The organism is Vibrio sp. FE10, assembly GCF_030297155.1.
Lineage (GTDB): Bacteria > Pseudomonadota > Gammaproteobacteria > Enterobacterales > Vibrionaceae > Vibrio > Vibrio apostichopi.
The window spans coordinates 461373-576715 of record NZ_AP028067.1; the positions used below are offsets into that span (position 1 = coordinate 461373).

Annotated in this window: 91 protein-coding genes, 1 other RNA gene, 2 pseudogenes and 1 other annotated feature (2 of these 95 cut by a window edge); of the genes and pseudogenes, 65 read left to right on the plus strand and 29 right to left on the minus strand. The window is 45.1% G+C overall.

Translation table 11 applies throughout. The features are described 5' to 3' along the window. Together glnE and hldE are read left to right on the plus strand one after the other, a co-directional pair. A protein-coding gene (gene glnE, locus QUF19_RS02130) for a bifunctional [glutamate--ammonia ligase]-adenylyl-L-tyrosine phosphorylase/[glutamate--ammonia-ligase] adenylyltransferase (RefSeq protein ID WP_286295554.1) crosses the window boundary here: on the plus strand, positions 1-1679 show its 3' portion. The gene continues 1171 nt to the left of window position 1, outside the view; 1679 of the gene's 2850 nt are visible here — the last part of the coding sequence; the start codon falls outside the window, past its left edge; its stop codon occupies positions 1677-1679. 122 nt (positions 1680-1801) lie between these two features. Then, positions 1802-3232 (plus strand): bifunctional D-glycero-beta-D-manno-heptose-7-phosphate kinase/D-glycero-beta-D-manno-heptose 1-phosphate adenylyltransferase HldE, encoded by a 1431-nt coding sequence (gene hldE, locus QUF19_RS02135; RefSeq protein WP_286295555.1) that lies wholly within the window; start codon positions 1802-1804, stop codon positions 3230-3232. A 167-nt stretch (positions 3233-3399) separates the two neighbouring features. On the opposite strand, the gene tolC is transcribed toward hldE, so the two are convergent. Next, positions 3400-4743 carry an outer membrane channel protein TolC gene (tolC, locus tag QUF19_RS02140; protein ID WP_102434652.1) on the minus strand — a complete coding sequence of 448 codons (1344 nt, stop codon included), beginning with the start codon at positions 4741-4743 and terminating at the stop codon, positions 3400-3402. Between the two features lie 227 nt (positions 4744-4970). Between tolC and nudF the strand changes: the two genes are divergently transcribed. The 6 genes from nudF to parC all read left to right on the plus strand — a co-directional run bounded on the left by nudF (position 4971) and on the right by parC (position 11917). Next, on the plus strand, positions 4971-5600 hold the full coding sequence (gene nudF / locus QUF19_RS02145; RefSeq protein ID WP_286295556.1) for an ADP-ribose diphosphatase: 630 nt from the start codon (positions 4971-4973) through the stop codon (positions 5598-5600). Positions 5601-5604: 4 nt separating this feature from the next. Further along, positions 5605-6045: a DUF1249 family protein gene (locus tag QUF19_RS02150; RefSeq protein WP_076670661.1), complete on the plus strand. Its 441-nt coding sequence runs from the start codon at positions 5605-5607 to the stop codon at positions 6043-6045. A 60-nt stretch (positions 6046-6105) separates the two neighbouring features. Beyond that, positions 6106-6930 (plus strand): 3',5'-cyclic-AMP phosphodiesterase, encoded by an 825-nt coding sequence (gene cpdA, locus QUF19_RS02155; protein WP_017106836.1) that lies wholly within the window; start codon positions 6106-6108, stop codon positions 6928-6930. Further along, the gene (gene yqiA / locus QUF19_RS02160; protein WP_286295557.1) at positions 6930-7535 is read left to right on the plus strand and encodes an esterase YqiA; all 606 of its coding nucleotides are present in this window, start codon (positions 6930-6932) and stop codon (positions 7533-7535) included. The genes cpdA and yqiA overlap by 1 nt, the downstream gene beginning before the upstream one ends. Before the next feature lie 239 nt (positions 7536-7774). Beyond that, entirely contained in the window at positions 7775-9655 is a 1881-nt protein-coding gene (parE, locus tag QUF19_RS02165) for a DNA topoisomerase IV subunit B (protein ID WP_286295558.1), read from the plus strand. A 3-nt stretch (positions 9656-9658) separates the two neighbouring features. Beyond that, entirely contained in the window at positions 9659-11917 is a 2259-nt protein-coding gene (parC, locus tag QUF19_RS02170) for a DNA topoisomerase IV subunit A (protein ID WP_065105598.1), read from the plus strand. Between the two features lie 115 nt (positions 11918-12032). Here the strand turns inward: parC and degS are convergent, their stop codons facing one another. The 3 genes from degS to zapG form a co-directional block, all read right to left on the minus strand. Further along, positions 12033-13097: an outer membrane-stress sensor serine endopeptidase DegS gene (gene degS, locus QUF19_RS02175; RefSeq protein WP_065113165.1), complete on the minus strand. Its 1065-nt coding sequence runs from the start codon at positions 13095-13097 to the stop codon at positions 12033-12035. A gap of 158 nt (positions 13098-13255) precedes the next feature. Further along, positions 13256-14611: a Do family serine endopeptidase gene (locus tag QUF19_RS02180; protein ID WP_286298806.1), complete on the minus strand. Its 1356-nt coding sequence runs from the start codon at positions 14609-14611 to the stop codon at positions 13256-13258. A 125-nt stretch (positions 14612-14736) separates the two neighbouring features. Next, positions 14737-15192: a Z-ring associated protein ZapG gene (gene zapG / locus QUF19_RS02185; RefSeq protein ID WP_017106830.1), complete on the minus strand. Its 456-nt coding sequence runs from the start codon at positions 15190-15192 to the stop codon at positions 14737-14739. A gap of 219 nt (positions 15193-15411) precedes the next feature. On the opposite strand from zapG, the gene zapE reads away from it, so the two are divergent. The 8 genes from zapE (at position 15412) to sspB (ending at position 21754) form a co-directional block, all read left to right on the plus strand. Beyond that, entirely contained in the window at positions 15412-16515 is a 1104-nt protein-coding gene (gene zapE, locus QUF19_RS02190; protein ID WP_102327057.1) for a cell division protein ZapE, read from the plus strand. 247 nt (positions 16516-16762) lie between these two features. Beyond that, the gene (gene rplM / locus QUF19_RS02195; RefSeq protein ID WP_010434689.1) at positions 16763-17191 is read left to right on the plus strand and encodes a 50S ribosomal protein L13; all 429 of its coding nucleotides are present in this window, start codon (positions 16763-16765) and stop codon (positions 17189-17191) included. A 15-nt stretch (positions 17192-17206) separates the two neighbouring features. Beyond that, positions 17207-17599, plus strand: coding sequence for a 30S ribosomal protein S9 (gene rpsI, locus QUF19_RS02200; protein ID WP_004740758.1), 393 nt, complete (start codon positions 17207-17209; stop codon positions 17597-17599). Positions 17600-17930: 331 nt separating this feature from the next. After that, positions 17931-18521: a ubiquinol-cytochrome c reductase iron-sulfur subunit gene (gene petA, locus QUF19_RS02205; RefSeq protein WP_010434692.1), complete on the plus strand. Its 591-nt coding sequence runs from the start codon at positions 17931-17933 to the stop codon at positions 18519-18521. After that, positions 18521-19786, plus strand: coding sequence for a cytochrome b (locus tag QUF19_RS02210; RefSeq protein WP_009848941.1), 1266 nt, complete (start codon positions 18521-18523; stop codon positions 19784-19786). Before petA ends, QUF19_RS02210 begins: the two co-directional genes overlap by 1 nt. Further along, positions 19783-20520, plus strand: coding sequence for a cytochrome c1 (locus tag QUF19_RS02215; RefSeq protein WP_192889941.1), 738 nt, complete (start codon positions 19783-19785; stop codon positions 20518-20520). The genes QUF19_RS02210 and QUF19_RS02215 overlap by 4 nt, the downstream gene beginning before the upstream one ends. A 97-nt stretch (positions 20521-20617) precedes the next feature. Beyond that, on the plus strand, positions 20618-21253 hold the full coding sequence (gene sspA / locus QUF19_RS02220; protein ID WP_009848943.1) for a stringent starvation protein SspA: 636 nt from the start codon (positions 20618-20620) through the stop codon (positions 21251-21253). A gap of 21 nt (positions 21254-21274) precedes the next feature. Continuing rightward, positions 21275-21754 (plus strand): ClpXP protease specificity-enhancing factor, encoded by a 480-nt coding sequence (sspB, locus tag QUF19_RS02225; RefSeq protein WP_102434658.1) that lies wholly within the window; start codon positions 21275-21277, stop codon positions 21752-21754. A 160-nt stretch (positions 21755-21914) separates the two neighbouring features. On the opposite strand, the gene QUF19_RS02230 is transcribed toward sspB, so the two are convergent. From QUF19_RS02230 to QUF19_RS02245, 4 genes are read right to left on the minus strand one after another with little or no spacing between them, the layout of a single operon-like run. Next, positions 21915-22520, minus strand: a complete 606-nt coding sequence (locus QUF19_RS02230) for a BON domain-containing protein (RefSeq protein WP_286295559.1) — start codon at positions 22518-22520, stop codon at positions 21915-21917. Between the two features lie 16 nt (positions 22521-22536). Then, positions 22537-23127 carry a phosphoheptose isomerase gene (locus tag QUF19_RS02235; RefSeq protein ID WP_004729817.1) on the minus strand — a complete coding sequence of 197 codons (591 nt, stop codon included), beginning with the start codon at positions 23125-23127 and terminating at the stop codon, positions 22537-22539. 2 nt (positions 23128-23129) lie between these two features. Then, the gene (locus QUF19_RS02240; protein WP_286295560.1) at positions 23130-23528 is read right to left on the minus strand and encodes a YraN family protein; all 399 of its coding nucleotides are present in this window, start codon (positions 23526-23528) and stop codon (positions 23130-23132) included. Then, on the minus strand, positions 23515-25332 hold the full coding sequence (locus QUF19_RS02245; protein ID WP_286295561.1) for a penicillin-binding protein activator: 1818 nt from the start codon (positions 25330-25332) through the stop codon (positions 23515-23517). The genes QUF19_RS02240 and QUF19_RS02245 overlap by 14 nt, the downstream gene beginning before the upstream one ends. 61 nt (positions 25333-25393) lie before the next feature. Here QUF19_RS02245 and rsmI point away from each other — a divergent pair, with 61 nt between their 5' ends. The 22 genes from rsmI (at position 25394) to QUF19_RS02355 (ending at position 54572) form a co-directional block, all read left to right on the plus strand. Next, positions 25394-26260, plus strand: coding sequence for a 16S rRNA (cytidine(1402)-2'-O)-methyltransferase (rsmI, locus tag QUF19_RS02250; RefSeq protein WP_017106823.1), 867 nt, complete (start codon positions 25394-25396; stop codon positions 26258-26260). Positions 26261-26664: 404 nt separating this feature from the next. Then, positions 26665-27104: RNase P RNA component class A (rnpB, locus tag QUF19_RS02255), an RNA gene on the plus strand. Positions 27105-27332: 228 nt separating this feature from the next. Then, on the plus strand, positions 27333-28283 hold the full coding sequence (gene rsmH / locus QUF19_RS02260) for a 16S rRNA (cytosine(1402)-N(4))-methyltransferase RsmH (protein ID WP_017084764.1): 951 nt from the start codon (positions 27333-27335) through the stop codon (positions 28281-28283). A 3-nt stretch (positions 28284-28286) separates the two neighbouring features. Beyond that, complete coding sequence (ftsL, locus tag QUF19_RS02265) at positions 28287-28604, plus strand: cell division protein FtsL (protein ID WP_017056040.1); 318 nt, start codon at positions 28287-28289, stop codon at positions 28602-28604. Next, positions 28601-30358: a penicillin-binding transpeptidase domain-containing protein gene (locus QUF19_RS02270; RefSeq protein ID WP_102434662.1), complete on the plus strand. Its 1758-nt coding sequence runs from the start codon at positions 28601-28603 to the stop codon at positions 30356-30358. Before ftsL ends, QUF19_RS02270 begins: the two co-directional genes overlap by 4 nt. Positions 30359-30376: 18 nt before the next feature. Further along, entirely contained in the window at positions 30377-31861 is a 1485-nt protein-coding gene (murE, locus tag QUF19_RS02275) for a UDP-N-acetylmuramoyl-L-alanyl-D-glutamate--2,6-diaminopimelate ligase (RefSeq protein ID WP_286295562.1), read from the plus strand. After that, positions 31861-33240, plus strand: a complete 1380-nt coding sequence (locus QUF19_RS02280) for a UDP-N-acetylmuramoyl-tripeptide--D-alanyl-D-alanine ligase (RefSeq protein WP_286295563.1) — start codon at positions 31861-31863, stop codon at positions 33238-33240. Before murE ends, QUF19_RS02280 begins: the two co-directional genes overlap by 1 nt. Next, positions 33237-34319 (plus strand): phospho-N-acetylmuramoyl-pentapeptide-transferase, encoded by a 1083-nt coding sequence (gene mraY / locus QUF19_RS02285; protein ID WP_286295564.1) that lies wholly within the window; start codon positions 33237-33239, stop codon positions 34317-34319. Before QUF19_RS02280 ends, mraY begins: the two co-directional genes overlap by 4 nt. A 58-nt stretch (positions 34320-34377) precedes the next feature. Beyond that, the gene (gene murD, locus QUF19_RS02290; protein WP_286295565.1) at positions 34378-35694 is read left to right on the plus strand and encodes a UDP-N-acetylmuramoyl-L-alanine--D-glutamate ligase; all 1317 of its coding nucleotides are present in this window, start codon (positions 34378-34380) and stop codon (positions 35692-35694) included. A gap of 22 nt (positions 35695-35716) precedes the next feature. Next, positions 35717-36913 carry a cell division protein FtsW gene (gene ftsW / locus QUF19_RS02295; protein ID WP_286295566.1) on the plus strand — a complete coding sequence of 399 codons (1197 nt, stop codon included), beginning with the start codon at positions 35717-35719 and terminating at the stop codon, positions 36911-36913. A 12-nt stretch (positions 36914-36925) separates the two neighbouring features. Next, entirely contained in the window at positions 36926-37987 is a 1062-nt protein-coding gene (gene murG / locus QUF19_RS02300) for an undecaprenyldiphospho-muramoylpentapeptide beta-N-acetylglucosaminyltransferase (protein ID WP_286295567.1), read from the plus strand. A 13-nt stretch (positions 37988-38000) separates the two neighbouring features. After that, positions 38001-39461 carry a UDP-N-acetylmuramate--L-alanine ligase gene (gene murC, locus QUF19_RS02305; protein WP_017109277.1) on the plus strand — a complete coding sequence of 487 codons (1461 nt, stop codon included), beginning with the start codon at positions 38001-38003 and terminating at the stop codon, positions 39459-39461. Positions 39462-39643: 182 nt separating this feature from the next. Beyond that, positions 39644-40432, plus strand: a complete 789-nt coding sequence (locus QUF19_RS02310) for a cell division protein FtsQ/DivIB (RefSeq protein ID WP_020477273.1) — start codon at positions 39644-39646, stop codon at positions 40430-40432. Beyond that, positions 40425-41693, plus strand: a complete 1269-nt coding sequence (gene ftsA / locus QUF19_RS02315; protein ID WP_004729844.1) for a cell division protein FtsA — start codon at positions 40425-40427, stop codon at positions 41691-41693. The genes QUF19_RS02310 and ftsA overlap by 8 nt, the downstream gene beginning before the upstream one ends. Before the next feature lie 31 nt (positions 41694-41724). Beyond that, a complete protein-coding gene (ftsZ, locus tag QUF19_RS02320; protein WP_286295568.1) occupies positions 41725-42954 on the plus strand; it encodes a cell division protein FtsZ in 1230 nt (409 codons plus the stop codon). Positions 42955-43050: 96 nt separating this feature from the next. After that, positions 43051-43968 carry a UDP-3-O-acyl-N-acetylglucosamine deacetylase gene (lpxC, locus tag QUF19_RS02325; RefSeq protein WP_017087510.1) on the plus strand — a complete coding sequence of 306 codons (918 nt, stop codon included), beginning with the start codon at positions 43051-43053 and terminating at the stop codon, positions 43966-43968. Between the two features lie 388 nt (positions 43969-44356). After that, positions 44357-47083 (plus strand): preprotein translocase subunit SecA, encoded by a 2727-nt coding sequence (secA, locus tag QUF19_RS02330; protein WP_286295569.1) that lies wholly within the window; start codon positions 44357-44359, stop codon positions 47081-47083. 308 nt (positions 47084-47391) lie between these two features. Continuing rightward, positions 47392-47790 carry an 8-oxo-dGTP diphosphatase MutT gene (gene mutT, locus QUF19_RS02335; protein WP_004734971.1) on the plus strand — a complete coding sequence of 133 codons (399 nt, stop codon included), beginning with the start codon at positions 47392-47394 and terminating at the stop codon, positions 47788-47790. Between the two features lie 92 nt (positions 47791-47882). Continuing rightward, positions 47883-48707: a 4-hydroxy-tetrahydrodipicolinate reductase gene (gene dapB, locus QUF19_RS02340; RefSeq protein WP_017072828.1), complete on the plus strand. Its 825-nt coding sequence runs from the start codon at positions 47883-47885 to the stop codon at positions 48705-48707. Between the two features lie 503 nt (positions 48708-49210). Further along, positions 49211-50350, plus strand: a complete 1140-nt coding sequence (gene carA / locus QUF19_RS02345) for a glutamine-hydrolyzing carbamoyl-phosphate synthase small subunit (RefSeq protein WP_016783965.1) — start codon at positions 49211-49213, stop codon at positions 50348-50350. Between the two features lie 16 nt (positions 50351-50366). Continuing rightward, positions 50367-53597 (plus strand): carbamoyl-phosphate synthase large subunit, encoded by a 3231-nt coding sequence (carB, locus tag QUF19_RS02350; RefSeq protein ID WP_004734974.1) that lies wholly within the window; start codon positions 50367-50369, stop codon positions 53595-53597. A gap of 195 nt (positions 53598-53792) precedes the next feature. Then, entirely contained in the window at positions 53793-54572 is a 780-nt protein-coding gene (locus tag QUF19_RS02355) for a TSUP family transporter (RefSeq protein ID WP_286295570.1), read from the plus strand. On the opposite strand, the gene QUF19_RS02360 is transcribed toward QUF19_RS02355, so the two are convergent. The 12 genes from QUF19_RS02360 to gltB (QUF19_RS02415) form a co-directional block, all read right to left on the minus strand. Next, the gene (locus QUF19_RS02360; protein WP_286295571.1) at positions 54523-55368 is read right to left on the minus strand and encodes a LysR family transcriptional regulator; all 846 of its coding nucleotides are present in this window, start codon (positions 55366-55368) and stop codon (positions 54523-54525) included. The genes QUF19_RS02355 and QUF19_RS02360 overlap by 50 nt on opposite strands. Before the next feature lie 92 nt (positions 55369-55460). Next, positions 55461-56042, minus strand: coding sequence for a flavodoxin family protein (locus QUF19_RS02365; protein WP_286295572.1), 582 nt, complete (start codon positions 56040-56042; stop codon positions 55461-55463). Positions 56043-56320: 278 nt separating this feature from the next. Further along, complete coding sequence (locus QUF19_RS02370; RefSeq protein WP_017106808.1) at positions 56321-56938, minus strand: TRIC cation channel family protein; 618 nt, start codon at positions 56936-56938, stop codon at positions 56321-56323. A 74-nt stretch (positions 56939-57012) separates the two neighbouring features. After that, positions 57013-57885, minus strand: a complete 873-nt coding sequence (gene btuF, locus QUF19_RS02375) for a vitamin B12 ABC transporter substrate-binding protein BtuF (RefSeq protein WP_286295573.1) — start codon at positions 57883-57885, stop codon at positions 57013-57015. A gap of 1 nt (position 57886) precedes the next feature. Next, positions 57887-58840, minus strand: a complete 954-nt coding sequence (locus tag QUF19_RS02380; protein ID WP_286295574.1) for a cobalamin biosynthesis family protein — start codon at positions 58838-58840, stop codon at positions 57887-57889. A 10-nt stretch (positions 58841-58850) separates the two neighbouring features. Continuing rightward, positions 58851-59546: a 5'-methylthioadenosine/S-adenosylhomocysteine nucleosidase gene (gene mtnN, locus QUF19_RS02385; protein WP_286295575.1), complete on the minus strand. Its 696-nt coding sequence runs from the start codon at positions 59544-59546 to the stop codon at positions 58851-58853. Positions 59547-59708: 162 nt separating this feature from the next. Then, positions 59709-60913 (minus strand): IS3 family transposase gene (locus QUF19_RS02390; RefSeq protein ID WP_286295576.1). Its coding sequence is split into 2 segments (ribosomal slippage): positions 59709-60526 and positions 60526-60913, totalling 1206 coding nucleotides; the frame shifts between segments, so codons are not numbered across the junction. 55 nt (positions 60914-60968) lie between these two features. Beyond that, a complete protein-coding gene (locus QUF19_RS02395; RefSeq protein WP_286295577.1) occupies positions 60969-61397 on the minus strand; it encodes a DUF1499 domain-containing protein in 429 nt (142 codons plus the stop codon). A 441-nt stretch (positions 61398-61838) separates the two neighbouring features. After that, positions 61839-63251 (minus strand): FAD-dependent oxidoreductase, encoded by a 1413-nt coding sequence (locus QUF19_RS02400; protein WP_102434678.1) that lies wholly within the window; start codon positions 63249-63251, stop codon positions 61839-61841. Between the two features lie 16 nt (positions 63252-63267). Further along, complete coding sequence (gltB, locus tag QUF19_RS02405; protein ID WP_286295578.1) at positions 63268-67731, minus strand: glutamate synthase large subunit; 4464 nt, start codon at positions 67729-67731, stop codon at positions 63268-63270. 447 nt (positions 67732-68178) lie between these two features. Then, a complete protein-coding gene (locus QUF19_RS02410; protein ID WP_286295579.1) occupies positions 68179-69648 on the minus strand; it encodes a glutamate synthase subunit beta in 1470 nt (489 codons plus the stop codon). Then, positions 69648-74195 carry a glutamate synthase large subunit gene (gltB, locus tag QUF19_RS02415; RefSeq protein WP_286295580.1) on the minus strand — a complete coding sequence of 1516 codons (4548 nt, stop codon included), beginning with the start codon at positions 74193-74195 and terminating at the stop codon, positions 69648-69650. The genes QUF19_RS02410 and gltB (QUF19_RS02415) overlap by 1 nt, the downstream gene beginning before the upstream one ends. Positions 74196-74725: 530 nt before the next feature. Here gltB (QUF19_RS02415) and mnmL point away from each other — a divergent pair. The 4 genes and pseudogenes from mnmL (at position 74726) to QUF19_RS02435 (ending at position 80460) form a co-directional block, all read left to right on the plus strand. Then, positions 74726-75679: a tRNA modification radical SAM protein MnmL/YtqA gene (gene mnmL, locus QUF19_RS02420; RefSeq protein WP_099167415.1), complete on the plus strand. Its 954-nt coding sequence runs from the start codon at positions 74726-74728 to the stop codon at positions 75677-75679. Positions 75680-75771: 92 nt separating this feature from the next. After that, positions 75772-77523, plus strand: coding sequence for a diguanylate cyclase domain-containing protein (locus QUF19_RS02425; RefSeq protein ID WP_286295581.1), 1752 nt, complete (start codon positions 75772-75774; stop codon positions 77521-77523). 152 nt (positions 77524-77675) lie between these two features. After that, positions 77676-80009: an aerobic respiration two-component sensor histidine kinase ArcB gene (arcB, locus tag QUF19_RS02430; protein WP_102434681.1), complete on the plus strand. Its 2334-nt coding sequence runs from the start codon at positions 77676-77678 to the stop codon at positions 80007-80009. Positions 80010-80016: 7 nt separating this feature from the next. Beyond that, positions 80017-80460, plus strand: a pseudogene (locus QUF19_RS02435) (hypothetical protein). Positions 80461-80587: 127 nt separating this feature from the next. On the opposite strand, the gene arcA reads toward QUF19_RS02435, so the two are convergent. Next, positions 80588-81304 (minus strand): two-component system response regulator ArcA, encoded by a 717-nt coding sequence (arcA, locus tag QUF19_RS02440; RefSeq protein WP_004741534.1) that lies wholly within the window; start codon positions 81302-81304, stop codon positions 80588-80590. Positions 81305-81676: 372 nt separating this feature from the next. Continuing rightward, positions 81677-81835, minus strand: a pseudogene (locus QUF19_RS26415) (ribonuclease activity regulator protein RraA). A gap of 47 nt (positions 81836-81882) precedes the next feature. Between QUF19_RS26415 and QUF19_RS02445 the strand changes: the two are divergent. Next, positions 81883-82368 (plus strand): putative 4-hydroxy-4-methyl-2-oxoglutarate aldolase, encoded by a 486-nt coding sequence (locus QUF19_RS02445; RefSeq protein ID WP_192889970.1) that lies wholly within the window; start codon positions 81883-81885, stop codon positions 82366-82368. Between the two features lie 8 nt (positions 82369-82376). Here QUF19_RS02445 and QUF19_RS02450 read toward each other — a convergent pair whose 3' ends face one another. Then, on the minus strand, positions 82377-82853 hold the full coding sequence (locus QUF19_RS02450; protein WP_286295582.1) for a ribonuclease regulator: 477 nt from the start codon (positions 82851-82853) through the stop codon (positions 82377-82379). A gap of 317 nt (positions 82854-83170) precedes the next feature. Continuing rightward, positions 83171-83290, plus strand: a sequence feature (Thr leader region). A gap of 29 nt (positions 83291-83319) precedes the next feature. Between QUF19_RS02450 and thrA the strand changes: the two genes are divergently transcribed. From thrA to QUF19_RS02470, 4 genes are all read left to right on the plus strand, one after another. Next, complete coding sequence (gene thrA, locus QUF19_RS02455) at positions 83320-85779, plus strand: bifunctional aspartate kinase/homoserine dehydrogenase I (RefSeq protein WP_286295583.1); 2460 nt, start codon at positions 83320-83322, stop codon at positions 85777-85779. A 17-nt stretch (positions 85780-85796) separates the two neighbouring features. Further along, on the plus strand, positions 85797-86753 hold the full coding sequence (gene thrB / locus QUF19_RS02460) for a homoserine kinase (protein ID WP_009848413.1): 957 nt from the start codon (positions 85797-85799) through the stop codon (positions 86751-86753). Then, a complete protein-coding gene (gene thrC / locus QUF19_RS02465; protein WP_065105625.1) occupies positions 86750-88036 on the plus strand; it encodes a threonine synthase in 1287 nt (428 codons plus the stop codon). The genes thrB and thrC overlap by 4 nt, the downstream gene beginning before the upstream one ends. A 182-nt stretch (positions 88037-88218) precedes the next feature. Then, positions 88219-88878 carry an NADPH-dependent FMN reductase gene (locus QUF19_RS02470; RefSeq protein WP_102434723.1) on the plus strand — a complete coding sequence of 220 codons (660 nt, stop codon included), beginning with the start codon at positions 88219-88221 and terminating at the stop codon, positions 88876-88878. 192 nt (positions 88879-89070) lie between these two features. On the opposite strand, the gene grcA is transcribed toward QUF19_RS02470, so the two are convergent. After that, positions 89071-89448: an autonomous glycyl radical cofactor GrcA gene (gene grcA / locus QUF19_RS02475; RefSeq protein ID WP_009848415.1), complete on the minus strand. Its 378-nt coding sequence runs from the start codon at positions 89446-89448 to the stop codon at positions 89071-89073. Between the two features lie 326 nt (positions 89449-89774). Between grcA and nfo the strand changes: the two genes are divergently transcribed. The 3 genes from nfo to QUF19_RS02490 all read left to right on the plus strand — a co-directional run bounded on the left by nfo (position 89775) and on the right by QUF19_RS02490 (position 92421). After that, a complete protein-coding gene (gene nfo, locus QUF19_RS02480) occupies positions 89775-90683 on the plus strand; it encodes a deoxyribonuclease IV (protein WP_048669583.1) in 909 nt (302 codons plus the stop codon). Positions 90684-91102: 419 nt separating this feature from the next. Further along, positions 91103-91783, plus strand: coding sequence for a uracil-DNA glycosylase (gene ung, locus QUF19_RS02485; RefSeq protein ID WP_286295584.1), 681 nt, complete (start codon positions 91103-91105; stop codon positions 91781-91783). A gap of 86 nt (positions 91784-91869) precedes the next feature. After that, complete coding sequence (locus QUF19_RS02490; RefSeq protein ID WP_286295585.1) at positions 91870-92421, plus strand: hemerythrin domain-containing protein; 552 nt, start codon at positions 91870-91872, stop codon at positions 92419-92421. A gap of 75 nt (positions 92422-92496) precedes the next feature. On the opposite strand, the gene QUF19_RS02495 is transcribed toward QUF19_RS02490, so the two are convergent. Further along, positions 92497-92685 (minus strand): DUF3545 family protein, encoded by a 189-nt coding sequence (locus tag QUF19_RS02495; protein ID WP_102434690.1) that lies wholly within the window; start codon positions 92683-92685, stop codon positions 92497-92499. Positions 92686-93395: 710 nt separating this feature from the next. Between QUF19_RS02495 and QUF19_RS02500 the strand changes: the two genes are divergently transcribed. Both QUF19_RS02500 and yaaA read left to right on the plus strand, forming a co-directional pair. After that, entirely contained in the window at positions 93396-94826 is a 1431-nt protein-coding gene (locus tag QUF19_RS02500; RefSeq protein ID WP_192889976.1) for an alanine/glycine:cation symporter family protein, read from the plus strand. 260 nt (positions 94827-95086) lie between these two features. Continuing rightward, positions 95087-95863: a peroxide stress protein YaaA gene (gene yaaA, locus QUF19_RS02505; protein ID WP_286295586.1), complete on the plus strand. Its 777-nt coding sequence runs from the start codon at positions 95087-95089 to the stop codon at positions 95861-95863. Positions 95864-96043: 180 nt separating this feature from the next. Here the strand turns inward: yaaA and srmB are convergent, their stop codons facing one another. Both srmB and QUF19_RS02515 read right to left on the minus strand, forming a co-directional pair. Next, entirely contained in the window at positions 96044-97309 is a 1266-nt protein-coding gene (gene srmB / locus QUF19_RS02510; protein ID WP_054542689.1) for an ATP-dependent RNA helicase SrmB, read from the minus strand. 107 nt (positions 97310-97416) lie between these two features. After that, positions 97417-98145, minus strand: coding sequence for a tRNA1(Val) (adenine(37)-N6)-methyltransferase (locus QUF19_RS02515; protein WP_286295587.1), 729 nt, complete (start codon positions 98143-98145; stop codon positions 97417-97419). Between the two features lie 314 nt (positions 98146-98459). On the opposite strand from QUF19_RS02515, the gene brnQ reads away from it, so the two are divergent. Further along, complete coding sequence (brnQ, locus tag QUF19_RS02520) at positions 98460-99773, plus strand: branched-chain amino acid transport system II carrier protein (RefSeq protein WP_102434692.1); 1314 nt, start codon at positions 98460-98462, stop codon at positions 99771-99773. 159 nt (positions 99774-99932) lie between these two features. Here the strand turns inward: brnQ and fldB are convergent, their stop codons facing one another. Next, a complete protein-coding gene (gene fldB / locus QUF19_RS02525; protein ID WP_286295588.1) occupies positions 99933-100454 on the minus strand; it encodes a flavodoxin FldB in 522 nt (173 codons plus the stop codon). Positions 100455-100604: 150 nt separating this feature from the next. On the opposite strand from fldB, the gene xerD reads away from it, so the two are divergent. From xerD to QUF19_RS02565, 8 genes are all read left to right on the plus strand, one after another. Further along, positions 100605-101519 carry a site-specific tyrosine recombinase XerD gene (gene xerD / locus QUF19_RS02530; protein ID WP_065105633.1) on the plus strand — a complete coding sequence of 305 codons (915 nt, stop codon included), beginning with the start codon at positions 100605-100607 and terminating at the stop codon, positions 101517-101519. Positions 101520-101545: 26 nt separating this feature from the next. After that, the gene (locus QUF19_RS02535) at positions 101546-102325 is read left to right on the plus strand and encodes a thioredoxin fold domain-containing protein (RefSeq protein WP_286295589.1); all 780 of its coding nucleotides are present in this window, start codon (positions 101546-101548) and stop codon (positions 102323-102325) included. A 156-nt stretch (positions 102326-102481) separates the two neighbouring features. Continuing rightward, on the plus strand, positions 102482-104218 hold the full coding sequence (gene recJ / locus QUF19_RS02540) for a single-stranded-DNA-specific exonuclease RecJ (RefSeq protein ID WP_286295590.1): 1737 nt from the start codon (positions 102482-102484) through the stop codon (positions 104216-104218). Positions 104219-104469: 251 nt separating this feature from the next. Then, positions 104470-105568, plus strand: a protein-coding gene (prfB, locus tag QUF19_RS02545) for a peptide chain release factor 2 (RefSeq protein ID WP_102550771.1) whose coding sequence is annotated in 2 segments (ribosomal slippage) — positions 104470-104544 and positions 104546-105568 — 1098 coding nt in all. Because the reading frame shifts where the segments join, the coding sequence is not laid out codon by codon here. A gap of 98 nt (positions 105569-105666) precedes the next feature. Further along, positions 105667-107199, plus strand: a complete 1533-nt coding sequence (gene lysS, locus QUF19_RS02550) for a lysine--tRNA ligase (protein ID WP_017110548.1) — start codon at positions 105667-105669, stop codon at positions 107197-107199. Between the two features lie 273 nt (positions 107200-107472). Further along, a complete protein-coding gene (vpsR, locus tag QUF19_RS02555) occupies positions 107473-108807 on the plus strand; it encodes a cyclic-di-GMP-binding transcriptional regulator VpsR (protein WP_286295591.1) in 1335 nt (444 codons plus the stop codon). A gap of 604 nt (positions 108808-109411) precedes the next feature. Continuing rightward, positions 109412-109663: a hypothetical protein gene (locus QUF19_RS02560; RefSeq protein WP_004735015.1), complete on the plus strand. Its 252-nt coding sequence runs from the start codon at positions 109412-109414 to the stop codon at positions 109661-109663. Positions 109664-109877: 214 nt separating this feature from the next. After that, on the plus strand, positions 109878-110189 hold the full coding sequence (locus tag QUF19_RS02565) for a DUF6482 family protein (protein ID WP_004735016.1): 312 nt from the start codon (positions 109878-109880) through the stop codon (positions 110187-110189). Between the two features lie 94 nt (positions 110190-110283). On the opposite strand, the gene mutH is transcribed toward QUF19_RS02565, so the two are convergent. After that, on the minus strand, positions 110284-110949 hold the full coding sequence (mutH, locus tag QUF19_RS02570; protein WP_050546301.1) for a DNA mismatch repair endonuclease MutH: 666 nt from the start codon (positions 110947-110949) through the stop codon (positions 110284-110286). 616 nt (positions 110950-111565) lie between these two features. Here mutH and rppH point away from each other — a divergent pair. The 4 genes from rppH to lgt form a co-directional block, all read left to right on the plus strand. After that, entirely contained in the window at positions 111566-112084 is a 519-nt protein-coding gene (rppH, locus tag QUF19_RS02575; RefSeq protein WP_009848435.1) for an RNA pyrophosphohydrolase, read from the plus strand. Positions 112085-112086: 2 nt separating this feature from the next. After that, positions 112087-114336 (plus strand): phosphoenolpyruvate--protein phosphotransferase, encoded by a 2250-nt coding sequence (ptsP, locus tag QUF19_RS02580; protein ID WP_286295592.1) that lies wholly within the window; start codon positions 112087-112089, stop codon positions 114334-114336. 8 nt (positions 114337-114344) lie between these two features. Then, positions 114345-115136, plus strand: coding sequence for a sulfite exporter TauE/SafE family protein (locus QUF19_RS02585; RefSeq protein WP_065105635.1), 792 nt, complete (start codon positions 114345-114347; stop codon positions 115134-115136). Between the two features lie 88 nt (positions 115137-115224). Continuing rightward, a protein-coding gene (gene lgt / locus QUF19_RS02590; protein WP_161686305.1) for a prolipoprotein diacylglyceryl transferase crosses the window boundary here: on the plus strand, positions 115225-115343 show its 5' portion. It continues 703 nt past the right edge of the window; only the first 119 of its 822 coding nucleotides appear in the window; its start codon is at positions 115225-115227; its stop codon lies off the right edge, out of view.

Consider the following 115343-nt stretch of genomic DNA (forward strand, 5'->3'; position numbering starts at 1 on the left):
CGATGGGCGATAAGCAGACCCAGACCCTGCCTGACAACGAGCAAGAGCAATTACAGCTAGCGATAGCGATGCAATTTGCTGATTGGGATGGTTTGATTGACGCAACCTGTGCGCATATGGCGAATGTACACACCGTATTTGAAGACTTGATTGGGGTCGAAGAAGAAGACGCCAATCCAATTGCGAGTCACTTTAGTGAGTTGTGGGATATGGCTCATAAGCCGGATGTGATTGAGCATGTATTAGAACATGACATAGCGGTAGCTAGCCCACCTCAAGCGGCTAAAACGATCATTCAGTTCAAAGCTGACCTCGCAAAGAAAACACTTGGCCCTCGTGGACGCGAAGTTCTCAACCGTTTGATGCCTAAAGTATTCCAAGCCTTGTATACCGCCAAAGATGCCGAGTTTGGTTTATCTCGAGTGTTGCATCTGCTGCAAAAGATCGTCACTCGAACCACGTATCTAGAGTTGCTCGATGAACATCCTGCAGCTTTGACTCAGCTCGTTCGTTTATGTACTGCGAGCCCGATGATCTCGGAGCAGCTTGGTCGTTATCCTATTCTTTTAGATGAACTTATCGACCCTCAGCAACTCTATAACCCTGTGCCATTAGAGTCGTACAAAACAGAATTGCGTGATTATCTTGCTCGTATTCCTGAAGACGATATGGAGCAGCAGATGGAAGGTCTGCGTCAGTTTAAGCAGACTTGTATTCTGAGAATTGCTGCTGCGGATATTGCGGGCGCTTTACCTGTCATGAAGGTCAGTGATCACCTTACCTATTTAGCGGAAGCGATTGTTGAGGCAGGTGTTAACCAAGCGTGGCTACAAGTGTCAGCTAAGTTCGGTGAGCCCACTCATGTGAAAGACCGAGAAGGGCGCGGTTTTGCGGTTGTCGGCTATGGCAAGGTCGGTGGTTGGGAGCTCGGTTATAACTCAGACCTTGATATTGTCTTCATGCACGACTGTCCGGTACACATCTATACTGATGGTAAGAAAGAGATTGATGGACGCCAGTTTTACCTAAGATTGGCACAGCGCATCATCCATATTTTCTCAACAAGAACCGCTTCCGGAATTTTGTATGAGGTTGATACACGTTTACGCCCTTCGGGTGCATCGGGCCTTTTGGTAAGTCCTACAGATGCGTTTGATGAGTATCAGCACCAAGACGCTTGGACATGGGAGCATCAAGCTCTGACTCGCGCTCGTATGATTTATGGCGATGAGCTACTGGCGTCTGCGTTTAACAAAACGCGCCATGAGGTATTGTGCTTACCGCGTGATGAGACGACGCTTAAAAAGTCTGTTGTGGATATGCGTGAGAAGATGCGTGGGCATTTAGGTGGAAAAAAAGCTGACCGATTTATGCTTAAACAGGATGCGGGTGGTATTACTGATATCGAGTTCTTAGCTCAATACTTAGTGTTGAGATACAGCAACGAAAAACCTAAGCTCACCCGTTGGTGTGACAATGTGCGAATCTTTGAAAGCTTGTTGTCGCAAGGGATTATGGATGAGCAACAAGGCGTTGTATTAACCAATGCGTATACGACGCTGCGTGATGAAATTCATCACCGAAACTTACTCAATCTAGATGCAGACGTGGCGATTGATAAGTTTGAAATAGAAAGACAACATGTTGTTCAAGCATGGAAGCAATGGATGGAAGTTTAACCCTAGTTATTGCTTGCATGACACCGTGTCTATTTCGGTAAGCGTTTGCTAATTTTTCTATGGTTTAGCCTCTGTAATCAGTGTGCTAGACTCTAGCCAGATTCGATTTTTGGAGATCCACAATGAAACCAATTCTACCTGACTACAGCCAATCAGGCGTTCTTGTTGTCGGTGACGTAATGCTTGACCGTTACTGGTATGGCCCAACAGGCCGTATTTCACCAGAAGCACCTGTACCCGTTGTAAAAGTAGAAAATAACGAAGAGCGTCCTGGTGGTGCAGCCAACGTAGCGATGAACATTGCTTCTCTTGGTGGCCATGCTCATATCGTTGGTTTGACTGGAAAAGATGAGCCTGCAGAGGTGTTAAAAAACACCTTAGGTGCACTAAAAGTTAAGTGTGATTTTGTTGAACTAGAAGATTACCCAACCATCACCAAACTACGAGTGATGAGCCGAGGTCAACAGTTGATCCGTCTTGATTTTGAAGACCGATTTGAGAACACAGATCCAGAACTTGTTTTGTCTCGCATGGAGCAAGCGCTTCCTAATGTAAGTTCGGTCATCCTATCTGATTATGCGAAAGGTGCACTTGAGCACGTCCAGAGCTTTATCCAAAAAGCGCGTGCGGCCAATGTTCCGGTCTTTATCGATCCAAAAGGTGCTGATTTTGAACGATACCGTGGTGCGACATTACTAACGCCTAATATGGCGGAATTTGAGTTGGTCGCTGGCAAGGTTAAGACTGAAGAAGAAATGATCGAAAAAGGACTCGCGTTAATTGAAGAGTTCGATTTTGAAGCGTTACTTGTTACTCGTAGCGAACATGGTATGACGCTGCTGCGTAAAGGTTTGGAACCATTCCACCTGCCGACTCAAGCCAAAGAAGTCTATGACGTTACTGGTGCTGGCGATACGGTTATCTCAGTACTGGCTGCGTCTGTTGCAGCTGGTAAGCCATTGGATGAGGCGTGTGCACTAGCGAATGCTGCGGCTGGTGTCGTTGTTGGTAAGCTAGGTACGTCAACGTTATCTACGATTGAGCTAGCGGAAGCTATTCATGGTAGCCAAGATACTGACTACGGTGTGATCTCTGAAGCTGCACTAGTTGAAGCGGTTAAGCGAGCTCGTGCAAAAGGCGAGAAAGTGGTTATGACCAATGGCTGCTTTGATATTCTTCATGCTGGTCATGTTTCTTACATGAACCACGCGGCTGAGTTAGGCGATCGTTTGATCGTTGCCGTTAATACGGATGACTCAGTGAAACGTTTGAAAGGCCCTGGTCGACCTGTGAACCCAACCGATCGTCGTATGGCGGTATTGGCTGGCTTAGGTGCGGTTGATTGGGTTGTTCCGTTTTCTGAAGATACGCCTCAACGTTTGATTTCTGAAGTATTGCCAAGCATTTTGGTCAAAGGTGGTGATTACAAACCTGAAGATATTGCTGGCGGTGCGGAAGTGATTGCGGCTGGTGGCGAAGTTAAAGTGCTTAACTTTGAAGATGGTTGCTCTACGACTGAAATCATCAAAGCGATTAAAGGTGGTCGAGGTTAATCCTTAACCTTCTAGCCTCAAACCTTTAGCTTCAAGCTTATAGTCAGACTATAAATCTAGCTTTTGATAGATAATAAAAATGCCGCTCAATGAGCGGCATTTTTGTAACTGTAATCTAATCACTTTATTAAAGACTCTGGTTAGAGTCTTTAATTAGGATTTCATAATTACTTGCTTGCTACTTTTAGACCTGCGTTTACATCAACGATGTCTTGTTCGCTTAGTGTACCAACCGCTTGACGAAGCTGAAGCACACTTAGGATGTAGTTGTAACGAGCATCTGAAAGGTTTTTGTTCGCATCGTATAGACGACGAGTCGAATCTAGTACGTCAACGATAGTACGAGTACCCACATCAAAACCAGCTTCTGTTGCTTCTAGAGCAGACTGAGCTGAAACCACAGATTGTTCGTAAGCGCGTAGAGCACCAATCGAAGCTGTGATGTTGTTGTTGAATGCACGTACGTCTTTTACAACGCTACGGTAAGTTGCTTCTAGATCTTCACTTGCTGCAACGTAGTTGTATTCAGCCTGTTTAGTCAAAGAAGTTGTGCTACCACCGGTGTATAGAGGAACAACTAAGTTCAAACCAATGTTTAGGTTATCTTGGTCGTAGTCGCCATTTCCTGTTGGAGTATTAGCGGTATCAGTTTGACCTGCAAATGCGTAGCTACCATCTAATGTTAGACTAGGTAGATGACCAGAGCTTGCTAGAGATATGTTGTCTTTAGCGATGTCTTGAGAAATACGCGATGCCAATAGACTCAGGTTTTTCTCTTGTGCTTGTTCAACGAGTGCTGCAGCTGATTCTGAAGATTTGCTTGCTGAGAAACGATCAGTATCTAGGATGCTTAGGTTAGAGTGTTCCTGACCTGTAATCTCACGTAGACCTTCGTAGTTATTAATCAGAGTGTTCTCTGCTAAAACTTCGTCAGCCAAAACACCATCGTACTGAGCTTGTGCATCATGTACATCGGTGATCGCTGAAAGACCTACTTCAAAGCGCTGCTTTGTTTGCTCTAGTTGACGAGCAACTGCGGCTTTTTCTGCACGAACAAACTCTAGGTTATCCTGAGCTCGTAATACTTCGAAGTATGCTGTCGCAACACGAAGGATCAAAGCTTGTTGCTCTGCCGCGTACGCTGAATCAGATTGACGAGCAGTTTTCTCAGCTGTATCTAGCGTGATCCAAGAAGAACGTTGGTAAAGCTCTTGTGTGAAGCCAACACCAACACCCCAATTATTGTTGTCAATATTTGAGTTGCCCGTTGAATCGTAATCACGTTCACCACGATTAATATCGTAGTTCGCGTTTAGATTGATTTGCGGTAACAAAGAGCTACGGCTTGACGTTACTGCTTCAAAAGCGGCATCGCGCTGCGCTGCTGAACGAAGAAGTTGTGGATCGTTCTGTTTTGCTTGGTCGTAAACTTCAGCTAGCGTATCAGCAAAAGCTGACGAACTCAGGCTGCCAATTGCTGCACTGATAAATAGTGGAAGCAGTTTTTTCATTTTCCTATTCCTGCCTTTAATGGAATTTTCTTTAAAAGAGTTTAACCCAATTTGGTGGTAATTTACTCGAAACTTTGCACTTTTTTACATTTAACTGTCCACTTGTGCAATATTTATTTTTTAAAACTTAACTTTAATTATAAAATTTATATAAAAAGTTGAACCTAATCCTTGGTAGTTAACTCGGACAATGAGTAAACTGTAAAGATCACTTAGTGAGGTACCAAATGCAACAGTATGACAATCAACGACATGAGTTTACTCCGCAAGATGTGGAAATAGTCTCAAAAGAGACGCTGTTTCGTGGTTTTTTCAAAATGGTTAAATACACATTCAAGCATAGGTTGTTTGAGGGAGGCTGGAGCCAACCAATAGAACGCGAGATGTTTGAGCGTGGTCATGCCGCCGCTTTGTTACCTTACGATCCTATCCGTGATGAAGTTGTGATCGTGGAGCAGATCCGTGTTGGCGCTTTAGAGCATCAGAACCCATGGCAGTACGAAATTGTTGCTGGGATCATTGATACCGATGAATCCCCACAAGATGTCGCTCGTCGCGAGGCAATGGAAGAAGCCGGAGTCGAAGTCGGATCTGTATTACCGATTACTTCGTATTACCCTTCATCTGGAGGCTGTTCAGAAAGGCTTGATGTCTTTGTTGGTTGCGTTGATGCCACGACAGCAAAAGGTGTACACGGATTGGATTACGAAGGTGAAGATATTCGCGTGCAAGTGATGAGTCGCGAGGCGGCTTATCAGTTAGTAAAAGAGGGTGTGTTTGAAAATGGGGCCACGATCATTGCGCTGCAGTGGCTACAATTGAACTACCAAGAATTACAGTCAGAGTGGATAGATTAACGTTATGCCAAATATAGCGGTCAAAAAACCGTATCATGTTGATCTTGCTGAATTGATGCGAGTTTACGAAACCAATTATGCCAAACTTAACGCTTTGTTACCGGTTGGGCATGAGGTTGGTGACGTTCGCTGTTACCAAGCCGTTAATATGGTGTATCAATTGACAGTGAATGAGGTCACAAAATACACCACATTAATAGATATATGTCAGAGTGACGCGATGCCAGTGTTTCCTTTGCCAAAAATGTCTGTCAGGCTATATCACGACGCTCGAGTTGCAGAAGTGTGCGCTAGCGGGGATTTTTCACGTGTCAAAGCGAAATATGACTATCCCAACACTAAGCTTCTGCAAAAGGATGAGAAATTTCAATTGAATAAATTTCTTGGGGAATGGTTAACGTTTTGTTTAAAAACTGGTATCAGCCGCTCGCCAATTCCTTTTTAATTGAGCCGATTTAAAGAACACTTTTAAAGTCTAAACAGTAACGTATCTGGATTTGTTATTTTGGAATTATCACACACTTCAAAATTTGATGAGAGCAGTATTAAGCTTGTGCAGCTAACGGACACGCATTTATTTGCACCGAGCAATGGCAGCTTATTAAGCATCAACACACAAGATAGCTTTCGTGCTGTAGTCGATGGAATTGTTAGCCACAACTTTGACTATCAAGCGATCTTAGCTACCGGCGATATTTCGCAGGACCACAGTGCTGAATCGTACCAAAAGTTTGAGTCGGGCATTCAACCTTTGGCAAAACCATGTTACTGGTTGCCAGGGAATCACGACTTCAAACCTAATATGGGCAGTGTATTGCCATCGCCACAAATTCAATGTGTTGATCATGTTCTGCTAGGCGATAACTGGCAGATGGTCATGCTGGATTCTCAAGTGGTTGGTGTGCCGCATGGACGTTTAAGCGATCAACAACTTGATCTGCTGGAACAGAAGCTCTCTGAGTTCCCCGAGCGAAATACCTTGGTTCTTCTGCATCATCACCCTTTACTGGTAGGTAGTGCATGGCTTGACCAACACAACCTGAAAGATGCTGAGCAGTTTTGGGATGTGGTTCAACAGCACACCAATGTGAAAGCGGTACTTTGTGGCCATGTTCATCAAGACATGAATCGCAATCATCATGGTGTACAAGTCATGGCAACCCCATCGACTTGTGTTCAATTCAAACCAAACTCGAACGACTTTGCTGTTGATACATTATCTCCAGGCTGGCGAGAGATTGAATTGCACCAAGATGGCACGGTTACTACAGAAGTTCGCCGTTTACCTCATGGGCAATTCCTGCCTGATTTTGCTGCAGGAGGATACTAATGACGGATTCTAATGAGCAAGCCGGTAAGCCATCACTGCTGCTCTATATTCACGGTTTTAACAGTTCTTCACGTTCTCACAAAGCGAATGTGATGGCGGATTACTGTGCTCAGCACCGTACAGATATTAAAGTCGTTACCCCGCAACTGCCGAGCTTCCCTCAACAAGCTGCACTTCATTTGCAGCAGCTGGTGGAGCAATATAAAGATCAATATCAAATCGCGTTAGTCGGTAGCTCGTTGGGTGGCTATCTTTCAACATGGCTGAATAGTCACTATGGTTTCAAAGCGGTGGTGGTAAACCCAGCAGTGAAGCCGTATGAGCTTCTTGCTGATTATTTAGGTGAGCAAGTAAACCCATACACAGATGAACGATATGTGTTAGAAACAAAACACATTGATGAACTGAAGGCATTAGAAGTTTCGACTCTCGCTAAGCCGAGCGACTTCTGGTTACTTCAGCAAACGGAAGACGAAGTTCTGGATTACCGACAAGCGGTAGAGAAGTACCAAGGTGCAACACAAACAGTAGAAGAGGGTGGTGATCATAGCTTTGTTGATTTTGAACGCTACCCACAACAAATTGTCACCTTTCTAAACCTTTAACCTGTTTCACCAACAGAGTGATTTTCTCTTGTTTGCCTGTTATTTCATCTATCAATGGTGAAATATCATAGTTTGATGTCTTAGTTTTTGAACTAGCTTGACATCATTACTCAGCTTCCAGACTATATTCCCCAATACTTCGCTCGTTCGCTCTACTATGAAGGTTCATAGTAATAATTTTGCTTTAGTGAAACTAGAGCCCGCGAACTGACGCAAACTTTTTGAGTAAACTCCGTATTATGACTGAACAATATAATGCAAAAGACCTCGAGGTACTTGAAGGTCTCGATCCTGTGCGACACCGCCCAGGTATGTATACAGAGACAGAAAGGCCGAACCACCTTGCCCAAGAAGTCATTGATAACTCGGTCGATGAAGCATTAGCGGGACACGCTAAGAAAATTAAAGTCGTGCTTCATGCTGACCAATCATTAGAAGTTACCGATGACGGCCGTGGTATGCCGGTTGATATTCACCCTGAAAAAGGGATCTCGGGTGTTGAGCTGATTTTAACTAAGCTCCACTCAGGCGGTAAATTCTCAAACAACAACTACAAGTTTTCAGGTGGTTTGCACGGGGTTGGTATCTCGGTAGTAAACGCACTGTCTAAACGTGTAGAAGTGACGGTTCGCCGTGACGGTCAGGTACATGAAATAGCCTTAGAAGGTGGTCATGCAGTGACTGAGCTGACTGTGACTGGCACTTGCGGCCATCGCAATAGCGGTACATCTGTTCACTTCTGGCCTGACCCTAAATACTTCGATAGCTCTAAATTTTCGGTTTTACGTCTTATCAATAACCTGCGCGCGAAAGCCGTACTTTGCCCAGGTTTAGAAATCACCTTTGTCGACAAGGTTGGCGGTGAAGAACATAAGTGGTACTACGAAGACGGCCTAAAAGACTACCTTGCTGAAGGCGTGAAAGGTTACACCTTACTGCCTGAAGAGCCTTACGTTGGCGAGTTCGTTGCTGAAACGGAAATGGCGAATTGGGCGATTATCTGGCAGCCAGAAGGCGGTGATATGATCACCGAGAGTTACGTGAACTTAGTACCAACTAAACAGGGGGGTACGCACGTAAACGGTCTTCGCCAAGGTCTGCTTGATGCGATGCGTGAGTTCTGTGAATTCCGTAACTTGCTGCCTCGTGGCGTTAAGCTAACGGGTGATGACATCTTTGACCGTTGTTCTTACGTTCTATCGGTGAAGATGCAAGATCCACAATTTGCTGGTCAAACGAAAGAACGTCTATCTTCTCGTCAAACCGCTGCGTTTGTTTCTGGTGTGGTTAAAGATGCGTTTAGCTTGTGGTTGAATGAAAAGCCTCAGCTAGCAGAATTACTTGCAGAAGCGTGTATTGCTAACGCCCATCGTCGTATGCGAGCAAGCAAAAAGGTTGTACGTAAGAAAATCGCTTCAGGTCCAGCACTGCCGGGTAAGCTAACCGACTGTTCAGTTCAAGACTTAAGCCGCACCGAAATCTTCTTCGTGGAAGGGGACTCGGCGGGCGGTTCTGCTAAACAAGCGCGTGATCGTGAATTCCAAGCGGTAATGCCGCTGCGCGGTAAAATTCTCAACACATGGGAAGTGTCGGCAGACCAAGTTCTAGCTTCACAAGAAGTCCATGATATTTCGGTTGCTCTGGGTATCGACCCTGATAACGATGATTTGTCGGGTTTACGTTACGGTAAGATCTGTATCCTTGCCGATGCGGACTCGGATGGTCTTCATATCGCGACGCTGTTGTGTGCACTGTTTACTCGCCACTTCCATGCATTGGTAGAAGCGGGTCATATCTATGTGGCAATGCCTCCTCTGTATCGTATCGATTGTGGTAAGGAAGTGTTCTACGCACTCGATGACGCAGAGAAAGATGGTGTACTTGAGCGACTATCGCAGAAAAAAGCCAAGATCAACGTACAACGATTCAAAGGTCTGGGTGAAATGAACCCACTTCAGTTACGTGAAACCACGATGGATCCAAACACTCGTCGCCTTGTTCAGTTGACTATTGATGACAACGACGCGACCAACGAGATGATGGACATGCTGCTTGGTAAGAAACGTGCAGATGATCGCCGTTCATGGCTACAGACTAACGGTGATATGGCCGAGGTATAATGGATGTCTAACGAAATTACATACGATGGCGTTGAACAATTGCCGATGCGCAAGTTCACCGAAGATGCCTATTTAAATTACTCAATGTACGTGATCATGGATCGTGCATTGCCTTATATCGGTGATGGCTTGAAGCCAGTACAGCGTCGTATTATCTATGCGATGTCTGAATTAGGCTTATCGGCGGCATCAAAATATAAAAAATCAGCGCGTACGGTTGGTGACGTTCTAGGTAAGTATCACCCACACGGTGATTCTGCTTGTTACGAAGCTATGGTACTGATGGCGCAACCATTCTCTTACCGCTACCCATTGGTGGATGGTCAAGGTAACTGGGGTGCTCCGGATGATCCGAAATCGTTCGCGGCGATGCGTTATACTGAAGCAAAGCTGTCTAAGTTTGCTGAAGTTCTGCTTGGTGAATTAGGTCAGGGAACCGTTGATTGGCAACCTAACTTTGATGGCACAATGAAAGAGCCTCAGATGTTACCAGCACGCCTTCCTCATATCTTGCTTAATGGCATTACCGGCATTGCGGTTGGTATGGCGACCGACATCCCGCCTCACAATGTTCGTGAAGTGGCGAACGCAGCGATTCATTTGATTGATACGCCGAAAGCTGAACTTCCAGATGTGATGGGTTTCATTCAAGGCCCAGATTACCCGACAGAGGCTGAGATTATTTCGCCGAAGTCGGACATCGAAAAGATCTATCGTACAGGTCGTGGTAGCATCAAGATGCGCGCGGTATGGCACAAAGAAGGCTCTGATATTGTTATCACCGCTCTTCCTCATCAAGTGTCTGGTGCGAAGTTACTTGAGCAAATCGCGAACCAAATGCGTGCTAAAAAGCTGCCAATGGTTGACGATTTGCGTGATGAATCTGATCACGAGAACCCAACGCGTATCGTCGTGGTTCCTCGCTCGAACCGTATCGATTGTGATCAACTGATGAGTCACCTATTCGCTTCGACAGATCTTGAGAAAAACTTCCGCGTTAACTTGAACATGATTGGCTTAGACAATCGTCCTCAAGTGAAAGGCTTAGTTCAGATTCTGAAAGAGTGGATTGAGTTCCGTCGTACGACCGTTCGTCGTCGTTTACAGTACCGTTTAGATAAAGTACTGGCTCGTTTGCACATCTTAGAAGGCTTACTTGCTGCTTACCTAAACATCGATGAAGTGATTGAGATCATTCGAACAGAAGACGAACCATGTCCTGTCCTGATGAACCGTTTCAACATTTCTGAAATTCAAGCCAATGCGATTCTTGATATTAAACTTCGTAACTTAGCTAAGTTAGAAGAATTTAAAATCCGAGCTGAGCAAGAAGAGCTTGAAGCTGAACGAGAGAAGCTTGAAAAGCTACTAGGTTCAGAGCGTCGCTTGAATACGCTGATCAAGAAAGAAATCCAAGCAGATGCTGATAAATACGGCGATGACCGTCGTTCACCATTGATTGAGCGTGCTGAAGCGAAAGCGCTAACAGAACGTGACTTAGTACCAAGCGAACCAATTACGGTTGTGCTGTCTGAGAAAGGTTGGATTCGTCATGCTAAAGGGCATGAGGTTGACGCTGAAGGCTTGAACTACAAATCAGGTGATAAATTCTTAGCGAGCGCTAAGGGTAAGAGTAACCAACAAGCGGTGTTCCTCGGCAGTGATGGCCGAAGCTACTCTCTTGAGTCTCATTCATTACCGTCGGCTCGAAGCCAAGGTGAGCCAATTACAGGCCGCCTGAACGTCAGTCCGGGTACTTCGATTCGCCAAGTGGTGATGGGAGAGAATGAACAGCTATGGTTAGTCGGTTCTGATGCTGGATACGGTTTTGTTTGTAAGGGCAGTGATCTACTGTCGAAGAACAAGAGCGGTAAAGCGTTGGTTAACTTGCCACAATCTTCAGAAGTGATGCTGCCAAGCCCAATTGCTGACCTTGAAAGCAACCAGATTTTGGCGATTACTAACCAAGGTCGTATGTTGTTGTTCCCAATTAAAGACTTGCCACAGCTTAGCAAAGGTAAGGGCAACAAGATCATCAACATCCCTTCTGCGAAAGCGAAAGAGCGTGAAGAGTTTGTGTCACACTTGATGGCTATCCCTGAGAATGCGACGCTGACTATCTATGCGGGTAAACGTAAACTTGGTTTGAAACCATCAGACCTTGAGAACTTCCGAGGTGAACGTGGTCGTCGTGGTGGTTTACTACCGAGAGGTTTGCAACGCGTGACTCGTATCGATATCGAAGACCCAAGCGAATCATAGAGACGTTTGCTATCTTGATTAGATAAGATGATTAGATAAAAGAAAACCCAGCCTGAGAGCTGGGTTTTTTGTGTCTGTATTTTAGCTGTTTAGCTAGCTAGTCTGTGATGCTTAACTACAAGCGAGTATCTTCGGCAATCGTCACTTTCAGAGTTTCGTTTTTACCTTGGCGTAAAATACCCACATCGATCACTGTACCTGGTCTTAGGTCGGTAACAATGTCCATGACGCTTTGGCGGCCATTAACTTGGGTGTTATTGATGCTAACAATAATATCTTGTGCTTCAAAGCCTGCATCGGCTGCTGGACCGTTCGGGTCAATACCCAGTACCACGATGCCACCAATGTTCTTGTTGCCTAATAGGCGCGATGTCACTGAGTTTATATCTTGCCCATCAATACCGATGTAACCACGAATGACACGCCCATCCGCGATGATTTTTTGCATGATCTTATTGGCAAGTGGGTAGGGGATAGCAAACGAAATGCCGTAGGTTTCCATATCGGTTGCTTGCTGGAAAGAGGCGGTATTGATTCCGACTAGCTCGCCTTGTGAGTTAACAAGAGCGCCACCAGAATTACCTTCATTGATTGCCGCATCGGTTTGGATAAAGGCTTGATGTCCATCGGCACTGATTGAAGAGCGACCGGTTGCGGAGATAATACCAAAGGTCGTCGTTTGACCTAGGTTGTATGGGTTGCCGATAGCCAGTACCACATCGCCCACGTTGGCTGTGTAATCTTGGTTCAGTGGAATTACCGGTAAGTTGTCACCGCTGACTCGAAGTATCGCAATATCGGTGCGTTTGTCAGAACCAACTAACTGTGCGGCGGCAACGCGACCATCTTGTAAGGCAACCACAATTTGGTCAGCCTGAGCCACCACGTGGAAGTTGGTAATGATGTAGCCTTTTTCGCTGACAATCACCCCTGAACCCAAACCTTGAGTCAGCAGTTTGTTGCGATCGCTTTCTGCGTATTTACGGCTATAGATATTGACCACAGCGGGTGCCGCGCGGCGTACAGCTTGGTTAAATGAAATCTGAAGAGAGCCGATATTATCGACTTTAGGGCTCGTGACGTCAGCAACAATCGCCGGTCGTAAGCTCGGAAATGCGAGAAGAATAAGCGCCGCTGAAACGAGTCCAAGGGAAATAGAACGAAATAGAAAGGACAGCATGTTTCCCTCTTCAACAAGTAAGGTGTGAAGCCTCCACCGATGGATGGACGACTTGATTACGAGTGAAGCATAGCATTTTGATTCATTTAAAGAAAAGGGAAGCTGAGTAAGTTTCAATCAAACTTACTTCGCTTCCCTTTGAACATTGTGACGAATAGTTATCGAATCACAAGGTAGATGGTTCGGTCGCCTCGTTGGATGTTGAGCGCCAATACACCGGGTTGCTTCTCTAAAATCTCTCTAAATTGTGCAAGGTTTTTGACCGGCTGGCGGTTTACTCCAATGATGATGTCATCTTTGAGAAGTTGATAGGCTTCTGCTGGTGAGCCTTGAGCTACGCTTGAGACTTTCACACCAGTCGCTGAGTCGCTCTCGTTGGTGTTGGTCAGTTCCGCGCCTGCAAGCCCTTCATGAAGCTTTTCAGCTTGTGTCTTGCTATTGGTTGATTCGCCAAGGGTTACATCAAAGTTTTTGCTTTTTCCATCGCGGATAACACCGAGCTCGATCTGTTTGCCTGCGCCTAGTGTGGCCACTTTCGCTCTGAGCTCACTGAAGGTATCAATGCGTTTGCCATTAATAGAGACAATAATGTCTCCGGCTTTAAGTCCCGCTTTGTCTGCTGCGCTATCAGGGACAATTTGACTAACAAAAGCCCCTTTGCTTGATTCATAACCGAGTGCTTCAGCTAATTCCGAGGTGACTTCTCCACCTTGCACACCCAGCATGCCGCGTTTTACTTCACCGAAATCGAGGATCTGTTCTGTCAGGTTTGTCATCATATTGGATGGAATTGCAAAGCCGATGCCGACATTGCCTCCGTTAGGGCCTAGGATAGCCGTGTTGATACCAATCAGTTCACCATTAAGATTCACTAATGCACCTCCAGAGTTACCACTGTTAATTGCGGCATCGGTTTGAATGAAGTTCTCGAAGTTCTCTAGATTTAGACCGCTACGGCCTAACGCTGAAACAATACCGGATGTCACGGTTTGGCCAAGCCCAAATGGATTGCCGATAGCGACACTGAAATCGCCGACTCTTAGCTTGTCTGAATCTGCGACTTTTATCTGGGTAAGGTTTTTGGCTTTCTCTAATTTGAGCAATGCGATATCAGACATCTGGTCGCCACCGATCAGCTCGGCATCGTACTCTCGACCATCATGAAGTTTTACTTTGATATCGTCGGCGCCATTTATAACGTGATAGTTGGTGACGATATGGCCTTTTTTAGCATCAATGATGACACCAGAACCTAACCCACGGAATGGGCGCTCTCGTGTCTGCTCTGGGCCGAAAAAGAATTGGAATTGTTCAGGGATTTGCTGACGTTGTACCTGTTTGCCTTCAACGGCAATACTAACCACAGCGGGGGTCACTTGTTCAAGCATAGGTGCTAGGCTCGGTAATTGTTCATTACCCACACTTAATGGCAGTGCGGCGGTTGCTTGAATAGGGGTGATGATTGAACTTAAGCTTAAAGTCAGTACTGATAAAGCAAGCAAAGGTTTTTTCATCATAAACTCCTCTCTAGTTAAGGCCTTATCCCTCTTATACGTTTAATAAGTATGAGAAGTTTCAAATGACCTGAGTGAAAGTTATGACTCAAAAACCTTTGTAAAGTTCAAGAAGTGTTAAATGTTTACGATGCTTTTGCTGTGACTACATCAGGAGCATCAATGATTTCTTTCTTCTGTTCTTTAAATAAACCGGTTGCACCATTAGCGTAATCTTTTGGTTGCTCCTCAAGAGTCGCCTCTTTAGTTGAAGGCTTGTCTTGCGTCTTATCCGAATGGGCAGCGGCTGTTTTGACAAACGGGTTGTCTTGCTCTGGCAGATTAGGAATCAGCTCTGAGCTCGTTTTTTCCATGTGTTGATAAAGCTTTGTGTAGTCCTTACCTAAGGTATCTAACATTTCTGCTGATTTAGCAAAGTGGTCAGCAAGTTCTTGTCGTTGCTGTTCAAGGGCAAACTTTGCACTGTCTAATTCTTTTTGTACGTTCTTTTGTTTTTTGTATTCAGGCGTCATGAGACGAGAAATAGCGACCCCTAAGATAACTCCGACTAGTAAACCGGCAACGGCATACATCCAAGGCATAACAGCTCCTTATTATTGTTTTTTAACATGTTTGTTACTGCTTAGTTACACGTGATACGGCTCCATGGTACTATGAGAAAGCCGCAGTATAAAGAGAAATGCGTGTGCGCTAGATAGCAGTTTAGTGTTGCTTTATTCATCGCATCAAACCATCTCTCGTGCTGTTTGGGCACCTTTTTCTTCGCTGTCTGATATCGCTTTCATTGTGGAAATGTCGTCATGAATCCCGTTAAAAAATACGAACAAGATATAAAAGAACATGGATTTCAAAGAGATCCAGCACAAGAGCAAGCAGTTAAATCTTTAGATGAACTCTTTCATCAATTCCAAGATTACATGAATACCCCAGTTCCTCAACTTACGCGATTCCAGAAATTGCTAGGTAAAAAGCCCGAGTTGCCAACGCCTCCCAAAGGCCTCTATTTTTGGGGTGGTGTAGGGCGTGGCAAAACTTATCTAATGGATACGTTTTACGAAGCCTTACCGACCACTAAAAAAATGCGAGTTCACTTTCACCGCTTTATGTATCGAGTTCATGATGAGTTGAAAGCGCTCGGTAATGTGAGTGACCCGTTGCCTTTAGTCGCAGATAAGTTGAAAGAAGAAGCGGATATTATCTGTTTTGATGAATTCTTTGTTTCAGACATTACCGATGCCATGATCTTAGGGACTTTGTTCCAAGAGCTATTTGCGCGTAACGTTATCTTGGTGGCTACTTCTAATATCCCACCTGCAGATCTGTATCGTAATGGCTTACAGCGCGCACGCTTTTTACCTGCGATTAAGCTGATTCAAGAAAACTGCCACATCCTTAATGTAGACAGCGGTATTGATTACCGACTGAGAACCTTAGAGCAAGCTGAGATCTATCATTACCCATTAGATAACCAAGCCAATATCAATCTAGAGAAATACTACGCGCAGTTGGTCGGTGAAGATAAAGAGAAGCTCAAGCAGATCGAAGTTAACCATCGCCAATTGGATGTCATTGAAGCGAGTGATGGTGTATTACATGGTACTTTTGCACAACTTTGTCAGTCAGCTCGTAGTCAGAATGATTACATCGAACTGTCTAAGGTTTACCACACGGTTTTATTAGCGGATGTTTTACAGATGGGAGCGACGTCAGACGATGCGGCGAGGCGCTTTATTGCGTTAGTCGATGAGTTTTATGAGCGCCATGTGAAATTAATAATTTCAGCGGAAGTTGAGTTGGAAAAATTGTACACCAATGGTCAGCTAGAGTTTGAGTTTAAACGTTGTCAGTCGCGTTTAATTGAAATGCAGAGCCATGAATATTTGGCAAAAGAACACTTAATTTAGCTCTTATTATCTCGAATACGAAAGAGAATTAAAAAAATCGTGATTTTGTTCAAAAAGAGGTGATTTTTTCTTCGCTCTTCTCTATAATCCTGCGACCTACCGTTACTGCGGGCCTCTAGCGATGAGTAAAATCACGTTATGCCAAGAGTTTTCCAACACTCGAAGGGGTGATGAATGGTAACTCTTAGACAGTGGGAATACGCGAGTATTCCTTAAGTGTAAATTTTTTAAATAGGTAATTATTAGCATGAAAACTTTCGTTGCTAAACCAGAAACTGTAAAACGCGACTGGTATGTTGTAGACGCTGAAGGCAAAACTCTTGGCCGTCTAGCAAGTGAAATCGCTTCTCGCCTACGCGGCAAGCACAAAGCAGAATACACTCCTCACGTAGACACTGGTGATTACATCATCGTTGTTAACGCTGAGAAAGTTGCTGTGACTGGTAACAAAGCTAAGGGTAAGGTTTACTACCGTCACTCTGAGTTCCCAGGTGGTCTTAAGACTATCACTTTTGAAAAGCTAATTGCTAAGAAACCAGAAATGGTTCTTGAACTAGCAGTTAAAGGTATGCTTCCACGTGGTCCTCTAGGCCGCGCGATGTACCGTAAGCTTAAAGTATACGCTGGTACTGAGCACAACCATGTTGCTCAACAACCACAAGTACTAGACATCTAATTGGGGATTAAGACAATGGCAGAGAATCAATACTACGGCACTGGTCGTCGCAAAAGCTCAGCAGCTCGTGTTTTCATCAAACCAGGCTCTGGTGAGATCGTAATCAACAAGCGTAGCCTTGATGTTTACTTCGGTCGTCCAACTTCTCGTATGGTTGTTAAGCAACCTCTTGAGCTAGTTGAACTAACTGAGAAACTTGACCTTTACATCACTGTTTCTGGTGGTGGTATTTCAGGTCAAGCTGGCGCAATCCGCCACGGTATCACTCGTGCTCTTATGGAATACGATGAAACTCTACGTCCTGCTCTACGTGCAGCTGGCTATGTTACGCGTGACGCTCGTTGCGTTGAACGTAAGAAAGTTGGTCTACGTAAAGCACGTCGTAAACCTCAATTCTCTAAGCGTTAATTTTTCCTTACCGAAAAATACACGCGACCAGTTTTATTACTGGAATTGTGGTTCAAAGCTCGGCTATATGCCGGGCTTTTTGTCTTTCTGGCCCCCGCTAAACGCTTTTCCCCCCTCGTTTTATTCCCAAATTCTTATATTTTGAAAGCTTTTGTAACCCAATGTGCGCTTTGCCTCATGATTGTTACAAAAAGGTAGCTTTATCTTGTCAAAAAGTAGGGTTTTATTTATCATTTGCCGTCAATAAATAGAACTAAATACATATTTTGTTAGCCATGCTCTTTATTCGGAATTATTTCAATCCATAAGGAGCAAATGGGAGAATGTTTGGATGAGCAACGCGCCTTTAAATAACGGTCGCAGGCGTTTCTTAACCGCAACAACAGCCGTTGTTGGTGGTTTAGGAGCAGCTGCTGTAGCCGTGCCTTTTATTAAATCATGGAATCCGAGTGCTAAGGCGAAAGCTGCAGGCGCGCCGGTGGAAGTGGAAGTCAGTAAGTTAGAACCGGGACAAATGGTTCGTGTCGAGTGGCAAGGTAAGCCTGTATGGGTTGTACGCCGAGCTGAATCGGTACTAGAGAACCTAAAAGCGATCGGTGGTCAACTTCGTGACCCTCAATCTGAAGCTGAACAACAACCTGAATACGCACAGAACGAGTTCCGTTCGATTAAGCCGGAATTCTTCGTTGCTGTTGGTTTCTGCACACACTTAGGTTGTTCTCCAACTTACCTGCCAGATTCTTTCGCAGAACAGGTTCAGGGCGTTAAGTCTGGTTTCTTCTGTCCTTGTCATGGTTCAAAGTTTGATATGGCAGGTCGAGTATTCCAAGGCGTACCGGCTCCATTGAACCTTGTTGTACCAAAGCATATGTATTTGAGTGACACGAAGATCATGATCGGTGTCGACGAGGGAGACGCATAATGCAAGGATTGCTTGATTGGGTAGAAAAACGTCTACCCGCGATGAATGCTTACAAAAAGCACTTATCTGAATACCCAATGCCTAAGAACTTTAACTTTTGGTACCTTTTCGGTTCTTTGGCAATGTTGGTCCTGGTTAACCAAATCCTTACGGGTATCTGGTTAACAATGAACTACGTGCCGTCTGGTGAAGGTGCGTTTGCTTCTGTTGAATACATCATGCGTGATGTGGAATACGGTTGGTTACTGCGTTACATGCACTCGACTGGCGCTTCTGCGTTCTTCGTGGTTATCTACTTGCATATGTTCCGTGGTCTAATCTACGGTTCTTACCAAAAACCTCGTGAGCTACTTTGGATCTTCGGTATGTTGATCTTCTTAGTGCTTATGGCTGAAGCTTTCATGGGTTACTTACTACCATGGGGTCAAATGTCTTACTGGGGTGCTCAGGTAATCATATCTCTGTTTGGTGCAATTCCAGTTATTGGTGATGACCTAACGCTTTGGATCCGTGGTGACTACATCATTTCAGGTGCAACGCTGAACCGTTTCTTCGCACTGCACGTTATCGCTCTACCAATCGTACTGTTGCTGCTTATCGTACTTCATGTACTAGCGCTGCACGAAGTTGGTTCGAATAACCCTGACGGTATCGAGACTAAGCTTCCTAAAGGTACTATGGGCGACGACTACAAGACTCAGTTCCCATTCCACAAGGATTACACTAAGAAATACGACATCATCGACTCTATTCCTTTCCACCCATACGGGACGGTGAAAGATATGGTAGGTGTTGCTGGTTTCTTATTCTTGTTCTGTTACGTGCTGTTCTTTAACCCAGAGATGGGTGGGTACTTCCTTGAGCCGCCTAACTTTGAAGCTGCAAACCCACTGAAAACACCTGAACACATCGCTCCAGTTTGGTACTTCACGCCGTTCTACGCGGTACTACGTGCTGTTCCAGATAAGCTACTGGGTGTGGTTGCAATGGGTGCTTCTATTGTTGTGCTATTCCTACTGCCATGGTTCGACCGTTGTAAAGTGCGTTCTTACCGTTACCGTAGCAAACTGCATTTGATTAACATCATCCAATTCACAATAAGCTTTATTGCGCTTGGTGTCCTTGGTGCGCTTCCAGCAACGCCAACATACACATTACTGGCTCAAATCTTTAGCTTAGGTTATTTCATGTTCTTCGTTCTGCTGTGGTTCTACAGTAAAAATGAAGCGACGAAACCATTACCAGAAAGGGTGACATTCAAATGAAAAAGTGGATTGTAATTTTATTTGCTATGTTGCCGTCTCTAGCGATGGCAGCGGGTGCAGGCGTACCATTAGACAAAGCAAACAATGATTTAACAGACAAAGCTTCATTGCAAAATGGCGCTAAGATGTTCATGAACTACTGTTTTGCTTGTCACTCAACGCAGTACCAACGCTATGAACGTGTTGCGAATGATTTAGAGATTCCTTTAGACCTAATGAAGGAAAACCTAATCTTCGATCCTGAAGTGAAAATTGGTAGCTTGATGGTTAACGCTATGCCTTCTGACCAAGCAGCTAGCTGGTTTGGTGCTCCACCACCAGACTTAACATTGGTTGCTCGTGTTCGTGGCGCAGATTGGCTATACACGTACCTTCGTACTTTCTATGAAGATCCGTCTCGTCCATTTGGTGTGAACAACATTGTTTTCCCAAGTGTTGGTATGCCGCATGTTCTTGAAGAGCTACAAGGTATCCCAACGCCAATCTACGATACTCACATGGTAGATGGTGAGGAAGTAAAGGTTGTTGTTGGTACTGAAACGGACGGTTCTGGTGAACTAAGCACTGGTGAGTATGACAATGCGGTTCGCGATCTTGTTAACTTCCTAGTTTACTCGGGTGACCCAGTACAACTTGAACGCCACGCTATGGGTTGGTGGGTAATGGCCTTCTTGGTAATCTTCACTATCGTTGTGATTTTACTGAAGAAAGAGTATTGGCGTGATGTGCACTAATTGTGCTATAATACCGTGCTAATTCCCAAATTATGTTAATGTTCAATGGAGGCTTTAGGCCTCCATTGTTTTTATTTAAAGTGTACTGGAGGGCTCCATGGCTGTAGCTGCCAATAAACGTTCTGTAATGACTCTTTTCTCAAGTGCTTCTGATATGTATAGCCATCAGGTGCGCATTGTTCTTGCTGAAAAAGGCGTAAGTGTTGAAGTTGAGTTAGTAGATGAAAAAAATCTACCAGCAGAGCTTGTTGAACTGAACCCGTACAAATCAGTACCTACCCTTGTTGATCGTGAGCTTGCTCTATATGACTCAAAGATCATCATGGAATATCTAGATGAGCGTTTCCCTCATCCACCATTGATGCCTGTATACCCGGTTGCACGTGGTAATAGCCGTCTAATGATGTACCGCATTGAGCGCAACTGGTATTCAGTTGCAGAGAAGATCGTTAAAGGCAACGCTGAAGAATCAGAAGCTGCTCGCGTTAAACTGCGCAACGACCTACTGACTCTTGCTCCTATCTTCGCTGAGTATGAATACTTCATGAGCGAAGAGTTTAGCCTAATTGATTGCTACCTTGCTCCGCTACTATGGCGTTTACCTGAGCTTGGCATCGAACTGATTGGTCCTGGTTCTAAAGAGCTTAAGATTTACATGAACCGCGTATTTGAACGTGATTCATTCCTAGCTTCTCTAACAGAAGCTGAGCGTGAGATGCGACTCGTTCGCTAAGCGTTTATGGATATTTCTAATATGACACCACGCCGACCATACATGCTTCGCGCATTCTATGATTGGTTGGTTGATAACGAATTAACTCCCCACCTTGTTGTTGAAGCAACATTACCAGGTGTGAGAGTTCCAGAAGAGTTTGTTCAAGATGGTCAGATCATTCTGAACATCGCGCCTCGTGCGGTTGGGCAACTTGAACTGAGTAACGAAGCTGTTACGTTCAGTGCTCGCTTTAGCGGACGTCCACACTCTGTGATCGTTCCTCTATATGCAGTACAAGCGATTTATGCTCGTGAGAATGGTGCTGGTACCATGTTTGAACCTGAAGAGGCATACATGGAAGCGTTTGAAGAAGGGATTGAAGAAAGTCCTTTTGAAGAACCAGAAAAAGGCCCATCTTTGAGTGTAGCAACGGCAGACGTTGATGCGGAAGAGCCTGACTCAGATCCTGAGCCACCTCGTCCAGCAAAAGGTCGACCAAGCCTTCGTGTTATCAAATAGCGTTATTTTTAAATAACTCCAAATACAAAAAAGCAGCGATTTATCGCTGCTTTTTCTTTTTGTGCTTTCTGGTTTTTATTCGTTTGATTCATTTCGTTAGGCTTTACCAGCTAACCAGCAGCTAAGCCAGTTAAGTCCGTTTAAGTGGACTTAGCGAAGGTTAGTTTACCGAAGTATCTTCTTCACCATATTCGAACGCTCGAATCACCTGCTTTACGCCTGAAACATTACGGGCAACTTCTGTCGCGATATCAGCATGCTCTCGAGATACTAACCCAAGTAAAAACACCTCTGAATCTTCAGTGATGACTTTAACCTTAATGCCGTTGAGATCTGCGTTTGCAAGAAGGGCTGATTTCACCTTAGTGGTGATCCAGCTGTCGTTACTAATGGCACTGATGGTCAATGGCTCTTTTACTCGCACCTGATTATGGATGCTTTCTACGCCTGCCACTTCTTTGGCTTGGCTTTCAAACGCGCGACGTTCTGAGTCAGTGGTCGCTTGCCCCATCAATACAACCGAACCTCGGTAAGAGCTCGCAGTGATACGAACGTTGCCACGATATGGTTGTTTGTTGGTGATGGCCGCGACTTCAAATTCGATATTGTTGTCGTTCCAAATCTCTTTGGTGGTTCGTGTATCAGTGACTAAGTTCGCTGTGGTTGCAGCACCAGCAATGAAAATGCCAGCACAACCAGACAGGGAAAGTGTAAGTAGCGAAACACTAATCAGCTTAAACAGCCTCATAGAGGTTAATGATTTCATTGTGATGCTCCGTCTATCACTCTTCGTGAGCAGGGAAGAGTACTTGGTCGATTAGGTCACATAGGCAGTGCAGTGTCACCATGTGAACTTCGTGAATGCGTGCTGTACGGTGTGAAGGGATACGAATTTCTACATCGTGTTCGCCAAGCAAACCAGCCATTTCACCGCCGTCTTTACCGGTAAAGGCGATGATAGTCATATCACGAGTTACCGCCGCTTCCATCGCTTTGATGATGTTCTTGCTGTTACCGCTGGTTGAGATAGCCAGTAAAATATCACCGGTTTGACCAAATGCGCGCACCTGCTTAGAGAAGATCTCTTCATAGTGGTAATCGTTAGCAACGGCCGTCAACGTCGTATTGTCTGCCGTTAGCGCCATTGCTGGCAGGCTAGGGCGTTCTGTTTCAAATCGGTTTAATAAGCATGATACAAACTGTTGAGCATTAGACGCAGAACCACCATTACCACAACAAAGAATTTTGTTTCCGTTGAGCAGGGTTGCAACCATTGCTTGTGCAGCATGCGTAATGGCGTCAGGCAGTGCTTCGGCAGCAGCAATCTGGATCTGAATACTTTCTGTAAAACTTTCTTTAATGCTGTCTAGCATGTTTATCCTTGGGTAATCGCGTTTTGAATCCAGTTGATATCGTCATTTGGGCCTTCGATGGCAACGATATCAAATCGGAAGTCTGTAGAGTGTACTGACAGGCCTTGCTGCATAAGCCAGACATTGGCTGTTTTAAGCAGCTTGTGCGACTTCTTTGCTGTCACCATTTCAGCGGCATGTCCGTAGCGTGTTTGCTTGCGGTATTTTACCTCAGTAAACACAACCGTATTGTTATGACGCATTATAAGATCAATTTCGCCACACTTTGCTATGAAGTTTTCTTCAATTAGCGATAAACCGTGGCGAATTAGGTAGGACTTTGCCACGGCTTCGTATTTATCACCCACTTGTTTGTGGGTGATTGTTGGTTTGGAGAGAAACTTACGGCTAAAAAGCCCCATGCTCTGCCCAACTGATTTCACGTTGTACGATGCAATTGTTGTCGATAGTTAGCACACCGGTTTCACCTGGAATACTGTAGCCTTGAACGGCTTTCATCTGTGGAAGTGCATCCATTAGGTAATAAGCATCCATTCCCAACGCTTGCAGACGTTTTTGGCCGTTTGAGTTTGAAGGCCATAGGTCGTTTAGCTCTTTGTTGAGCTCGTTCTTGCTCTCAACCAATAGTGGGATGTCGCTGTAGAACACACCTGTTAGGTCTTCGTACTGCTTATCGCCGCTGTTGCTGCGTGAGTTTGAGAACAAGGCTGGTTGGTCAGCATCTGGGTTAATTGCCACTTCAATGAAAGGCTTAATTAACGTGAGCTCTGAGTTCTTCGCCACAATGTAGACCGAGTCGATATCACGACGACTGCGTGGCTCAGTTTCTAGGTCCAGATTAAGGAGGCCATCCATTTGAGCGATACGCTGCTGGCTTTCTTGTAGTCCGAATACCTGATTCACATTGCGCTGAAGTTGGCGCTTGTCAGAGAACATAGTAATCGCGACTTCGTTGTTGCTGTACTTTTTCCACTCTGCCTTAAAGGCTTGCTCAACTCGGTCACCTAAGCGTCCTTTTGGCGCTAGGATAAGCGGGTACTTATAACCTTGAGCAAAAAGATGTTTCGCTGCTTGAGCGACTTCTTGTTCTGGCGATAGAGCGAGATAGCAGATATTAGTATCAGATTCTAACTGCGTTGGAATGTTCAAAGCTAACGCAGGAATCGAGTTCTCGTGATTTTTCTGCGCTTGTTGAAGCTTGGTGATGTTGCTCTTAATCAGCGGACCAACAATGAAATCAACGTTGTTTTCTTCCAGTGTTGCTTTAATTTCAGCGGCACTTTGTACGTTGGTATCCATAACCGTCAGGGTTGCATCTTCTTCGCGCTCTTTGTCATTCATCATTGCAAAGATAAAACCGTCACGAACGAGTTGCGCTTGCTTGCCGTACTTACCTGTTAAAGGCAGTAATAGCGCGGTGCTGGTTGGCTTGCTGATTTCTAACGCTAATATATCGGTGATCGCTTGAGGCGTATAAAGCGCTGCTGGGTGGCGAGGGTTCTCTGCTAACCAATCAGACAGTGTTTTCTGCAGGTCAGGAAGATTAGAGTTGAGCGTCTTCATGTAAATAGACAGCTGTAACCAGCCCGCTAAAACGTCTTCGGTAGGAGAAGTTTTAAGCTCTAGAATCTCATATTGAGAATAGCTATTCAGATTCTGCCAAATACGGTCGGCCGTTTGCTGCTGGATTTCTTCATCAGCATCTAGGTACTCTGAATAAAGCACTAACTCACGGCTCGCTTCGAAATACTCTTTCTTCATCTCTGAAATATTCGCGCGTAGCTCGTGATAATCTTTCCATTGCTCGTTAGGCAGTTTCCACCACGGCTGGAAATTAAGTTGGCTATAGGCTTGGTCTGGTTGCGAGTTATTCACTAATAACTGCGCACGAGCCAGTTGCCACTCTGCTTGTTGCACTTCACTAAGCTCTTGCTTTGCTATGCGTTTGATAAGCAAAGTAGCTTGATCGGTTTTCCCAGCTTGCACAGAGGCTTTAAGTGCCATGATTAGCCAATCGTTTTGCAGGCTTCCTTTGCTGCTATCCGCTTGCATCATGTAACTTTCAGTTGATTGCGCTGGATCTAGTGTAATATCAACACGCGTTGGTGCTTGAGGGCCTGAAGAACAAGCCGCCAACGTAATTGCTAATGCAATTGGAGTGAGTAAGCGTGGTACACTGAGTCTCTTATGGTTCATCGTTGCCATGAGTTCTTTAAATTCCGTATCAATTTGTATCTATATTAATCGTTGAAGTGATGGTAAACAAATGACAGATAACAAAACCTTGCTCACAGAGAGCCCAACTCTCTATATTGTGCCAACCCCAATCGGAAATTTGGGAGATATCACTCAAAGAGCAATTGAAATTTTATCAAGTGTCGATGTTATTGCAGCCGAAGACACACGCCACACGGGTAAGCTGCTTGCTCACTTCAATATATCCACCAGAACGTTCGCTTTACATGATCATAATGAACAAACTAAAGCGCAAGTTCTAGTCGAAAGGTTATTAGAAGGTCAGTCTATCGCATTAGTCTCTGATGCGGGTACTCCTTTAATCAGTGACCCAGGTTACCATCTTGTATCACAATGTCGTCAAGCGGGTGTGAGAGTTGTGCCACTTCCTGGTGCTTGTGCTGTGATTACCGCACTCAGTGCGTCTGGTTTACCGTCTGATCGTTTCAGTTTTGAAGGCTTCTTACCGCCAAAGAGCAAAGGTCGTAAAGATAAGTTCTTAGAGATCGCAAAAGCAGAACGCACGTGTATCTTCTACGAATCTCCGCACCGTATTACTGATTCTCTACAAGACATGCTTGAGATCTTAGGCCCTGACCGTGAGGTTGTGTTGGCGCGTGAGCTGACTAAAACATTCGAAACCATTCAAGGGTTGCCACTCGGTGAGCTTATTGAGTGGATTGAAGAAGACTCGAACCGCAAGCGCGGTGAGATGGTGTTGCTGATTCATGGTCACCGTGAAGAAGCGAGCACAGAGCTGCCAGACGAAGCGACTCGTACGCTGGGTATTCTAACCAAAGAGTTGCCCCTTAAAAAAGCAGCGGCAATGACGGCAGAGATCTACAACCTTAAGAAGAATGCACTCTATAAGTGGGGTCTAGAACACCTAGACAACTAATGCTTCTTTAGTGATTTAGTTCAGATACAGATAAATGAGTAACTAAGCTGTTCTCCTTTATCTGTATTGCTAACCTGCCACTCGCTCTTAAATGCATTCGCAACTCTCATCTCGTCAATCACATCTGCATTTAATTCTTTTCGAATCTCTCATCTCGTTACTCATATCCACTTTTAATTCTGTTCGAACCTCTCATCTCGTTACTCGCATCCGCTTTTAATTCTTTTCGAATCTCTCATCTCGTTATTCGCATCCGCTTTTAACTCTTTTCGTATCTCTCATCTCGCTACGCGTATCTGCTCTTCAGCTGCTTTTGTTCAATTTCCCATCAGTTAACAATCGGTTTGCAGCATATTTGTGATCTCGCTAGACACTGCACATTAATCTCTATACAATCCGCCCTCGGAGTTGAACGGGTAATCGCTGCTTTGCTGATGTCCTTCGGGAGACTGACGTTGAGGTCCTTCGGGAAACTGACGTTGAAGTCCTTCGGGAGACTGGTAGAGGGGAGGAACGTCCGGGCTCCATAGAGCAGGGTGCCAGATAACGTCTGGGGGGCGCGAGCCCACGACAAGTGCAGCAGAGAGAAGACCGCCGATGGCCTCATTTCTTCGGAAGAGGCACAGGTAAGGCTGAAAGGGTGCGGTAAGAGCGCACCGTGCGGCTGGCAACAGTTCGTAGCAAGGTAAACTCCACCCGGAGCAAGATCAAATAGGCCCTCGCATTGCGCTGCTCGCGTATGGGGGCGGGTAGATTGCTTGAGCCTGTGAGCGATTGCAGGCCTAGACGAATGGTTACCGCCGCGCAAGCGGAACAGAACCCGGCGTATGTGTCAACTCCACCTATATAAAGAACCCATCATTACTTAACAGTAGTGATGGGTTTTTTGCTTTATATTGACGTAAATTATTTAGATTTCCTTAGAATCCTTCACCCTGATATAAGCTTGGGTCAAAAATTCCCAAAGCCTATACACAATATGGTGGAGATACGGCGTGAAATCAGTACACTAAAACGTTAATAGAACAAATTATTGCCTAACTAACGGCTCAATCCACTCACTGAGAAGACTATGACAGAAGCATTCAAACATATTTCAGTATTGCTTAACGAATCTATTGACGGACTTGCGATCAAACCTGACGGTACCTACATCGATGGTACTTTTGGCCGTGGTGGTCACAGCCGTACAATCCTGTCTAAACTGGGCGAGAATGGACGACTCTTTAGTATCGACCGCGATCCACAAGCGATTGCTGAAGCTCAGAAGATTGATGATCCCCGTTTTACAATTATCCATGGCCCATTCTCGGGTATGGCTGAATATGCAGAACGTTATGACTTAGTCGGTCAAGTGGATGGTGTTTTACTGGATTTAGGTGTTTCTTCACCACAGTTAGATGATGCTGAACGTGGCTTTAGCTTCATGAAAGATGGCCCGTTGGACATGCGTATGGATCCAACAACGGGTATTCCTGTTTCTCAGTGGTTAGTTGAAGCGGATCTTGATGATATCACTTGGGTTATTCGTGAGTTCGGTGAAGACAAACACGCTCGTCGTATCGCGAAAGGCATCATTGCTTATCAAGAGAACGAAGAGAACGAACCGTTAACGCGTACTGGTCAACTGGCTAAGCTTATTTCAGATGTTGCTCCAAAGAGCTTTAAAGAGAAAAAGCACCCAGCGACACGTGCATTCCAAGCGTTTCGTATCTACATCAACAGTGAACTTGAAGAGATCGATACCGCACTGAAAGGCGCAGCAAGCATTCTTGCTCCTCAAGGTCGTATCTCTGTTATCAGTTTCCACTCTCTTGAAGACCGTATGGTGAAGCGCTTTATTCGTAAAGAGAGCCAAGGGCCACAAGTGCCTCACGGTTTACCGCTAACAGAAGATCAGATTAAAGCTTTAGGCAGTGCCGATCTAAAACCAATTGGTAAAGCGATCAAGCCTTCTAAAGATGAAGTGGATGAGAACACTCGTTCGCGCAGTTCAGTACTACGAATCGCAGAAAAGCTATAATCAATGAAGACCTCCAAACCGAACTTAGCGAAGATAATATTTTTTGATTTGATCTCCGTGGGCAAAGTCCCGTTGGTGCTTCTTATCTGTATCTTCGCGAGTGCGATGGGGGTCGTTCTTACGACACATATGTCACGTCAGGCTATTACGCAAAAAGACACGGCATTAGTGGAGCGAGAACAGCTTGATGATGAGTGGCGAAATTTAATGCTTGAAGAGACGGCTCTGGCTGAACATAGCCGCGTTCAAGCATCGGCAAAACGAGAGCTAGACATGAAACGTCCAGACTCTGACAAAGAAGTAGTGATCACACTGAAATGACCGGTAAAAAGGAAAAAGCACCCGCGAAAACCGTTAATAAATCAACGAAAGAGCGAGTGAAGAGCGAAAAGGATTCGGATCCAGTTCTTATTAAATGGCGTTTCAACGTCGTGATTGCTTTCGTGTTTCTTGCCTTTGCTGCACTCGTAGGACGTGTGGCTTACATCCAAATCATTGAACCAGATAACTTAATTCGTCAGGGCGACCTTCGCTCGGTACGTGTTAAGGCAATTCCTTCCGCCCGCGGCATTATCTCAGACCGCAATGGCGAGCCGCTTGCTGTGAGTGTTCCAGTTGAAGCGGTATGGGCCGACCCGAAAACCATTTTCGATAAAAACGGTATGGCCCAAATTGATCGTTGGTATGCATTAGCCGATGTACTTGGCCTAGAACGACAATCGATGATTGATAAGATCTCTAGCAACAAATCCCGTCGATTTATTTACCTGCAAAGACAAGTTAGCCCTGCAATGGCTAAGTATATCCGCGAGCTTAAGCTCGTAGGTGTTGGCTTGAAAGCGGAATCTCGACGTTACTACCCCGCAGGCGAAGTCAGTGCACACCTTATCGGTGTGACTGGCATTGACGGGCACGGTTTGGAAGGCGTTGAACGCAGCTACGACAAATGGCTCACGGGCGAAGCGGGTAAGCGGACGATTCGTAAAGATCGCTATGGACGTGTTGTTGAAAACATTGCTTTAGAAGAGCGTGAAGAAGGCAAACCACTAGAGCTAACGATCGATCAACGACTTCAGGCGATTGCTTATCGCGCGATCAAGCAGGCTGTGGCGGATCACAAGGCGACTTCAGGCTCAGCTGTATTACTCGATGTAAAAACGGGTGCCGTGTTAGCTATGGTTAATGCCCCTTCTTATAATCCGAATAATCGTGCTGATTTACAAAGTTTTAAGATGCGTAACCGCGTTCTGACCGATGCAATGGAACCGGGTTCTACCGTGAAACCTTTTGTGGTTTTAGCAGCGCTAGAGAACGGCACTGCAGACCCAGATATCGTTATTGATACGGGCAATGGCATTATGCAGATCGGTGGTAGTCGCGTACGAGATTCTTCTAAAGTCGGTAAGGCTGACTTAGCGCTGATCCTCAAGAAGTCGAGTAACATCGGCGTAGCGAAATTGGCACTTAATATGCCACTTGAAGCTTTGCTTGGTATGTACAGTTCAGTTGGTCTAGGCGAGATGTCTGGGCTTAATTTGGTTGGTGAAACGAGCGGTATTTTCCCGAATCGCCGTCGTTGGTCAAAGTTTGAAATTGCGACCTTAGCATTCGGTTATGGCTTGTCGGTTACACCGATGCAGTTGGCACATGCTTATGCAACGCTAGCCAACAAAGGCATGTATGAACCGATTCATATTATTAAAAGTAATGACCAAGATTTTTCTAAGCAAATCATCAAGCGCGAGAACGCTGAACTGGTTCTGAATATGCTAGAAGGGGTTACTCAAAAAGGCGGTACGGCAACCAGAGCCGCAGTGCCTGGTTATCGAGTTGCAGCAAAAACGGGTACCTCTCGTAAGGCTGAAGCGGGCGGCTACAGTGATGAATACATCGCGGTGACCGCAGGCTTTGCTCCAGTCAGTGACCCAAGGGTGGCGCTGGTTGTTGTGGTCAATGAGCCTCAAGGTGACCTTTACTATGGCGGTTCAGTCGCAGCCCCCGTTTTTTCTGAAATCATGAAGGGTGCACTGCAAATACTCAATGTCCCTGCTGATGAAAACAAGTTTCAAGAATAGAGCTAATCAGGATTCAATATGAGTAATAGCCTCACGCTGTCATCTTTACTTTCTCCTTGGGGAGACTTTGGTTCTCCTGAGTTGGAGTCGATTGCTGTTGAGCAGTTGGAGTTGGATAGCCGAGCCATCAAGGAAGGTGATATTTTTGTTGCCGTAATTGGACATGCTGTCGACGGCCGTCGGTTTATCGATAAAGCCGTTTCTCAAGGCGCGAAAGCTGTCATTGCACAAGCTAGCGATGACAAAGCTCATGGCTTGGTTGAGTGGCTAAACTCGGTTCCTGTGGTTTATGTTTCAGACTTAAACTCAACACTCTCTGAATTAGCTGGCCGTGTTTATTCTTCTCAAGCGACCAAATTGATTGGTGTCACGGGCACCAATGGCAAAACCACCATCACCCAATTGATTGCTCAATGGCTTGATCTCGTCGGCCAACGTTCTGCGGTTATGGGTACAACGGGCAATGGCTTCTTAGACAATCTAAAAACCGCGGCTAATACCACTGGCAGTGCCATCGAGATACAGCGCACACTGAGTGAGTTAGCTGCAGAAAAAGCGGTGTATACCGCAATGGAAATCTCTTCTCATGGTTTGGTGCAAGGTCGAGTAAAGGCTTTGGACTTTGAGGTTGGTGTCTTTACTAACTTGAGTCGTGATCATCTTGATTATCATGGCACGATGGAAGAGTACGCATTGGCTAAGAAGAGCCTGTTTACTCAACACAAATGCAAGCATGCAGTGATTAATGTGGATGACGAAGTGGGTAAAGCTTGGATGTCAGATTTATCCAATGCCATTGCAGTTTCACTGTCACCGCTAACGGGCTATCAACAATCGGTATGGGCATCTGATGTCGCTTATGCAGAAACCGGTATTCAGTTGTCTTTCGATGGAAGTTGGGGACAAGGGAAGCTTTCTGTTCCACTGATTGGTCAGTTCAACGCATCAAATGTATTGGTTGCTTTTGCGACCTTGCTTTCGTTGGGTATCGACAAGCAAATCTTGATCGACACTGCGCCTCAGCTTCAACCTGTCATTGGCCGAATGGAGCTTTTCCAAGTTCCGAACAAAGCAAAAGTCGTTGTCGATTACGCTCATACGCCCGATGCGTTAGAGAAAGCATTGGCTGCACTACGCGTGCATTGCTCTGGACAATTGTGGGCAATCTTCGGTTGTGGTGGTGATCGCGATACAGGTAAGCGCCCAATGATGGCAGCGACCGCCGAGCAGTTCGCCGATAAAAGCATTATTTCAGATGACAACCCTCGCAGCGAAGATCCTGCTTTGATTGTTAAAGATATGCTGGCTGGCCTAAGTAAACCTGAATCTGCATTTGTCGAGCACGATCGCTACCAAGCGGTTAAGTTTGCTCTAGAGCAGGCTGGCAGCAATGACATTATTCTTTTGGCAGGTAAAGGCCATGAGGATTATCAAGTATTGAAAGACAAAACGGTACATTATTCAGACCGAGAGTCTGCGCTACAACTTTTAGGTATTTCATAATGATTGATGTATCACTCGAGCAGATTTGTTTTGCTGTTAATGGCGAGCTGATTGAGCATTCAGAAACCAGTAATCACAATACAGTGATCAACGCCGTTTCTACCGACACGCGTACAGTCGAAGATGGTGCGCTGTTTGTTGCTATCGTCGGTGAGCGTTTCGATGCGCATGACTTTTGCCACCAAGCGGTTGCAGCAAACGCGAGCGCGTTGTTAGTCGAACGAAAACTTGACCTAAATATTACTCAAGTTGTTGTTGAAGACACTAAACTTGCTTTAGGTCAGCTAAGTGCTTGGATCCATAAGCAATGTAATGTTCCGACCATGGCGATTACAGGCAGCTGTGGCAAAACGACCGTCAAAGAGATGGTGGCAAGTATTCTACAACAGCGTGGCAAGGTGCTGTTTACGGCTGGTAACTTCAATAATGATATTGGTGTGCCTTTGACTTTGCTGCGCAGTGAACCAAGCGATGACTATGCGGTGATCGAATTAGGCGCCAACCATATTGGTGAAATCGCCTACACCACGCAGCTCGTGAAACCACAGGTTGCCTTGGTGAATAATGTGGCGGTGGCTCACTTAGAAGGCTTTGGTTCTATTGATGGCGTAAAACAAGCGAAAGGTGAAATCTTTCAGGGGCTTGCTGCCGGTGATACTGCTATTGTTAATTTAGAGAGCAACGGTGGTGATTTTTGGAATGAAGTACTCGCGGATAAAACGGTACTGACATTTTCTGAAAGTAACCATGAAGCCGATTATTTTGCTGATAATATCGAAATCAACGACCAAGGCGAAGCTTGCTTTGATATGCAAACACCACTAGGTGCTACAGCTGTTGAACTTGGTATTATTGGTCAGCATAACGTGGCGAACGCGTTGGCGGCGGCAGCGTTGAGCATTCAATTTGGTGCAACGCTTGATGAAATAAAAAGTGGTTTAGCGAATCTTATCTCGGTCAAAGGGCGAGTTGAGGTTCAACAATTAAGTCAGAATATCAAGCTGATAGATGACAGTTATAACGCTAGTGTGCCTGCAATGAAGGCGGCAGCGAAACTGCTGTCGAGCTTTAAAGGTCAACGTTGGTTGATTTTAGGCAATATGGCTGAATTAGGCGACGAAAGTCTTGCACTTCACCGTCAAGTCGGTGAATATGCTGCCCCATTCGCTTTTGAGCATGTACTCACTTACGGTGATGATACCAAGGTGATTAGTGAGGTCTGTAATGGTACTCACTTCGCAACGCATCAAGCGATGATCGCACACATAGAGCAGCACTTATGCTTGCCGAATAACGTGTCACACACCTTGTTGGTGAAAGGCGCAAACAGTGCAGGAATGAGTAAAATAGCCGCTGCTTTAAAGGAGAACTTTTCATGATAATTTGGCTTGCAGAGCTACTACAGCCATACTTTTCTTTTTTCCGTTTGTTCGAATACCTATCGTTTCGAGCCATCGCGAGTATTTTGACGGCTTTATGTCTGTCGCTGTGGATGGGACCTCGTTTAATTGAGCGTCTGCAAATGCTACAAATTGGCCAAGTTGTTCGTAATGACGGCCCTGAATCTCACTTCAGCAAACGTGGTACGCCAACCATGGGCGGTGTGATGATCCTTGCTGCTATCATTATTACGGTATTGGTGTGGGCTGATCTTTCCAACCCTTACGTTTGGGCAGTATTGGCCGTGCTTGCTGGCTACGGCGCCGTTGGCTTTGTTGATGACTACCGTAAAGTGGTTCGTAAGAACACTGATGGTCTGATTGCTCGCTGGAAGTACTTCTGGCAATCCGCGATCGCATTGGTTGTGGCGTTTGCTCTATATGCTCACGGACACGATACTGCGGCAACTCAGTTGGTGGTTCCTTTCTTTAAAGATGTGATGCCACAGCTAGGTTTATTGTACATCGTACTGACTTATTTTGTTATTGTGGGTACCAGTAATGCGGTAAACCTAACGGACGGCCTAGACGGCTTGGCCATTATGCCAACGGTTATGGTGGCGGCTGGTTTTGCTGTGATTGCTTGGGCAACAGGTAACGTTAACTTCGCGGCATACCTTCACATTCCATACATTCCATACACCTCTGAGCTGGTTGTGGTTTGTACCGCTATCGTGGGTGCGGGTCTTGGTTTCCTATGGTTTAACACCTACCCAGCACAAGTCTTCATGGGCGATGTTGGCTCACTAGCGCTTGGTGGTGCATTAGGTGTGATTGCTGTTTTGGTTCGCCAAGAATTGGTACTGGTTATCATGGGCGGTGTGTTTGTAATGGAGACCTTGTCAGTTATTCTGCAGGTGGGCTCTTACAAATTGCGTGGTCAGCGTATTTTCCGCATGGCACCGATTCATCACCACTACGAACTGAAAGGTTGGCCAGAGCCGCGTGTAATCGTGCGCTTTTGGATCATCTCAATGGTATTAGTCTTGGTTGGTCTAGCGACACTGAAAGTTCGTTAATCCTGTATGAGCCTCTTGATGAGAGGCTCTTTAAAACTATTAAGAGCATCTTGTTTAAATGGAACGTTGGCAAAATATTCAAAATGTAGTGGTTGTGGGGCTCGGTATTACCGGGCTCTCTGTCGTTAAACATCTCGTAAAATATCAACCTCAGACTCATGTGAAGGTGATTGATACTCGAGAACTACCACCAGGCCGAGAATCTTTGCCTGAATCGGTAGAGCTGCATTCTGGAAGTTGGAATAGCCAATGGTTAGCGAAAGCTGATTTAGTGGTTGCTAACCCGGGTATCGCCTTAGCGACCCCTGAAATACAAGATGTTATTCAAGCGGGAACTCCGGTTGTTGGCGATATTGAACTGTTTGGCTGGGCGGTAGACAAACCCGTCGTGGCAATAACAGGTTCCAATGGTAAAAGTACGGTGACCGATCTAACGGGTGTGCTTGCTAAGGCCGCCGGTCTTAACGTTGGCGTTGGTGGCAACATCGGTATTCCAGCCTTAGACCTTCTTGAGCTTGATGCCGACTTGTATGTTCTTGAGCTTTCAAGCTTTCAGCTAGAGACAACATCCAGTTTAAGTCTTGCAGCTGCGGCCTTTTTGAACCTGTCAGAAGATCATATGGATCGCTATCAAGGCATGGCCGATTACCGTGACGCTAAATTAAGAATTTTTAATAATGCTCAGTACGCGATTGTAAACCGAGAAGACAAAGAGACTTATCCTGACCACACGATGTCATTGGTGACATTTGGACTCGATGACCAAGAGTTTGGTGTATCAATAGTCGATGGTACCGAATGGCTAGTGGATAACGGTAAGCCAGTACTTGCTACTCAAGATTTAACATTGGTTGGACGTCACAATGTGGCGAATGCGTTAGTCTCTTTAGCACTGTTGAAGCAAGTTGGTATTGATTACAGCAAAAGCCTTGAAGCTCTGAAAGCCTACAACGGTTTAACGCATCGTTGCCAAGTAGTGGCTGACAGACGCGAAATCAAATGGGTTAACGACTCGAAAGCGACCAACGTAGCCAGTACATTAGCGGCTCTGTCGGGGTTAGAGTACCAAGGTACTTTGTATCTCTTAGTCGGAGGTGTGGGCAAAGGCGCTGACTTTAGCGAGCTTAAACCCGTGTTGGCGCAACTAGACCGTGTTCAGTTGTGTTGCTTCGGTGAAGATGCTGCGCAATTCATGCCATTACATCCATCGGCGAAGACGTTTGATACCATGCGTGACATCATCGAGAGCATCTCTGCACAACTGGCGTCGGGTGACATGGTGATGCTGTCTCCTGCGTGTGCAAGCTTCGATCAATTTAATAACTTCATGGCGAGAGGTGATGCGTTCACTGAACTTGCCCATGAGTATGCCTAACGTGTTGAAGGACTAACATTCAGTGCAAAGAGTGAAAGAGATTAATCAATCTATTTGGCAATGGCTTAACCGTGCCACACCAGCGGCGCTCTACGATCGTCAGTTGGTATGGATTGCTCTTGGATTGATGCTAACGGGCTTGGTAATGGTAACGTCGGCTTCGTTCCCAATCAGTGCTCGTTTAACCGATCAGCCGTTTCACTTTATGTTCCGTCACGCCATTTTCTTGGTGTTAGCGTTAATCGTATCCAGCGTAATACTTCAAATTCCAATGAAGCGTTGGTTTCAATACAGCATGTACCTACTGGGGTTATCCTTCTTTTTGTTGGTTGTGGTATTAGCTGTCGGTAAATCGGTGAACGGTGCATCGCGCTGGATTCCGCTTGGATTGTTTAACTTACAACCTGCCGAAGTCGCTAAATTATCGCTGTTTATCTTTATGGCAGGCTACTTGGTTCGAAAACAAGACGAAGTGAGGAAAACCTTCTTCGGTGGTTTTGGTAAGCCAATTATGGTGTTTGGTGCCTTTGCAGTATTACTCCTTGGCCAACCCGATTTAGGTACCGTTGTTGTAATGCTGGTTACCTTGTTTGGCATGCTATTTATCGCAGGTGCCAAGCTTTCACAGTTTATTGCCTTAATGGTGGCGGGTATTGCCGCGGTCGTCGGCTTGATTGTTATTGAGCCTTATCGTGTTCGACGTGTGACCTCATTCTGGGAACCATGGAATGACCCGTTTGGCAGTGGCTACCAGTTAACTCAATCACTGATGGCATTTGGCCGTGGTGATTGGATGGGGCAAGGCCTTGGTAACTCGGTTCAGAAGTTAGAATATTTACCAGAAGCACATACCGATTTTGTGTTTGCTGTATTGGCTGAAGAGTTGGGCTTTGTTGGCGTGACCTTAGTGCTGATCCTTATTTTTAGTCTGGTGCTTAAAGCGATTCTAATTGGTAAGAAAGCCTTCGAAAACGACCAGTTATTCAGTGGCTACCTTGCCTTTGGTATTGGTATTTGGTTTGCTTTTCAAACGCTTGTTAACGTGGGTGCGGCTTCAGGTATCGTTCCAACTAAAGGCCTGACATTGCCATTAATCAGTTACGGTGGGTCAAGTTTGATCGTGATGTCGGTGGCGGTTTCGATGCTGCTACGTATCGATCACGAGTGCCGAATACAACAAAAAGAACAAGCCGACAATCAAAACGAATTAGTAGAATAAGAATCTAACGTGATGAAAAAAAACAAAAAACTTTTAGTGATGGCTGGTGGTACTGGCGGTCACGTTTTCCCTGGTTTAGCCGTGGCTAAAAAGCTTCAGCAACAAGGTTGGGAAATTCGCTGGTTAGGAACTGCGGACAGAATGGAAGCGGATCTGGTACCAAAGCATGGTATTGAGATCGACTTCATTAAGGTAAAAGGCCTGCGCGGTCAAGGCATTAGCAAGCTAATTAAAGCGCCATTCCAGATTATTAATGCCATACTTCAAGCAAGGCAGCACATCAAAGCATGGCAACCAGATGTTGTACTTGGAATGGGTGGTTACGTGAGTGGTCCCGGTGGCATCGCGGCATGGTTATCCGGTATTCCTGTGGTTCTACATGAACAAAATGCAGTGGCAGGTTTAACCAACCAATGGCTATCTAAAATTGCTAAAAAAGTGTTCCAAGCTTTCCCTGGTGCGTTTCCTACTGCACAGGTGGTGGGTAACCCTGTTCGTGAAGATGTTGTTGCCTTGGCTGAACCCGAGCAACGCATGGCAGAGCGTGACGGTGATATTCGTATCCTCGTGATGGGTGGCAGTCAGGGCGCTAAGATCCTGAACGATACCTTACCAGTTACCATAGCCCAGCTTGGTGAAGGTTTTACTGTGATGCATCAAGCTGGTAAGAACAATCAACAACAAGTGATTGAACAATACAAATCACATTCTGTAGATAATGTTCAAGTGACTGAATTTATTGATGATGTGGCGCAAGCTTATGAGTGGGCAGATCTATTAGTGTGTCGCTCAGGTGCATTGACCGTATCTGAAGTGTCTGCAGCAGGCGTGGGTTCTGTCTTCGTTCCGTTCATGCACAAAGACAGACAACAAGCGCTGAATGCCGATCACCTCGTTGAATGTGGCGCGGCGCTAATGATTGAACAGCCTCAACTGACGGCTGATAAGCTAGCGAACACTATCGCTCAGCTTGATAGAAATGAATTAAAAATGATGGCAACAAAAGCTCGTCAGGCAGCCAAGCTTGATGCGGATGTGACCGTCGCTGAAGCGATTAAAGCTTTAGCAAAATAATGAGATTGAATTGATGACGATTGAACATACCCAAGACTTAGCGCAAATCCGTGCAATGGTGCCAGAAATGCGCCGTGTTAAATCTATCCACTTCATTGGTATTGGTGGCGCAGGAATGAGCGGGATTGCTGAAGTCTTGCTTAATGAAGGCTATCAGATCACGGGTTCTGACATTGCTCAAAACCCAGTGACCGATCGTTTAGTTAGCAAGGGCGCGACCGTTTATATTGGTCACCAAGCAAGTAACGTTGCCGACGCAAGTGTGGTAGTGGTTTCAACCGCTATCAACGAAGAAAACCCAGAGATTATTGCCGCTCGTGAAGCGCGCACACCTATCGTTCGTCGTGCTGAAATGCTGGCTGAACTGATGCGTTTTCGTCATGGCATTGCTGTGGCAGGTACGCACGGTAAAACAACGACCACTGCGCTAGTGACACAGATTTACTCGGAAGCGGGTCTAGATCCAACCTTTGTAAACGGTGGTTTGGTGAAGAGTGTAGGCACGAATGCTCGTCTAGGCTCGAGTCGCATTCTTATCGCTGAAGCCGATGAAAGCGATGCGTCATTCTTACATCTGCAACCAATGGTGAGTATCGTTACTAACATTGAAGCGGATCATATGGATACTTACGGCGGCGATTTCGAAACGCTAAAGCAGACGTTCATTGATTTCTTACACAATCTGCCATTCTACGGTCAGGCTGTGATGTGTGTTGATGATCCGGTAGTACGTGAGCTTATTCCTCAGGTTAGTCGCCAAGTGATTACCTACGGCTTCTCAGAAGATGCGGATATCCGTATTGAAAACTACGTACAGGAAGGCCAACAAGGCAAGTTCACTGTGGTACGTGAAGGCAAAGCTAACCTAGATATTACGTTGAACATTCCAGGTCGCCATAACGCACTGAACGCATCAGCGGCGATTGCGGTTGCGACGGAAGATGACATCAGCGATGAAGCTATTTTAAAAGCGATGGCGGGAACGGAAGGCACTGGCCGTCGTTTCGATCACCTTGGTGAATACGAAACGGGTAAGGGTATTGCAATGTTGGTTGATGATTACGGTCATCATCCAACCGAAGTTGATGTAACGATTCAAGCTGCCCGTAGTGGCTGGACAGACAAACGTCTTGTGATGATTTTCCAACCACACCGCTACAGCCGAACGCGTGACCTGTATGATGACTTTGCTAACGTTCTTGAACAGGTTGATGTTCTAATATTATTAGATGTGTACTCTGCAGGTGAGAAACCGATTGCAGGGGCAGACGGACGCTCGTTAAGTCGAACTATTCGTGGGCGTGGTAAGATTGATCCGATCTTCGTTGCTGATATCAACACGCTGCCATCGGTTCTAGCCAACGTCATTCAAGGCGGTGACCTTGTTTTAACGCAGGGTGCAGGTGATGTTGGTCGTGTTGCTAAGCAACTCGAATCGCTACAGTTAGACATTAATAATATGCAGAACGCGTAACAGAATACTGTCTACAGACTGTGGTCAATCGCTCACTTCTTGCGATTGACCTAAAATTGACCAAAAATCTTATTATCAACGTTTGATAGTTTGATTTTGCTCAGTATAATTCATAGGTTAAAGTAAGTGCTTTTACCTCTATTACGAAGATAGGGAATAGAATTGCGAACCAACGACAGGGAATGCGGGCTTTGGTAGAAAGTACTTTTAGCGAAAACCGCCACCTATTCAGTTTACCATCGCTCAAGAAACACGCCTTAGGCGGGTCTTTTTTAGTCGTGGTATTGCTATTCATTGGGTTTCTCTTCTATACCACACTAACTTGGATGTGGGACGATCAGCGATTGCCTCTTTCCAAAATAGTACTTCAAGGCGACTTAACTTATGTAACGGCTGGTGATGTTCAGCATGCTTTTGGCGAGTTAGAACATATTGGTACCTTCATGTCGCAAGATATTGGGGTGTTGCAAGACAGCTTAGAGGCGTTACCTTGGGTATCTGTTGTCTCGATTCGTAAACAGTGGCCAGACACAATAAAAGTATTTTTGACTGAATACCAAGCAGCAGCAATCTGGAATGGCAACATGCTGCTCAACGAAAACGGTCAAGTGTTTAATGGCGATATCGGCCTGTTGAAGGGCGATAGAGTTAAGCTTTATGGCCCGGAAGGGACCAGCCAAGAAGTGATAGCAAAATGGCGACAGATAACTCCTTTGATTAACAGTCTAGGGTTAACCGTTACCTCGCTCGTTCTCAATGAGCGCCGTGCTTGGCAAATAATCCTAGATAACGGTATCCGTTTAGAACTAGGTAAAGATTCTTTAGATGAGCGTGTTGAACGCTTTATTTCGCTTTATAACGAATTAGGAAGTAAAGCGAATCAAGTGAGCTACATCGACCTCAGGTATGATACGGGAGCCGCTGTAGGCTGGTTTCCAGAGCAAGAGTTAGAAGAGAGCAGAAATGACTAAGACCGCAGATGACAACATAATCGTTGGTCTTGATATAGGCACTGCGACCATATCAGCTCTAGTTGGTGAAATACTGCCTGATGGTCAAATCAATATCATTGGTTCAGGGCAAAGCCCATCCAGAGGTATGGATAAAGGTGGTGTAAACGACCTAGAGTCGGTAGTGAAGTCGGTTCAGCGAGCAATTGATCAAGCAGAGTTGATGGCTGAATGCCAAATCAGCAATGTATTTATCTCGCTGTCCGGTAAGCATATCGCAAGCCGAATTGAAAAAGGCATGGGCACTATTTCAGATGAAGAAGTGTCTCAAGACGATATGGATCGAGCGATCCATACCGCGAAATCGATTAAAATAGGTGATGAACAGAGAATTCTGCACGTGATTCCACAAGAATTTACCATCGATTACCAAGAAGGCATTAAGAATCCACTTGGTTTATCTGGTGTTCGAATGGAAGTCAGTGTTCACCTAATTTCGTGCCATAGCGACATGGCGAGAAACATTATTAAAGCTGTTGAACGATGTGGTCTCACTGTAGAACAAATCGTGTTTTCAGGACTTGCCTCAAGTAATGCGGTAATTACTGACGACGAGAGAGAGCTTGGAGTATGTGTTGTTGATATTGGTGCCGGTACGATGGATATTTCCATTTGGACTGGCGGCGCACTGCGACACACAGAAGTCTTTTCCTACGCAGGAAATGCAGTAACCAGTGATATTGCCTTCGCTTTCGGCACGCCAGTGAGCGATGCTGAAGAGATAAAAGTAAACCATGGTTGCGCTCTGAGTGAACTCGTAAGCAAGGATGATTCTGTTAACGTCCCAAGTGTAGGTGGCCGTCCATCGAGAAGTTTGCAAAGACAAACTTTGTCGGAAGTGATTGAACCACGTTACACTGAACTTATGGGCCTCGTTAACCAAACTATTGATACGGTTCAATTACAGCTACGAGATGAGGGTATTAAGCACCACCTTGCAGCTGGCGTCGTTCTCACTGGTGGAGCGGCACAAATTGACGGATTGGTAGAGTGTGCGGAACGTGTTTTCCGCAATCAAGTTCGAGTTGGTAAGCCATTAGAAGTTAGTGGCTTAACTGACTATGTTAAAGAGCCGTATCATTCTACGGCGGTTGGTTTACTTCATTACGCAAGAGATTGTCAGATAAGTGATGAAGGTGATTACAGCGAACCTAAGCGTTCAGCACCTTCTATGTCAGGTTTATTTGGTAAATTGCGTAATTGGATACAAAAAGAGTTTTAACCTGAGTTGCAGGAAAAAACGGAGATAACACATGTTTGAACCGATGATGGAAATGTCTGACGATGCAGTAATTAAAGTCGTTGGAGTTGGTGGCGGTGGCGGTAACGCTGTTGAGCACATGGTACGTGAGTCAATTGAAGGCGTAGAATTCATTAGTGTTAACACTGATGCTCAAGCCCTTCGTAAAACAAGCGTGAGCAGCGTGATCCAGATTGGTGGTGATATCACTAAAGGCTTGGGCGCTGGTGCAAACCCACAAGTAGGCCGTGATGCAGCTCTCGAAGATCGAGAAAGAATTAAAGAAGTTCTAACTGGCGCCGATATGGTATTTATCGCAGCTGGTATGGGCGGTGGTACAGGTACAGGTGCTGCTCCAGTTATTGCTGAAGTTGCGAAAGAGTTGGGTGTGCTAACGGTTGCTGTTGTAACTAAGCCATTTAGCTTTGAAGGCAAAAAGCGTTTAGCGTTTGCTGAGCAAGGTATCGAAGAGCTTTCTAAACATGTGGATTCTTTAATTACGATTCCAAATGAAAAGCTACTTAAAGTACTTGGCCGTGGCGTAACACTGCTAGAAGCTTTCGCAAGTGCAAATGATGTACTTAAAAACGCTGTACAAGGTATCGCTGAGCTAATTACTCGCCCTGGTATGATCAACGTCGATTTCGCGGATGTTCGCACTGTGATGTCGGAAATGGGTCATGCAATGATGGGTAGCGGTATCGCAAAAGGTGAAGACCGTGCTGAAGAAGCTGCTGAAACGGCAATTTCTAGCCCATTATTAGAAGACATCGACCTAGCTGGTGCTCGTGGCGTTCTTGTTAACATCACTGCTGGCCTAGATATGCGCTTAGATGAATTCGAAACTGTGGGTAATACAGTTAAGGCATTCGCTTCTGATAACGCAACGGTTGTTATTGGTACTTCTCTAGACCCTGATATGACGGATGAAATCCGCGTAACTGTTGTTGCAACAGGTATCGGCACAGAGAAAAAACCAGACATTACTTTAGTTGCTGGTGGTAAAGCAAAAGTAGCGCCAACGGCTCAACCTCAAGTTGCTGTTCAAACAGCAGCAAAAGTGGAAGAGAAAGTGGCACAACCATTGCAGGAAAAAACTGAGGTAAAACCTCAAGTTAAACCACAGCCAACAACGTCACCTGTTTCTTCAGGTACAGGCGCTAGCCAGAGTGCTGCACCTAAAGCTGAGAAAGAGAGCGGATATTTAGATATCCCAGCATTTTTACGACGTCAGGCTGATTAACAAATACCCAAAATTTGACTATCGTCGAATTAATGGTAAAATTCGCGGTCGGTAAATACTGACCGTGATTTGTAGCACTGATAACGAGGCAAGCAGATGATCAGACAACGTACTCTGAAAGAAATTGTGAAAACAACTGGTGTGGGTCTCCACTCTGGTCGTAAAGTCACACTTACTCTTCGCCCGGCAGCTGCAAATACAGGTATTGTTTATCGTCGTACAGATGTAAATCCACCTGTAGATTTCCCAGCTGATCCAGCATCAGTTCGTGACACTATGCTATGTACCGCTCTTGTTAATGACGAAGGCGTACGTATCTCTACAGTGGAGCACCTTAACGCAGCTCTAGCCGGAATGGGTATCGACAACATTATTGTTGAAGTAGATGCTCCAGAAATTCCAATTATGGATGGTAGCGCAAGCCCATTCGTATACTTGCTACAGCAAGCGGGTGTAGAAACACTGAATGCAGCGAAGCGTTTTATTCGAATCAAAAAGCCTATTCGTTTTGAAGATGGCGATAAATGGGCAGAGTTTGTTCCATTTAACGGCTTCCGTATGGACTTTGAGATCGACTTTAACCACCCTGCAATTGAATCCGATGAGCAACGTTTGTTGTTTGATTTCTCATCACAAGGTTTTGTGAAGCAGATTTCTCGTGCTCGTACTTTCGGTTTTATGCGCGATATTGAGTACCTTCAGTCTCAAAACCTAGTACTTGGCGGTAGCTTTGATAATGCTATCGTACTGGACGAATACCGAATTCTTAATGAAGAAGGCCTTCGTTTCGACAATGAGTTTGTAACTCATAAAGTATTGGATGCGATTGGTGACCTTTACATGTGTGGACACGCTATCATTGGTGAGTTCCGTGCATACAAATCAGGTCACGGCCTAAACAACCAACTTTTACGCGCAGTTCTTGCTGACGCAGAAGCTTGGGAATGGGCAACATTCGAAGAAGAAGCGGGCTCTCCAGTTGCTTTCGCAGAACCGGGTATGGTTCTAGCGTAATTGTTGTTTACAACAATATAAGATTTCAAAAACCAGGTCATCGGCCTGGTTTTTTTGTATCTATTTTCCAGATACAGTGTCGTTAACCTCCGGAAATTGCTGGCCAATGGGCTGCAGTCTGCTTAATCCATCAGCAATTAGAAAGAAAAGTTCCAAGCACATCAAACAAATGGTGTTCTAAATGGTCGTTAGTGTGAAAATTACTTACACTAAAGGGCATTAATTTTAACTCAAGCCTTGAAAACTCTACTCTCAAGTACAATATCAAAGATACTAGATTTATCTCAGTATCCTTGGTTAGTAACTGAAGACTAGTTCATAGCTAGTAGAGACTGACGGCATTTAAAATAGATCGCGGACGATCTGAGAACGAAGAGATTCCAAGCACATGATTACTAAGCTGCTGACAAAGGTAATTGGCAGTCGCAATGACAGAACACTGCGCCGCCTTAGAAAAATTGTAAAAGAAATTAATAACTACGAACCAACGTTTGAAGCACTTTCTGATGAAGAGCTAAAAGCAAAAACGGTTGAGTTTCGTGAGCGCTTAGATAAAGGTGAATCGTTAGATCAACTTCTACCTGAAGCTTTCGCTACGGTACGTGAAGCGTCTAAGCGTGTTTACGGCATGCGTCACTTTGACGTGCAAATGATTGGTGGCATGGTTCTAAATGCTGGCCAAATTGCAGAGATGCGTACTGGTGAAGGTAAGACACTTACCGCAACCCTACCAGCTTATCTAAACGCGCTACCAAGCAAAGGTGTTCACGTAATAACGGTGAACGATTACCTAGCGAAGCGTGATGCGGAAACAAACCGTCCATTATTTGAATTCCTTGGCATGACTGTTGGCGTGAATGTGGCAAACATGGCTCCGCCAGAGAAAAAAGAAGCGTACCAAGCTGACATCCTATACGGAACAAACAACGAGTTTGGTTTTGATTACCTTCGTGACAACATGGCTTTCCGTGCTGAAGACCGAGTTCAACGTGAGCGCTTCTTCGCTGTAGTCGATGAGGTTGACTCAATCTTAATTGATGAAGCTCGTACTCCGTTAATTATCTCTGGCCCAGCTGAAGATAGTTCTGACCTTTATACGCGCATTAACACTCTAATTCCTTCTCTAGAGCGTCAAGATAAAGAAGATTCAGAAGAGTACCGTGGTGAAGGTCACTACACCATGGACGAAAAATCAAAACAGGTTCACCTGACTGAAAACGGTCAAGAATTTGTAGAAGAACTAATGGTCAAAAACGGCTTGATGGAAGAGGGTGACACACTTTACTCTCCAACCAATATCAGCCTATTGCACCATGTGAATGCTGCGCTTCGTGCACACGTATTGTTTGAGAAAAACGTCGACTACATCGTTACTGAAGAAGGCGAAGTGGTTATCGTTGATGAACATACTGGTCGTACTATGCCAGGTCGTCGTTGGTCTGAAGGTTTACACCAAGCTGTTGAAGCTAAAGAAGGTGTGAAGATTCAGAATGAAAACCAAACATTAGCATCGATCACATTCCAGAATTTCTTCCGTCTGTATGAAAAACTGTCAGGTATGACAGGTACTGCTGATACAGAAGCGTTCGAATTCCAGTCTATCTACGGCCTAGAAACGGTGGTTATCCCAACCAACAAGCCTATGGTTCGTAACGATATGCCTGACGTGGTTTATCGTACCGAAGAAGACAAGTTCAATGCGATCATCGAAGACATTAAAGACCGTGTAGCGGCTGGTCAGCCATCACTGGTTGGTACGGTTTCTATCGAGAAATCTGAACTGCTGTCTAACGCACTGAAAAAAGCAAAAATTAAGCACAACGTACTAAATGCTAAGTTCCACGAGATGGAAGCTGAGATCGTTGCGCAAGCTGGTATGCCGGGTGCGGTAACTATCGCAACTAACATGGCCGGTCGTGGTACCGATATCGTGTTAGGTGGTAGCTGGCAGGCACAAATTGAGAAACTAGATAATCCAACCAAAGAGCAGATCGACAAGATCAAAGGCGACTGGAGAGTTATCCACGATACAGTTCTTGAGTCAGGTGGTCTGCACATCATTGGTACTGAGCGTCATGAATCTCGCCGTATCGATAACCAGCTACGTGGTCGTTCTGGTCGTCAAGGTGATGCGGGTTCTTCTCGTTTCTACCTATCAATGGAAGATTCTCTGCTACGTATCTTTACGTCTGATCGTATGGCTGGTCTTATCCAAAGTGGTATGGACGAAGGCGAAGCGATTGAATCTAAGATGCTGTCTCGCTCAATTGAAAAAGCACAACGTAAAGTGGAAGGTCGTAACTTCGACATCCGTAAGCAGCTTCTTGAGTACGATGATGTAGCCAATGACCAACGTAAGGTTGTTTATGAGCTACGTGATGAGCTGATGAGCTCAGATGACATCAGTGAGATGATCGAACACAACCGTGAAGATGTACTGGCGTCAGTCATTGATGAATACATCGCTCCTCAGTCTCTTGAAGACATGTGGGATATCGCAAGTCTGCAAGATCGTCTCAAGAATGATTTCGATCTAGACTTTGATATTCAAGGTTGGTTAGACGAAGACGACAAGCTTTATGAAGAAGCATTGCGTGAGCGCATTCTTGGTATGGCAGTAGATTCGTACAAACAGAAAGAAGAAGTGGTTGGTGCTCAAGTACTGCGTAACTTCGAAAAGTCTGTGATGCTACAAACGCTAGACGGCCTTTGGAAAGAGCACTTGGCTGCGATGGATCACCTTCGTCAAGGTATCCACTTACGTGGTTATGCTCAGAAGAACCCGAAACAAGAGTACAAGCGCGAGTCGTTTGAACTGTTTGAAGGTCTACTAGATGTGCTGAAAACAGACGTTGTGACCATCCTTTCTAAAGTTCGCGTTCAGCAACAAGAAGAAGTGGAAAAGATGGAAGCTCAACGTCAAGCTCAAGCTGAACAAGCGGCGCGTCGTGCACAAGCACAACATGCAACGGCTGAAAACCAGCTAGCTGACGATGAAGCGGATGCGGCATCTCCACAAACGGTAGTACGTGATGAGCGTAAAGTGGGTCGTAACGAACCATGCCCATGTGGAAGTGGTAAGAAGTATAAGCAGTGTCACGGCAAAATTGACTAAGTTTGGTGAAACGTTGCTGTAACGGATGATTGGCAGTGTCGGAGGTACTCACTTACTAACGTAAGCTCCGTGCCTCCTCCTTGCACTCAATACGTCACAGCTTAGCTTCATAAAACTTACTGATATTAAAAAGAGTCGCTTAGGCGGCTCTTTTTGTATGTGAATAATAAGGTTTTGATAGCGTCATCCTCGAGAGTGAGGTACGAGCGAGTCGGGGATCTTTCGAACTAACAAAAGAGCAGATTCCCTATCTAATTCGTTCCTCATTGTAGGGAATGACGGTAAGGACATAGAAGGAACACCATCATATGAAAAGAATCCATATTGTAGCGGGCATTATCTTCAACCAAGATAAGTCACAAGTATTTATTACTAAGCGCCCAGACGACAAGCATAAAGGCGGCTTCTGGGAATTTCCTGGTGGAAAAGTAGAAGCGGGCGAAACCATAGAGCAAGCGATGGCCCGTGAACTTGATGAAGAGATTGGCATTAAGGTGACAGAACAGTCTTTGTTTGAACACCTTGAGTTTGATTACAGTGATAAGTCACTTAAGTTCGATTTCATCCTTGTGACCGATTTCGAGCAACAGCCTTATGGTAAAGAAGGGCAGCAAGGTGAATGGGTCGATCTTGAATCATTGAGCCAATACGCGTTCCCTGAAGCAAATGTGCCAATTTTAGAGCGAGTAATAAAAGAGTTTTCGTAATTGCTAGCCTGAGTTTGAGATTGTTGTTAGTTTAAAGAGATTAATCGAATGAACGTTGCTGCGACAGATGAGCAGTGACGGTAACCAAAACAATGGAGATATTCGCAGTGGTAAGAATTGCAATTGCAGGAGCAGCTGGCCGTATGGGTCGTAACTTGGTGAAAGCCGCTCACCATAATTCAGAAGCAAGCGTTGGTGCTGGTTCAGAGCGTCCAGAGTCATCTTTGGTCGGTGTTGACGTTGGCGAGTTATGCGGTGAAGGTCGTTTTGATGTAGCTCTAGTTGATGACCTTTCGAAAGCGATTGAAGAGTTTGACGTGATCGTCGACTTTACCGCACCTGTGAGCACATTAGCGAATATTGAACTTTGTAAGCGTCACGGTAAAAAACTGATCATCGGCACTACTGGTTTCTCTGAAGAAGAAAAGCAGGTTATCGATGCAGCATCAAAAGAGATGTCTATTGTAATGGCACCAAACTACAGCGTTGGTGTGAACCTAGTATTTAAGCTGCTAGAAAAGGCCGCTAAAGTGATGGGCGATTACTGTGATGTTGAAATCGTAGAGGCTCACCACCGTCATAAAGTCGATGCACCTTCTGGCACTGCGATTGGCATGGGCGAAGCGATTGCTGGAGCGATGGGCAACGAGCTCAACGATGTCGCTGTATGGTCACGCGAAGGCATTACGGGCGAGCGTACAAAAGATGAGATCGGTTTTGCGACAATTCGTGCCGGTGACATCATTGGTGAGCATACCGCTATGTTTGCTGATATTGGCGAGCGCGTTGAAATTACCCATAAAGCAACGGATAGAATGACCTTTGCCAATGGTGCGATCAAGGCGGCTGTTTGGTTAAATGACAAGCCAGCAGGCTTTTATACCATGACGGATGTCCTTGGTTTGAATGACCTGTAAATAGATATTTATGCGCTGGCAATTGCCGGCGCTTTCTTTATTTACCGCTTTTCCCCACTTAAACTCCTCTTGGTTACTTTCTTCTTATTCTCTAATTTTCCTGATTAGAACTGCATTTAGCTATTGTTTATAGCTGCTTCGTCATTATTTTTGGTTTAAAGCTTTAAATTTATATGTTTACTCATTGTATTTATCGATTGCGTTTTGTTGGTGATATTTTTGCCACCTAATGGTGAGTGAAAATGACGGGTGAAAATTAGAAAATCGTAATATTCCTATTAATAGAGTATGAAAGTTGAACTTTTGAAGCTTTGATGGGGGAAATTGAATTAGTTCTTACAAATGTTTAATTTCTTTTGCGTTAAATGTTGACACGTATCACGCAGATCACTAAAATACCGCCAATTTGTCTAATTTCCATAAACACGCAGTTTTTGGTGTTGCAGGAAGGTAGATTTGCAAATTAAATCAATTTTAATGCATTTTTATTTCTGGAGGTTGTCTTGAAGAAGTCAGCACTACTCGTCCTAGAAGATGGGACAGTATTTCACGGTGAAGCCATTGGCGCTGTAGGTTCTGCAGTTGGTGAAGTCGTTTTTAATACCTCGATGACGGGGTACCAAGAAATCCTCACTGATCCTTCCTATTCTCAACAAATCGTTACCCTTACTTACCCTCACATTGGCAATACCGGAACCAATTCCGAAGATGAAGAATCTTCTTCAATCCACGCTCAAGGCCTTGTGATTCGCGATCTCCCTCTAATCGCTTCTAACTTCCGTAATGAACAATCCCTTTCTGATTACCTTAAGTCGCAAAACGTTATTGGTATCGCTGATATCGATACTCGTAAGCTGACGCGTATTCTTCGTGAAAAAGGTGCTCAAAACGGTTGTATCGTAGCGGGTAACAATTTAGATGAAGCTTTGGCTCTAGCTAAAGCAAAAGAATTCCCTGGCCTGAAAGGTATGGACCTTGCGAAAGAAGTTACAACAAAAGAAGCGTATCAATGGAAACAAGGTTCGTGGACGCTTACGGGTGGACTTCCTGAAGCGAAAGCAGACTCTGAATTGCCATACCACGTTGTTGCTTATGACTTCGGCGCAAAACGAAACATCTTACGAATGCTTGTTGACCGCGGCTGCCGCCTAACGGTTGTTCCTGCTGAAACTTCAGCAGAAGAAGTACTCGCTCTGAACCCAGACGGTGTTTTCCTTTCAAATGGCCCTGGTGACCCAGAACCATGTACTTACGCAATTGAAGCAACAAAAGTGTTCCTAGAAAAAGGCTTACCAATCTTTGGTATCTGTCTAGGTCACCAGATTCTTGCTCTTGCGTCAGGCGCTAAGACAGTGAAGATGAAGTTTGGCCACCACGGTGCAAACCACCCGGTTAAAGATTTAGATCGTGATGTTGTGATGATTACTTCACAAAACCACGGCTTTGCTGCTGACGAAGAAACCCTTCCAGAGACACTACGTGCAACGCACAAATCACTATTTGATGGTTCTCTACAAGGTATTCACCGTACAGATAAACCAGCATTCAGCTTCCAAGGTCACCCAGAAGCAAGCCCAGGTCCAGAAGATGCAGCGCCGCTATTCGACCACTTTATTGAACTAATCAAACAGCACACAGCGTAATTCGGAGTAGTAGATAATGCCAAAACGTACTGACATTAAAAGTGTTCTAATTCTAGGTGCTGGTCCGATTGTTATCGGTCAAGCATGTGAGTTTGATTACTCTGGTGCTCAAGCTTGTAAAGCACTTCGCGAAGAAGGTTACCGAGTTATTCTTGTAAACTCGAACCCAGCGACAATCATGACTGACCCAGATATGGCTGATGCGACTTACATCGAACCTATCCAATGGGAAGTGGTTCGTAACATCATCGCTAAAGAGAAGCCAGATGCAGTTCTACCGACAATGGGTGGCCAAACTGCACTTAACTGTGCGTTAGATTTAGAAAAATACGGCGTACTTGAAGAGTTCGGCGTAGAGATGATTGGCGCAACTGCTGACGCTATCGATAAAGCTGAAGACCGCTCTCGTTTTGATAAAGCAATGAAATCGATTGGTCTTGAGTGTCCAACGGCTGATACAGCGAAAACGATGGAAGAAGCTTACAAAGTTCAAGAAATGGTTGGTTTCCCTTGTATCATTCGTCCATCGTTTACGATGGGTGGTACAGGCGGTGGTATCGCTTATAACAAAGAAGAATTTGAAGAAATCTGTCGTCGTGGTTTGGACTTGTCTCCAACCAACGAACTTCTAATCGATGAGTCACTTATCGGTTGGAAAGAGTACGAGATGGAAGTGGTTCGCGACAAGAACGACAACTGCATCATCGTATGTGCGATTGAAAATTTTGACCCAATGGGTATTCACACTGGTGACTCAATCACAGTGGCTCCGGCTCAAACGCTAACAGACAAAGAATACCAACTAATGCGTAACGCTTCTCTAGCGGTACTGCGTGAGATTGGTGTTGAAACGGGTGGTTCAAACGTACAGTTTGGTATCAACCCGAAAGATGGTCGTATGGTTATCATCGAGATGAACCCACGTGTATCTCGTTCTTCTGCACTTGCTTCTAAAGCAACAGGTTTCCCAATAGCTAAGATTGCAGCGAAACTGGCTGTTGGCTTTACGCTAGACGAGCTAATGAATGACATCACTGGCGGTGCAACGCCAGCATCATTCGAACCAACAATTGACTACGTAGTAACTAAGATTCCTCGTTTTAACTTCGAGAAATTTGCAGGTGCTAACGACCGTCTAACGACGCAAATGAAGTCGGTTGGTGAAGTTATGGCTATCGGCCGTAACCAACAAGAATCTCTACAGAAAGCACTTCGCGGTCTAGAAGTTGGCGCAACTGGTTTTGACGAAATGGTCGACCTAGATGCACCTGACGCTCTAACGACGATTCGCCATGAGCTTAAAGAAGCTGGTTCTGACCGTATTTGGTACATCGCAGACGCTTTCCGTGCTGGTATGTCAGTTGATGGTGTATTCAACCTAACGCAAATTGACCGCTGGTTCCTAGTTCAAATCGAAGACATTGTTAAACTTGAGCAAGAACTTAAAGCGAAAGGCTTTGCTGGTCTGAATAAAGACGAGCTAATGAAGCTTAAGCGTAAAGGTTTTGCTGATGCTCGCCTGTCTAAGATTCTAGGTGTGGCAGAAAGTGAAATTCGTCGTCTACGTGACCAATACGATATTCACCCAGTCTACAAGCGTGTAGATACGTGTGCTGCTGAGTTCTCTTCGGATACGGCTTACATGTACTCATCTTACGATGACGAATGTGAATCGAACCCAACAGACAAAGAGAAAATCATGATCTTAGGCGGCGGTCCAAACCGTATCGGCCAAGGTATTGAATTCGATTACTGTTGTGTACATGCATCTCTAGCACTACGTGAAGATGGCTACGAAACAATCATGGTTAACTGTAACCCTGAGACAGTTTCGACAGACTACGATACGTCTGACCGCCTGTACTTTGAACCAGTAACTCTGGAAGACGTACTAGCAATCGTTCGTGTTGAGAAGCCAAAAGGCGTTATCGTTCAGTACGGTGGTCAAACACCACTGAAACTGGCTCGTGAGCTTGAAGCTGCTGGCGTACCAATCATTGGTACTAGCCCAGACGCAATCGACCGTGCAGAAGACCGTGAGCGTTTCCAAGTTGCTGTTGACCGTCTTGGTCTTCTACAACCAGAAAACGCGACAGTAACAACAATGGAGCAAGCGGTAGAGAAATCTCGCGAAATCGGCTTCCCATTGGTTGTTCGTCCTTCTTATGTTCTTGGTGGTCGTGCGATGGAAATCGTATACGACGAGCAAGACTTACGTCGCTACTTCAACGAAGCAGTCAGTGTTTCAAACGAATCTCCAGTACTACTTGATAGCTTCCTAGATGATGCAATTGAAGTCGACGTTGATGCGATTTGTGACGGTGAGCGCGTTGTTATTGCGGGTATCATGGAGCATATCGAACAAGCGGGTGTTCACTCAGGTGACTCAGCATGTTCTCTTCCTGCTTACACGCTAAGCCAAGAAATCCAAGACGTAATGCGTGAGCAAGTTGAAAAGCTAGCGTTCGAGTTGGGTGTTCGTGGTCTAATGAATACGCAGTTTGCTGTTAAGAACAACGAAGTGTACCTAATCGAAGTTAACCCTCGTGCAGCACGTACAGTACCGTTCGTATCGAAAGCAACAGGCGCAGCAGTTGCTAAGATTGCAGCTCGTGTTATGGCGGGTCAATCGCTAGAGTCTCAAGGCTTTACGAAAGAAATCATCCCACCATACTACTCAGTGAAAGAAGTTGTTCTTCCGTTCAACAAATTCCCTGGTGTTGACCCACTATTAGGCCCAGAAATGCGCTCTACTGGTGAAGTTATGGGTGTTGGTGCAACGTTTGCTGAAGCATATTCTAAAGCTGAATTGGGTTGTGGCAACATCTACCCAGAAGGCGGCCGTGCACTTCTTTCTGTTCGCGAAGGCGACAAAGAGCGTGTTGTTGACCTAGCATCTAAGCTATCTAAGCTTGGCTACCAGCTAGATGCAACACACGGTACTGCAGTTATCCTTGGCGAAGCGGGCATTAACCCACGTCTAGTAAACAAGGTACACGAAGGTCGTCCTCACATTCTTGACCGTATCAAGAACAATGAGTACACGTACATCGTGAACACTGCAGCAGGCCGTCAAGCGATTGAAGATTCTAAAGTTCTTCGTCGTGGCGCATTGGCTGAGAAAGTGAACTACACGACTACGCTAAACGCTGCATTCGCGACTTGTATGGCGCACACTGCAGACGCGAAAACGTCAGTAACTTCAGTTCAAGAGTTACACGCACAAGTTAAAGCTTCTCAAGCTTAATTGACTCACGTGTATCGCTGTTAAGCGGATATAAATGCTCAAAGCCCACTCTTCGGAGTGGGCTTTTTTATGTCTGTTATCTGGTGTCGGTTAAATGGTGAAAATTTGGAATAGGTTACAATCTTGTGTTTCGTTGTTGATTGTTTGCTCACGGTGGTAAGTTGTCGCTACACGAGAATTTAAGGCGTTGGGTATATGGAAATCACTCTAGAAATATTGGCTATCTTGTTTGTTGTTGCAACGGCGGCAGGCTTTATTGATGCAATGGCTGGCGGCGGTGGGTTGTTGACTCTACCTGCATTGCTAGCGGCAGGAGTACCACCAACGCAGGCACTGGCCACCAATAAACTTCAAAGTTCTTTTGGTAGTTTCTCCGCCAGTTGGTACTTCGTACGCAACGGTATCGTGAACATAAAAGAGATGCGCCTTGCCATTCTCTGTACCTTTATTGGTTCCGCGATTGGCGCTGAGTTAGTGCAGCATATTGACGCGAGCTTGCTGACCAGCATGATCCCATTACTGCTTATTGCCATCTCTCTCTACTTCCTATTAGCACCACAAACCAGAGCGTCTGAGGGCAAACAAAAGATCTCTGAGGCGATGTTTGCTTTGTGCATTGGTGGTGGTGTTGGCTTCTACGATGGATTTTTTGGACCAGGAACGGGCTCTATTTTCACGGTTTGCTTTGTTGCTATCGGCCATTTCTCTTTAGTGGATGCCACGGCTCGTACTAAGGTTCTTAACTTCACCTCGAATATTGCAGCTCTAATTTTCTTTATTATTGCTGGTTTACCCATTTGGGAGCTGGGCTTAGTGATGGCGGTTGGTGGCTTTATGGGCGCTCAGCTTGGCGCTAAAGTCGTGGTGACAAAAGGGCAGAAGTGGATTCGCCCCCTTGTGATCGTGATGTCGATGTTAATGGCATCTAAACTGCTTTGGGAACAGCATCAACAATGGATTCTATCAGTATTTTAACTCGTGGGGACTGATAGCTATTTGGCCTAACACAGATATGAATCGGTCGAATTAACCCCTCTAATTCCGGAAAGCTAAATAGGTATTGAGGCTGAATATTGAGTGTCTTTACGATAGAGAGCGGGATCAAAGCAGGCCCTGCCCCCCCCAATGCTAGCTGGGCTGCCGCAGTGTAAGCATCCATCTCCATCAAGGGTTTGATGCCGAACTTTTCAAGCACAGATAACTGATACGAGTTTGCCGGATTCGTCATGTCGTTGGTAATGACTAACGGGGGAAGCTCAGTCAGTGGTGTTTGACTGACAATGTAGAATGGTTCGTCAAACAGGTGAAAGGTCATCAGTCCATGGTGTGGAGGCAGTAAGCCAGCGCACAGTCCCAAGGTCGCCTTACCCGATTGTACTCGCTCGATAATTCTTGGAGTATGGTTAGTGGTGATGGTGATGTATTTATCTTGTTGGATAAATTGCCCCATCATTTGCCCTAAATAACCTGCGATCAAAGATTTAGAGCTATCTAAGGTAATAAGGGTGGTGTCTTCCAACTCTTGTTGCTCATAGATAAGCCCTCTAAGCTCATTGAATGCAGGGCCGATACTCTCGATTAATGCAATCGCATCTGGCGTCAGTTTGATCTGTCGGCCACTCGGTTCTATGAGCTTTTTACCTAGCTTCTTTTCTAAATTCGCAATCCGTTTGCTGACCGCTGATTGGCTGATGTAAAGCAAGCTGCCGGTGCGGCTCATGGTCTTTGCTTTGCTCAGCACCAATAGAGTTTCGATTCCTTCGAGTAACATTGAGTGATATTCATGAAAGTTGGGAATGATTGAACCAAGTTACCTCAAACACCATTCATTCTCTAGTCTTGAGCTCATAGATATTAAGCAAGCTAGGTTCTTTTAACTAGATTCGCGATACGCTGACCAAAATAGAAAGCGGTTTTAAGGTCATTGCTGTTAATGTGACTATTCGTGCTCTCTGCCGTCTGATCATCACTGGCGACCAAACCAATACTTGAACCCGTGCGATTCAAACCTAAATCATCAATATGCTTTGAGATATCAAGCCCTGCCCAAATCATGCCATGCTGACAAGCCAGAGTGAAAAAGCTTAACAAGGTTTGTTGTTGCTCACCGTTAAGGCTACCTCCTGTGGTAAACCCAGCTGCGAGTTTATTTCGCCATGCTTTCTTACAATAGGTATCACTGCTCGCATCCATAAAGCTTTTAAACTGAGCAGCTGGTGAGCCCATGTAAGTCGGAGCACCAAAGATAATCGCATCACAGCTATCTAATGCTTTGAGCTTATCGTCATTGTCATATCTTCCTTCTATTACTTCAGAAGAGAGGACTTCAATGAGCAGTGCTGAGTTAGATTGTTGAGTGTTTACACCTTCAGCGATTGTCTCTGCGACTTGCTTGGTCGCTCCATTCTTAGAGAAGAAAACAATGCCTACTTTATTGATACTCATCTTGAGTTCCCTATTGTCAGTGTTAGTAAATAAAATTATTTATAAAGTGATTTGTTTACTAATATAGCTTGTTAGCCAGGTAAGTAAATAAAAAACCTTACTAACCTTTAAGCTAAGAGCTAAGAGCTAAGAGCTAGGAGCTATGAACTAACAAGCTAACTAAATTGAGAGTAAGGAAAGAAAGGGGATCTTTGAAGGGTGAAATTGAGGGTACAGTGATTTAAAACGGAATTAAAAAGGCTCCTTTGCGGAGCCCATTTCTATTTTGTAACGCTAGCCTATTTGATTGCGAAGGTAGGCAGTGACAAGTGCCAGCGAATAGCGCCAAGCCTAATCAATAGTGTCGTGAACACGCCGGCTAAAAAGGCCGTTTCTGAATCGTGCCCCATGCTAATTGCCATGGTATGGAAAGCGCCGCCAATGATACAAGCGGTCGCGTAGACTTCACTTCTTAGGATCATTGGAACTTCACGAGCAAGTACGTCACGGATAATGCCGCCACCGCAGCCTGTGATCACACCCATGATAATAGCAACCAATGCAGAGTCTTGATAAATCAGTGCTTTCTCAACACCAATGCCAACAAATACCGCTAAGCCGATCGCATCACATACTGGCAGGATCCACCAAGCCAGACGCTTTGGACGTCTTACTATAATCATGGTCAGCAAACAGGTGGTGATGATGACCCAAAGGTAGGTGGTATCGGTGATCCAAAACACGGGAGTTGCACCCAATGCCATGTCACGAATAGTACCACCGCCAATCGCGGTTACACTGCCTAAAACGGCGACACCAAAGGGATCCATCTTAAGACGGCCAGCGACAAATACGCCTGAGACAGCAAAAATGGCAGTGCCAAATAAATCGATAATATAAAGCAGCATGGAGTCCATGATACTGGTGCTCTTATGGTTGAAATTGTAGGGACAGGTCGGTGGCGAATTGTACGAAAAAACGCAGCAAATAGTTAGTGATTTTGCCTAGCTCTATCGAAGAAATCGCATACTTGTTGGATCGCTTTCAAAGTTCTCGTCGTCGGGCGATTAATCCAATCAGAGTTGAGTGACCAAATCTGATTTTGAGCGACTGCCGGGATCTCATCTTCCCAAGTTTGCCACATGGTTCCATTCTCAATTGCATGCTGAGAAGTGAAGATCACTTGTGGCTTCCTTAACACAACTTGCTCAATGCCAACTTGCGGGTAAGGGGAAGCACTGTCTTCAAAAATATTGTGGCCACCACAAAACTCAAACACCTCGCTTGGCCAGTGCCCTTGAGCGACGGTGATGATCGGCTTTTCACTGAGCTGATAAAAATAATTTACTGGCTCAGCATCTTTATATTTTAGTCTCAACGCGTTGAGCTGCTCTTTGTATTGCTTGGCATTATTCTCTCCAATACTCGGGTCACTGGAGTATTGGCTGAGTTGCTCGATATTGGTCGCAATGCTGTCTAGGCTTTTGGTTTTAGAGTAGTAAATATTAAATCCAAACTGCTCCAGTTTTGCGAGTTCTCTTGGCGGATTCCCAGCAGGCCACGCGAGAATCAGATCAGGTTGCAGGGCGATGATTTTCTCAACCTTGATGCCTTGGTAATTCGCCACTTTCTCTAGCTTGTCAGCTTGTGGTGGATAATCACTTCGCTCACTCACCGCGATTAGGTTGTCACCTAAACCTGCGCTGTAGGCGAGCTCAGTCGCATGAGGAGCAAGACTGATGACACGTTTGGCAGTCACGACTTCTGTTGCGTTCTCTGTTGCGAGGGAAGCGGGAGTCCATAAACAAAAGCTGAGACTGAACGCGAGGGCGGTACATCGTGTAATGAGTTGAGAGGGTTTCACTTTAAATCCCTTGGTGAATAATGAGTAAGACTAGGCTTTGTAAGAATATCCAGATAGCGATGCGGCCAAAAACCAGCTTTTGAACCTGTGACAAATGTAGGGCTGATGGAGCGATTCTGCCGCCTAATTTTGCACGAATGGCTTTGGTATTGTCGTAAATCGCAGGGCCGCCCAATGATAGCTCGAGCTTGTTGCCAACAGCGGTAACTAACCATGCTGGGCCGGGTAATGGCCAAGAACGACTCTGAACTAACATCATCTTAAACGTGTGTGTGGCTTTATCACCACATACGATCATCAAAGCAAATAAGCGCATGGGTATGAATTCTAGGATAGCGACAATCTTGATAGCCGTTGAGCCGAACGGAGAAAATCGCTTACGACTTGGTGACCACGCACGCGCTAACTCAACAATCAGGCGATACATTAAAGCGGCGACTCCACCACCAATGGCGTACCAGAACAACACACAAACCACATTACGAGCGTAACCCATGATGATGGTTTCAGCAGCGGCTTTGCCAAGCCCTAGTGATGACAGTGATTCAGTTTGACGATTAACAATAGGAGCCAATAACTGACGAGCGGCAGCTTTATCTTCTCGGCCAAGTGCTTTGATCAACTGATTAGCCAGCTTTTCATTATTGCGCCAATCAATGGCGAGTAATAACAGCGCTAATTCAAACAGTTGAGATTGCCAAACCAGTGGCTGCAGTGCCAATAGAATAACGAGTGCCGGCAAGACCATTAACCCCCAGGCTAATGTGCCCGAGATTAAGCTTTGGGAATAGTTTTGGTTGTTATTAACCTTGCTTGCTAAAAGCTCAGCAAACTTATGCCATAAGGTCGTGGGATGTGCGGCATGGGGGATAGGTAAAATTAAATGAAAAAGCAGTGCTCCCCACATTACAAGGAGCACGCCATTTGCAAATACCTGATCAAACAGTGTTTGCATGTCTAGTCGCTTACTTTAGTAGGGCAACCATTTTGATAACCATTTCAGAAGAGCTTTGTGCTGCTAGCGGCAGGAACTCTTCGAAGCTCATTGGTGATTCTTTGTCTGCAACGTCAGAGATTGCACGAACAACCACGAATGGTACTTGGAATTGGTGACAAGCTTGAGCGATAGCCGATGCTTCCATCTCTACAGCAACCACTGATGGGAAGTGCTTACGGATGAACTCTTGGCGTTCTGCTGTGCAAACAAATGCGTCGCCAGTACAGATAAGGCCACGAACGGCGTGCTTATCTTCCATTTGCGATAGCGCTTGTTCAGCAACAGCCATTAGCTTGTCATCTGCCTTGAATGCTGCAGGTTGACCAGCCATTTGGCCGATTTCGTAACCGAAAGCCGTTACGTCTGCATCGTGGTGACGAACTTCAGTAGAGATAACTACATCGCCAAGGTTTAGCGTTGAATCAAAACCGCCAGCAGAGCCAGTATTTAATACTACATCTGGTTGGTATTCGCTTAGCAGGATTGAAGTACCAACAGCCGCTGCTACTTTACCAATGCCTGATTGAAGCAAAACAACGTCAACACCATTTAGCTGACCAGAGAAAAAGGTACAACCGCCTTTATTAACTTCAGTAATGTCTGAAATTGCTGCTTTTAGGATCGCAACTTCTTGCTCCATTGCGCCAATGATGCCGATTTTCATGTGTAGTCTCTTAATAAAAATTATTTAAACAGTAGAGCGAAATTGTAGCATGGAAGAGAAGTGTCGAGCGACTGCCCTGAAGCACTTCTCATTCGAATAGCAGCGATTTATCTGTGTATTCTTTTATCTGACCCGTCCTGATATGGGTTGACACTTGATTGACTAAAACGCTCGATGTACTTCATCGGGCGTTTTGTATTTTAGAGCGGTGTGAGGCCTATATTCATTATAGATTTTTACTGATTCGGCGACCATTTTCTTTGCTTCATCTAAATCATTAGGCTTATTCAACAGATACTCCATCTTCAATATTCCGTTGATCCTCTCCGCCAACGCATTCTGATAACAGTCATAGCCATCAGTCATTGAGCAAGATACATCATACTGTCGATGCAACTCTTGGTATTCCACAGAGCAGTATTGAACACCTCGATCTGAGTGATGTACAAGCTCACCTGTATTCTTCCGCTCTTTCAACGCGTTTAAAAAGGCCTGCTTGACCGTGCGAGCTTTCATATCATCACCTATGTGATAGCCCACGATTTTTCTTGAGTAAGCGTCCGTCACTAAACTGAGATAAGTACTACCACACCGCGTTGCTAGATAAGTAATATCTGCAACCCATAATTGCTCTGGTCTTTCCGGTATTAAGCCTTCTTTGATTCGATTTGGATGGCAGTAAAAGCGATGATTACTGTTTGTGGTTCGATGATAAGCCCTTCGATTCGGCACTAATAATCGATTCATTCTCAGCAGAGAAAATAAGCGGTCTCGACCGATTTCAATATCATTCTGAGCAAGTAAATACTTGATCTTACGAGCCCCTATACGAGGGTGCATCATCCTTTGCTCCTTCACAAAACCGAGTACTGATTCATCTTTCTTTGTCTGATGAATTTCTGTAACACAGCGCTTGTAGAAAGCTTGTCGTGTAATACCGATGAAGTGACAAGCTTTAGTGACGGTCAACTTTCTGACCGTTTTTTCCTTAATAACTCGGCCTTGCGCTTCTTTGAGATTCGGACACCGAAATCTCGATCCATGACTTTTACAACCGCTTCAAAGAACTCAGCTTTGAGCTGAGTCTCTTCTAATTGCTGCTCGAGTTCTTTGATTCGTTGCTCTGGGGTTTGAGTTGAGGAAGAGTTTGACATAGTCGCTCCTAACGCTCTCGATTGTTCTGTTCCTTTAGACCAATCTAGTTGACCATGTTTGCGAAGCCAAACTAAAACGGTAGAGCGACCTTGGATCCCATAACGTTCTTGAGCTTGCTTATAAGTCATTTCGCCTTTTTCAACTTGGCTTACGACTGCCAATTTAAAGGCAAGAGAATAATCTCGTTGAGTACGTCTACTTGTTGTTTTCATGACACTCTCCAATTTCATGTTGGAAATGTGTCAACCATATTTAGGACGGTACAATCTATTTGATTAAGCCTTCGCTTTTTAGGCTTGTGCGAAGTTGATCCGCTCGCTTTCGGTTGACACCAAAATCAGAATGGCCAGTGCGAGACTCTGAACGCACGATCAGTTTGCCATCAGTGATCTTAAGTTCTAAGTCATCGACAAAGCGCATGATGCGAGAAGTACATTCAACACGCAGGTAATCTTCTGTTTTACTCGCGGTTTTCGATCCCGGTAAGGTTAGGACAACTTGTTCAATCTGATCGAGAGTTACAGACTCTGAGAGGTCAAACTCTGCTAGAGCATGTTGTTCACGGCTATCTTGAGTTGATACACAATTGGGTTTATCACCACAAGGCGATGAAGTTCTGTCTTTCATGTCCGTGATTCCTTGGCTGCAAGCGGTTAGAGTTAAAAGAGATAGAGAGAGGAGAGCGGCTTTTTTCATCGTGATTCCTATGGCATTTTAGTTCTAATTATAGTTATCGGTATTGGCTTGTTTGCGATTGTTTTACGTATTTTCGTTATGCTTGTGATCAAACGTATCGAATTGAAAAAAGGATCCATGCTTGGATCCTTTTTTTATAGTAACGAACTGAGTAGTAAAGGAAACTTTATACTAGGGCGTGTTGACCTTTCGTGGTTAAATTTTGTTCGAGATAAAAGCGTTTTAATCGCGGCGAGGGGGAAGTAGCCTAGTCACTCTAAGCAAATCTCCCTCAACAAAGAGTAAAACGCTTTTAGCCGAACCCTTCGGGCAGCGTTTGCTGGTCATTTCTACTACGTTATTGGCTTCTCATGTAGGCTAGCTACACATCGACGCCTCTGCCTTGTATAAATGTCCAGCAACTCGCTGCAAAAATCAGCTCGAAAGATCAACACGCCCTGGTCACACTTCTAGGTAGTCCAAGATCCCTTCAGCGGCTTTACGGCCTTCATCGATAGCGGTCACTACTAAGTCCGAACCTCGAACGGCATCACCACCGGCAAAGATCTTACTGTTGGTGGTTTGGTATTGAAACTCTTGTTTGCCGGGAGCTTTGATGCGCCCCCATTGGTCGAGATCTACACCAAATGGTTCTAGCCACTCCATTGCATGAGGTTGGAAACCAAACGCCATGATCACAGCATCTGCTTCAAGAACATGCTCACTGCCTTCTACGGGTTCAGGGCGACGACGTCCTGCATCATCCGGTTCACCCAAGGCCGTTTTAACCACTTTTACGCCAGTCACATGACCGGATGAATCGGTTTCCAGTGCTAATGGTTGAAGGTTGAACATGAACTTCACGCCTTCTTCTTTCGCATTTTTCACCTCACGGCGAGAGCCCGGCATGTTCGCTTCATCTCGGCGATAAGCACAAACAACATTAGCTGCGTGTTGACGAATCGAAGTTCGGACACAGTCCATTGCGGTATCACCACCACCAAGAACGACCACTTTTTTGCCTTTCATGTCGATGAATGGCGTTGGATTATCCAGTTCCATGACCTTGTAGGTATTGGAAACAAGGAATGGTAGGGCATCATAAACGCCCGGTGCTTCTTCGTTGTCTAACCCAGCACGCATGTTTTTATAGGTACCGACGCCTAAGAAAACGGCATCATAGTCATCGACCAATTGTTGTAGCTGAACGTCTTTACCTACTTCGGTATTCATTTTGAATTCGACACCCATACCACTAAAGATACGGCGACGGTTTTCCATGATGCCTTTCTCAAGCTTGAACGATGGGATACCAAACGTCAGTAGGCCACCGATCTCTGGGTAGCGGTCAAATACCACGGCCTTCACACCGTTTCGAACTAAGATATCCGCTGCTGCAAGACCTGCTGGACCTGCGCCGATGATAGCGACCTTTTTGTCGGTCCATTCAACGTGAGACATGTCTGGCTTCCAGCCCATCTCAAACGCTTTGTCGTTAATGTACTTTTCAATATTGCCTATTGTTACTGCGCCGAAATCATCATTGAGAGTACAAGAGCCCTCGCACAGACGGTCTTGAGGGCAAACTCGGCCACAAACCTCAGGCAAGCTGTTGGTTTGGTGAGACAGTTCAGCCGCTTCGATAATACGTCCTTCATTGGCAAGCTTGAGCCATTGAGGGATGTAGTTGTGAACTGGACACTTCCATTCACAGTAAGGGTTACCACAGTCTAGACAGCGGTCAGCTTGCGCCTTGGCTTGTTGCTTAGTGAAAGGTTCGTAGATCTCTACAAACTCAATCTTACGTATCTTGATTGGCTTCTTCGCTGGGTCTACGCGATTCACATCAATAAATTGGTATACATTCTGGCTCATGATTGGCTCCTTCCAATTATTGCGCTTGAACACGAAGTTCAGCAGAGCTACGGCTTTGGTGACCGAGCAAGGTGTTAAGATCCGCCGTCTTTGGCTTCACTAGGTAGAACTTTGGAATCCATTCATCAAAGTTCGCCAGAATAGCTTCAGCGTGCACTGAGCCTGTCTCTTCTAAGTGCTCCGCAATCAAGCCGCGTAGGTGTTCTTGGTGGATAAACAGATCAGACAGAGAAAGAGCTTCGACCGATTCGTTGTTCACTCGGCCTTGGAAGTCCTCATTCTTATCCATCACATAAGCAAAACCACCTGTCATACCGGCGCCGAAGTTCACTCCGGTTGCGCCAAGAATCGCAACAATACCGCCTGTCATGTATTCACATGCGTTGTCACCAGCGCCTTCAATCACGGCAACGGTACCTGAGTTACGCACGCCAAATCGTTCGCCTGCAGTACCCGCAGCGAATAGCTTGCCTCCGGTTGCGCCATACAGACAAGTGTTGCCTATGATGGTCGCTTCGTTACAAGTAAATGCGGTGCCTTGGTGAGGCTTGATAACCACTTTGCCGCCAGCCATGCCTTTGCCGACATAGTCATTGGCATCACCCGTCAGATACAGCTCGACACCGCCAGCGTTCCAAACCGCAAAAGACTGGCCTGCGGTACCATCGAGATACAACTTAATTGGTGAACCTGCCATGCCTTGGTTACCGTAACGTTTGGCAATTTCGCCAGAGATACGAGCGCCAATCGAGCGATCGGTGTTGATCACGTTGTAGTAAAGGCTGGTGGATTGACGTTTCTCAATCGCATCGATTGCGTCATCAAGGATCTGTTGGTTGAGTTGAGCTTTATCAAACGGTGCGTTTGGCTCTGTCCAAAACAGTGGGTGACCTTCCGCAGATACCGGAGCTTCCAATATTGAAGAGAGATCGAGCTTGCTCTGTTTCGCAGTGAGGCCTTGAACGGCTTCAAGTAGATCAGTACGACCTATTAGGTCAGTGAGCTTTTCTACGCCAAGTTCTGCAAGGTATTGACGTACTTCATCGGCTAGGCCGGTAAAGTAGTTCACTACCATGTCTGGTAGGCCTTTGAAGTATTCACGACGTAGGGTTTCATCTTGAGTCGCAACACCTGTCGCACAGTTATTTAGGTGACAAATTCTTAAGAACTTACAGCCCATTGCGACCATAGGTGCGGTACCAAAACCAAAGCTCTCTGCACCTAAAATCGCGCCCTTGATAACATCGAGGCCAGTCTTTAAACCACCATCGACTTGCAGGCGGATCTTATGACGAAGCCCGTTGGCTACGAGTGCTTGCTGGGTTTCGGCTAAGCCAAGTTCCCAAGGACAACCTGCGTATTTCACTGAGGTCAGTGGACTTGCTGCAGTACCACCGTCGTAGCCGGAGATCGTAATCAAGTCGGCATAAGCTTTCGCTACACCTGTGGCAATGGTGCCTACACCCGGTTCAGATACTAACTTCACTGAAACCAAGGCTTTAGGGTTAACTTGCTTAAGGTCGAAAATCAGTTGCGCCAGATCCTCGATCGAATAGATATCGTGATGCGGAGGAGGGGAGATCAGAGTTACGCCTTGAACTGAGTATCTCAGCTTAGCTATTTCTGCCGTGACTTTATGACCCGGTAGTTGACCGCCTTCCCCTGGTTTCGCACCTTGTGCGACTTTGATTTGTAGAACATCCGCATTGGTTAAGTAATGTGGCGTCACACCAAAACGACCAGAAGCTATCTGTTTGATGCGCGAGTTACGATCAGTACCGAAGCGTCGTGGATCTTCACCACCTTCACCTGAGTTGGAGTAGCCTCCTAATCGGTTCATCGCCATGGCCAGCGCTTCATGAGCTTCGGGGCTCAAGGCACCAATCGACATAGCCGCAGAGTCGAAGCGCTTAAAGAGATCGCTACTCGGCTCGACTTGTTCTAGTGGCAGAGGTTGTTCGGCTTTTTTGAGGCTCATTAAGTCGCGCAGCATAGCAGCAGGACGAGCATTAACTTGCTTCGCAAAAGATTGATAATCCGATGTTTCACCTGTCTTTACGGCGGTTTGCAAGGTACTGACTACGTCTGGGTTATAGGCGTGGTATTCGCCGCCATGTACGTATTTGAGTAAGCCACCATGTTCCAGTGGTTTACGTTTAGTCCATGCTTTACGAGATAGGTTATAGATATCTTGTTGGAAGTCGCTAAAGCTAGCGCCTTGGATACGAGTCGTTACGCCACGGAAACACAGATCAACAACATCGGTATGTAAACCGACTGCCTCAAATAACTGCGAGCAGCGATACGAAGCAATTGTCGAGATACCCATCTTCGACATGATCTTATAAAGACCTTTGTTGATGCCGTTTTGGTAATTTTGCAATGCAGTACGATAGTCTTTATCTAATGAACCATCGTCCAACATTTTGCCCAGAGCTTCATAAGCGAGATACGGGTAAACCGCGGTGGCACCGAAGCCAAGCAGTACTGCAAATTGGTGTGGGTCACGTGCGGTTGCTGTTTCAACCACGATGTTAGCATCACAACGTAGGTTGGTGTCTGCAAGTCGAGTTTGCACCGCGCCGACCGCCATGGCTGCTGGAACTGGTAGCTTACCTTTCTCTAAACCTTTGTCTGAAAGCACAACTAAAACGGCGCCGTCACGTACTTCTTGAACCGCACGATCACACAAGTCGTTGATGGCTTGCTCGAGATCTTTTTCTGCTGGGTCATAGTGCATGCTAAGAATCGCATGACCGTAATGCTTTTGATTTAATTGCAGAAGTTGCTGCATGTCAGAGTAGACCAGAACTGGCGAATTAAATGTCACACGGTAGGCGTGACCGTCTGTTTCGCAGAACACGTTCATCTCTTGGCCAATACTGGTGGCTAAAGACATAACATGCTTTTCACGCAATGGATCAATCGGTGGGTTGGTGACCTGTGCAAACATTTGACGGAAATAGTCAGTGATGAGACGTTCTTTCGAAGAGAGCACAGCCATCGGCGTATCATCGCCCATCGAGCCTACGGCCTCTTGTCCCATATCACCAAGCACACGCAGTACTTGGTCCGACTCTTCGTTGCTCATCGCAAACTGTTTTTGGTAGGTCTTGAGCGTGTCATCGTCAAAGCTGCGCTTACCGACTTGCTCATCGGGCAGGTCGGAAAACGGTGTGAGTTTGTGAACGTTCTTTTCCATCCACTCTTTATAAGGGTGGCGACCTTTAAGGTCATTGTCGATCTCGTTAGATTGCCACAGTTTACCGCGGCGCGTATCTATGACGAGTAGTTCACCCGGGCCGACACGCCCTTTCTCTGCCACTTCGTCTGGCGCGTAATTCCAGATGCCCACTTCAGAGGCCAGAGTGATCAGGTTGTCTTTGGTAATCACATAACGCGCAGGGCGTAAGCCGTTTCTATCTAGGTTACACGCAGCGTAACGACCGTCAGAAAGGACGATACCTGCAGGGCCATCCCACGGTTCCATGTGCTTGGAGTTGAAGTCGTAGAATGCACGCAGATCGGGATCCATGTCCGGGTGGTTTTGCCAAGCGGGCGGCACGAGCATACGCATCGCTCGAAACACATCCATACCGCCGGCAAGGAATAGGTCGAGCATGTTGTCTAGGCTTGAGGAGTCAGATCCTGTCTCATTCACAAAAGGTGCGGCTGTTTGTAAATCTGGCAACAGCGGTGAAGAGAATTTATAGGCGCGAGCTTTGGCCCACTGACGGTTGCCTTCAATGGTATTGATCTCACCATTGTGCGCCAAATAGCGGAATGGTTGAGCCAATGGCCAACGTGGTTGTGTGTTGGTCGAGAAACGTTGGTGGAACAGACATATAGCTGATTCCATACGTAAGTCTGCAAGATCGAGGTAAAATCGCGGAAGATCGGCCGGCATACACAAGCCTTTGTAGACCATGACTTGTGTTGAAAGGCTACAAATATAGAAATCTTTGTCTTCGGTGATCTGTTTTTCAATTCGACGACGAGCAATGTATAGGCGTCGTTCGATATCGCGTTCACGCCAACCAGCGGGAGCGGAGATAAACACTTGCTGAATATTGGGAACAGAATCTTTGGCGATTGGGCCTAATACGTCGGTGTTGGTTGGCACGACACGCCAGCCAGCTACGGTTAAAGTCTCTTGAGCGAGCTCTTTATTAACGATGTCTTGCGCCGATTGCGCTTTGATTGGGTCTTGACTGAAGAAAATCATGCCGACAGCGTATTGCTTGCCGAGCTTGAAGTTATTCTCTTCAGCAATAATTCTGAGGTAAGAGTCTGGCTTCTGTAGCAATAAGCCACAGCCATCTCCTGTTTTACCATCCGCGGCGATACCACCACGGTGTGTCATGCGATCGAGGGCTGAAATAGCAGTTCGCACCAACTTATGACTAGGTTGGCCTTCCATTTGCGCTATTAAACCAAATCCACAGTTGTCTTTTTCAAGACTAGGATCATATAGAGCCATTGCAATTCTCCCTTTTGCTTCGCTGTCATCCAGACAGTAAATGACTAACTATTCATGTACTTGTTATTTTTTTATGAACTTGTTCTTATATAAACTGATAGTTTGTTTTTAGCTAGCTAAAACGTTATTGGTTGTGTTAACAAAACCGATTGGTTTTATTTTCATCAGCTTTACAACGTATAGCTAATTGTGTTTAAGGTCAAGTTCATGGTTAATTATCATGTGTAAACGCGATTAGCCACGTAATAATCTAAAATAGTCGGTGAAGATCAATGAGATATAAAAGCTAGATGTTAACGAGATTTAACATGTGCAGCAGTAGTGATTGAGAAAGAGTGAAAGGCCAGATAGAAAAAAGGCTAGCATCGAGTGCTAGCCAAATATAAAAGTTAGGAAGGGTGTTGCTTTTTCCCTAGGCTAACGTCAACGACATTAGCCCGAGAAATATTATGCGGAAAGCATGAGTGAATCAGCTTTCGCTTCTAAGTTTGAGTTACCCATTAAGAAGTCATCAATGGCAATTGCACATTCACGACCTTCATTAATACAACGTACAACCAGAGATTGGCCAGTACGCATATCACCAGCAGCGAAAACGCCTTTCTGGTTCGTCGCATAACCTTCAGAAGCCACGTTGCCGCGCTCGTCCAGTTTAATGTCGAGCTGAGCCAGTACACCTGTTGGTTCTGGGTGTAAGAAGCCCATCGCTAGGAATGCCATATCACAAGGGATAACACGTTCAGAGTTTGCTACTTCATCAAAACCTGGACGCTCACCTGGTTTCGCATCTTGCCAAACGATGTCAGCAATGCGAAGTCCGGTTACATTACCGTTATCGTCAGAGATGAACTCTTTGGTTAGGATGTTCCAATGACGTTCACAACCTTCTTCGTGAGAAGTGGTGGTCTTCATGATCATTGGGTATTGAGGCCAAGGCATATTGGTAGGGCGTTGCTCTGGTGGGATCGGCATGATCTCAACCTGAGTAATGCTTGCTGCTTTATGACGGTTTGATGTGCCCACACAGTCAGAACCCGTATCACCACCACCGATAACCACAATGTGTTTATCTTTAGCGTGAAGCTCTTCTGTTTTAAGGTCTAGGTCGTTAGCACGGCGGTTGTTTTGACCAAGGAATTCCATGGCAAAGTGAACACCTTTCAGCTCACGACCTGGGATTGGTAAGTCACGTGGAACCGTAGAACCACCCGTTAGCAATACCACATCAAATTCTTGGCGTAGCTGTTGAGCATTAACATCAACACCGATGTGTTGGTTTACTTTAAACTCAACGCCAGCTTCAGCCATTAGGTTGATCTTACGATCAATTACGTCCATACCCAGTTTGAAATCTGGGATACCGAAACGCAGTAGGCCACCCACTTTCTCGTCACGTTCAAATACAGTCACAGAGTGCCCGGCACTGTTTAGTTGCTCAGCAGCGGCTAGACCAGCAGGGCCTGAACCGATAACGGCAACTGTTTTACTTGTACGTGAACGAGGTATTTTAGGCTTTGCGTACCCTTCACGGTACGCAGTTTCTACAATTGTTTTCTCGATATTACAGATAGTGATTGGGTCTTGGTTGATACCAAGAACACAAGCACTTTCACAAGGAGCAGGACACACACGACCTGTAAATTCAGGGAAGTTATTGGTAGAGCTTAGAATGTTCCAAGCTTCTTCCCAGCTGTCACGGTAAACCGCATCATTGAATTCTGGGATGATGTTACCAATCGGACAACCGCTGTGACAGAAAGGTACGCCACAGTCCATACAACGAGATGCTTGAGTATTGATCTTTTCACCAAACTCTTCGTTAAGTACGAACTCTTTGTTGTCTTCAATTCGAACTGACGGGTCGAGCTTCTTTGGAAGCTCACGACCGTGTTCTAAAAATCCAGTAGGCTTACCCATTATACTGCCTCCACTTCTTCCGTTTGTGCCTGTTGTGCTTCAGCTTTACGCTTTTGAAGAACCGCTTTGTAGTCACGAGGCATTACTTTAATCAGTGATGCAACACTTGCTTCAAAGTTTTCTAGGAAAGACTGAGCAACTTCACTTCCTGTGAATTCAACATGCTTAGTTAGCATATCTAGTAGAAGATCTTTATCTTCTTGTTCAATTGGATCTAGGTCGACAAGTTCTGCGTTGAGCTTGGTTTCGAAGTCGCCTGCTTTATCCCAAACATAAGCGACACCGCCACTCATACCTGCAGCAAAGTTACGGCCTGTTGAACCAAGGATAATTGCTGCGCCACCTGTCATGTATTCACAACCGTGGTCACCAACACCCTCAACAACAACCTTCGCACCAGAGTTACGAACACAGAAACGTTCGCCAGCCATACCGCGAATGAAAGATTCACCTGAGGTTGCACCGTAGAAACATACGTTACCAACCACGATGTTATCTTCCGCAACGATAGTAGATTTCGCATCTGGGTACAGTACCAAAGTACCGCCAGACAGACCTTTGCCCCAGTAATCGTTCGCGTCGCCTTCTACTTCGAACTTAACGCCTTTCGCAAGGAACGCACCGAACGATTGACCTGCACTACCGTGGAACTTAACGTTCATTGGCTGTGGTAAACCTTGGTCTTTGTAAACCTTCGAGATTTCGTTCGACAGCATCGTGCCTGCTGAACGGTCCGTGTTGATGATAGGGAACTGAGCGGTAACCGCTTCACCTTTCTCAAGCGCAGGGATTGCAGCCTGAATCAACTTACGGTCTAGAACGTCTTCAAGATTATGATTTTGTGTTGTCTGGTTGTAGATACCGTCTTCTGCACGAGCCTGCTCAATGTGCAGTACTGGTGTTAGATCTAGGTTCTTGTACTTCCAGTGACCGATGTCATCACGAACTTTAAGTTTGTGCGATTGACCAACCATCTCATCGATAGAGCGGAAGCCAAGTTCAGCCATTACTTCACGTAGACCTTCTGCCATGTATTGGAAGAACGTTACTACGTCTTCTACGCGGCCGTCGAAACGCTCACGAAGAGTTTTGTTCTGTGTTGCGATACCAACAGGACATGTATTCTTGTGACACTTACGCATCATGATACAGCCTTCAACAACTAGAGCTGCTGTTGCTACGCCCCATTCTTCAGCGCCAAGTAACGTTGCGACTGCAAGGTCACGTGGTGTTTTCATCTGACCATCAGACTGAACCACGATACGATTACGTAGGCCGTTTTTCAGCAGTGTTTGGTGAGTTTCCGCTAGACCCAGCTCCCAAGGCAGACCGGTGTGACGGATAGAAGACATCGGAGATGCACCCGTACCACCATCAAAACCTGCGATAAGTACTACGTCAGCTTTCGCTTTCGCTACACCTGATGCAATCGTACCTACGCCAGCTTCTGATACTAGCTTCACGTTGACACGGCCATTACGGTTCGCGTTTTTCAGATCGTAGATTAGCTGAGCCAAATCTTCGATTGAGTAGATATCGTGGTGTGGCGGTGGAGAGATAAGACCTACGCCCGGAGTTGAGTGACGTGTTGCACCGATCCAATCATCAACCTTATCACCAGGTAGTTGACCACCTTCGCCAGGTTTCGCACCTTGAGCCATCTTGATTTGCAGCTCATCAGCGTTAGATAGGTAGTAAGACGTTACACCAAAGCGACCAGAAGCCACCTGTTTGATTGCTGAACGTTCCCAGTCACCGTTTTCTTTGCGTTCGAAACGTGCTGGATCTTCACCACCTTCACCTGAGTTTGATTTTGCGCCGATGCGGTTCATTGCAACAGCCAGTGTTGAGTGAGCCTCATGCGAGATTGAACCAAAGCTCATTGCACCCGTAGCAAAACGCTTAAGGATTTTCTCAATAGGTTCTACTTCTGCTAGAGGAATAGAGCCTGCTGGGTTCTTGATGAAATCAAGTTGGCTACGTAGCGTTGCTGCGTTGTCACCTTGAGCATCAACGGCGTTCGCGTACTTTTTGAATTGACCGTAATCTTTGTTACGCGTCGATTCTTGAAGTAGAGAAATGGTCTCTGGGTTGAATAAGTGTTTCTCACCACGTTGTTTCCACTGGTAAACACCACCAACATCAAGAATCTGTGCTGGGATTTCACGAGCAGGGTAACCAACACGGTGACGTACTAGGACTTCACGTGCGATATCATCGATCGTTAGACCTTGGATACGAGAAACCGTACCTGTGAAGTATTTTTCAACCACTGATTTGCTGATACCAAGAGCTTCAAAGATTTGAGCGCCGTGGTAAGACTGCAGCGTAGAGATACCCATCTTCGAGAAGATCTTCAGTAGACCGCCGTTAACACCTTTACGGTAGTTATCGAATAACTCACGTGGGTGAACGTTTGGATCTAGCTTCTTAGTACGTTGCAGTTCAACAATCGTTTCGATAACTAGGTATGGGTTAACTGCGTTTGCACCGTAACCGATTAAGGTTGCGAAGTGGTGCGTTTCACGCGCGTCACCTGTTTCAACCACGATGTCACACTTAGCACGTAAACCTTTACGGATTAGGTGGTGGTGAACAGCGCCAACCGCCAGCATTGCTGGGATAGCTGCGTGGTTTGAGTTAACCGCACGGTCAGTCAGTAGAATGATAGAGTAGCCGTCAATAACCGCATCTTCCGCATATTGGCAGATACGTTTAAGTGCGCGCTCTAACTTACCTTGGTCGCCATTTGCTTGGAATACGATATCCAGCGTCTTCGATTGAAGGTGCTCGTTATCGATTGCACGCAGTTTCTCTAACTCTGAGTTAGAAAGAACAGGAGACTCAAGTTCTACTTTTTGACAGTGTTCAGGTGTTTCAGCAAGTAAGTTCTGATCTTTACCTAGGTAAGTGTTCAGAGACATAACCATACGCTCACGAATCGGGTCGATTGGCGGGTTAGTTACTTGTGCAAACAACTGCTTAAAGTAGTTTGAAAGGTGCTGCGATTGGTGAGAAAGAATCGCTAGCGGCCAGTCAGCACCCATTGCAGAAAGTGGCTCGTAGCCTGTTTTTGCAAGAGGGAGAATGATTTCGTTTACTTCTTCAGAGCTCACGCCAAACGATTGTTGTTTGTGTAGCAGTTTCTCTGGAGAAGGTTGGTTAAATTCGTTGCTCGCATCCGGTAGCTTTTTCAAGCTCAGAAGATTCTCTTCAACCCATTTTTCGTAGGGTTGCGATTTAGCAATACCGTCTTTCACTTCTTCATCAGAAATGATGCGGCCTTGCTCAAGGTCAGCAACGAAGATACGACCAGGCTGTAGACGACCACGGTATTCAACGTTTTCTGGTGCGATTTCTACTACGCCAGATTCAGACGCCATTACTAGGAAGTCGTCTTTGGTCACTGTGTAGCGAGAAGGGCGTAGACCATTACGGTCAAGCGTTGCACCTACTTGAACACCATCGGTGAAACATACTGATGCCGGGCCATCCCATGGCTCCATTACGTTCGCGTGGTACTGGTAGAACGCGCGACGAGTTGGATCCATGTTTTTGTTTTCTTGCCATGCTTCAGGGATCATCATCATCAATGCGTGTGGCAGAGTACGACCTGAAAGAACAAGTAGCTCAAGTGCCATATCGAAGTTTGATGAATCCGAGCTACCTTCCTGACAGATAGGCAGTAGCATGTCGATTTCAGCTTGAGTGAACAGATCCGATTCAAGGATCGCTTCACGCGCTTTCATCCAGTTTAGATTGCCGCGAACCGTATTGATTTCGCCATTATGCGCAATGTAACGGAAAGGCTGAGCTAGACGCCAACGTGGGAATGTATTGGTAGAAAAACGAGAGTGTACAAGTGCTAGAGCTGTCACCATGGTTGGGTTTTGCAGATCTAGGAAGTACTGAGGAACTTGTTCTGTTGTTAGCTGACCTTTGTACACCAATGTCTTGTAAGACATAGAGTTGATGTAGAAGTCATCACCAATGTTTGACACGCTTTCTAGGCATACACGAACCGTATAGTTACGTAGAACATACAGTTTGCGTTCAAGCTCTTCTGGTGTAGTACCAGGGCCGCCAGAGATAAAGACGTGCTCAAATTGAGGTTCAGTGCTTAATGGGTCAGCACCAATCATTGAATTGTCAGTTGGAAGTTCACGGTAACCGATAACTTCTAACTCAAGGCGTTGTGCATTGCGCTCTAAAATATCGCGGCACTGTGCACGTTTGTGTTCATCTTTAGGGAAAAGTACAACACCAACACCATATTTTTCAAAAGATGGCAGTTTAATTCCAAGCTTAACGGCTTCTTCTAGTAAGAATTCGTGCGGCTTCTGTAGCAGGATACCTGCACCATCACCAGAACACGGATCGCAGCCTTGGCCGCCACGGTGTTCCATACGTGCAAGCATATCGAGTGCTTGAGTTACTACATCATGAGATTTGCGATTCTTTAGATGCGCAACAAAACCGATACCACAAGCGTCATGCTCCAGTTCAGGAGTATACAGACCCTGTGAGTTCTGCTCTTGATCTACCATAGATACATCCTTCCAGTTAAATCTAGGCGCAACTTATTTGTATAAAGTTAGCCTTGTCCTTTTATATTTATGGGTCTAAACCTGCCTATGCTGGCGGTTTGAATCCTTTCCGTATCTCGCAGGAAAAGTATTGCGAGAAAAACAATCCTTAGTGATATCCGTTTATTTTTAGCCACAAACTAGTGGATTATATAGGTGGGATATGGATATCACCGACTTATTAACAAGTTTTCGTTGTAAGTAAATACACAAAAATAGCCAATATGTGTAAGTATCCTACAATTTTGTCTAGGCGAATTGCAATGAAAGTTGACCCATGTAGACCATTTTTTTCGTTTTATTTTGAATTTAATGTCTAACAAATGTGCAACATTAGGCAAATAGAGCCGATTTTTTGCATGTTTATTGATATTTGATAGGTTGCTCGCAAAAGGCCTTGAGTAAACTAATTGGTTGAATTTTGCAGGGATGTAATTTTTTTTCAGAAATAGACTGATATTCATTCTTATTTACTTGAGCACTTTCAAAATATGCAATTACACGAGTTGGTTAATACTATCGGCCAAGACCTTCAGCGCCGTTATGGCGAAAAGGTTCACAAACTGACACTGCACGGTGGCTTTAGCTGCCCAAATCGCGACGGAACAATTGGCCGTGGTGGGTGTACTTTCTGTAATGTCGCTTCATTTGCCGACGAACAAACTCAAATTCAAAGTATTGCTGATCAGCTAAAAGATCGTGCGGGTGAAATCGCCCGAGCCAAAAAGTATCTTGCTTACTTTCAGGCTTACACCAGCACTTATGCTGAAGTACAAGTGCTCAAGAATATGTATGAAGAAGCGCTTAGAGCACCAGGTGCTGACATTGTTGGTTTGTGTGTCGGAACCAGACCCGATTGTGTTCCAGATTCGGTGTTGGAACTGCTGGCGGGTTATGTCGAGCAAGGCTATGAAATATGGCTTGAGTTAGGCTTACAAACCGCAAACGACAAAACATTGAAGCGGATTAATCGTGGTCATGATTTTGCGGTGTATGAAACGATCACCCAACGTGCACGTGCTTTAGGGATCAAGGTGTGTACGCACCTTATTGTTGGCCTGCCGAAGGAAACCAAAGCCGATAATCTTGAAACTTTAAACAAGGTACTCGCCGTTGGCACCGATGGTATCAAATTGCACGGACTGCATATTGTAGAGGGCAGCACCATGGCTAAGGCGTGGAAAGCTGGAAAGCTCGAAGCACCAACCTTGGAGGAGTACATTGATATCGCCAGTGCAATTATTCAACGTACGCCTGCTCATGTGGTCTATCACCGAGTTTCTTCTGCCGCACGACGTCCAACACTGCTCTCTCCTTTATGGTGTGAAAACCGATGGCTAGCGATGACAGAAATTGGCCGCTCGTTAGACAAAACGGGCGCTCAAGGCATTGAAACGGGCGCTGCATTTGAGTACACATTGCCTGTATTAAACAGCGGTAATTGATAGATTTGAGTAGAAAGTAGGTAACAGCAGATAATCCCTATAATTAGTGGTAACATTTCCCTCACAGAATTGATGGTATAGATTGAGAGTAAATGGAACTGGTTATGACTTGGTTGTGGGACAGGGCGTATGGGTACGGTATTTATATCGTGATCATGTTGCTCATTGGTCTCATCTGCTGGCACCTTTATTCTCGTTATCAGTTACATATAGAAAAACTTCTACTTGCTACGCCATCACCACTCTACTTTGTCGACATCCGAAGTGGTGAAATTTTATATGCCAATCGTCAAGCGATGCAGTTGCTCGGCATTCGTCAAATTGGTATCAATTTTCGCTTCCCTACCATCGAGAGTGAGAATAGCTTTCGTCATTATCTGACCAATCATCGTAACTCGCGAGCGTTTGAACAGCTTTCGCTTTGGGCGCTTTCAGAATTCGAATTCTTCAAAGTGAATTTGGTTGGTCGTCGGATCGTTTTTAGAAGTAAAAGCGCGTGGATGATCCATGCATCCCCTTATAAAAATACCGACGAAGAATATTCCCAAGAAGTGCGTGAGTTAAATGTCTCGCGTACTGCCTTAGACTCTTTATCTGAGTTGATCTACGTGAAAGATCCAAAGGGAGAATTGGTTGCGAGTAACCGATCTTTTAAGAAGTTTTGGCATGGCCGCCCAGAAGAAGGCACCTTGAGTGTTTCGGGTGGCGCGTTGAAAGGGCGTGTGAGTGAGCGCTCTTGGACCACAGATCAAGATGGCAAAAGCTGTCTGCTCGAAACGTACCAAAGTGTTTTATTGTCTCAAGATGGTGAAACCATAGGAACGCTTTCTATCAGTCATGACGTGACCGACTGGCATGACATGCAGCAAAAGCTACGTGGTGAGATGGAAAGGCGTAAAGATACCGAAGTGGCTCTTGCTCAGCGTGACACCATCTTACAAAACATCTTAGAAGCGAGCCCTGACTCGATTGGTATCTTCAATGAAAACATGGTGTATCAAGCGTGTAATAAGCCGTTTGTGGCGGCGCTTGGTATCTCTGAAGTGTCGGATTTAGTGGGTAAGCGCTTACAAGATGTGGTACCTAACAGTATGTACTTACGTCTTTCTGATACGGATCAGCAAGTGCTTCATCAAGGTAAATCGCTGCGTTACATCGATAAGGTGGTTTCCAGTGATGGCGAGTTCACTTGGTATGATGTGGTGAAATCACCATTTAGGGATCCGGCTTCGAGTACTAATGGTGTATTGATCATGGCACGTGACATCACCGAACGTTATTTAGCAGAGCAGAAGCTTGAAGAAGCGAACCTTGAACTTGAACGTTTGAGCTTTATGGACAGCTTAACTCAAGTATCAAATCGACGTCGTTTCGATGAGCAGTTGTCGACCCTCTGGCACTACCATGTGCGAGAGAAATTGCCACTGACCATTATGCTGTGTGATATCGACTTCTTTAAAGGCTACAACGACTTTTATGGTCACCAACAAGGTGATGATGCACTCGTACAGGTTTCTCAGGCATTTAAGCAAGTGCTGAATCGTTCATCGGATTGTGTGGCGCGTTATGGCGGGGAAGAGTTTGGCTTTATTCTGCCGAATACGACCGCTGAAGGTGCTCTGCTGGTGGCAAAGCGTATTCATGATGAAGTGCAAAAGCTCGGTATCGAACATGAAGACTCGGCAGTTTCTGAACTCGTGACCGTAAGTATCGGTATCATCTCTTATATACCGACACCGAATGATGAAATGGAGTCGGCTGTTGCACTGGCAGATAGCGCGCTCTATCAAGCGAAGTCTGATGGCCGAAATCAATCAAGTGTCCATCCATCTTCGATACGTTAAGTCTGTTAATTCCTTCTTTTCGTTAACCTCTCTATTTTTGATTGGTTAACGGCAATATTGCTACGACTCTCTTGCTGCATGTGATGTAGCTAGCTTACCTCCTATCATCAAACAGGGTAGAATGTTGCTAGTCTTATCGCATGGAGCGCTAAATGAAACCCATGAAAAATCTTGCCCAGTATTACGTTGATCTACTCGTAAAACTGGGGATTGTCCGCTTTTCTATCTTACTCGCCCTAGCGCTTGTTGCCCTCGCTGTTGTTGTGCAAGTTGGGATCACCCTAGCACTCAAAGGTAATGTTGATGATATCGACATTGTCCGTTCCGTTTTCTTTGGCCTGGTGATTACCCCTTGGGCGGTGTATTTCCTTTCTGTGGTTGTTGATCAACTTGAAGAATCTCGTCAAAGGTTGGCTAAGCTAGTCTCTAAACTTGGCGACATGCGTGAGCGTGACCAAGAGCTCAACAACAAGCTCCAGCTTAATATTGAAAAGCTGAATCAAGAAATTGAAGAGCGTGAAAAAGCGGAAGAAGCACGTGCCGAAGCGATGCACGACCTTGAGAATGAGGTGTTTCAACGTGAACGTACTCAGCTTGAGTTAGCTGAACGTACCGCACTGCTGCGCTCATTTATCGATGCTTCTCCCGACCTGATTTATTATCGTAATGAAGATGGTGTTTTCTCAGGTTGTAACCGTGCGGTTGAAGAGTTGACGGGAAAAACTGAGAAAGACTTAGTGGGTTTGACTCCTTGGGATGTCTATAGCAAAGAGATCGCTCAACAGGTTATTGAAACTGATAAGAAAGTGTTTGCCGACAATCAAGCTCTGACCTACGACCAATGGTTGGAATACCCAGATGGTCGTAAGAGCTACTTCGAGCTACGTAAGGTGCCTTTCTACAGTAAAGATGGCCGCCATCTGGGCTTAGTGGGTTTTGGTCGCGATATTACGGAACGTAAAGAGCACCAAGAATCACTAGAGAAAGCCAGTCGCGACAAGACCACTTTTATCTCAACGATTAGTCATGAACTAAGAACACCACTCAATGGCATCATCGGCTTAAGCCGTATGTTGTTGGATAGCCAGTTGACTACTGAACAGCGTAAACACATGCAAACCATTAAGGTGAGTGCGGTGACGCTGGGTAATATCTTTAACGATATTATCGATATGGATAAGTTTGATCGCCGTAAGCTAGAGTTGCTCCCAACCCCTATCAACTTCGAAGATTTCGTTGCCGAGATGGAGAGTATCTCCGCTCTGATGGCAGAGCAAAAAGGCTTACGCTTCGATCTGGAAAGATTATCGGACTTGCCAACCTCAGTTAAAGTTGATGGTACACGCCTAAGACAAGTGCTGTGGAACTTGGTCAGCAATGCCATGAAGTTCACCAAAGATGGTGGTGTGGTAATGACGGTCAGTGCTGATATCGACGGTGACTTTGCCGACATCACAATGGAAGTCGAAGATACGGGAATCGGCATACCTGAAAGCGAAGTCGATAAAATTTTCGCGATGTACTATCAGGTGAAGTCTGGCTCTGACAATCTGCATGCGGTGGGCACCGGCATTGGTCTTGCGGTATCGAAGCAGCTGATCAATATGATGGACGGCGATATTGACGTTACCAGTGAAGAGGGCTTCGGCAGTACCTTTACGGTTTCTATTCGTGTGCCGGTCAATCACGATACTCAGGCTCTGATTAAGACGCCAAGAAAGCAGTCGAATCTTAAGATCTTCATGGTCGAAGATATTGAACTCAACATTACAGTCGCTCGCTCTCTGCTTGAAAGCTTAGGCCATGAAGTCACGGTGGTGATGACAGGGCAAGAGGCACAAATCGTTTTCCATCCAGAAGACTATGATTTGGTGTTGCTGGATATCCAACTGCCAGATATGACTGGTTTCGATATTGCTCAGTACTATCGAGAGAAATACAGCAAGCTACCGCCTTTAGTTGCCTTAACGGCTAATGTTTTAAACAATAAACAAGAGTATCTGCAAAAAGGAATGGATGAAGCGATCAGCAAACCGCTATCGGTGAAAGCCATCCAAGACGTGATATCCAAATTTATTGAGAACAAACCTGAAGTGATAGAAAAAGTAGAGGTTATTAAACCGGTTGTTTCTTCGATTGACACCACTTTGCTTGATATTGATATGCTAGAGTCTTATGTTGACATTGTTGGGCCGAAACCGGTTTTGGATAGCATCGTGATGTTTGAAGATATGATGCCGGAGTATATGGAAATATTGAACTCCAACATGGTCGCAAAAGATCAAGCTAGCATCGTTTCTGAAGCGCACAAGATCAAAGGTGCCGCAGGTTCAATTGGCTTGAAGCGTATCCAGCAAGTTGCTCAGAAAGCTCAATCACCAGATATGCCTGCTTGGTGGGAGAATATTTCAGATTGGGTCGATGAAATTAATAACGAATACCAGAATGACATTGAAGTCTTAAAGAGTTGGTTAAATCAAAGGTAGAAGAATAATGAAAAAATTAGCATTCGCCGCATGCGTTGTGGCATTAGCGGGTTGTTCTGCACCACAAGTAGAATGGCAGCAAGGTAACCAAGTAGAAGTATCTACAGCGACAGTCACAATGAAAAGCAACCTTTGGCTGAACAAGATGCCAACGATTGGAGAGACTCAAGATAAGACTCTGCATGGTGCCATTTACCTAGAATCGACTTCAGAACTGCCAGCAACACTTGCGGTTGAGAGTGTTACGGTTAAATAGGGGGCAGATACCTTGTTAGTAACAGCGGACGATCTTGATTTAAGAACGCACAGTGAAACTCAATGGGAAGTCGCTTTTGTATGGCAGCTAGAGATCGACAGTGACAAGCCTGTTGATGTTGCGGTTGAACTGAAAGATGGCGAAACCGTGAAGTGGCTAGTCGAGAAAGACGTTAAGGTTGATACGGTTTACTAAAAATCTTAGCGAACAATGAACAATAAAAAAGGGAGAATGCGTTGGCATTCTCCCTTTTTAATAACTATTGATTGCGCTTCTACTATTAAAAACACTAAGTGCTAAACGACTAGAAACGCGAATCGAATTAGTCTTCTAGGTCACCACAAAAGCGGTAGCCTTCACCGTGAATCGTTGCGATGATTTCTGGTGTACCAGAAACTGATTCAAAGTGCTTACGAATACGACGGATTGTTACGTCTACAGTACGATCGTGTGGCTTAAGCTCACGGCCAGTCATCTTCTTAAGAAGATCTGCACGTGTTTGGATCTTACCTGGGTTCTCACAGAAGTGAAGTAGAGCACGGAACTCTGAACGAGGTAGCTTGTAGCCTTCGCCATCTGGGCTAACCAGAGAACGACTGTTGATGTCTAGTACCCAACCGTTGAACTCGTACTTCTCAACGCTACGTTTTTCTTCTTGAACAGAGCTTGTGCTCATTGAACGGTTAAGAAGGTTACGTGCACGAATAGTCAGTTCACGAGGGTTGAAAGGCTTAGTGATGTAGTCATCAGCGCCGATCTCTAGGCCAAGGATCTTATCAACTTCATTATCACGACCCGTTAAGAACATAAGCGCTACATTTGCTTGCTCACGTAGTTCACGCGCAAGTAGTAGGCCATTCTTACCAGGAAGGTTGATGTCCATAATTACAAGGTTAACTTGGTTGTCAGATAGCACTTGGTGCATCTCTTCACCGTCGCTAGCCTCAAAAACAGCATATCCCTCTGCTTCAAAAATACTCTTTAGAGTGTTACGAGTTACTTGCTCATCTTCAACGATAAGAATCTGCGGGGTTTGCATTTGGCGGTACCTAAATTTGTGACGAAACTGTGCTAATAGAATAAATTCTAGGCAAAAACATAACATACAGGTAATGTAATTTTGATGATAACTTAAAGTTTTCAAAAAAACACTTACTTCCAGCTATCTGCCTTCCTTGAAGTATTGCCCAATAACGTAGATCCAGTACGCCTTTCAATCATTCTGTTAGTGATTGCAGTGGATTCTATAATGTTAACAGCATGCTAACAACGCGAGAATGTTAATTCCATTCACTTTGTTGATTTACATCAATTGCCGTATCGCAACAAACTTTAATAGTATGGCTACAACTTAACCAATGTTATGGTGATTATTTAGCAGCAAAACTAGAATGATTATTCGAGATAGTTCTCACATCTCGTTTGCTAAAGACCAGATTTTGAACCAAGGAAGCTGAAAGCTGTCCTTAGAGTCTAGTAGATAAATATGCGCAATCAACTCTAATTAAATATTAAATTGAGCATAGAACAATGAAAACAAAGGATTAATTCTAACAACATATAAAAGCATAGAGGCACACCCGCATTAGTCGGCAATGCCTTACTCACGGAGGATATATGCACGATATAACACCTGATTTGTGTGACGAGTTTGAAAGCAAAGTCACCTTACTGAACATGCCATTACAGAACTTCGGCCAACGTGGTGCGTTCTGGGGAAAAATTGTAACAGTTCGTTGTTATCACGATAATTCCAAGGTTCGTGAGGTTTTAGAGACCGATGGCTGCGGTAAAGTACTCGTTGTAGACGGTAATGGCTCGTGTCAAAAAGCGTTACTTGGCGATCAATTGGCGATTCTTGCCATAGAAAATGGTTGGGAAGGCGTCATTGTGAATGGTGCGGTTCGAGATGTGGCGATGATGGCGCAGATGGATCTTGGTATTCAAGCTCTAGGAGCCTCTCCATTTAAAACCGAGAAGCACGGTGTTGGGCAGGTTAATGTCACGCTCACGGTACATAATCAACTGATTCAACCGGGCGATTATATTTATGCTGACTGGAACGGTGTCTTAATCTCAACTGAGTTATTGATGGAATCCTAATTGCTGGATTAAAAGCGAAAGCCCAATCCCACTTCAACACCGCGTTGCCACTCTTCATAATCAAGGGTGGCATGCATATCTAAATTGTCTGTTAGCTGGACACGGCTCGATACTTCGGCGGCCACTGACTTGTCGTTATCTTCTGTCTCGTCTTTATATGTATGCAGAGAGCTGTTGAAAGAGATGCGTTCAGAGAATTGATAGCTCACCCCACTCAAGAAACCACTTTCGTATTTGAGCGAGTCACTGTTAATACGTGCACCTACATAAAGGTCGACATCAGCAAATAGACTGTAGGAATAGCCGCTGTCTACTTTCCACGTATCGAAGCTTTCACTAGAGGCGTTTTGGGTTGAGATAAAGAACTTGTGAGAAGAGAGGTCTATCTGGCTTGGTAGCAGAGGTAAACCGCTTAATATAGGTAAGTCATCCGCAGAACAAACAGCAGGCACAGCAAAAACTAAAAGAATAAGTAATCTCTTCACTTCCCACCCCTGATGTCATTATTATTGTTCTTCGAACGTTATCGTTCAATTAAAGCACAGAATTTGTACGTTCGCTGCACAATCGATATAGCATTTTGTTATGACTATATATGCAACTGCTTACCTTTGTTTGTTTGATGAGTTAATCCAGTCTCTGAATGGCAGGTTGATGCAGGGTGTTTTATCCCTTAAATGACGGTTTGCTCTGAAAAACGGTGTGAATGTAAAAAAAACGCAACTTTTCATTGACGTCTAGTGGTAAAAATTGATACACGTAGAGTAAAGCACAAGCAGAGAATTTGATATGCAGCACTTAAGCCACCTAGTAATGACCACCACCATTATTATTACCGACATTAACATTGTTGGGGCAGGCTGCTAAGTAACGGATTTTAAAAAAAAAGGCCTGTATCCAACAAGATACAGGCCTTTTTTTGTACCATTTTTATGACTTATGGAGAAAGGGATGCGCGTTTTAAAGTTTGGAGGTTCATCATTAGCTGATGCAGATCGTTTTTTACGAGCAGCAGATATCATCGCTAATAATGCCCAGCAAGAAGAGCTAGCCGTTGTACTATCGGCTCCAGGAAAAACAACAAATAAGCTGGTTGCTGTTATTGAAGCAGCACTAAAAAATGGTGAAGCAGACGTACAGATTGCCGAGATCGAATCATCATTCGCTGCATTGTTTACAGAGATTCAAGCGGTATTGCCTTCAGTTGATGGCGCTGCGTTTCAAGAGCAGGTTGATACCTCTCTTGCTCAACTTAAGCAGTTCGTGAATGGTATTAACTTACTGGGCATGTGCCCGAACCATGTTAATGCTCGCATCATCAGTAAAGGTGAGCGAATCTCGATTCAGTTAATGAAAGCGGTATTAGAAGCGAAAGGTCAGCCAGCAAGCCTGATTGACCCAGTGGAATACCTCTATGCTAAAGGTGACCACCTTGAAGCTATGGTTGATGTGGACATTTCTACACAGAACTTCCGTCAATCGCCACTTCCACAAGGTCACGTTAACATAATGCCTGGCTTTACGGCGGGTAATGAAAAAGGCGAGCTAGTCACACTAGGTCGTAATGGCTCAGACTATTCTGCGGCTGTATTGGCAGCGTGTCTGCGTGCTGACTGTTGTGAAATCTGGACTGACGTCGATGGCGTTTACAACTGTGACCCACGCTTAGTGGATGATGCCCGTCTTCTTAAATCACTTAGCTACCAAGAAGCGATGGAGCTTTCTTACTTCGGTGCTTCAGTTCTACACCCGAAAACAATCGCACCTATCGCGCAATTCCATATTCCATGTCTGATCAAAAACAGCTTCAACCCACAGGGTGCTGGCACTTTGATTGGCCAAGACACTGGCGAAGATAACCTAGCGATCAAAGGCATCACTACGCTAAGTGACCTAACGATGGTTAACGTATCAGGACCTGGTATGAAGGGCATGGTCGGCATGGCGAGTCGTGTATTCGGCGCGATGTCTTCTGCAGGCGTTTCTATCGTCCTAATTACTCAATCTTCTTCAGAGTACAGCATCAGCTTCTGTATTGAATCAGCTGACAAAGTGAAAGCGAAGCAAGTGTTGTCAGACGCATTTGAACTTGAACTTAAAGATGGCCTATTAGAGCCAGTTGAGTTCATGGATGATGTTGCGATTGTGACGCTGGTGGGTGACGGTATGCGTACATCACGTGGTGTTGCTTCTCAGTTCTTCTCTTCTTTAGCTGAAGTGAACGTTAACATCGTTGCTATTGCTCAAGGCTCTTCAGAGCGCGCTATCTCTGCGGTTATCCCTGAAGATAAAATCTCAGAAGCAATCAAAGCGTGTCACGAAAACCTATTCAACTCTAAGCACTTCCTTGACGTCTTCGTCGTTGGTGTTGGCGGTGTTGGTGGTGAGCTTGTTGACCAGATCCAACGTCAACAAGGCAAACTGGCTGAAAAAGGCATCGTTATTCGCGTATGTGGCCTAGCAAACAGCAAAGGTTTGTTGCTAGACAGCGACGGTCTACCGCTAGAACAGTGGCGTGATCGTATGTCGAGCGCGACAGAAGAGTTTAGCCTCGCGCGTTTAGCGGCACTTGTTCAACGTAACCACATCATCAACCCTGTGTTGGTTGATTGTACGTCTAGCGAAGGTATTGCAGGACAATATGCTGATTTCCTAGCGGCTGGTTTCCACGTTGTAACACCAAACAAAAAAGCCAACACGGCAAGCATGGCTTACTACCATCAGCTTCGTGAAGTGGCACGTAATTCTCGTCGTAAGTTGATGTACGAGACAACAGTAGGCGCAGGTCTACCGGTAATCGAAAACCTACAGAACCTAATCTCTGCAGGTGATGAGCTTGAGAAGTTCAACGGCATTCTTTCTGGTTCACTGTCTTACATCTTCGGTAAGCTTGATGAAGGTATGACACTCAGCCAAGCAACCAACATTGCAAAAGATAACGGCTTCACTGAACCGGATCCTCGTGATGATCTGTCTGGTATGGACGTTGCGCGTAAGCTGCTTATTCTTGCTCGTGAAGCAGGTATGGCACTTGAGCTTGAAGATGTTGAAGTTGATCAAGCATTGCCACCGGGTTTTGATGATTCAGGTACGGTTGATGAGTTCATGGCTCGCTTGCCTGAAGCGGATGCATACTTCAAAGAGCAGTCAGCTATCGCAGCAGAAGAAGGCAAAGTACTTCGTTATGTTGGTGAGATCGCTGAAGGTAAATGTAAGGTTCGTATCGCAGCTGTTGATGGCGATGACCCAATGTTTAAGATTAAAGATGGCGAGAACGCTCTGGCATTCTACAGCCGTTACTACCAGCCAATCCCACTCGTTCTGCGTGGCTACGGTGCAGGTACTGAAGTTACAGCAGCAGGCGTATTCTCTGATGTGATGCGTACTCTTGGTTGGAAATTAGGAGTTTAGGAATGAGTTCAAGTGATATGGATGTTGTCGTTTATGCTCCTGCATCAATCGGCAATGTCAGTGTAGGTTTTGATGTGCTGGGGGCCGCAGTGTCTCCAGTTGATGGCACATTGCTTGGTGACCGAGTAATGGTTAAAGCCGGTGATGAACCATTCTCGTTAAAAACAGCAGGCAGCTTTGTTTCTAAGCTGCCAACTGAAACCAAAGAAAATATTGTCTACGACTGCTGGGTTGTGTTCTCTCGCGAGTTAGATAAGAAAGGTATCTCAGTTAAGTCTCTAGAGATGACGCTAGAAAAGAACATGCCTATCGGTTCCGGTTTAGGGTCGAGTGCATGTTCAATTGTCGCGGCGCTTGATGCCTTGAACCGTTTTCATGGTCAACCGTTGAATGAAACTGAACTGCTCGCTCTGATGGGTGAGATGGAAGGTAAGATTTCAGGCGGCATACATTACGATAACGTTGCACCATGTTACCTTGGTGGTGTGCAGCTTATGCTTGAAGAATTAGGCATTATTAGCCAAGAGGTTCCATGTTTTGATGATTGGTATTGGGTAATGGCTTACCCGGGCATCAAGGTCTCAACGGCTGAAGCGCGAGAGATCTTGCCTTCTCAGTATCGCCGTCAAGATGTGATTGCTCATGGTCGTCATTTAGCGGGCTTCATTCATGCTTGTCACTCTGGTCAGCCAGAGCTAGCGGCTAAGATGATCAAAGACGTGATTGCTGAACCATATCGTGAGAAACTGCTTCCAGGGTTTGCTGACGCACGCAAATATGCAACGTCAGCAGGAGCATTAGCAACCGGAATTTCTGGTAGTGGCCCTACGCTATTTAGCATTTGCAAAGAACAAGATGTCGCCGAGCGTGTTGCACGCTGGTTAGAACAAAATTACGTACAAAATGAAGAAGGATTCGTCCACGTTTGTCGCTTAGATAAACAAGGTTCGATCGTTACAGGAAGTGAGTTATGAAGCTGTACAACATCAAAGAAAACGATGAGCAAGTCTCTTTTGGCCAAGCCGTTCGTCAAGGTCTAGGCCGTAACCAAGGTCTATTTTTCCCATCAGAGCTGCCTAAGTTCGATGACATCGATGCGCTACTTGCAGAGGACTTTGTCCCTCGTAGTTCAAAGATTCTTTCTGCTCTAATTGGTGATGAATTACCAAAAGAACAGATTGATCAACTAGTGGATGCGGCATTCCAATTCCCAGCACCGATCAACCAAGTGAAAGATGGTGTTTACGCACTTGAACTGTTTCACGGTCCAACGTTAGCATTTAAAGATTTCGGTGGCCGTTTTATGGCTCAATCTTTGGCAGCGGTTTCTGATGGCGGTCAAATCACTATCTTAACGGCAACATCGGGTGACACTGGTGCGGCGGTTGCGCATGCTTTCTACGGCATGGAAAACATCAACGTTGTTATCCTATACCCGAAAGGTAAGATCAGCCCACTGCAAGAAAAGCTATTCTGTACGCTAGGTAAGAACATCCATACTGTCGCGATTGATGGCGATTTTGATGCGTGTCAGGCACTCGTAAAAGACGCGTTTGACGACGCTGAACTGCGCAAAGAGATTGGCTTAAACTCAGCAAACTCAATCAACATTAGCCGTTTGATGGCTCAGATTTGTTACTACTTTGAAGCGGCTTCTCAGCTAACCAAAGAGCAACGTGAAAACCTAGTTATCTCTGTACCAAGTGGTAACTTTGGTAACCTAACTGCGGGTCTATTAGCGAAAGCGCTAGGCTTACCAGTTAAACGCTTCATTGCAGCAACCAACGAAAACGACACGGTTCCTCGTTACCTAGAAACAGGTCAATGGGATCCAAAACCAACGGTTGCAACAACATCGAACGCGATGGATGTTAGCCAACCAAACAACTGGCCACGTATCGAAGAGCTATGCCAACTGAAAGGTTGGGGACTGGATACTTTGGGTAAAGGTAAAGTATCTGATGAGCAGAGTGCTGAATCAGTACGCGACCTAAAAGCTCAAGGCTACCTGTGTGAACCTCATGGTGCGATTGCTTACCGTCTACTGGAAGAGCAACTGCAAGAGAACGAGACAGGCCTGTTCTTATGTACGGCACACCCGGCTAAATTCAAAGAAGTGGTTGATGACATCTTAGGTACTGACATTGAACTTCCTGGCCCGCTGGCTAAGCACGCGGTGATGGAGTTGTTGTCTGAAGACCTAGATAATGATTTTGAAGCTTTGAAAGTGGTACTTCGTCGAGTTCAACCTGCGTAATTTTTTAGAAACGTAAAGTGTAGAACTTAGATGGTTACGAGAAAGGTGAATGAGCAATCATTCGCCTTTTTTATTGCCTGAGTGATTTTTAGAAGTAAGCTCTAGTGCAGTATTTCTTCAGCTTGATGGGGTTGGCTCACGCTCGGTAACTGACTGAACCAAAGTTTAATAAAAGGGATAGTATGAATTTTTTGATTTTTCTTGGCTCTGTACGTGAGAGCACACCACCAAGACCTGCTCGATTAGGGATGAGAGTCAGCAAGGCGTGTGAAAAGTTACTGGTGGATAAGCATTCTGAGCATACGGTCGAAATCATCGACCCTTTGAATTACGATTTTGGCGATGTGTTTAAGCCTGAGTTTTCGTATCATCGTTCTAAGGTGCCAGCACATCTTGCAGAATTAGCCGACAAGATCGCAAAGGCTGACGGATATGTGATGGTTAGCCCGGAATACAATCATTCGATGAGCCCAGCACTAGCTAATATTCTCAACCATTTTGGCAGCTCGCTATTTTCATATAAACCGAGTGCGATTGTGACTTACTCTGCGGGTCAATGGGGCGGGGCAAGAGCATCCGTTTCGATGCGAACCTTCCTATCTGAGTTAGGTTGCTTACCGGTTTCTGCGATGATTCATCTGCCTAAAGCACAAGAAGTGTTTGATGAAGAGGGCTGTGTTGTTCAAGAGTCAGAACAAGCACAATGGGATGAGTACATGAACCGTACCTTCCATCAGTTGATGTGGTGGGCGCAAGGAGCGGCGTTGCAAAGAGAGAATGTCGATCCAACCGCTTTAGCGAAAGCCTTCACCAAAGATCCTTCTCAACGAAATGCGCCATAACTAGATTTGATTGGTGACAGTGCTTGGTTGATTCTGAGTTAGCTGATACAGCGTTGAGATACTTGGTTGATTTTGCGTTGAGATAGTTAGGGATAAGAAGTTAGCGACAATAAGTTGATAACACTAAAACTAAAAAAGCTTGGCCATTTCTGACCAAGCTTTTTAAATCTTTAACGCTCTACTTTACTGAGATTATAGAGACTCAGTGAACGTACGTGCGATAACGTCACGTTGCTGTTCAGTAGTTAGAGAGTTGAAACGTACAGCGTAACCCGATACACGGATAGTTAGCTGTGGATAGTTCTCTGGGTGAGCAACAGCATCTTCTAGCGTTTCACGCTTAAGAACGTTAACGTTTAGGTGTTGACCACCTTCGATGCGTGGTGCTGCTTCGATTGCAACTTCACGGCTTTCGTACTCGCCTAGGTCTGCAGCTGAGATAACTTGGTCAGCTTCGAAACCTGAAGTAGCAACAACACAACGAGCTTCATTCTTCTCGCTATCTAGTAGCCAGATTGAGTTTAGTAGGTCATCGTTTGCTGCTTTAGTAATTTGAATACCTTGGATCATAACTATCTCCTAGTCCACTGAATGTGGTTTGATTATGGTGTTAACTTTCGATTTTTATTGAGCTGGGTAATATATACCTAATATTAGTAAGGTTAACATTGATTTAAGTCAAAAAACAACCAAAAACCATATTTTTACAAAGGTGATTATATTGAGGTAAATCAATAAAACCTTTGAAAACAAAGTGATTACAAAATATTTTAAAATATAAAAAATATTTAACAGTCTTATTTGTTGTAAGTTTACTACATTTGTTGTGTTTTTATTGAACTACAAACGATACGACCCTTTATTTATTAAGCATTCTGAAAGTGTAAAGTGATTTAATGACAAACAATAATTCATCTTCAAAACCTCAAACCAATATTAAGTTTATTGGCGCTCATGTGTCTGCTGCAGGCGGTGTTGATCAGGCGCCAATGCGTGCAAGAGAGATCGGTGCCAATGCTTTTGCGCTGTTTACTAAAAACCAAAGACAGTGGGCAGCAAAACCGCTAGAAGCCAAAACCATCAGCGCCTTTAAAGCCAACTGCAAAATGTTAGGTTTTAGCGCTGAGCACATTCTTCCTCATGATTCCTACCTTATTAACTTAGGAGCACCAGAAGAAGAGAAGCTAGAGAAATCGCGTGCGGCTTTTATTGATGAAATGGAGCGTTGTAATCAACTTGGACTGACGCTTTTGAATTTTCATCCTGGGAGTCATTTAAAGAAAATCTCAGAAAGCGAATGTTTGGCCAAGATCGCTGAGTCGATCAACTTGGCTCATCAAGCGGTGCCTGATGTAATTGCGGTGATTGAGAATACCTCAGGGCAGGGCACGAACCTTGGCTGGAAGTTTGAGCACCTAGCAGAGATCATCGACCAAGTAGAAGATAAGTCACGCGTTGGCGTTTGTTTAGATACCTGCCATACCTTTACTGCCGGTTACGACCTACGAACAAAAGAAGCGTGTGAGCATACTTTTGCAGAGTTCGATCGCATTGTGGGCATGCACTATCTAAGAGCAATGCACATCAATGATTCAAAAGCTGAGTTCGCAAGCCGAGTTGATAGACACCATTCTTTAGGAAAAGGTGAAATTGGCTGGGATTGTTTTGAATATATTGGCTCAGATTCTCGCTTTAATGGTATCCCTCTTATCTTGGAAACCATTGATTCGACGATCTGGAAAGAGGAAATTCAACAACTTAGAATGTTTCATCGCTCAGCAACGCTAGCGAGCGAAGAAGCGTAATAATAGAGGGAATAATTAATTTCCTGCTATTCCTAAAAATTGGCACCTTTCTTTCATAGTATTAAAGTGAATATGTAGTTCACGATGTCTTAGAGGAGGTGCCTTTATGTATTCACAAGCCCAAACTTCAACTTCAACTTCAACTTCAACTGTAGCTGCAGCTGTCGCCAGTCGTTTACCGACACCAAACCGTCATGTGCATAGTCACGGCCATTATCGTACACCGCAAAAAAGTGGTTAATCGAGATAAACACAACTTGAACTGATTATTATGATTCATCAACAAGTGAACCCTACACATCATGTTTATTGATAGCTGTATGAGGTATAACTAGAGCCTTATTTAGGACAGTTAGCCGATACAGCTATTTTTTTGTCTGGCGAAACCTAGAAACCTTGATGATTGGGGAAGTAAAACGATGAGCGCACCAAAGACTTGGGAATCCATTATTAATGATGAACGTGAGAAAGCCTACTTTCAGAGTGTTCTCGCTTTTGTCGAACAACAACGTAATAGTGGGAAAGCCATCTATCCTCCCCAAGAGCAGGTGTTCAGTGCTTTCGATATGACGCCCTTTGAGTCTGTACGCGTAGTTATCCTTGGGCAAGACCCTTATCACGGCGCTAACCAAGCTCACGGCTTAGCATTCTCTGTGCTACCTGGCGTTAAAATCCCACCGTCTCTGCGTAATATGTACAAAGAACTCGCACAAGATATAGAGGGCTTTGAGATCCCTAGTCATGGTTACCTTGATACTTGGGCATCTCAAGGGGTGTTAATGTTGAATACGGTACTGACAGTAGAAGAGGCAAAAGCACACTCACATGCCAAGTGTGGCTGGGAAACCTTTACCGATACCATCATTGCTGAGCTAAATCAGCGTTCTGAGCCGATCATCTTCTTACTGTGGGGCGCGCATGCCCAGAAGAAAGGCCAAGCCATTGATGCAGACAAACATCATGTGTTGGTCGCACCGCATCCATCACCATTATCAGCACGTCGTGGTTTCTTCGGTTGTCAGCATTTCTCGATGACCAACGAGCTACTCTCTTCTATTAATCAACAGCCTATCGATTGGACATTACCACTGACACTGTAGATTGATGATTTTCTGAGCAGGGTCAAACCACAAATTGCCATCTTCATATACACTTATAAATAGTAGGTGTAATGGAGTGCAATACTATGATGATTGAAAGGATAAGAAGAGAGCACGGCTATATGGCTCGTTTGCTCGCGATTCTCAAAAATAAATTAGAGTGCCTGAAGCAAGAGCGTGACATTAACTATAGCTTGATCGCTGAGGTGGTTCATTACTTGATGAACCATTCAGATAAGGTGCATCACCCTAAAGAAGACATTATTTACCGCTACTATCTCAAGCAGTATGGCAGTGACCAAGTGATTGAAGACTTGGAGTTAGAGCATCAACTGCTTTCTGAGAAAACGGCTGACTTTTTAGGTTTGGTCGATATGATCCTGCAAGATGCGGTTGTTCCTCAGCAGTTTTTCATTGAACAATTAGAAGGTTTTGTCTCTGTTCAGAAAAAGCATATGGAACTGGAAGAGAGGTTCATCATCCCTAAGATTGTGGAGGCGTTTACGGTGCAAGATTGGCAAGAGGTCGAATCGCAATGGCAACTGCCTGAAGATGACCCTGTATTCGGCCAAACCATCGCGGACCAATATAAGCAATTAGCTGATCGAGTTCGCCAAAGTGAAGGCGAATGTGTGTAGTGAATGGATTGGCTCTCACAAAAAATAAAGGCACCGTTTAGGTGCCTTTATCATTCTATTTATTTGTTGTTCTGATTAAAGCTTAATATCGTCTAAGCTAAAATCGAGTCCAAGGTTCATCTCTCTGAGCTCTTTCTCAAGCTGTCGACGGTCGTTGATCGCCTCGATTTCTCGCCATTTTCGTTTAAGTGGTTTTGAGCGAGTCTTGGTAGTAGCGCGTGGTAATTCTAGTTCTGATATTTCATCAAATTGAAAGTTGTCCATAAGCTATATCTCCATCCGTGGGCTAGTCTTTACAGACTATTAGATACCATATTTGGTTCTACAATAACCTTGATTTGTTTCTCATTTGTTTCAAATCTATGAAGGTTTTGTTTGCATTTCCTATGCATGCTCACACATTGCTCTTTATTTTCTGTATAAAAAACAAGCAAACAGACTGACGTAAACGATTAAATTATCCGTGTTTTAATGTTAATTCATTGTGCGAAAGGAATAGTACTTTAACGACAATGCATACAGCTGCGTATTGTGTGATGAGGGAGAGGGATTTAATCGCCATAGAAAAAATCACAGATCTTCACTATACCTTGTAAAACCTAGGCTGGTGCTATTTTTATCGAATGCCATTCTTGTTAAACCAAGGCGCTGGCCATTGTTGATATTATGTCCCGATAATGTGACTTTTATTGGGCCTGATTGTTGAAAATTGTGTTAACAAAAGGTGTGTTATTAGTGAAATGTCATTTGAATATTAATCTATTTGCATATTGATTTTTAGGTCGTCTCACTGCATTATCCGCCCGTCAAAAAATACACTGATACGTAAAATGGATGCATGAAGCGACATTTACAATCTAGATCGCAACAAATAAATATAAAACGAATGCCGATACAACATTGACACTGGCATAGGCGATTTAGAGGAAGGCTCGGAAGCAAGATCAGTGCTTAAACTCAATTACGAGGTTCACGTGACAGACTTAATCAATTTGATGAACGATCTCCTTTGGGGATCTATCTTAGTTTACTTACTCGTTGGTGTGGGTATCTACTTCACTGTACGACTAGGCTTCATTCAATTCCGCCATTTCGGCCACATGTTCTCTGTTCTTAGAAACAGCCGTAAAGCAGACAGTGCTGGTATCTCTTCTTTCCAAGCTCTTTGTACTAGTCTCGCAGCTCGTGTAGGTACAGGTAACATGGCTGGTGTTGCTGTTGCTCTTACCGCTGGTGGCCCTGGTGCTATCTTCTGGATGTGGCTAATTGCCATGCTAGGTATGGCAACATCGTTTGCAGAAAGCACACTAGCACAGCTATACAAAACACGTGATAACGACGGTAACTACCGTGGCGGTCCTGCATACTACATGGAGAAAGGCCTAGGTATGCGTTGGATGGGGGTTCTATTCTCTATCTTCCTAATCATCGCATTCGGTCTAGTCTTCAACGCAGTTCAAGCGAACGCGATTGCAAGTGCAATGAATACGGCATTCGACTTTGAGCGTAGCTACGTTGGTGTTGGTATCGTTATTATCTCTGCATTCGTTATCTTCGGTGGTATCCGTAAGATTGCTCGCACTGCAGAAATCATTGTTCCAGTTATGGCGCTGGCGTACTTAGCTATCGCTATCTACGTGATGCTAATGAACATTGAGAAAGTGCCTGAAGTTCTGGCTCTTATCTTCAAGAGTGCATTCGGCCTGCAAGAAGCAGCAGCGGGTGGCCTAGGTTACGCAATCGCACAAGCGATGATTAACGGCATCAAACGTGGTTTGTTCTCGAACGAAGCGGGTATGGGTTCTGCGCCAAACGCAGCAGCCTCTGCTACGCCTTACCCACCGCACCCTGCATCACAAGGTTATGTGCAAATGCTAGGCGTGTTCATGGACACGATTGTTATCTGTTCTGCAACAGTAGCAATCATCCTGATGTCTGGTGAGTATGTACCACACGGTGAAGTAACAGGTATCGAACTAACGCAACGTGCACTAACCGCACAAGTTGGCGAATGGGGCGGCATCTTTGTAGCGGTAGCGATTTTCTTCTTCGCTTTCACTTCAATCATTGCAAACTACTCGTACGCTGAAACGAACCTTATCTTCCTAGAGCACAACAACAAGAAGGGCCTAGTGCTGTTCCGTATCGTTGTGTTGGGTATGGTTATGTTCGGCTCTCTCGCGACACTACCAACGGTATGGGCATTAGCTGATGTATCGATGGGTTTAATGGCGATTGTGAACTTGGTAGCGATCATCTTGCTATCGGGCATCGTGATTAAGCTAGCGAAAGACTACAACCGTCAATTAGACGCGGGTAAAGTACCTACGTTCGATGCGGATGATTTCCCAGAGCTTAAAGCTCAATTGGAAGATGGTATTTGGGTTAACAACAAGAAGAAGTAATCTTGTTGGGGCGATTCATCGCTCATCCTAAAATCATTAGAAAGGCTAAGGTTTCGACCTTAGCCTTTTTCTTTGCCTGCGATTTCTATCTGTTTGCAGTTTCTATCTGTCTGCGACTTTTTCTTTGTTAACGATTTTTCTTTGCAAGAGACTTATAGCTAGATCTGTCTATCAAAGTAATAGGAAGAGTCATAAAGACAAGTTGATGTTTTTTCTATACTCTAGCTGCATCCAGTTAGATAACCGATTAGGGTAAAGTTATGTTAGTTGTCGTTTCTCCAGCCAAGACATTAGATTACGAATCACCATTAGCGACTGAGCGCTTCAGCCAGCCAGAGTTTATTGAACACTCTGCAGAGCTTATTGAAGTGTGTCGTAAGCTGACACCTGCTGATGTATCAGCGCTGATGAAAGTAAGCGATAAGATTGCTGGGCTGAACGTAGCGCGCTTTGAGCAATGGAGCGAGACCTTTACCCAAGAGAATGCTCGCCAAGCTATTTTGGCGTTCAAAGGTGATGTCTACACTGGCTTAGATGCTGAAACACTGTCGGACGATGATTTTGACTACGCACAGAATCACCTGCGCATGCTTTCTGGCCTATATGGGTTATTGAAGCCATTGGATTTGATGCAGCCTTACCGCCTAGAGATGGGCACACGCTTAGCTAATGAACGTGGCACTAACTTGTATCAGTTCTGGGGCAATATCATCACAGACAAGCTGAATGAAGCGTTGAACGCTCAAGGCGATAATGTGTTGATCAACCTAGCATCGAACGAATACTTTAAAGCGGTGAAGCCGAAGAGCCTTGATGGTCAAATCATCACGCCAGTTTTTAAAGACTGCAAGAATGGCCAGTACAAGGTGATCAGCTTTTACGCGAAGAAAGCGCGTGGCATGATGGCTCGCTACATCATTGAGAACAAAATCGATTCAGTCGAAGCGCTGACCAAGTTTGATATCGCGGGTTACTACTTCGTTGAAGAAGAGTCGAATGCGAAAGAGTTAGTCTTCAAGCGTGAAGAGCAAAACTAGTAGCTCTTGGTTAATTAGTCACTCTTGGTTAACGAGTTACTTCGGCTTTAGCCTGTAATTAAAATTAGAGACGAGTTATTTAGCCTAATAACAGGCCAGACAATAATAAGCTAGACAAAGAAAAGCCCCATGCAGATAACTGCATGGGGCTTTTTATTGAATCATTGAAAGACGACTAGATTACTTGTTCTTAACGGCTTTCTTTTTCTTAGCGATTTTCTTTTTCTTAGCAATTTTTTGCTTCGCTACCGCTTTCTTGTCTTCTTTCTTCGGTTTCTTCTTCTTCGTTACCGCGGCTTTCTTATGCGTTGGGCGCATGCCTTCGATGAAGCGTTCTTTGATTGCATCTTCAGTGTAACGAGCCACACGTTCAATCATTAGCTGGTCGTGTGCTTCAATGATAGAAACCGCGTTACCTTTTTTACCTGCACGAGCCGTACGGCCGATACGATGTAGGTAGACATCTGCAGTACGTGGCATGTCGTAGTTAATAACGTGGCTCACATCTGGAAGGTCGATACCACGAGCTGCGACGTCAGTTGCCAGCAGTACGTTGATAGAACCATCGCGGAAACGAGAAATTGCGTTGTTACGACGATCTTGAGGCATTTCACCTTGGATCCATACACATGGGATCTGTGCGCTTTCTAGTTGAGCTCGCAGCTCACCTAGGCGGTCACGAGTCTTCAAGAAGATGATGCTACGTTCAGCTTGCTCTGTGATGATATGTTTTAGGATATCAAGCTTGTGCTTAGCTGAATCGGCGCGGTGATACCATTGAGTGATCTTCTTACGTTCACGCAATGATGATTTTGCATCGATCTCTGCTGGGTTTTTCAGAAGATCTTCAGTGAAACCTTCAATACCTTTACCTTCTAGCGTTGCTGAGAAAAGTAAAGTTTGTTTACGCCAGCGACATTCTGCTGATAAACGGTCCACAACCGGGCCAAAGCCCATATCTAGCATGCGGTCTGCTTCATCCAGAACTAACCATTCAATCGCACGACAATCGAAACGCTCACCTTCAATGTATTCCATCAGACGACCAGGTGTTGCCACCACGATATCTTGAGTCGTACTTAAGATGTCAGCGTGCTCTTGGTACATCACGCCGCCAGTGATCGTAAAGATATTTAGGCTGGTGTACTTAGCGAGCTCACGAGCTTGCTCGGTGATCTGCATTGCTAGTTCACGCGTTGGCGTCAGGATAAGCATACGTGCAGGACCTGACTTCTTACGTGGGAAGTCCAGTAGGTATTGCAGTGCTGGCAGTACAAATGAAGCTGTTTTACCGGTACCTGTTGGCGCAGAAGCCAAAACGTCTCTTCCATCTAACGCTTGTGGGATAGCTTCAGCTTGTATCTGTGTAGGGCGTTCGTAGCCCATTTCGTCAATTGCTTTAAGCAGCTCTTGGTTTAGATCGAGTTCTGCAAAGGTTCTGATCACTGTTGTTTCTCCACAAGCAATAAATGTTTCTGCTTCTAACAGCAGACGATAAAAAAGAGTAGTCGGACATTATAGAAGCATTAGTGATTAGGATCACATGGTATTTGCTACATCTTGAGATAAAAATCTTTAGTAAGTGCAATAAATGCCTCGCTATAACCACCATCACCATGGATTGTAAGCGATTCACACTGAAGATCTCGCTCACAAGCAGGATCTTTAGATAGTTCAAACAGGATTCTGCTTGGCGGTTTTTTGTCGGTTGTTTTCACATCAAGGCGTTTTGCTAGGTACCAACCACATTGTTGAGCCAGTTTAATAAAGCTTTCCCCTTCTGGCGTTGGCAGTATGAAGCTTGCGGTTGCACTCTCTGTTGTGAGTTCGAAACAGCGTTTAGCGAGTTCAAGATGATCCAAACTTGTTGTGTGTCTAGCGGTGGCCCTTTGACTTTGCTGTGCCTGCTCACCTGAATTGAAATAAGGGGGATTACAAATGATGGCATCAAATGCTTGAGGAAACTCGGCCGTTAAAATACTGCCTTGGTGAAGGCGAATACGATCTTGCCAAGGCGACTGTTCAATATTGATGGTCGCGGCATGGATCGCGTGCTGATCAATATCAATGGCCGAGATTAAGGCACCTTCGAAACGTTGAGCCGCCATCAAAGCTAATAATCCTGTGCCTGTCCCTATATCAAGTACCGACTCTTTTTCCGCAAGGTTAACCCATGCACCGAGTAGCACTCCGTCGGTACTGACAGGCATACCGCTCTGTCCACCGTAAATAGAGAATTTTTTGAAATCGAAGCTTTTGGTTTCTACCGTTTTGTCTTTCATGAATGTTCTGAGTATCGAGATATTTTAAGTGATTAGCTCTAATGTTAATAATTTGTATGAATCAATGTTCTGCTTGGAGAGCTATTGTTGTGAATTATGGTTAGTTTATAATTATGGCTATTTTTCTATATCCAGTGGAATCCACTGCTTTTTGTTCGTATATGCAAATTTATATGGTGTTTTTTTATGGTGACTTGCAGCTAGGCGAGCGTTTCGTCATTATGCGCGACTATTTTATAGATTGATTGGCAGCCTTGAGCTGTAACATTCATGTAAACACAACATAAATTCATAAATATAATTAAGGATTATCTGTGAAACAGAGTCTAAAACTAACAGATATAATGGCATTGGGCTTTATGCTTTTTGCGTTTTTCTTAGGTGCGGGTAACATCATCTTCCCACCTCTTGCTGGCCAATTGGCTGGTGACCACTTTCTTCCAGCGATGTCTGGTTTCCTGCTGACCGCCGTTGGTCTGCCGTTAATCACTATCGTCGCAGTTGCAGTGGCGGGTGGCTCTTGGGGTCATCTAACCAAAGACCTTCCTAAGCAAGCTGCAACTATCATGGCTGTGCTGATCTTCATCATTATCGGTCCTGCATTTGCTGCGCCTCGTACCGGTCTTGTTGCTTATGAGATGGCGGTGAAACCGTTCTTCATCGATGCCTCTCAAGCTCACCTCACTCTTTTTTCGATTGCATTTTTTGTGGTAGCGATGTTCTTCTCATGGTCGCAAGGTAAGCTTATCGACGTGATTGGTAAGGTCCTAACACCTGCACTATTCGTTGGTTTGGTTGTACTGGCGATCGCTGTATTCGTTAATCCTCAAGGCGATATTCTTGCGGCTCACGGTGAGTACATCACTCAGCCAATGACCAAAGGTTTCCTTGAAGGCTACAACACCATGGATACTTTTGCTTCTTTGATGTTTGGTATGCTGATTGTTGACGCGATTCGTAGCAAGGGCATTACTGACCGTGCAGCGACGACTAAGTATCTGATCAGCGCAGGTTGCATTGCAGCTGCTGGTCTAGCGTTTGTTTACATCTCTCTGTTCTTCCTGGGCGCAACAAGTGCAACAGTTGCAGCGGGTGCGGACAATGGCGGCGCTATCTTAAGCCTATACGTTCAATCTTTGTTTGGTCCTTCTGGTCAGCTAGTACTTTCTGTGATCGTACTATTGGCGTGTCTAACAACGGCGATTGGCCTTGTATCAGCATGTTCTGATTACTTCAGCTCGCTAACACCGCTGTCTTACAAGACTTGGGTAATCATCAATGGTGTAGCTTGTGCAACTGTAGCGAACGTTGGTCTTTCTCAGCTGATTTCTCTGTCTGTACCAGTCTTGTTTGCGCTTTACCCAGTAGCTATCGCTCTAGTAGCACTGACGTTCTTGCGTAGCCGTTTCCCTAATCCAAAAGCGGCTTACCGCGTGGTGGTATTAGTGTCACTGCTGTTTGCTCTTATTGATGGCGCTAAAGTAGCGGGTGTCGATGTGTCTGCACTTAAGATGCTGCCACTGTTTGAGATCGGTATGGGTTGGTTACTTCCAACTGCTGCTGCAATCATCTGTATGTTCTTTGTTGGTAAATCAACAGAGCAAGAGATGGCGGAAGAGACTATTTAATCTTCCGTTGAGATTAAATCGTTAGTCCGTATTCAATACAAAGTTGAATAGAAAAGGCCTCATTACTTCGCAGTAATGAGGCCTTTTTGTATCTAATCGATGATGTTCTTTCTGCCTGAAGCTCTTAGTTCTTAGCTCTGAACTCTAAGGCTGCAGAACTTAAAGCTTTTCGCTGTACTCTATGAGTACTTGTTCAACCCAAGTAGCGATGCGTTCGTCGCTGAGTTCGTACTGTGAATCTTCATCCAGAGCTAAACCAACAAATTGAGATTTGTCTTCCGTTAACGCTTTAGATGCTTCGAATTCGTAGCTGTCATCGTTTGGCCAGAAGCCGACAAACTCAGCGCCTGCGGTTTTCAGTTCATCATGCAATAGTCCCATCGCATCCAAGAACCACTCACCGTAGCCTTCTTGGTCGCCTAAACCAAACAGAGCCACAACCTTGCCTTTCATTGGCGTGGTTGCGATGTCTTCCCACAACTCATTCCAGTCTTCTTGAATTTCGCCGAAATCCCACGTTGAGATACCAAGCAGTAAAAGGTCGTAGTCCGCTATAAAAGAAAGAGGGGTTTCTTTCACGTTATGGATATCAACTAGGTCTTCACCAATAATGCCGCGAATTTTCTCTGCTGCCATTTCGGTATAGCAGGTGGTTGAGCCGTAAAATAATCCAATTTTCATAGCAAACGTTCGATTTTAATTTCAGATGGCGAATTCTAACCATAAATCGACTTCGATTGCAGCGATTATCCGCTCAAGTCGTAATTTTTATGGCATTCATATTTGCTCTGACATACTCTCAAAACAGTTTCCAATATTGTGAGTAACACTATGCAGTCGCCTCAAGGGCAGAGCGCAGACCACGGTCTCGTTGAGCAGTTTTTAGATGCTATGTGGATGGAGAGAGGGTTATCAGAGAATACACTCGTCTCTTATCGTACGGATTTATCCAAACTACTGACGTGGATGGAAAAGCACAATTATCGCCTCGATTTTATTAGCCTTTCAGGTCTACAAGACTATCAAGGTTGGTTAGCCGATGCCGATTTCAAGCAGACCTCTCGTGCACGTATGTTGTCTGCCATTCGTCGTTTGTTCCAGTATTTACATCGCGAGAAAGTAAGAGCCGACGATCCTAGTGCGCTGTTGATCAGCCCGAAACTGCCGAAGCGCTTACCGAAAGATCTAAGTGAAGAGCAAGTGGATTCGCTGCTTGAAGCGCCAGATCCAAACGACCCCATTGAGCTTCGCGATAAAGCGATGCTTGAGTTACTCTATGCAACCGGTTTGCGTGTTACGGAACTCGTTAGCCTGACCATGGAAAACATCAGCCTAAGACAAGGCGTGGTGCGTGTTATTGGTAAAGGTGGCAAAGAGCGCTTGGTGCCAATGGGCGAAAATGCGGTGGATTGGATAGAGACATTTATCGAGCAAGGTCGTCCACAATTGTTGGGTGATAATAGTTCGGATGTGGTTTTTCCAAGTAAACGAGCGAAGCAAATGACCCGTCAAACGTTCTGGTATCGTATCAAGCATTATTCGGTGATAGCGGGTATCGACACGGAATTATTGTCGCCACACGTATTAAGGCATGCTTTTGCAACGCATTTACTGAACTATGGCGCAGATCTCAGGGTCGTACAGATGTTGCTTGGGCATAGTGACTTATCGACAACCCAAATTTATACTCACGTGGCGACTGAAAGGCTGAAGCAAATTCACGCTCAGCATCACCCACGTGCTTAAATCCATTTATTTTTAAGGTGAACTTAATGAGCGTATTACGCCGTCTTCCTCTATTAGCGCTTCCTCTCATGATTACTGCATGTAATGCATCAGAAGCGAAAGTAGAACAAACATCAACAGCCGTAGAAGCTGCTTCAGCGCAAGCTGTTGATACAGCCGCGTTAACGAAGCGCTTTGAAAAAATCGGTATTAAGGTAGAGAAGATTGTTCCTTCAGATATCGATGGCCTGTTAGAAATTCAAACCAACAGCGGCATTATCTTCTCTTCTCCAAAGGGCGATCACTTTCTAGCGGGCACTCTTTACTCTTTGGATGACAACGGTAAGTTCAGCGATGTGTTGGCCGAGCGTCAAGCTCCGCTTAATGCTGAAAAGGTCGCGGCATTGTCAGATACGGTTATCGAATATAAAGCCGATAACGAAAAGTACGTTGTGACGGTGTTTACTGACATTACGTGTGGCTACTGTGTTCGTCTACACAGCCAAATGCAAGGCTATAACGATCTGGGTATTACCGTTCGTTACATGGCTTACCCACGTCAAGGTGCGACCGGACAAGTTGCCGACCAAATGGCAGCAATCTGGGCTTCTGACGATCCAAAAGCAGCGATGCACAGTGCTAAAGCAGAACGTAAAATGCCAGCAGCGGGCAAAGACCTTAGCGAGCAGAAGCAAATCATAGCGAAGCAGTATCAACTAGGCCGTGAGCTTGGTATTAACGGTACACCTGCTATCGTGCTAGCAAGTGGTGAGTTGGTGAGTGGTTACTTACCGCCTGTACAACTTCTTCAGCGTTTAGAGCAGTAAGCTGTATTCCGAGCAAATCAGTTTGGTATAGAACGGTATGATTTGCTCAGAGCGATGAGACTCGTTGAAAGTTATCTAACCTCATCGCTCGTTGTTTTAATTCCCCCACGTTTTTGATTTAAGGAGTGGCCTGATTGATATCGGGCCCATTTTTATATGATAGAGATCCAACGCCGCCCTGAGGTCGATACTTCAGTTTTACCTGCTCACTTACCTGACTTGTTAAAGCGCATTTATGTGAGTCGCGGAATCGACAGTGCAGAGCAACTGGAGACGGCTGCGAAAGGCTTACACTCCTATCAAAAACTGGGCGGTATCGATGCCGCGGTTGAACTGCTTTTCAATGCGATTAAGCTTCAGAAGCGCATTATCGTTGTCGGTGATTTTGATGCCGATGGCGCGACGAGTTCCGCTTTGTCAGTATTGGCACTGCGTATGCTGGGCAGTTCGAATGTCGATTACTTGGTACCAAACCGCTTTGAAGATGGCTACGGCTTGAGCCCGGAGGTTGTTGAACAAGCGATTGAGATTGGTGCCGAAGTGATCATGACCGTGGACAACGGTGTCTCGTCGATTGACGGTGTTCGCTTCGCTAAAGAGCAAGGCCTTGATGTGTTGGTTACCGATCATCACTTACCGGGTAATGAACTGCCAATCGCTGATGCGATGGTTAACCCCAACCTAGAAAGCTGTGCATTTCCTTCAAAAGCACTAGCGGGTGTGGGTGTGGCGTTTTACCTGATGATGGCGCTGTGTGTTCATATGCGTAAATTGGGTTGGTTCGCACAACATGGCATGACAGAACCTAAGTTGATGGAACTGATCGATTTGGTTGCGTTAGGTACCGTTGCCGATGTGGTACCACTCGATGAAAATAACCGTATCTTGGTTCATCAAGGTTTACAGCGTATCCGTGCAGGCAAAGCGCGCCCGGGTATTCAGGCCTTGATTGAAATTGCTAAGCGAGACGCTAAGCGTTTGGTCGCTTCTGATTTTGGTTTTGCACTCGGCCCGCGTATCAATGCGGCAGGCCGATTGGATGATATGTCGTTTGGTGTTGAGTTGTTGATGAGCAATAACATTCACGCCGCGCGTCGAATGGCCAGTGAGTTAGATGGCTTGAACCAGACACGTAAAGAGATCGAAGAGGGCATGAAACAAGAAGCGATGGCTTTTTGTGAGCGCCTTGAGTTTGGTAAAGACGATCTGCCTTCCGGTTTAGCCCTGTTCCAACGTGATTGGCACCAAGGTGTGATTGGTATTTTGGCTTCGCGTATCAAAGACAAATACCACCGCCCAGTGATTGCGTTCGCTGATGGTGGGGAAGGCAGTATCAAAGGTTCATGTCGCTCGATTCCGGGTTTGCACATGCGCGATGCGCTTGACCGAATCGATACTCAAAACCCAGGCTTGATCTTGAAGTTTGGTGGCCATGCGATGGCGGCCGGTTTGACCATTATGGAAAAAGACTTCGAGCGATTCAGCAAGATGTTTGATGATGTTGTGCGCAAAGAGCTCGGCGAGACGGCGCTGAAGGGCATCATCTTGTCTGATGGTGAACTGTTACCAGAAGAGTTCTCTATGCACACCGCTGAAACATTGCGTTCAGGTGGTCCTTGGGGGCAAGCGTTCCCTGAGCCAATCTTCGATGGTGAGTTCAAAGTACTGCATCAAAAATTGGTGGGTGAGAAACACCTTAAATTGATGCTAGAACCTTTATATAAAGGCCATCCAACCAATGTAATGATTGATGGTATTGCCTTCAACGTTGATTTACGTCGCTGGCCAGATGCGTCAGTGAAAACGGTCAATCTCGCATTTAAGCTGGATATCAACGAGTTTCGTGGCAACCAAACTTTGCAGTTGATGATTGACCATATTGAAGCGAAATAGTTGAAGCCAAATAGCGTTATCATTCACTAAATGATGTTCACCGTTTAGCCCCAAGTTCCACAAGCTCTGTTCAAAAACAGGGCTTGTTTTCTTTCTTTCCCTTATAAATCCTACGCCTTTTTTTAGCCTGTCAAATTTATATCCCACTAAGTTATTGAATCTTGGCTTTCCACTCTAAAAAATTCTGTATCTCCGTCACACTTTTGAGTACAATTCTTCGGTTAAATTCTACTCATAAATGATGAGCTAAAATGTTTGAAATCAATCCTATTAAAAACCGTCTGCAGGATGTGTCTGAACGCACAAATATCCTGAGGGGGTATCTTTGACTATGACGCTAAGAAAGAGCGTCTAGAAGAAGTAAACGCAGAATTAGAACAACCGGATGTATGGAACGAACCTGAGCGTGCACAAGCGCTAGGTAAAGAACGTTCTGCATTGGAAGCGGTAGTAGAAACGATCGACCAACTTGACCAAGGTGTTGAGGATGTTGAAGGTCTATTAGAGCTTGCGGTTGAAGAAGAAGACCAAGAAACGTTTGACGAAATTGAACCAGAACTGGCTGAGCTAGAAGCTAAGCTAGAAAAACTGGAATTCCGTCGTATGTTTGCTGGCGATCACGACGCATCAGATTGCTACATCGATTTACAGTCAGGCTCGGGCGGTACAGAAGCTCAAGACTGGACTTCAATGATGTTGCGCATGTACTTACGTTGGGCAGATTCGAAAGGCTTCAAGACTGAAGTTATCGAAGTGTCTGATGGTGATGTTGCTGGCCTTAAAGGCGCAACGGTACGTATTTCTGGTGAGTACGCTTATGGTTGGTTACGTACGGAGACCGGTGTTCACCGTCTAGTTCGTAAGTCACCATTTGATTCAAGTGGCCGTCGTCATACTTCATTTGCATCTGCGTTTATCTACCCAGAGATTGATGACAACATTACGATCGACATTAATCCTTCTGACTTACGTATTGACGTATATCGTGCCTCTGGCGCTGGTGGTCAGCACGTAAACACCACTGAATCGGCGGTACGTATTACTCACGTTCCAACCAACACAGTGGTTCAATGTCAGAATGACCGTTCGCAGCATAAGAACAAAGATCAAGCGATGAAGCAGCTACGTGCTAAGCTTTTTGAACTTGAGATTCAAAAACAAAATGCTGAAAAACAAGCGAGCGAAGAAACGAAATCAGACATCGGTTGGGGCAGCCAAATCCGCTCTTACGTACTGGATGATTCTCGTATCAAAGATCTGCGCACCGGCATCGAAAATCGCAATACTCAAGCGGTTCTTGACGGTGACTTAGACAAGTTTATTGAAGCTAGCCTGAAATCAGGTCTGTAAGCTTTACCAACTATTAAGCTTTACCAATAATATTGGTAAAAATGCCTATATTTGAAAAAATATAGCTGTCCAAATTATAAAAGCAGGGTACATCTCTAATGACTGATGCTGTTCAAAACGAAAACGCACAAGAAGCTTCTTCACCTGAAGAGAACAAACTAATCGCTGAGCGCCGCAGCAAGCTGGATCACATCCGCCTGAACTGCAAAGCTAACGGTCACCCAAATGATTTCCGTCGTGAGCACCTAGCTGGCGACCTTCAAGCGGAATTCGGTGAGAAGACTAAGGAAGAGCTAGAAGAGCTTAACCACATCGTTGCGATCGCTGGTCGTATTATGGCGAAGCGTGGTCCATTCCTTGCGATTCAAGAAACTTCTGGTCGTATCCAAGCATACGCAGCGAAAGACGTTCAAAAAGTACTAAAAGAGAAGTACCAAGGCCTAGATATCGGTGACATCATCGGTGTTAAAGGTGCGCTTCACAAGTCTGGTAAAGGCGACCTTTACGTGAACATGGAAGAGTTTGAATTGCTAACGAAAGCACTTCGTCCTCTGCCAGAGAAGTTCCACGGTCTAACTGACCAAGAGATGCGTTACCGTCAGCGTTACGTTGACCTAATCGTGAACGAAGACTCTCGTAACACATTCATCGTGCGTTCTAAGCTTGTGTCTTCAATCCGTAACTTCATGAGCTCAAAAGGCTACCTAGAAGTTGAAACGCCAATGATGCACGTGATCCCAGGCGGTGCAACAGCACGTCCATTCATCACTCATCACAATGCACTAGACATCGACATGTACCTACGTGTTGCACCTGAGCTTTACCTTAAGCGTCTAGTGGTTGGTGGTTTTGACCGTGTATTCGAGATCAACCGTAACTTCCGTAACGAAGGTCTGTCTCCACGTCACAACCCTGAATTCACAATGATGGAATTCTACCAAGCGTACTCTGACTACAAAGATCTAATGGATCTAACGGAAGAGATGCTAAGCACAGCCGCTATGGACGTTCTTGGTTCGACTTCTATGCCTTACGGCGACGAAACCGTTGAGTTCGGTGGCACTTACGCTCGCATGAGCATGTTCGATGCAATCAAACACTACACACCTGAAAATGCAAACATCCAAGCTCTGACTGAAGACGATCTTCAGAACAGAGAATTGATGGTTAAAATTGCAGAAGAAGTGGGCCTGTACGTTGAGAAGTTCTGGACATGTGGTCAGCTTCTTGAAGAGATCTTTGGTGAAACGGCTGAGCCTCAGCTAATTCAGCCAACGTTCATCACGGGTTACCCAGCGGACATTTCTCCACTGGCTCGTCGTAGCGACAGCAACCCATTCTTCACAGACCGTTTTGAGTTCTTCATCGGTGGCCGTGAAGTAGCGAACGGTTTCTCTGAGCTTAACGATGCACAAGACCAAGATGAGCGTTTCAAAGCACAAGTTAACGCGAAAGACGCGGGTGATGACGAAGCTATGTACTACGATGCAGACTACATTACTGCACTAGAGCACGGCCTACCGCCAACAGCGGGTCAAGGTATTGGTATCGATCGCCTAGCGATGCTATTTACTAACACGCACACAATCCGTGACGTGATCTTGTTCCCGGCGATGCGTCCTCAAGCGTAATTTTCGCTGACAGGCCGTAACAGCCGATTCAATTTTAAAGCCACCTTCGGGTGGCTTTTTCTGTTTATAAGTGTCCAAAACCTTGCCTGTACCGCACTCTTGATTCGAAAAATCATTATTTCTGACATAGTCTTACTATTGAGACAAAAAATCTAAGATAGTCTCACTACTATACGTCTCTGCGCTGAATACGATCTCGCGGCATTTTTGTCGAACGATGAAGCAGTGACTCGTATTAGCCTGATTTAAATAAAAATAGAATAAGGAAGAAGGATGGGAACTCAATTTAAGATGGATTCCTTACCAGGTTCTCTTATCGTCGTTGGTGGTGCGTACGAACCCTGGTTATCTGTATTAGAACAAGTGGGTTGGCAGTGTACCCAGTGTGCAGATTTACGAAAAGCCGATGCATTGATTGCTGACATAGGCCCATGCATTGGTATTGTGGACCTTAGCCATGATGAGTTCAGCCTAAATGGCATTGCAAACTTGGTGAGTAACAATAAGCAGGTTAGATGGCTCGCCTTTATCCGTGAATCGCAATTAAGCTCCGATACTATTTGCCAGTTTATCGTTAACTTCTGTATCGACTTTTTCACGGCACCCATTCCAGATGCACAGCTACTGAGTACCATAGGTCACCAGCTTGGTATGCTTAAGCTTGAGCAGAAAGTATGGCCAAACTACGGCATTAACAACAATATGGGCTTGCTGGGTGACTCGGTGGCAGTAAAGCGCCTAAGAGACCAAGTAAAGCGTATTGGGCCGACTGATGTCAGTATCTTAATTTATGGCGAGAGTGGGGCAGGCAAAGAGACGATTGCACGCTCTATTCATCAAAACTCTTCGCGCGCGCAAAAGCCATTTTTAACGGTCAACTGCCGAGCTCTGTCTGAGATGAGAATTGAGTCTGAAGTCTTTGGCATTTCAGCTCTGTCTGATGTTGCCCCTTGTATGTTGGAAGAGGCGGACGGTGGCACGATATTACTCAATGATGTGTTGGCGATGCCCCGCAATCAACAGTTGAATCTGTTGCGCTTCTTGCAAGAAGGGAAGGTAGAGACGGAGACTGGATCGAAATCGGTGGATGTTCGCATTCTGGCAGCTAACTCTTCTGATATTGAAAAGGCATTGATTGAGGGTGACTTCAATGAAGAGCTTTACCACTACATCAATGTTCTACGAATCCAGGTTCCGAGCTTAAAAGAGCGCGTTAGCGATATATCTGTGCTGGCTAATCACTTCTTACGTCAGTACTCGAAAGAGTTTAATGCTCAAGCCAAGAGCTTCTCTGATGAAGCGCTTCGGTCGATGAATCGTTATCACTGGCCGGGCAATGTCCGTGAGCTGATGAACCAAATCAAACGCGTTGTGTTGATGTCGGATTCGGTGATCATTGATGATCATCAGCTGGATTTACCAAAGCAAAATGATGAGCGCCGCAGCCTCAAAAGTATTCGTGAGCGTTCAGAGCGAGATGCGTTGCTGATTGTTCTGGAATCCTATGGTGGTCAAGTATCGTTGGCTGCTAAGGAACTTGGCGTTTCGCGCGCAACCATGTACCGATTGCTGAACAAACATAGCCTGATTTCTGAAGGTGTTGTTTAGCACTCTCAATGAATCGATTTTATCCGGTTAGTGTCAATCTAAGAGCCACGCATCATGCGTGGCTTTTTTTGTTACTCATCGCTATATCTTCCGGTTAGCAGTTGCTGGCTGATAGATTGAGCTATTGGATGTTAGGTCGTTAAGAGAGATATTCTGTGATTTTATATAATCATAGTGAATATGTTATATATAAAGTGATATGCAACTAATATTTTGGGTGAATCATTTGTTTTGAAATTGTTAATCAATTATCGGTTGAATAATATACTCACTTGGTTAGAATTTAACCGTGAAAGCAGCGTTTTAACAAAGACTTGTCTGCTTTTACTACCCCATTTCTTTTTGGATTTTTTAGTTAGTTTGGAGGCGCAAATGAAACATTTCGATTTTATACAGCATATTTGCGCGTCGTTTGATCCGTGTACTGACATGGTGACTGTTATGTCACAAGCATCAGCCATGGCCGATCGAAACACCCAAGATAAACCTAACTAATAGATCCGTACCCTTATTTGGCTGCGGAAAAATAGCAGCTAAGTGAGAAGCCCTCATACTATCTAGAACGCTATTTTTCCTCAGTTTATTCCGCAACTGGAGAGTTATTATGCGTCACTCAGTCTATTTAAAACTAGCAACAGTCCTTATCCGTGCAGACCTTCGTCGTGAAGAACGTGAATGGCAACGAAAAGTTCGTCGTAGTTCATATGATCTACCATGGAACAATACCCACTTATTGAGAGATATTGGCCTTGAAGCCGATGGTCGACCAATTGGTTTTTCTGAACCTGAAGTAGTCACGATTGAACGTCGAGTTCGTCATCTTCGTCGAGTCTTAAGCGCGCGAATACCGACGTAATCTTGTGGGGTGATAGCGCCTTTCACCCCTTAAGATAAATATCAGCGATGGTTATGGCGTCGAAAGCACAAGCTTTTGAACTGGATCTGGCCAAAAAAGAGAAGCACTTGCTTCTCTTTTTTGCTTTTTTAAGCCGTTATGTATGATTTTTTAAGTCGTTATCTAGTAAAGGAAAAGAGTTCTACTAAGCTTTATGTAGCAATGGAGGCAGGCTATGCAAAAGCATCAATTAGACATGTGGTTACATGGAGAGCATAAAGACTCTTATCAAACACCTAAAGTGTACGTTATTGGATGTTCCGATATCTCGGAATATCTATTGGCGGTGGAATATAAACACAAGCTGGAACCCGTTAAGCAAGACGGAGAACCACTTCACTTTGGATCCTTGGATCAAGTGAAAGAGGAGTTGCTCCGGCTAGGCTTTGAAAAGGCATACCTGCGTTTGCACAATGCGTATGACGAGTTTGGTAATGAACCAAGCCAAAGCTACTGCGATATAGAGCTAGCTCTAAAGCCGCATTAGAACGCCCCTGTAACACACGACAACCCATGCCATCCATTGCGTTAGTCATTGACGAAACAAGGATTAGCCGCTAGGCACAGTGGCTGTGAGCTACTTATGCGTAGTGTGTTGTGAGGAGGTTATGGGTGAACTGGGTTCGTAGATAGAAGCCACGAGGTTTGGTCTTGATAGGTTTTCCACTCGCACCATACGCTTCTGTTAACACTCGGCTGTTCGCTGCTTTTGGTCGTAAGTGCAATGCTTCTCCGTGCCTTGCTGTGATCTGCTCAACATTGCCTAACACGATCAACTCCATGAGCTCTTCCCAATCTCTTTTTAAGATCTCGTCTTCCGCTTGGGTTGGTGTCCAGAGTAGTGGGGATCCAACATGTCTCTCTGCTAGCGGGATCTCTCGCTCACCTTCAACGGGGATCCATAACACTTTAGACAGCTTGTTTCGGACGTGACTGGTTTCCCATGTTAATCCTTGCACTCCCATTAGCGGTGCTACGCAGACAAAGGTCGTTTCTAAAGGCTTGCCAGAATAACCAATAGGAATACTTTTTAGTTCGATGCCTAACTTAGCAAAATCTTGCTCTGGTTTACTGCCTGCTGCTGCACCCAAATGCCATTCTAATAGTTGTCCAACCCAGCCTTTATCGCGCTTAAGATCGTTTGGCATGATCATTTCAGCTTCATCCGCGAGCTCTTTGAATGTCATTCCGGCGATAGCATACGCTCTGTCTAAGAGCTCTTGTTGTGTTTGTGGTTCTGGTTTCATAATAAAAGGCATGATCAAAAAAATGATTTTATCAGAAGTTACCACCAAATGCCGACTGGTTAAGAAATGATCTCATTGCTATAAAAGGGATCAAACTCATGGTTATCCACAGGTCATGAAGGTAATTAATTGAAATATTAATTTGGTGTATAAATAAACAGGGGTTTATAGTGGATAAAATGCTTGCTAAATGGGGTTCAAAATGAATCTTTGACCCACCAGTGTGGATAAGCAGCGGAGTGGTTGATCTTTAACCACGTTTGGTTTTGAAAAGATCTTTTGGTTTTTGAAGATTGTTTATTTTATGATTTTGTTTTTAAATTTATGATTTTATGTGTTTTTTATTGTTAATGGCGAGAGGGCTACTTTCGGTGTTGATGAATGTATGGATTAAAAAAAACGATTGCGGGTAATTCTTCACATAGTTATTCACAGAAAAGGTGAATAAATGTGGTCTATGTCTCACTCTTGTGTGGGTAACTAAGATTTGAGCAAAACTTATCCATATTCTTAGTTAATATTCATAAATATAGCGCTTGTCACGTCACTAAGTTTGCTCCAATTGGGGATATGTGGAAAAATCAGTGTAATTAAAAATTTAGATAGAGGTTGGCCAGTGATAGATGGCGATGGTTACCGATTAAATGTTGGTATTGTAATCTGTAACAACCATGGTCAGGTCTTCTGGGCTAAACGATACGGGCAACATTCATGGCAATTCCCTCAAGGGGGAATAGATGAAGGTGAAACTCCGGAACAGGCAATGTACCGCGAGTTGTATGAAGAGGTTGGCCTTACAAAAAAGGATGTAAAAATCGTCGCGACAAGTCGTCATTGGTTACGCTATAAGCTACCCAAACGACTGGTTCGGTGGGATTCGAAACCTGTCTGTATTGGACAAAAACAGAAGTGGTTCCTTTTGCGCTTAGATTGCGATGAATCGCATATCAATATGCAGCGTGGAAGTACACCTGAGTTTGATGGTTGGCGTTGGGTGAGTTACTGGTACCCAGTTCGACAAGTTGTTTCTTTCAAGCGAGATGTTTACCGTCGAGCGATGAAAGAATTCGCATCTTTAGCAATGCCGTTTAAAGAGCGAAAAACAAAAGGAAAACGCAAATTGCGTAGAGGTTAAGCATGCTCAGCCAACTAAGGGAAATAGTTGAACACGTATCAAGAGTTGAAGATGTGTCGACGGCTCTTGATATTTTGGTGAAAGAGACATGCAGTGCGATGCAGACAGAGTGCTGCACCGTGTATCTAGCGAATAATGATATGCAGCGCCTTGAGTTGATGGCAACTCAAGGCCTGATCTTCGAAGGGAATAGTATTCACATTGGTTTTGACGAAGGCTTAGTTGGCCTTGTTAAAAGAAGTGCTGAGCCTATTAACCTTGCACAGGCATCTGCTCACCCAGCTTATAAGTTTTTTCCAGAACTAGGAGAAAGTGTTTACCACTCTTTTCTAGGCACTCCGATTATCCATCGCAAGCAAGTGCTTGGCGTTTTGGTTATTCAACAGAAATCTCCTCGTTTATTCAGTGAAATGGAAGAGTCTTTCCTTGTCACTCTCTCAGCTCAACTTGCGGTTATTGTGGCGCATGCCCAAACTCAAGGCCATTGGCTTCTTGAGCAACAAAAGCTGCCTGCGATTAAAGGTATTGCTGCATCATCCGGTGTCGCTATCGGTGATTTATGGTGGGACAACACCCAACCTGAATTAACCGATGTTTACCCGGCATCGACGCTCAACGTTGAAAGAGAGCATGAGTTGTTGGCGGTTGCGGTCGAAAATGCCCTCAACGATTTCAAGCGCATGCGTAAGCGCCTAGACAGTGAAATCAACAAAGATGCGTTGGCGATCTTTGACTTGTTTACTCACTTACTCAACGACCCTATGTTGCGTAAGGATCTGAAAAGCCAAATTCAGAAAGGTGATAAAGCCGATTGGGCATTAAGACAGGTTGTTGAGAGCTACTCGAATCGCTTTGCCCGTATGTCTGATGTCTACCTTCGAGAGAGGGCGCAAGACATTCGCGAGCTGGGTCAAAGGCTGCTTTATTTCCTTCATAACTCAGAGCACGAGCTGCGGACGCTAGATAAACCGATTGTCTTGGTGGTGCGTGAGTTAACGGCTTCAGTCTTAGCGTCGATTCCAAAAGAAAAATTGTTGGCGGTGGTCTCGCTTGAAGGGGCGGCTAACTCACACGCGGCTATTTTATCTCGCGCGTTAGGCATTCCCTCGGTTATGGGAGTAAACCTTAATCTGGCTCAAGCCAATGGCAAACAAGCGATTGTTGATGGTTACAGCGGTGAAATCTTTATTGAGCCGACTCAGAGCCTACTGAGCGAATACCAAGGGCTAATTCTAGAAGAGAGTGAGCTCTCCTCTATGGTTAACCGAGAATTGTACTTACCTGCAAAAACCCAAGATGACCGACAAGTCGAGATCTTGCTTAATGCGGGCTTAAGTGCCGACACCAATATTGCGATCAACCAAGGGGTGGATGGCGTAGGCCTGTATCGAACAGAAATCTCTTTCTTGCTGCAGCAGAGATTTCCGTCAGAAGACGAACAGTTCAAGCAGTATCGATCTGTGCTCGCGAGTTACCCAGAGAAGCAAGTCGTGATGCGAACTTTAGATATTGGTGGTGATAAGGCGTTACCTTACTTCCCAATAGAAGAAGACAATCCATTCCTTGGCTGGCGTGGTATTCGTTTTACGCTCGATCACCCCGACATCTTTATTATCCAATTGCGTGCGATGTTACGTGCGAGTTGTGATAGCCAGAACTTGAGTATCTTGTTGCCGATGATCTCTAGCACTCAAGAACTGGATGACACTGTTCAACTCATCGAGCAAGCCTACGATGAAGTGCATGAGCTCGACAGTCGAGTTCGTATGCCGCGTATCGGTATCATGATTGAAGTGCCATCAATGCTTTACCTTCTTCCGCTGATTGCGGATAAAGTTGATTTCGTTTCGGTGGGCACCAATGATTTAACTCAATATTTATTGGCGGTTGATCGGAACAATTCCCGCGTCTCTGATGTCTATGAATCCATGCACCCTGCAGTGATCATGGCATTGAAACACATTCATGATACTTGTAAGCAATATCAATTGCCTGTGTGTATATGTGGAGAGCTTGCGGGTGATCCAATGGGCGCTTTGCTCTTGATTGGATTAGGGTATGAGACGTTAAGTATGAATACCTCAAATGTCGCAAGGACTAAGTATTTGATTCGTCAATCTAAGCTTAGTGAACTGCAAGATTTGGCAAATGAGGCGCTATCAAAACCGTATGGAAGTGACATCTATAGTATGATGCTCAACTATTTCGAAGAGCGTGAATTTACAGGCTTCATTCGAGCGGGTAAAAAATAGGATTTAACGTGTCATACGAACTCATTGGCTTGTTAGCAGGCCTTGGTGCTGTTGTTGGTGTTTTAGCTGGTTTGCTGGGCATTGGTGGTGGTTTGCTGGTGGTTCCAGCCTTACTGTTTTTGCTTCCTAAAGCGGGTATTCCTCAAGAGTTTGCAATGCAGATGGCGTTAGCGACCTCGTTATCAACCATCATTGTTACGTCAGGGTCTTCTGCGATTAATCACCTAAAACTCGGCAACGTCGAGATCTTTGTTGTTAAGTGGTTGATGCCTGGAGTCGTGGTCGGTGGCTTCCTAGGTTCTTTCATCGCAGACGTTATTCCCGCGCAATATCTGCCGAAGGTGTTTGGTGTGATTGTCTTGGTACTGGCGTTGCAAATGCTGCTATCGATTCGTTCAACTAGCCAAAAAGTAATGCCTAGCTCGGCGAAGACGATGATGTATGGCGGCGGAATTGGTGTGGTATCGAGCTTAGCCGGTATCGGTGGAGGCTCTTTATCTGTACCTTTCCTGAATCATCACGGTGTGGAAATGCGCAAAGCCGTCGGTTCTTCTTCAGTATGCGGTTGTGTCATTGCGATTTCAGGAATGCTTGGATTTATTTGGCATGGTTCATCGGTTAACGATTTACCCGCTTTCAGTTTAGGTTACGTTTATCTACCCGCTCTGGTTGCGATATCTTGCACCTCAGTGTTGACCACTCGAATTGGCGCTAAGTTGGCGACTCAACTGCCAACGCCAGTGTTGAAAAAATTCTTTGCGGTATTTTTAATGTTTATAGCATCGATGATGCTGCTGTAGTGTATTTCTCCGTTGGTTGTTTTACTGAGCTGCTTAACTTCAGTGAAGTAACTACCCCATTGTTTATTATTTAGATAGAGAGCCAAGTATGTCTCAGGGTTTTATCGAATTCCCAAATATCGATCCTGTTCTTATTGAACTAGGACCAATCTCAGTTCGTTGGTATGGCCTAATGTACCTGGTCGGTTTTATGTTTGCGCTTTGGTT

Bases quoted from the DNA above. Each gene is read 5' to 3' on its own strand.
- hldE (WP_286295555.1), top strand. From the start codon at position 1,802: ATGAAACCAATTCTACCTGACTACAGCCAATCAGGCGTTCTTGTTGTC.
- tolC (WP_102434652.1), bottom strand. From the start codon at position 4,743: ATGAAAAAACTGCTTCCACTATTTATCAGTGCAGCAATTGGCAGCCTG.
- nudF (WP_286295556.1), top strand. From the start codon at position 4,971: ATGCAACAGTATGACAATCAACGACATGAGTTTACTCCGCAAGATGTG.
- QUF19_RS02150 (WP_076670661.1), top strand. From the start codon at position 5,605: ATGCCAAATATAGCGGTCAAAAAACCGTATCATGTTGATCTTGCTGAA.
- yqiA (WP_286295557.1), top strand. From the start codon at position 6,930: ATGACGGATTCTAATGAGCAAGCCGGTAAGCCATCACTGCTGCTCTAT.
- parE (WP_286295558.1), top strand. From the start codon at position 7,775: ATGACTGAACAATATAATGCAAAAGACCTCGAGGTACTTGAAGGTCTC.
- parC (WP_065105598.1), top strand. From the start codon at position 9,659: ATGTCTAACGAAATTACATACGATGGCGTTGAACAATTGCCGATGCGC.
- degS (WP_065113165.1), bottom strand. From the start codon at position 13,097: ATGCTGTCCTTTCTATTTCGTTCTATTTCCCTTGGACTCGTTTCAGCG.
- QUF19_RS02180 (WP_286298806.1), bottom strand. From the start codon at position 14,611: ATGAAAAAACCTTTGCTTGCTTTATCAGTACTGACTTTAAGCTTAAGT.
- zapG (WP_017106830.1), bottom strand. From the start codon at position 15,192: ATGCCTTGGATGTATGCCGTTGCCGGTTTACTAGTCGGAGTTATCTTA.
- zapE (WP_102327057.1), top strand. From the start codon at position 15,412: ATGAATCCCGTTAAAAAATACGAACAAGATATAAAAGAACATGGATTT.
- rplM (WP_010434689.1), top strand. From the start codon at position 16,763: ATGAAAACTTTCGTTGCTAAACCAGAAACTGTAAAACGCGACTGGTAT.
- rpsI (WP_004740758.1), top strand. From the start codon at position 17,207: ATGGCAGAGAATCAATACTACGGCACTGGTCGTCGCAAAAGCTCAGCA.
- petA (WP_010434692.1), top strand. From the start codon at position 17,931: ATGAGCAACGCGCCTTTAAATAACGGTCGCAGGCGTTTCTTAACCGCA.
- QUF19_RS02210 (WP_009848941.1), top strand. From the start codon at position 18,521: ATGCAAGGATTGCTTGATTGGGTAGAAAAACGTCTACCCGCGATGAAT.
- QUF19_RS02215 (WP_192889941.1), top strand. From the start codon at position 19,783: ATGAAAAAGTGGATTGTAATTTTATTTGCTATGTTGCCGTCTCTAGCG.
- sspA (WP_009848943.1), top strand. From the start codon at position 20,618: ATGGCTGTAGCTGCCAATAAACGTTCTGTAATGACTCTTTTCTCAAGT.
- sspB (WP_102434658.1), top strand. From the start codon at position 21,275: ATGACACCACGCCGACCATACATGCTTCGCGCATTCTATGATTGGTTG.
- QUF19_RS02230 (WP_286295559.1), bottom strand. From the start codon at position 22,520: ATGAAATCATTAACCTCTATGAGGCTGTTTAAGCTGATTAGTGTTTCG.
- QUF19_RS02235 (WP_004729817.1), bottom strand. From the start codon at position 23,127: ATGCTAGACAGCATTAAAGAAAGTTTTACAGAAAGTATTCAGATCCAG.
- QUF19_RS02240 (WP_286295560.1), bottom strand. From the start codon at position 23,528: ATGGGGCTTTTTAGCCGTAAGTTTCTCTCCAAACCAACAATCACCCAC.
- QUF19_RS02245 (WP_286295561.1), bottom strand. From the start codon at position 25,332: ATGGCAACGATGAACCATAAGAGACTCAGTGTACCACGCTTACTCACT.
- rsmI (WP_017106823.1), top strand. From the start codon at position 25,394: ATGACAGATAACAAAACCTTGCTCACAGAGAGCCCAACTCTCTATATT.
- rsmH (WP_017084764.1), top strand. From the start codon at position 27,333: ATGACAGAAGCATTCAAACATATTTCAGTATTGCTTAACGAATCTATT.
- ftsL (WP_017056040.1), top strand. From the start codon at position 28,287: ATGAAGACCTCCAAACCGAACTTAGCGAAGATAATATTTTTTGATTTG.
- QUF19_RS02270 (WP_102434662.1), top strand. From the start codon at position 28,601: ATGACCGGTAAAAAGGAAAAAGCACCCGCGAAAACCGTTAATAAATCA.
- murE (WP_286295562.1), top strand. From the start codon at position 30,377: ATGAGTAATAGCCTCACGCTGTCATCTTTACTTTCTCCTTGGGGAGAC.
- QUF19_RS02280 (WP_286295563.1), top strand. From the start codon at position 31,861: ATGATTGATGTATCACTCGAGCAGATTTGTTTTGCTGTTAATGGCGAG.
- mraY (WP_286295564.1), top strand. From the start codon at position 33,237: ATGATAATTTGGCTTGCAGAGCTACTACAGCCATACTTTTCTTTTTTC.
- murD (WP_286295565.1), top strand. From the start codon at position 34,378: ATGGAACGTTGGCAAAATATTCAAAATGTAGTGGTTGTGGGGCTCGGT.
- murG (WP_286295567.1), top strand. From the start codon at position 36,926: ATGAAAAAAAACAAAAAACTTTTAGTGATGGCTGGTGGTACTGGCGGT.
- murC (WP_017109277.1), top strand. From the start codon at position 38,001: ATGACGATTGAACATACCCAAGACTTAGCGCAAATCCGTGCAATGGTG.
- QUF19_RS02310 (WP_020477273.1), top strand. From the start codon at position 39,644: ATGCGGGCTTTGGTAGAAAGTACTTTTAGCGAAAACCGCCACCTATTC.
- ftsA (WP_004729844.1), top strand. From the start codon at position 40,425: ATGACTAAGACCGCAGATGACAACATAATCGTTGGTCTTGATATAGGC.
- ftsZ (WP_286295568.1), top strand. From the start codon at position 41,725: ATGTTTGAACCGATGATGGAAATGTCTGACGATGCAGTAATTAAAGTC.
- lpxC (WP_017087510.1), top strand. From the start codon at position 43,051: ATGATCAGACAACGTACTCTGAAAGAAATTGTGAAAACAACTGGTGTG.
- secA (WP_286295569.1), top strand. From the start codon at position 44,357: ATGATTACTAAGCTGCTGACAAAGGTAATTGGCAGTCGCAATGACAGA.
- mutT (WP_004734971.1), top strand. From the start codon at position 47,392: ATGAAAAGAATCCATATTGTAGCGGGCATTATCTTCAACCAAGATAAG.
- dapB (WP_017072828.1), top strand. From the start codon at position 47,883: ATGGAGATATTCGCAGTGGTAAGAATTGCAATTGCAGGAGCAGCTGGC.
- carB (WP_004734974.1), top strand. From the start codon at position 50,367: ATGCCAAAACGTACTGACATTAAAAGTGTTCTAATTCTAGGTGCTGGT.
- QUF19_RS02355 (WP_286295570.1), top strand. From the start codon at position 53,793: ATGGAAATCACTCTAGAAATATTGGCTATCTTGTTTGTTGTTGCAACG.
- QUF19_RS02360 (WP_286295571.1), bottom strand. From the start codon at position 55,368: ATGTTACTCGAAGGAATCGAAACTCTATTGGTGCTGAGCAAAGCAAAG.
- QUF19_RS02365 (WP_286295572.1), bottom strand. From the start codon at position 56,042: ATGAGTATCAATAAAGTAGGCATTGTTTTCTTCTCTAAGAATGGAGCG.
- QUF19_RS02370 (WP_017106808.1), bottom strand. From the start codon at position 56,938: ATGGACTCCATGCTGCTTTATATTATCGATTTATTTGGCACTGCCATT.
- QUF19_RS02380 (WP_286295574.1), bottom strand. From the start codon at position 58,840: ATGCAAACACTGTTTGATCAGGTATTTGCAAATGGCGTGCTCCTTGTA.
- mtnN (WP_286295575.1), bottom strand. From the start codon at position 59,546: ATGAAAATCGGCATCATTGGCGCAATGGAGCAAGAAGTTGCGATCCTA.
- QUF19_RS02395 (WP_286295577.1), bottom strand. From the start codon at position 61,397: ATGAAAAAAGCCGCTCTCCTCTCTCTATCTCTTTTAACTCTAACCGCT.
- QUF19_RS02400 (WP_102434678.1), bottom strand. From the start codon at position 63,251: ATGAGCCAGAATGTATACCAATTTATTGATGTGAATCGCGTAGACCCA.
- gltB (WP_286295578.1), bottom strand. From the start codon at position 67,731: ATGGCTCTATATGATCCTAGTCTTGAAAAAGACAACTGTGGATTTGGT.
- QUF19_RS02410 (WP_286295579.1), bottom strand. From the start codon at position 69,648: ATGGGTAAGCCTACTGGATTTTTAGAACACGGTCGTGAGCTTCCAAAG.
- gltB (WP_286295580.1), bottom strand. From the start codon at position 74,195: ATGGTAGATCAAGAGCAGAACTCACAGGGTCTGTATACTCCTGAACTG.
- mnmL (WP_099167415.1), top strand. From the start codon at position 74,726: ATGCAATTACACGAGTTGGTTAATACTATCGGCCAAGACCTTCAGCGC.
- QUF19_RS02425 (WP_286295581.1), top strand. From the start codon at position 75,772: ATGGAACTGGTTATGACTTGGTTGTGGGACAGGGCGTATGGGTACGGT.
- arcB (WP_102434681.1), top strand. From the start codon at position 77,676: ATGAAACCCATGAAAAATCTTGCCCAGTATTACGTTGATCTACTCGTA.
- arcA (WP_004741534.1), bottom strand. From the start codon at position 81,304: ATGCAAACCCCGCAGATTCTTATCGTTGAAGATGAGCAAGTAACTCGT.
- QUF19_RS02445 (WP_192889970.1), top strand. From the start codon at position 81,883: ATGCACGATATAACACCTGATTTGTGTGACGAGTTTGAAAGCAAAGTC.
- thrA (WP_286295583.1), top strand. From the start codon at position 83,320: ATGCGCGTTTTAAAGTTTGGAGGTTCATCATTAGCTGATGCAGATCGT.
- thrB (WP_009848413.1), top strand. From the start codon at position 85,797: ATGGATGTTGTCGTTTATGCTCCTGCATCAATCGGCAATGTCAGTGTA.
- thrC (WP_065105625.1), top strand. From the start codon at position 86,750: ATGAAGCTGTACAACATCAAAGAAAACGATGAGCAAGTCTCTTTTGGC.
- QUF19_RS02470 (WP_102434723.1), top strand. From the start codon at position 88,219: ATGAATTTTTTGATTTTTCTTGGCTCTGTACGTGAGAGCACACCACCA.
- grcA (WP_009848415.1), bottom strand. From the start codon at position 89,448: ATGATCCAAGGTATTCAAATTACTAAAGCAGCAAACGATGACCTACTA.
- nfo (WP_048669583.1), top strand. From the start codon at position 89,775: ATGACAAACAATAATTCATCTTCAAAACCTCAAACCAATATTAAGTTT.
- ung (WP_286295584.1), top strand. From the start codon at position 91,103: ATGAGCGCACCAAAGACTTGGGAATCCATTATTAATGATGAACGTGAG.
- QUF19_RS02490 (WP_286295585.1), top strand. From the start codon at position 91,870: ATGATGATTGAAAGGATAAGAAGAGAGCACGGCTATATGGCTCGTTTG.
- QUF19_RS02495 (WP_102434690.1), bottom strand. From the start codon at position 92,685: ATGGACAACTTTCAATTTGATGAAATATCAGAACTAGAATTACCACGC.
- yaaA (WP_286295586.1), top strand. From the start codon at position 95,087: ATGTTAGTTGTCGTTTCTCCAGCCAAGACATTAGATTACGAATCACCA.
- QUF19_RS02515 (WP_286295587.1), bottom strand. From the start codon at position 98,145: ATGAAAGACAAAACGGTAGAAACCAAAAGCTTCGATTTCAAAAAATTC.
- fldB (WP_286295588.1), bottom strand. From the start codon at position 100,454: ATGAAAATTGGATTATTTTACGGCTCAACCACCTGCTATACCGAAATG.
- xerD (WP_065105633.1), top strand. From the start codon at position 100,605: ATGCAGTCGCCTCAAGGGCAGAGCGCAGACCACGGTCTCGTTGAGCAG.
- QUF19_RS02535 (WP_286295589.1), top strand. From the start codon at position 101,546: ATGAGCGTATTACGCCGTCTTCCTCTATTAGCGCTTCCTCTCATGATT.
- recJ (WP_286295590.1), top strand. From the start codon at position 102,482: ATGATAGAGATCCAACGCCGCCCTGAGGTCGATACTTCAGTTTTACCT.
- lysS (WP_017110548.1), top strand. From the start codon at position 105,667: ATGACTGATGCTGTTCAAAACGAAAACGCACAAGAAGCTTCTTCACCT.
- vpsR (WP_286295591.1), top strand. From the start codon at position 107,473: ATGGGAACTCAATTTAAGATGGATTCCTTACCAGGTTCTCTTATCGTC.
- QUF19_RS02560 (WP_004735015.1), top strand. From the start codon at position 109,412: ATGCGTCACTCAGTCTATTTAAAACTAGCAACAGTCCTTATCCGTGCA.
- QUF19_RS02565 (WP_004735016.1), top strand. From the start codon at position 109,878: ATGCAAAAGCATCAATTAGACATGTGGTTACATGGAGAGCATAAAGAC.
- mutH (WP_050546301.1), bottom strand. From the start codon at position 110,949: ATGAAACCAGAACCACAAACACAACAAGAGCTCTTAGACAGAGCGTAT.
- ptsP (WP_286295592.1), top strand. From the start codon at position 112,087: ATGCTCAGCCAACTAAGGGAAATAGTTGAACACGTATCAAGAGTTGAA.